This window comes from Pseudomonas sp. NPDC090201, from assembly GCF_044746825.1.
Classification (GTDB): Bacteria; Pseudomonadota; Gammaproteobacteria; order Pseudomonadales; family Pseudomonadaceae; genus Aquipseudomonas; species Aquipseudomonas putida_AD.
The window spans coordinates 299,004-409,658 of record NZ_JBIVCX010000003.1 but is presented as its reverse complement, the minus strand read 5'-3'; the positions used below and the strand labels follow the sequence as shown (position 1 = coordinate 409,658).

Below are 110,655 nucleotides of genomic sequence, written 5' to 3'. Positions count from 1 at the left end.
CCATCTCCATGCCGTAGGCCAGAATCACGAACTGCACCAGCCAGATGCTGATGAAACACACCCAACCAAGGGTTGAGAGCCCTAACAGCGAGTCGTGATCGTAGCTGTCCAGTGCCGGGTCCAGTGCGGTGAGCAGCACCCGCAGCACCACCGACGCCAGATAAGTCTGAATTCCGAACCAGGCGATGGCGATGACCGCCCGGATCAAGGCCGGAATCTGCGCACCGAAGATACCGAAACTGACCCGGCTGATGACCGGAAACGGCACGCCGGTCTTCACGCCCATGTCGCCGGTGAGGTTCATGCACAGGTAGACGAAGGCTGCACCGATGGCCAGCGACAACATGATCTGCCAGCCGCCCAGGCCCAAGGCATAGAGGCCGATGGCGAAGGAGTAGTTGGCGAGATTGTGTACATCATTGGTCCAAAGGGCAAAGATACTGTATCCACCCCATGTTCTGCCTTCGGCGCGTCGAGGCGCGAGGTCGTGGTTGTGAAGGCGGGGGCTCAGAGCCGGGTGATCGGCGGTGGAGGCACGGGCGGCAAGGGCTGGATCCAGGGTGTTGTCTACTGGCATGTTCAACAATCTCCGGCGCTATTTGTATTTGTTTTTGTATACAGTGCGCTGGAGAGACTAACCGAAATGCCAGATGAGTCAACGGGGATGTTACAGATGGTCGGTATCACATGCCCCCCGTAGCAGCACGGCTTGCCGGCGGGGGCGATTTGGAGGACGCCCCCGCCGGCAAGCGGAGCGCCGCCCGGCCGGGCTGCTACGGATAAGATTTGGGAAGGTCAATCCTTCATCGGCACCGGCGCTTGCGCCGCGATGAAGCCCTGATCGCGCATGGCCTGCCAGAACCCGTCCGGCACCTGCGCGTGTAAGGCCGTCACATCCTCGGTGATCCGCGAAGGGCGGCTGGCGCCCGGGATCACCGCCGCGACCAGCGGATTGGCCAGCGCGAACTGCAACGCCGCCGCCTTGATATCCACCTGATATTGCCGGGCGATTTCCTGGATGTGCGCCACCTTGTCCAGCATCGCCGCTGGCGCCAGCTGGTACTCGAAATGCTGGCCGCCCACCAGCACGCCCGAGCTGTAAGGCCCGCCCACGACGAATTCAGCGTTGTGTTCGCGGGCCTTGTTGAACAGGCGTTGCAGTGGTTGGTCGTGGTCCAGCAGAGAGTAGCGTCCGGCCAGCAAAAAACCGTCAGGCTGTGCTTCACTCAAGTCCAGGGTCAGCTCGCAAGGTTCGACGCGGTTGACGCCCAGGCCCCAGGCCTTGATGACGCCTTCCTCGCGCAACCGGGTCAGGGTCCTGAAGGCGCCTTTGCGGGCGATATTAAAGTGCTCGATCCATTCGTCACCGTGGGCATCCTGGGCGACGTCGTGGACGAACACGATGTCCAGGCGGTCGGTGTTCAGGCGCTCCAGGCTCGCGGCAATCGAACGCATGGTCGCGTCGGCGGAGTAGTCGGTGACTATCCTGTTCTTCAGGCCTTCGCTGAACGGGCCGCTGCGGGGGCTGTCGTCCAGCTCATCGGACACCAGGCGCCCGACCTTGGTGCTGAGGGTGTACTGGTCACGAGGCTGGCTGGCCAGCGCCTGGCCCAGGCGCTGTTCGGAGAGGCCTGCACCGTAGATCGGCGCGGTGTCGAAGTAGCGAATGCCCTGATCCCATGCCGACTGCACGGTGGCGGCGGCTTCTTCTTCGCTGATGGTGCGAAACATGTTGCCCAGTGGGGCAGAGCCGAAGCCCAGATGGCCGATGATCTTGTCGTGCAGACTCATATGAGTGTCCTGTCTGGTGTCATGGAGTGTGGGGATGCGGATTCTTAACTGATCCCTCAGTGAAGCAGGAGTTCGGCCGTAGGAGCGCGCTTGCCCGCGATAGCGATCTTTCAGACACATCAGCGGTGACTGTTGCACCGCTGTCGCGGGCAAGCGGGCTCCTACAGGGTGTGGATGCAACTTTCATGGGCCGGGACGCTTCCAACCTTTGACCAGGCATCGTTATCCGGCAGCGGAGGGCAGTTGATGACCGAGCACATCGTTCACTTTCATTGCGGGGTCGATCAGGCCAGCACCGAGCAATTGCGCGACCGCTGCCTCGAGGCCATCGGCAAGGGCGCCACGGGGCTGCTGTTGAACCTGTCCACGGCAGGCGGCAGCACGGCGCTGGGGTTCACGCTGTACAACTTTCTGAAATCCCTGAAGGTGCCGATCCGCGCGCTCAACAGCGGCAATATCGAATCCATGGGCATTGTCATTTACCTGGCCGCCCATGAGCGGATCGTCTGCCCCCATTCGCGATTCCTGATCCACCCCATGAGCTGGTACTTCAACCAGAGCTCGGTGGACCACTCGCGGATTCGCGAATACCTGCGCAGCCTCGATAATGACCTGCAGCGCTACGTGAATATCTACCTGAGTGAAACCGAAGGTGCGGCGCACCCGGTGGATATCGGCAAGTGCCTGTCGGCAGAGGAAAAGGTCATTCGGGCAGAAGATTCGCTGGCTTGCGGGATCGCCCATCGGGTCGAGCAGTATCAATTCCCTGAAGACGCGATCCACTGGACGGTCAGCGCCAGCTAAGCTCCATTCACAAGAAATGATGAGGAACGGCCATGCAAACTCACACCAACGTCCCCAAACCCAAGCCCCACGGCGCTGTTCAGACTGAAGAAGAGATTGAGGTGGACGTCGATAACGACCCCGGCAACGAAGACCCAGGCTCCCAGTTCGACCGCGATGCCACCGTGCCCTTGATCGATCCTGACCACCCGACTTGATTGCAGCCAAAAAAAGAGCGAGAGCTTTCGCCCTCGCTCGTCTCTCTGACTTTCAATAAATCAGGATTTGCGGCCTGCGCCGCCTTGTGGCATCGAACCGCCTTTTTTGTTGGCATCAGGACGGTTTGCGTCGGTTGCTTTCTGCCGGTCGTTGGCGACGTTGCTGCCGCCCGAAGCCTGGCCGCCTTTCTTGCCAGCATCGCTGGCTTTTTCGCGGTCGTTCTGGAAGTTGCCAGGGTTCGATTTTCCGGTGTTAGCCATGATTGCGTACCTCTTGTTATGAGAAGTGCGAGTCATGTGGCTCGCATAATGTGGGATGAAGTACAGCAAGGTTGGTTTAAACAATTGGCCGCTTACCTGACAAACGGATGATGGCCGCATGGCTCCATGGCGGCGCTACATGTGCACTTCGACCGCCAGCGGCAGGTGGTCGGACAGGTGCGTCCAGGGGCGCGTGCCGAGAATCTTCGGATTGTGGCTGGTGGCATTGCGCAGGTAGATCCGGTCCAGACGCAGCAGGGGGAAACGCGCTGGATAAGTCTTCGCCAGCCGCCCGTGGCTGCGCTCGAAGGCCTCGTGCAGGTAGGTGCAGCGCGCCAGCCGCTTGTTGCCCTGTAGTTGCCAGTCATTGAAGTCACCGGCAATCACCACCGGCGCATGTTCGGGCAGAGAATCGAGCAGGGCGCACAGCAAATCCAGCTGCAATTGGCGGTGGCTTTCCAGCAGGCTCAAGTGCACGCAGATCGCATGGACTTCCTCATGCCCCGGCACCTGCAACACGCAGTGCAACAGGCCGCGGCGTTCGGGGCCGGTGATCGAGACGTCGAGATTGCGGTATTGCAGGATGGGGTATTTGGACAGCAATGCATTGCCGTGATGGCCGTCGGGGTACACCGCATTGCGGCCATAGGCAAAGTCGCTCCACATGCTGTCGGCGAGAAACTCGTATTGCGAGGTCATCGGCCAGTCATGGTAGCGGGCGGCGTGGCGATCATGGCCGCCCAGCACTTCTTGCAAGAACACCAGGTCGGCGCCCGTACTGCGCACCGCTTCGCGCAGTTCCGGCAGAATGAAGCGCCGGTTCAGCGCGGTAAAACCCTTGTGGGTATTGACCGTCAGCACGCGCAAACGGTGAACGTCGGGCATGCCAGCCAGTTGCGAAGGGGTGGCACCCATGCCATCCGGGTCGGGAATCACACGCACGCTCCTGTTCGGTGAGCTACTGGGGTGTAATAGGTCCGACCGGAGGCAGGCGCGGCAGTTCAGGCTTTTTTGCCCCGCGCCTGGCTGCGCTTATAACCGCGTATCGACTGCCGGCCGGCGTGACAGCAACAGCGTCAGGGCCAGTGCCAGCACCGACAGGAGCGCGGCGAAGAAAAAGATCCAGCCATAACCCATGCCCAGCGCAATCGCGCCCATCAGCGGGCCGGAAACCGCCAGCGCCAGGTCGAAGAACACCGCATAGGCGCCCAGGCCCGCGCCCCGGCTGCTGTTGGGCACCTGTTTGATCGCCTCGACACCGATCGCCGGGTACACCAGCGACAGGCCAAAACCGGCAAATCCCGCACCGATCAGCGCCACCAGGGTATTGGGCGCCAGCCACAGCAGCACCAGGCCCACGGTTTCAACCGACATGCAGACGATGGCCGAGCGGTAGCCGCCGAAACGGTTGATGGCGTTGATGAAAAACAGCCGGGCGACGATGAAGCACACGCCGAACACCGTCAGGCACCAGGCAGCGCCTTGCCAGCCGCGGCTGACGTAGAACAGGGTGATGAATGTGGTCAGGGTGCCGTAGCCGATGGATGACAGCGTAAGGCTCAGCCCGTAAGGCGCCACGCGCCCGAACACGGACCAGAACGGCATGCGGTCGCCGCGCACCACTGGCACCGGCGGCTTGTTGCGGATCAGCAGCAGGGCGCCCATGGCGAGCGCCGCCAACACCAGCCCCAGACTGACGAACCCCAGGGCATCGACCATCAGCACGCCCAGCGGTGCGCCAATGGCGATGGCGCCGTAGGAGGCGATGCCGTTCCAGGAAATCGAGCGCGCCGTGTGTTCTGCGCCGACCAGGCCGATGCACCAACTGATGGTGCCGACGCCGATCAGTCCCTGGGACGCACCGAGGATCAATCGGGCGATGATCAGGATCGTCAGGCTGATGCTGGCAAGGCTTTGCAGCAGGATGGCCACCACCGTCAGCGCGCCACTGATCGCGATGCCTGTGAGGCCGTAGACGATGGCGCGCTTGGTGCCGATGTTGTCGCAGATGCCGCCGGCGAAAGGTCGGCTGAGCAACGTCGCCAGGTACTGCGCACCGATGACCAGCCCGGCGACCACCGCGCTGAACCCCAATTGGTCATGCACGTAGCCCGGCATCACCGCGATGGGCAGGCCGATGCACAGGAATGCGATGAAGGTATAGAAGACGATGGAGACGATCTGCAGGGTAATCGCCGTTGAACTGGCGTTGCGGACGGGGGTATCGGGCGGCAAGGCGGCGGACATAGGACTCTTCGCTGGAGCGGTGGGAGTGGTGCATCATCATTACCCGAGGCGAGCGGAAATGAAAGCAGGCTAACGATTTAAACCGACATTTGTTGGCGCAATCATTGATCCATACGTTCACGCCAGGACGCGCGATTGGCCAATAAAAAGCCCCGTCACGGGACGGGGCTTCGGGATTACCGCGGAGCGTGGTTTAGAAAACCACACCCTGGCTGCGCAGGTAATCGTCGTAGGTGCCGCTGAAGTCGGTCACGCCGTCGGCGCTCAACTCGATGATGCGGGTGGCCAGGGACGATACGAACTCGCGGTCGTGGCTGACGAAGATCAGCGTGCCCGGGTAGTTTTCCAGCGCCAGGTTCAGCGCCTCGATGGATTCCATGTCCAGGTGGTTGGTCGGTTCGTCCATCACCAGCACGTTCGGCTTCTGCAGGATCAGCTTGCCGAACAGCATGCGGCCCTGCTCACCACCGGAAATGACCTTGACCGATTTCAGAATTTCATCGTTGGAGAACAGCATGCGACCCAGGGTGCCACGGATCACTTGCTCGCCCGAAGTCCACTGACCCATCCAGTCGAACAGAGTGACGTCGTCTTCGAAGTCGTGGGCGTGGTCCTGAGCGTAGTAGCCCAGCTCCGCGCTCTCGGTCCACTTCACGGCGCCCGCATCCGGGGCCAGTTCGCCCATCAGCGTGCGCAGCAGGGTAGTCTTGCCGATACCGTTCGGGCCGATGATCGCCACGCGCTCGCCGGCTTCAACGGTGAAGCTGAAGTTCTTGAACAGGGTCTTGCCGTCGAAGCCTTTGGACATGTGCTCGATGGTCACGGCCTGGCGGTGCAGCTTTTTGGTCTGTTCGAAACGGATGAACGGGCTGACGCGGCTCGATGGCTTGACCTCGGCCAACTGGATCTTGTCGATCTGCTTGGCGCGGGAAGTGGCCTGCTTGGCTTTCGAGGCGTTGGCCGAGAAGCGGCTGACGAAGGTCTGCAGCTCGGCGATCTGGGCTTTCTTCTTGGCGTTGTCCGACAGCAACTGCTCGCGGGACTGGGTCGCGGCGGTCATGTACTCATCGTAGTTGCCCGGGAACAGGCGCAGCTCGCCATAGTCCAGGTCAGCCATGTGGGTGCAGACGCTGTTCAGGAAGTGACGGTCGTGGGAAATGATAATCATGGTGCTGTTACGCGCCGTGAGAATGGTTTCCAGCCAGCGAATGGTGTTGATGTCCAGGTGGTTGGTCGGTTCGTCGAGCAACAGCACTTCAGGATCGGAGAACAGCGCCTGGGCCAGCAGCACGCGCAGTTTCCAGCCTGGCGCGACTTCGCTCATCGGGCCGAAATGCTGTTCCAGCGGAATACCCAGGCCCAGCAGCAGCTCGCCAGCGCGGGATTCGGCGGTGTAGCCGTCCATCTCGGCGAATTCGGTTTCCAGCTCCGCCACAGCCATGCCGTCGTCTTCGGTCATTTCCGGCAGTGAGTAGATACGGTCGCGCTCGGCCTTGACCTTCCACAGCTCCTCGTGGCCCATGATGACGGTGTCGATCACGCTGAACTGCTCGTAGGCGAACTGATCCTGACGCAGTTTACCCAGACGAACGTTCGGCTCGAGCATCACCTGGCCACCGGACGGGTCCAGATCGCCACCCAGGATTTTCATGAAGGTGGATTTGCCACAGCCGTTGGCACCGATGAGGCCATAACGATTGCCGTTGTTGAATTTGACCGAAACGTTCTCGAACAGCGGCTTGGGGCCGAACTGCATGGTGATGTTAGCTGTGGAGATCAATTGCTTTACCTATCAAGGAGTTACTGGTTGCTGGTTTTGGCCTTGGACCAGGTTTGGACCAATCCTTAGCTTTTCCATCTCACCCCAATCGCCGCTCGAACTGAGCCAGCGCGCATAAGTGGAGAGCAGCATCTGGACTGAGTGTCCGAGCTGTTGGGCAATAAAGGAGGGATTCATGCCAGACATTATGCAGATTGTCGCATAAGTATGACGACAGTTATACGGTGGACGGTGTCGCACCCCTGGTTCGCGCAGGGTTGGGACCCACTGCTTGTGCAGGTCGGAGGTCTGACGGATGTGCGCCGAGTTCTTGGAGGGAGGAAAGCAGTAGGCGAAATCCTTTCCCGCGCCACGCCTTCTGCCCGGCCAATGTTCCAGAAACGATTGGCCCAGTGACCCTCCGGTGGCTGGTTGCCGCCTTGGTAACCGAGCGCCATGGCACCTGCTGATGCGGTCAGGGAGTGGGTTATTCAGTTGGTGGAGCAGGAAGGGAACACGGTGTAGCGGGGCAGTGGGGCCGGCGGTGGAGTCTTAGTCCGAGCCGCCGGCAGAGAGCGGTGTCACTCTACGATGCAGATCCAGCGATGATTTTGCCGGTACGGCGCTCGAGTGAAGTGAACATCTGCGACCAGGTTCATTCCTCTTTCTTGGAGCGCTTCGGTCAGTTGTACGAGTGTCTCTGCCTGGATAGTCATTACTGTCACCTCGTCAGATTTACTGCGTTCATAATTCTTGACCTGGCGGGCAAGTCACAAATTCATTTTTTCTACTTGGGCGATTATTGAATCTGAGGAACCCGGCCCCGCGATGGGCGAGAGGCCGGGTGATGCAGGTGGCCGATCTGCTCGTAGGAGCGGGGCTTTACCTGGCTGAACTCGGGCGGCTGAAGCATTGTAAGCCTCCATTTTTACTGCTGTATGTATACACAGTAAAAGGATCCAAACGGGTGGTAATATGGAAGGAGTACAAATGTGCTCAGTTCGGATCAATACATGAAAAAGCCCGCTCAAGTGGCGGGCTTTGGGTGCAATGGCTAAGCAGCGAAACTTCCATCAAAGCTTGTAGGAATATTTCTCCTCAACCTTTCGCTTTTCCAGGGTGTAGCCCTTCATATCAATCTCATCGGCAGCGAGCTTACTATCCAACTCATCGAGGTCGGCTTTCTTCAAGCTCTTCACGTGCGCTCTGGTGGCTTGATAGTTTATGGACTCCGCCGCGTCATACCCGCTTACTGGATCCCAGAGAATGGAAATCGGCCACAACAGTAGGTTAACGACCCCGTAACCATATGCACGACCATAAAATGAGCCGCCGCCAGGCAACAGTCCGAGCCCAGCGGCAGCGCCCGAGTTCTTTTCCTCAACTGCCAAGTTATTTGCGCGATAGCTTGCAAGCTCCGCTTCTTGAGATGAGTTAAGCCCGGTCGCGCATCCTCCAGTCAGTGCGATTAACGTGGCTACGGTAAAATTGCGTACTACTTGCATCACCAGCTTCCTTTGGATGTACCCGTTATCAGCCCTCACTGGGCATAGCTGGCCAATTTTACACAAGTAGTGGCACTTTGGCTTCTGCAGCATCGCGCGTCACGTCTGTAGGTACAAAAAGCCCGGTCTGCGCTTCGCCGCCCAACGTGGAGGCCATGCAGTGGCTGGGCAGGGTTGTAAGCGTATCTCTTCGCTGCTAATACTCAGCAGATGGAGCCAGGAGGTGCAGGATGTTTGAGCGGTATGACGAGCAAGCCAGGGATAGAAAACTCTCGGTATTGATAACCATTTTCATCCTGGTGCCGTGTACCCTCTTCGCTTTCCGGAGCTCCTGGTGGGCAGGCGCCGTGTTTGCAGTTTTGACGGTCTTGTTCGGCGTCCCCCCGCTCGTCCTGGGTAAGGATGGATATGAGAAGTACTTGCGGGTCCTGGAGCACATTTCCATCCTCGGCTTTTTGGGATAGTCCAACATCGGGGTAAGAGCCGTGCATATGTAGGAAGCGTCTGTTTTTAATGTCCCTCCATTGCCAAGCGCGCCAGGGCCTTCCAGACTTCCTGGCAACCGGGCAGCGCCTAAGCGCGCTCACCTTCGTCTCACATGGATGGACATGACATGCCGCGCAAGGACATTCGCAATAATTCGTCTCGCCCTTTGATTTCTCGCCTGATGGACGTGCGCATGATTGCCATGACCACAGGTTCGGCGACCATCGCAAACCTGCTGGTGCCCGGCATGGGCAGCGCTGCGGTAGGTGCGGTACTCGGCGCCGCGTGCGCGCTGCATATCCTCAAATCCCGGGATTTCTGAGGCGTTGGCGATGAGCGAGACTCAGTTTCAGTATTCGTTCTTCATCAGCGTGGCGGCGATTGCCGTCTACATTGCCAGCGCGCTTTTCTACCGTCAGACACCGGACCTCACCCACGCGCTGCTCATTGCCACGTCCTGCTCAAGCGCGGTGGCCGCAGTGCTGGCCGGGGTCATGGCCTATACCGCGACGCCCGAGCAGTTGGGTGTGCTGCGTGAGCACAAGGCCGGAGTGGTAACGGGCACCTTGGCACTGATCTGGATTTCGGTCTCGGCTACCTACAAAAGCCTGATGCACCCCAGACGCTGCGCGCTAAGGAAAGCCTGAGCTGTCCGGCTATGACTTAACGTCGTCCAGAAATGCCTTGACGATGGATTTGGCGGACGGATTGACCTTGAGATCGCCCAGTTGCTTGGCCGTGAACCACTGGCAATCAGCGATTTCATTCCTGGCGGTGGGTGTGGCCATGAAGGTGACAGACACTTCAAAGACGTGATGCAGCACTTCGCCGCCTTCGAAGCGGGTGACGTAGGAAAGGTCCTCGAGGATCAGGCCGGTTTCCTCGCGCAGCTCACGGGAGGCAGCCTGGGCAGGGGATTCATCGGCTTCGATCTTGCCGCCGGGGAGTGTCCACTTGGCCTTGGGCTTGCGCACGTACAGGATCTGGTTATCCCGTCGGCAAATCACAGTTGCGCGTTGTTTCATGTCAATTTCCTTCACCGTACACCTATGAGAAGCGCAATGACTGTACATAGTCACAGCTCTGTCACAAAAACTTCATAAACCTTCGAAGCATTTACGGTGCCAACGTTCCGTTGTTGTTATTCCATTTTCACGCGTCTGATTCCATCTTAGGGCAGCTGGAGCCCACGCGGGCGCGGGTTCACACAAAGTTCATATGTGAACCTTACCCAGGAGTTGGACCTACTGTTTGGGCGCGGTTGATTTCTTGTGCACGGTGGAGGCGGGCTTTTCAGTGCTCTTGGACGGGGCCGCCTTCTTCTCTTTGCCGGGCGCTTGCGGGTTGGCCGGTTTTTTCTCCAGGCCATCGGCATCACCGCCGTTTCCGCCTGCCGGTGTGGTCGGGTTGATCCCGGGCGGCAGGGCCGAGCCGCCGGCGTCTGCGGCCGAGGTTGACACCGCCAGGCTCAGGGCAGGGCTCATGCTCAGCAGGCCTGCCAGGAACAGGCTTGCCAATGTGTGCGTGTTCATGATGCGTCTCCTTTGAACAGAGGCATTACCTGGTCTTAGGCCCTCATGGGCATGTCAATGTCCCGCGCCCGGTGACAAACGGTCGATCAACCTTTCCCAGGCTTGAGCGCATGGCGCTCCCGATGCGCGATTGTGGGGCTTTACGCACAACGCTGGGGCCGCGTTACCCGTGGATGTGGCCTTCAGTAGCGGGCAGCGGGCGGCTCCTAAGACTGCCGATGATGGCATTTCAACTCTAGCTCATTGATCTCGCGAGCTTTTTCCCGGCCCTTTCTTTTTGCCGATTCTGTGGCACACTTCCTGCTGTTCATTCCGTTGTTACAAACTAGGTTCCGCTATAGCGGAATTAATAACGACTCGACGGAGCTTCTCCCATGCATCGCGGACCCTCATTTGTGAAAGCTTTTGCGTTTGTTCTGGCGGCTGCGGCCACCTGCGTTTCTGTGGCGCAGGCGGCAGACAGCAAACTTGACAGCGTCTTGCAGCGCGGCCATCTGGTCGTGGGCACCGGCAGCACCAACGCGCCTTGGCACTTCCAGGGTGCCGACGGCAAATTGCAGGGCTTTGATATCGACATTGCGCGCATCGTCGCCAAGGGTTTGTTCAACGACCCGTCGAAAGTCGAATTTGTGGTGCAATCGTCCGATGCGCGGATTCCCAACCTGCTGACCGACAAGGTCGACATGAGCTGCCAGTTCATCACCGTCACTGCCAGCCGCGCGCAACAGGTTGCGTTCACCCTGCCGTACTACCGCGAGGGCGTGGCGCTGTTGCTGCCGAACAACAGCAAGTACAAGGAAATCGACGACCTGAAAGGCGCGGGCGAGGGCGTCACTGTCGCGGTGCTGCAAAACGTCTATGCCGAGGAGCTGGTGCATCAGGCGCTGCCCAAGGCCAAGGTTGACCAGTACGACAGCGTCGATCTGATGTACCAGGCCATCAACTCCGGTCGCGCCGACGCGGCCGCCACCGACCAGTCTTCGGTCAAATACCTGATGGTGCAGAACCCTGGCCGTTATCGTTCCCCGGCCTTCGCCTGGAGCCCGCAGACCTACGCCTGCGCCGTCAAACGTGGCGACCAGGACTGGCTGAACTTCGTCAACACCGCGCTGCATGAAGCCATGACCGGTGTGGAATTCCCGGCGTATGCGGAGTCCTTCAAGAAGTGGTTCGGCGTTGACCTGCCGACTCCAGCCATTGGCTTCCCGATGGAATACAAGTAACGCAACCTGCAACTGACGGGGCAGAGAGGGCCGTGGTGCCTTCCTGTCCCAGGTACTTTTGACCATGAATTATCAGTTGAACTTTGCGGCAGTCTGGCGGGATTTCCCCAGCCTGCTGGCGGGGCTGGGCCTGGGCCTTGAACTGGCCCTGATTTCCATCGCCATCGGCTGCGTGATCGGCCTGATGGCTGCGTTTGCGATGCTGTCAAAGTACCGCGCGCTGCGCATCGTCGCGTCGGTGTATGTCACCGTGATTCGCAACACGCCGATCCTGGTGCTGATCCTGCTGATCTACTTCGCCTTGCCGAGCCTTGGTATTCGCCTGGACAAGATCCCCTCGTTCATCGTGACCCTGTCGGTCTACGCCGGGGCCTACCTGACCGAAGTGTTTCGCGCAGGCCTGCTCAGCATCCACAAGGGCCAGCGCGAAGCGGGCCTGGCCATCGGCCTGGGTGAATGGCAGGTGCGGGCGTACATCATCGTTCCGGTGATGCTGCGCAACGTGCTGCCGGCGCTGTCGAACAACTTCATCTCGCTGTTCAAGGACACCTCGCTGGCCGCGGCCATCGCGGTGCCGGAACTCACTTATTACGCGCGCAAGATCAACGTCGAAAGCTACCGGGTGATCGAAACCTGGCTGGTGACCACGGCGTTGTATGTCGCGGCCTGTTACCTCATCGCCATGCTCTTGCGCTACCTCGAACAGCGCTTGGCGATTCGCCGCTAGGAGGCTGCTGATATGTACGAACAACCTGGCTGGCTGCATGAGTTGTGGATTGCCCGCGAGCCGTTGTGGGCGGGTTTTGTGACCAGCATTCAGTGTGCGGGCCTGGCGATTGTCCTGGGTACGATCCTGGGCATGTTCGCCGGTCTGATCCTGACCTATGGCAAGTGGTGGGCACGCCTGCCGTTTCGCGCCTACGTCGATCTGATTCGCGGCACACCGGTCTTCGTGCTGGTGCTGGCGTGCTTCTACATGGCGCCGGCGCTGGGCTGGCAGATTACGGCGTTCAAGGCGGGCGCACTGGGCCTGACACTGTTCTGCGGCTCCCACGTCGCGGAAATCGTGCGCGGCGCGCTGCAAGCCATTCCCCGTGGGCAACTGGAAGCCGGCAAGGCCATCGGCCTGACGTTCAGCCAGTCGCTGAGCTACGTGCTGCTGCCTCAGGCCTTGCGCCAGATCCTGCCGACCTGGGTGAACTCGTCCACGGAAATCGTCAAGGCTTCGACCCTGTTGTCGGTGATCGGAGTGGCCGAGTTGCTGCTCAGCACGCAACAGATCATCGCCCGTAACTTCATGACCCTCGAGTTTTACCTGTTCGCCGGATTCCTCTTCTTCGTCATCAATTACGCCATCGAGCTTCTCGGGCGCCAAATCGAAAAACGGGTGGCCTTGCCATGACTCAGACTCAAACCGCACAAGCCGCCCCGGCGCTCCTCAGCATCGAAGGGCTGCACAAATCCTACGGGCCAGTGGAAGTGCTCAAGGGCGTTGACCTCAAGATGAACAAGGGCAACGTCGTCACCCTGATCGGTTCCAGCGGCTCGGGCAAGACCACCTTGCTGCGCTGCGTGAACCTGCTCGAAGAGTTCCAGGGCGGGCACATTCGTCTCGAAGGCCAGGACATCGGCTACAGCGACGTCAACGGCAAGCGCGTGCGCCACCCCGAACGCGTGATCGCCCAGCACCGGGCGATGACCGGCATGGCGTTCCAGCAATTCAACCTGTTCCCGCACCTGACTGCGCTGCAGAACGTCACCCTGGGCCTGCTCAAGGTAAAAAAGCTGCCCAAGGATCAGGCCGTCGCCCTGGCCGAAAAATGGCTGGAGCGTGTGGGCCTGCTTGAACGCCGCAATCACTACCCGGGGCAGTTGTCCGGTGGACAGCAGCAACGCGTGGCCATTGCCCGCGCCATCGCCATGAACCCAAGCCTGATGCTGTTCGACGAAGTGACGTCCGCGCTCGATCCGGAGCTGGTCGGCGAAGTGCTGAGCGTGATCAAGGGCCTGGCCGAAGAGGGCATGACCATGCTCTTGGTCACCCACGAAATGCGCTTTGCGTACGAGGTGTCCGACCAGATCGTCTTCATGAACCAGGGCCGCATCGAAGAGCAGGGCCCGCCCAAGGCGCTGTTCGAGCAGCCGAAGTCGGCGCGCCTGGCAGAATTTCTCAAGAACATTCGTTTTTAACCGCTCAACCCAAGGAGATCTTTCATGAGCATTACTCGTTACGGCGCAGGTAGCACCGCAGGTGGCGGCCAGCCACGTCCATTCGCCCGCGCAGTCGAGGCTGACGGCTGGCTGCACGTGTCCGGCCAGGTGCCAGCGCGCGATGGCGAAATCATCGTGGGCGGCATCGTCGAGCAGACCCACCAGACCATGCAGAACCTGGTCGCGATCCTCACCGAAGCCGGTTATGGCCTGGAGGACGTGGTGCGTGTGGGCGTCTGGCTGGAAGACCCGCGTGACTTCTGGAGCTTCAACAAGGTTTTCGGCGAATACTTCAAGCCCGAGCACGCCCCGGCGCGCGCCTGCGTGCAGGCGAACATGATGGTCGATTGCAAGGTCGAGATCGATTGCATCGCCTACAAGAAGAAATGAAGCAGTGGAAAGCCGCAAGCTCCAAGCTTCAAGCTGTGCGCGTTTATCAAGACGATACGCGTGCGGCTTGAAACTTGTAGCTTGAAGCTAAAAACTGGCGACTTTTTTCTAAAGGTAAAGGTGCTTAACGCACCCCCGCCGCTCAGCTTGGAGCTGCTGTTATGACCGAAGACACCATCAAACGCCGGGCCCGTGGTCTGGACCGGGCGTTCGATATTCTCGATTTCCTCAAGGAAAAGGGCACGCCTTTGCGGCCCAATGAAATTGCCAGCGGCATCGGCAGCCCGAAATCGACGGTCTATGAGCTGGTCAGTTCGCTGCTCGAGCGGCGGATCCTCGAGACCGTGGGCAAGGAGGGCCATGTGTACCTGGGGCGCCAGCTGTATTTTCTGGGCCAGGCGCATCTGCGGCATTTCGATTTTACCCGTGAGGCTGAAGTCAGCCTGAACGAAATCGTCGAGCAGACCCGCGAAACCGCGCAGATGTGCCTGCTCAACGGGCGCAAGTACACCGTGGCGCTGATGAAGGAGGGCGCCCGGCATTTCCGGATTTCCTCGGACATCGGCGAAGACGCCCCGATCCCATGGACGGCCTCGGGCCGCCTGCTGCTGGGGCATCTGAGCGATCAGTCGATCATCGACCTGATCGACGAAGACGATTTCATTCTCCCGGACGGCCAGCGCCTGCCGATCGAGACCTTTCTCGGCGAGATCCGCAAGGCGCATGAAGAAGGCTTTTTTTCCTTCAACAGCATCGCCGATACCTTTACCCATTGTTTCGCCGCACCGGTGAAGGACAAACAGGGCATCTGCATCGCGACCCTGTGCATTGTCGCGCCCCGGGCGGACGCCAAGACCCATTACGAACACTACCGCAAGGTGCTGATCGATAGCGCCAACGGCCTGGCCCGTCGGGTCAACGATTAACCGGTTCAAAGACTGCGCGGTTCCCGATCCGCCATCGAACAAGAATTCAGGAGACTACACATGAGCACTGCCGCACTGGAAAAAGGCGCCACCCAGCCTGGCGATCACCTGGTCAGGGATGTCAGCCTGCCTGCGCTGGTCATTCACGACAAGGCACTGCAACACAACATTCGCTGGATGCAGAAATTCGTCAGCGACAGCGGCGCGGAACTCGCGCCCCACGGCAAGACCAGCATGGTCCCGGCGCTGTTCCAGCGTCAGTTGCAGCAAGGCGCATGGGGCATCACCCTGGCCACTGCCACCCAGACCCGCGCTGCCTATGCCCACGGTGTGCGCCGGGTGCTGATGGCCAACCAACTGGTGGGCGCGCCGAACATGGCGATCATTGCCCAGATGCTGGCCGACACTCAGTTCGATTTCCACTGCATGGTCGACCATCCGGACAACGTCAAGGCGCTGGGTGAGTTCTTCGCCTCCAAGGGCGTGCAACTCAACGTCATGATCGAATACGGCGTGGTCGGTGGCCGTTGCGGTTGCCGCACCGAGCAGGAAGTCATGGATCTGGCCGACGCCATCGCCGCGCAACCGGCCCTGAAACTCACCGGTATCGAGGGTTACGAAGGCGTGATCCACGGCGACAAGGCCATCGCCGGGATTCGTGCGTTTGCAGCCTCGCTGGTGCGCCTGGCGGTGACCCTGCAAGACAAGGGCGCTTTCGCGCTGGACCGCCCGATCGTCACGGCGTCGGGCTCGGCCTGGTACGACCTGATCGCCGAGGAGTTCGACAAGCAGCAGGTTCGCGAACGCTTCCTTGGCGTGCTGCGCCCCGGCAGCTACGTGGTGCATGACCACGGCATCTACAAAGAGGCGCAGTGCTGTGTGCTCGACCGCCGTCAGGATCTCTCCGAAGGCCTGCAACCGGCCATGGAAGTCTGGGCGCACGTGCAGTCGATGCCCGAGCCCGGCTTTGCGGTGATTGCCCTGGGCAAGCGTGACGTGGCGTTCGACGCCGGCATGCCGAACCCGATCAAGCGTTACAAGGCCGGCGTGGTGCCTGCCGTGGGCGACGATGTCAGCGCCTGCAAAGTGACCGCTGTGATGGATCAGCACGCGTTCATGACCGTGGCGCCGGGATGTGACCTGAAAGTGGGCGACATCATTTCCTTCGGCACTTCGCACCCGTGCCTGACCTTCGATAAGTGGCGCACCGGCTGCCTGGTAGGTGATGACCTGAGCGTGATCGAATCCTTCGACACCTGCTTCTGACGGAGATGGGCGATGAGTGAACTTGTCAGCCACAGCCACCCGCGGGTGGCGCTGATCGGCGAATGCATGATCGAGTTGCAGCAGCACGCCAACGGCACCCTCAAGCAGAGCTTCGGTGGCGATACCCTGAACACGGCGGTCTACCTGTCGCGCTTGCTGGGTTCGGCGGCGCAGGTCGATTACGTCACCGCGCTGGGCGACGACAGTTTCAGCGATGCCATGTGTGCGATCTGGACCGAGGAGGGCATCGGCCTGAGTCAGGTCCAGCGCTTGCCGGGGCGTTTGCCAGGCTTGTACTGCATCCAGACCGACGAAAACGGCGAGCGGCGCTTCCTGTACTGGCGCAACGAGGCGGCGGTGCGCGAGTGTTTCACCACGCCGTCCGCCGACGCTGTGCTGGAGGCGCTGGTGCAATACGATGTGTTGTACTTCAGCGGCATCACCCTGGCGGTGCTGGGCGAGGTCGGACGGGCGCGGCTGCTCTCGACCCTGGGCGACGCCCGGGATCGTGGGGCCTGCGTGGTGTTCGACAACAATTACCGGCCGCGTCTGTGGCGCAGTGTTGATCAGGCGCGCCAGGCGTACCGTTCGGTCATGCACGAGGTCGATGTCGCCTTGCTCACCGAAGACGATGAGCAGGCGCTGTTCGGCTACACCGACAGCGAGCAGATCCTGAGCGCCTACCGCGACATGGGTGTGAAGGAAGTGGTGGTCAAGCGCGGCGCCCAGAGTTGCCTCGTGCGCGCCGACAATCGCCGTTATGAAATTGCGGCGCAACCGGTGAGCAAAGTGGTTGACACCACAGCGGCGGGGGATTCGTTCAGTGCGGGTTACCTGGCCAGGCGTCTGCGTGGTGGTGGCCCGCAGGAAGCGGCAGAGGCGGGGCACCGGCTGGCCAGCCTGGTGATCCAGCATCCGGGGGCCTTGATCCCGCGCAGCGTGATGCCTGCCTGACCTACCCCGTGTCGCTCCCGCATTGCGCCTGTGGGAGCGGGCTTGCCCGCGAAAGCGGTGTGTCATTCAGCGCTGTCGGAGACTGAACGCACGCTTTCGCTGGCAAGCCAGCTCCCACAGGGAGCGTGGTGTGCATGTGAGATGTGAGCTCATCCCCGTTGCAATACGGCACCGACACGCAAGGTCAATCCCGGAAAAACACCTGCACCAGGTGGTAGCCGAACTTGCTCTTCACCGGCCCGTGCACCGTGCGCAGCGGTTTCTTGAAGATGATCTGATCGATGGCGGACACCATCTGGCCGGGGCGCACCTCGCCCAGGTCGCCGCCGCGCTTGCCGGACGGGCAGGTGGAGTACTTCTTTGCCAGTACATCGAACGCTTCGCCCTGGGCAATGCGTTGCTTGAGCTTCTCGGCTTCTTCGGCGGTCTTGACCAGAATGTGCCGGGCTTGAGCTTTCATGATGAAAATGCCTCGATAAAAAAGCCGCGCATTATGCCCTTGCGGCGGGATTTCAGGTAATTTCCTTCACTTTCGTCGAGCCTGCAGCATGCGTCTAGTCTTAGGGGCGCGAACGTTGCTGTCGACCTGCAGTCTTCTTAAAACCTTTATGTGCGGTGTGACTTATGGATTTCCCGGCGTTGTTGAAGGTTCTTGCCACCCAGGACGGATCGGATCTCTATCTCTCCACCGGTGCGCCGCCGTGCGCCAAGTTCAATGGCGTGCTCAAGCCCCTGGGCACCGAGGCCTTCAAGCCTGGCGACGTGGCGCTGATTGCCGACGGCATCATGGACGCCGAACAGAAGCAGGACTTCGAACGCGAGCTTGAGATGAACCTGGCGTTTTCCCTGTCGGGGGTCGGGCGTTTCCGGATCAACATCTTCAAGCAGCGCAACGAGGTGTCCATCGTCGCGCGTAACATCAAGCTCGACATCCCCAAGTTCGAAGACCTGCACCTGCCGCCCGTGCTGCTGGACGTGGTCATGGAAAAACACGGGCTGGTGTTGTTCGTCGGCGCGACCGGCTCGGGCAAGTCCACGTCGCTTGCGGCGTTGATCGACCACCGCAACCGCCACGCCAGCGGGCATATCATCACCATTGAGGATCCGGTGGAGTTCATCCACCGGCACAAGAAGTCGATCATCAACCAGCGCGAAGTCGGGGTCGATACCCGCAGCTTTCATGCCGCGCTGAAGAATACCTTGCGCCAGGCGCCTGATGTGATCCTGATCGGCGAGATCCGCGACCGCGAAACCATGGAACACGCCCTGGCGTTCGCCGACACCGGCCACCTGGCGATTTCCACCCTGCACGCCAACAACGCCAACCAGGCGCTGGACCGCATCATCAACTTCTTCCCCGAAGAGCGTCGGCCGCAGTTGCTGCACGATCTGGGCAACAACCTCAAGGCGTTCGTTTCCCAGCGGCTGGTCAAGACCAAGGACGGCAAGCGCCGGGCGGCGGTGGAAGTGATGCTCGGCACGCCGACCATCCGCGACCTGATTCACCGCAACGAGCTGACCGAACTCAAGGGCATCATGGAGAAGTCCACGAACCTGGGCATGCAGACGTTCGACAATGCGCTGTATGACCTGGCCATCGAAGGGGCGATCAGCGAAGACGAAGCGCTGAAGAATGCCGACTCGGCGAACAACGTGCGCCTGCGTCTGAAGCTGCACAACGAAAACGGTCCGAGCACCATCACCACGCCACCCCCAGCCCCGCAGCCTGCGGCCCAGGTGGACGTGAAGGATTGGGGGTTGGTGGACGAGCGGGACGAGCCCGGTTCCTAGAGCAATGGCGGCTTCCAGGACGCCCCCGCCGGCAAGCCGTGCTGCTACGACGGTTCGATGTGATCGCCGATGTTGTGGACGACGTTGAAACCGTAGCAGCACGGCTTGCCGGCGGGGGCGATTTCAAGGATTACGCATGAGTCAGCCGCAAAGGCAATCTCAGCGCGCCAACCACCCCCCATCGATATTCCACGCCGCGCCACGCACCTGCGCGCCGGCTTCGCTGCACAGAAACAGCGTCAACTCACCCAGTTGCGTCGGTGTGACGAACTCCAGCGAAGGTTGCTTCTCGGCCAGCAAGTCGTGCTTGGCTTGCTCCAGGTCGCCGGTTTCAGCACCGCGATCGTCGATCTGCTTCTGCACCAGTGGCGTCAGCACCCAGCCGGGGCAGATGGCGTTGCAGGTCACTTTGCTGGTCGCCGTTTCCAGGCCGACCACCTTGGTCAGCCCAATGACCCCGTGCTTGGCTGCCACGTAGGCCGCCTTGCCGGTCGAGCCCACCAGGCCGTGCACCGAAGCGATGTTGACGATGCGCCCCCAGCCCTTGGCCTTCATGCTCGGCAGGCACAGGCGGGTGCTGTGGAACACCGATGACAGGTTGATCGCGATGATCTTGTCCCAGCTCTCCACCGGGAAGTCTTCCACCGCATCGACGTGCTGGATGCCGGCGTTGTTGACCAGAATGTCCACGCCGCCAAACTCGCGCTCGGCATAGGCGATCATGTCGGCGATCTGCGCCACGTCGCTGACGTCCGCCGGGTGGTGGCCGACCTTGCCGCCGTACTGTTTGACCTGCTCGATCACCGCCGACGCATCGCCGAAGCCGTTGAGCACCAGGTTCGCCCCGGCTTTGGCCAGCGTCAGGGCGATACCCAGCCCGATGCCGCTGGTGGAGCCGGTGACCAGTGCGGTTTTGCCTTGCAGACTCATGTTCGATTCCTCATACGATGCCGGTTGCATAGAACGTGGCGATCACCACGAAGACCGCCAGGGTCTTGATGATGGTGATACCGAAAATATCCTTGTACGCCTCGCGGTGGGTGAGCCCCGTGACCGCCAGCAGGGTGATGACGGCGCCGTTGTGGGGCAGGGTGTCCATGCCGCCACTGGCCATGGCCGCGACCCGGTGCAGGACCTCCAGCGGAATGTTGGCGGCGTGGGCGGCGCTGATGAAACTGTCGGACATCGCCGCCAGCGCGATGCTCATGCCGCCCGAGGCCGAGCCGGTGATCCCCGCCAGCAAGGTGACGGTGATCGCTTCGTTGACCAACGGATTGGGGATGGATTTGAGCCAGTCCGCCAGCACCAGAAAGCCTGGCAGGGAAGCGATCACTGCGCCGAAGCCGTACTCGGACGCCGTGTTCATCGCCGCCAGCAGCGCGCCACTGACCGCGCCCTTGCTGCCCTCGGCCAGCTTCGATTTCACGGCACTAAAGGCAAACAGCAGCACGAACACAATGCCCACCAGCAAAGCTGCTTCAACGGCCCAGATTGCGGTGATCTTGGAGATTTCAGTCTGCACCGGCGCCGCCATGCCCGGCAGCGCCAGGGTGTGGGTCTTGCCGTACCACTGGGGAATCCACTGGGTGAACAGCAGGTTCATCACGCCCACCAACAGCAAGGGCGCCAGGGCGATCCAGGGGTTGGGCAGCCGGATGTCTTCGGCGGTCTCCGGTTCGTTGCGCAGTTCGGTGCCGTAACCTTCACCGGCGCGCTGGGCCTTGTTGCGCTGGCGCTGGAGGAACAGCATGCCAGCGCAGAACACGAACGCGGTGCCGATCAGGCCCAGCCAGGGCGCGGCCCACGCGGTGGTGTTGAAGAAGGTCGAGGGGATGATGTTCTGGATCTGCGGCGTGCCGGGCAGTGCGTCCATGGTGAAGGAGAACGCACCCAGGGCGATGGTCGCGGGAATCAGGCGCTTGGGGATGTCGCTCTGGCGAAACATCTCGGCGGCAAAGGGGTACACCGCGAACACCACCACGAACAGCGAAACGCCGCCGTAGGTGAGCAAGGCGCAGACCAGCACGATCACCAGCATCGCCTGACGGGTGCCGAGTAACCGAATGGCGGCGGCGACGATAGAGCGGGAAAATCCGGACAGCTCGATCAGCTTGCCGAACACGGCGCCGAGCAGGAACACGGGGAAGTAGAGTTTGACGAAGCCCACCATCTTGTCCATGAACACGCCGGTAAAGGCCGGGGCCACGGCGGAAGGATCGGTCAGCAGCACCGCGCCCAAGGCGGCGATGGGGGCAAAGAGAATAACGCTGTAACCACGGTAAGCAGCAAGCATCAACAGCGCAAGGGCTGCCAAGGCGATGATCACACTCATCGAGTGTCTCCTGTTGTTTTTCTTATGGAAGCGGTCGAGCCGCGTAACAGGAGGTATAGCCAATTTTGTGCCAGGTGGCTAAGTTATTGATTTATATCAATTATATTAGATGAGAACCTCAGCGGCGTGCGTTGAAGTCTCATTATTGAGACACCCGACCCGTAGCAGCACGGCTTGCCGGCGGGGACATTCTCAAGATCGCTCCCGCCGGCAAGCCGTGCTGCTACGGGAACGTCGTTTGAACTGCTGTCTCTTTTTGTGGACGTGTCTCGTTATTGAGACTCAACAATCCCCAACGCCGCCATCTTTTTGTAAAGCGTCGACCGTCCCAGCCCCAACTGCTGCGCCGCCAGCACCACGTTGCCCTTGCATTGGGCCAGGCGCGTCTGGATCAGATCGCGGTCGAAGCGCTGCCGGGCATCGCTGTAGGACTCCTGGCTGGCTGAAGCCGACAGCGCAGGAGCCGTCCTCACCACAGGCACCAATGTGCCGATGGCCGCCCGGATGTCCTCGGCTTCAAGGTGCGGGTCGTCACTGAGCAATGCGGCGCGTTCCAGTACATTGCGCAGTTCGCGGATGTTGCCCGGCCAGGCGTGCTGTCCAAGCATCGCCATTCCCGAGAGCGTCAGATCATGCTGGCTGCGCAGCTCCTCCAGAATCGCCTCGCTCAGGGCCGGCAGATCATCCAGCCGCTCGCGCAAGGGCGGCACGGCAATCGGCAGCACGTTGAGACGGTAATACAGGTCAGCGCGGAACTCGCCGCGCTTGATCGCCGCTTCAAGGTCGGTGGAAGTCGCCGCGATCAACCGCACGTCGCTCTTGACCATCTGGTTGGAGCCCACGGGTTCGTATTCTTTCTCCTGCAACACCCGCAACAACTTGCTCTGCAAAGGCAGGGGCATGTCGCCGATCTCGTCGAGAAACAGTGTGCCGCCCTCGGCCAGATGCAGCTTGCCCTGGCGACCACGACGATCCGCGCCGGTAAACGCTCCCGGTGCGGTGCCGAAAAACTCGGCTTCAAGCAGGGTCTCGGGGATTGCCGCGCTGTTGATGCTCACGAACGCCTTGTGCGCCCGTGGCGAAGTGTTGTGGATGGCGTGGGCCAACAGCTCCTTGCCGGTGCCGGTTTCGCCCAACAGCAATACAGGCGATTCCGTGCTGGCGCTGCGCCGCGCCCGGCGTTTGACTTCAAGGCTGGCGGCACTGGTGCCGATGAAATGCGCAAAGCTGTACTTTGCCTGACGCTGGCGTAAAAGCGAGCGGGTCGAGGCCAGCTCCTGCTGCATGCTCAGGTAACGCTTGAGCAGCGGCGACAGCGCGTGCAGTTCATCGAACAGGGCAAAGCCGATGGCACCGATCACACCGCCGACGTCGTCGTGGATTGGCAGGCGCATCACCACCAGCGGGTCCTTGGCGGTGTCCATCATGTCCAGCAGGATCGGCTGGCCGTTGCTCGCCACCTGGCGCAGCAGGCTGCCGGGAATCACTTTCTCACAGGGCTGACCGACCGCACGGCTGGCATCTTCCAGCCCGAAACGCCTGGCATAGCGCTCGTTGATCCAGACGATCCGCGCTTCCTTGTCCACGATCACAGTACCTTCACTGGACTGCTCGATGATTTCGAACAGCGAACGGATCGCCAGTCGCCGCACGCGTCGGTAATCCTTGAGGCTGTCACTGTCTTTCATGCACTGTTCCGTAGTTCCTGTTACTCCGGCAACTGGCCGCACAGACTGCTGGTTTTCGCTGTTATTCAATGCCTGTCTCAGTTGAAGCCCGGGTGCGCCGCCGCCAGCAGTTCCTTGGTATAGGGGTGCTGAGGCGCATCGAATACGTCATGACTGGCGCCGCGCTCGACCACCTTGCCGTCCTTGACCACGATCAGGTCATGGGCAAGCGCACGCACCACCGCCAGGTCATGGCTGATGAACAGGTAGGTCAGGCCGTGTTTTTCCTGCAACTGACGCAACAGCGCGACGACCTGTTTCTGCACGGTGCGATCCAGTGCGGACGTCGGTTCATCGAGCAGGATCAGGGCAGGTTTGAGCACCAACGCCCGGGCAATGGCGATACGCTGCCGCTGCCCGCCGGAAAATTCATGGGGGTAACGATGCCGGCTCAACGGATCGATGCCGACTTCCTCCAGTACACGAATCACTTCGGCCTCACAGCACACCTTGTCCAGTTCGCTGTGGACTTCCAGCCCCTCGCTGATGATCTGCGCCACCGACATGCGCGGGCTGAGACTGCCATAAGGGTCTTGAAACACCACCTGCATCTGCTTGCGCCAGGGGCGCATCTGCTTCTGGTTCAGGGTGTCCAGTGACTGGCCCTTGAAGCGGATACTGCCACGCGATTCGAGCAAGCGCAGGATTGCCTGACCAAGTGTCGATTTGCCGGAGCCGGACTCGCCCACGATGCCCAGGGTCTTGCCACGCTCGATGCTCAGGCTTATATCGTCCACGGCCTTGAGGTATTCGTGATGGCGATTGAAGATCCCGCCGCCCAGGGAGAACCAGACGCGCAGGTTTTCGACTTCAAGTACTTTCTCACGTGTATCCCGGGGAAGCGGCTCGCCTGCGGGTTCTGCGTCAAGCAGCAGGCGGCTGTAGGGGTGTTGCGGGGTTTTGAACAGGGTGTGGCAATTGGACTGCTCGACTATTTCACCGGCGCGCATCACGCAGACTTGCTGGGCAATGCTGTGGACCAGGTTGAGGTCGTGGCTGATGAGTAGAAGTGACATGTTAAGACGTTGCTGCAAGTTCTTGAGCAGCAACAGAATTTTACGCTGAACGGTGACATCGAGCGCCGTGGTCGGTTCGTCGGCGATGAGCAACTCGGGCTCGCAAGCCAGCGCCATGGCAATCATTACCCGTTGCCGCTGCCCACCCGACAATTGATGCGGATAGGCCTTCAGGCGCTTCTTGGGGTGCTGGATGCCCACCAGCTCCAGCAATTCGAGAATGCGTACCTGCGCGGCCTTGCCACTCATGCCCTTGTGCAGCAACAGGGTCTCGCCGATCTGCTTGGCCACCGTGTGCAGCGGGTTCAGCGAGGTCATCGGCTCCTGGAAGATCATCGCGATCTGGTTGCCACGGATGCGCCGCATCAGCTTGCCATCGGCGCCGAGCAGCTCCTGGCCACGATAGCGAATGCTGCCGGTGCTGACGGTGCCGGCCTGGGGCAACAGTTGCAGAATCGAGTGCGCGGTGACGGACTTGCCCGAGCCAGACTCGCCAACCAGCGCCAGACACTGGCCCGCAGGGATGTCCAGGCTCAGATTCCTGACGACAGTATTTCCATTAAAAGATACTGACAGGTTCCGGATTTCAATCAGGTTTTCAGACATGTCAGGACCTCGGGTCGAAGGCGTCGCGCAACGCCTCGCCAATGAACACCAGCAACGACAGAATCAGCGCCAGGGTGAAGAATGCCGTGAAGCCCAGCCATGGGGCCTGCAGGTTCTGCTTGCCCTGACCGATCAGTTCGCCCAGCGAGGCGCTGCCGGCGGGCATGCCGAAGCCTAGGAAATCGAGGGCCGTCAGGGTGGAGATCGCACCGGTCAGGATGAACGGCAGGTAGCTCAAGGTGGCGTTCATGGCGTTGGGCAGAATGTGCCGCATGATGACTTTGCGGTCATCGAGGCCCAGCGCACGGGCGGCCTTGACGTACTCCAGGTTGCGCCCGCGCAGGAACTCGGCTCGCACCACATCGACCAGTGCCAGCCATGAGAACAGCGCCATGATCCCTAGAAGCCACCAGAAGTTGGGCTCGACAAACCCGGAGAGAATAATTAGCAGGTACAGCACCGGCAGGCCGGACCAGACCTCCAGCAGCCGCTGGCCGATCAGGTCCACCCAGCCGCCGTAATAGCCCTGCAACGCACCTGCGGCAATGCCGATCAAGGCGCTGATAACGGTCAGTGCCAGGGCGAACAGGATCGACACACGGGAGCCGAAGATGACCCGCGCCAGCACGTCGCGGGCCTGGTCGTCGGTGCCCAGCCAGTTGATTTCCGAGGGCGGACTGGGAGCTGGCTTGTTCAGGTCATAGTTGGGTGTGTCATCGCTGAAGGGGATCGGCGGGAACAACATCCAGCCATCGCCCTTGGTAATCAGCTCGCGCACATAATCGCTGCGGTAATCGGGCTGGAAGGGCAACTGGCCGCCAAACTCCACCTCGGTGTAGCGTTTGAAGGCAGGAAAGTACAATTCGTGTTGGTAACTGAGCACCAACGGCTTGTCGTTGGCGATCAGTTCCCCGCACAGGCTGATGACGAACAGCCCACAGAACAGCCACAACGACCACCAGCCACGGCGGTTGTTGCGAAAGCGCTCGAAACGTCGGCGAGCCACCGGAGACAGCCTGCGCATCATGCATTCCTCGCGCTGAAGTCGATTCGGGGGTCGACCAGGGTGTAGCAGATGTCCCCGACCAGTTTGATCAGAAGCCCGAACAGCGTGAAGATGAACAGCGTGCCGAACACCACCGGGTAATCCCGGGAAACGGCCGCTTCATAGCTCATGCGCCCCAGGCCATCGAGGGAGAAGATCACCTCAATCATCAGCGATCCCGCGAAGAACACGCTGATGAACGCCTGGGGAATGCCCGCCACCACCAGCAGCATCGCGTTGCGGAATACATGACCGTACAGCACGCGATGCTCGCTCAGGCCCTTGGCCCGGGCGGTGATCACGTACTGGCGGGTCACCTCGTTGAGGAAGGAGTTCTTGGTGAGAATGGTCAGCGTCGCGAACCCACCGATCACCAGCGACATGACCGGCAGCACCAGGTGCCAGAAGTAGTCGGCGATCTTGCCCAGGGTGGACAATGAGTCAAAGTTCTCCGACACCAGCCCGCGCACCGGGAACCAGCTCAGCGAGGTGCCGCCGGCGAACAGCACCACCAGCAGCATGGCAAACAGGAATGCGGGCATGGCGTAGCCAATGATGATCGCGGTGCTGCTCCAGATGTCGAAATGACTGCCGTGCTTGACCGCCTTGCGAATGCCCAGCGGGATCGACACCAGATAGGTGATCAGCGTCGCCCACAGGCCCAGTGATATCGAGACGGGCATCTTTTGCAGGATCAGGTCGGTGACCTTGGCGCCGCGAAAGAAGCTGTTGCCGAAATCCAGCCGCGCATAGTTCTTCAGCATCAGCCACAGGCGTTCATGCAGCGGTTTGTCGAAGCCGTACTGGTGCTCGATCTCCTTGATGAGCTTGGGGTCCAGCCCGCGGCTGGCGCGGGATTGGCCGACATTCATGGTTTCGGTGTGCCCGGCGCCAATGGTGCCGCCCGCCACACCTTGCAACTTGGCGATTGCCTGCTCGACCGGCCCGCCGGGCGCGGCCTGGACGATGAAGAAGTTCACCAGGAGGATGCACAGCAGGGTCGGAATAATCAGCAGCAGGCGCCGCATCAGGTAGCCAAACATCACTTCACCTCCCAGGGTAGCGCCGAGTTACCCCGTTGCTGGGCGAATTGCTCACGGCTCAAGGCCTGTGGGCTTAGCTCCCACCAGGTGTCGATGGCCTCGCTGTTGTTGGCCTGAACCTTGGGAATGCCAAAGCGGTTCCACCACACCGTGGACGAGCCCGGCGGGTAGTAATTAGGAATCCAGTAGAAGCCCCATTGCAGCACGCGATCCAGCGCATGGGCATAGTCGATCATCGCAGGCTTGCTGTCGGCCTTGGCCAGGCCGTAGATCAGCGTGTCGATGGCCGGGTCGCGCAGCACCATGTAGTTGCTGGAGCCCGAGTCCTTGGCCACCTTGGAGCCGAAGTTGTTGTACAGCTCCATGCCCGGTGAGGTCGAGACGCTGTAGCCGGTCACGATCATGTCGTAGTCCCGGGCCATGACCCGGTTCAGGTACTGCGCCGAATCGATGCGGCGGATTTCGAAATCGATGCCGATCTGTGCCAGGTTGCGTTTGTAGGGCAGCAGGATCTTTTCAAAACCGCTCTGGCCGTTGAGGAACGTGAAGCTGAGCGGTTCGCCCTCGGCGTTCACCAGCTTGTCGCCCTTGGGCATCCAGCCGGCTTCCTCCAGCAAGGCCAGGGCTTGCAGTTGCTTGTCGCGAATGAAGCCAGTGCCGTCGGTCTTGGGTGTCTGGAACACGGTGGTGAAGACCTCTGGCGGGATCTGGTCGCGCAGGGGGTCGAGGATCTTCAGCTCCGACTCGGTCGGCAATTGCGTCGCCGCCAGATCGCTGTTGGAGAAGTAGCTGTTCTGGCGCACGTACACGTTGCGCATCATCTGCCGGTTGGTCCATTCGAAATCCCACAGCATGGCCAGGGCCTGGCGCACCCGGCGGTCCTGGAACTTGGGCCGGTCCAGGTTGAACACGAAACCCTGGGAGCTTTGCACCATGCCTGGGGCCAGATGCGCCCGCTGCAGGCGGCCTTCGGTCAGCGCAGGGCTGTCATAGCGCACTGAATAGCCAGTAGCCGAATACTCGCGGTTGTAGTCGTAGCCGCCACCGAGCAGCACCTGCCGGGCGACGTCGGTGTCACCGAAGTACTCGACGCTGAAGTGATCGAAGTTGTACGTCCCCCGGGTGACCGGCAGATCCCTGGCCCACCAGTCCGGGTTGCGCTCGAAGGTAATGCTGCGCCCCGGGTCTACCTTGCCGACACGGTACGGGCCGCTGCCTACAGGCGCTTCGAAGCCGCCGCCATTGGCGAAATCCCGGTCCTTCCACCAGTGCTCCGGAAACACCGGCAGGGATGCCAGGTCCAGCGGCAGGGTGCGACTTTCGTTGCTCTTGAAGTCAAAGCGGATCTGGGTCGGCGATTCGACCTCGACGCCTTTGACGTCACCGAACTCGGTGCGATAGGACAGGCTGCCCTGGGTCATCAGCAAATCGTAGGTAAAGCGCACGTCCTGGGCGGTGATCGGGGTGCCGTCGGAGAACTTCGCCCTGGGATTGAGGTAGAAACGCAGGGACATGCCGTCGGCGGCGCGCTCCATCTTTTCGGCGATCAGGCCATAGACGGTGTAGGGCTCATCCAGTGACTTGACCGCCAGCGGTGAGTACAGCAAGCCGTTGACCTGAGACACCCCGGTGCCCTTGTCGATGTACGGCATGATGTGATCGAACTGCCCGATTTCCTGTGCCGAGCGGCGCATGCTGCCGCCTTTTGGGGCATCGGGATTGACGTAGTCGAAATGCTTGAAATCGGCAGGGTAACGAGGCGCCTCGCCGTAGACGGTCAGGGCATATTGAGGAGCAGCGGACAGAGGTTGCAGACCTGAAAGCAGGACCAGTGTTGCGGCCATCAGCGATGAAAAAACAAAACGCATTACACGAATCCTGACTGACGCCGTTTGCGGGCATCAGGGTTTGAGGTCATGGGCGGGCGATTGCGGCCCGTCCCTATATTTTTTATTCGTTACCTGTGGTGGCAAGGTACCGCAACGGCTGTGTCTTTGTAACCGCACAATACGGCTGGATCATGACGCAGCGGCAGCGCAGCCCGGATAAACAGCTTGCACCATCGTGCCAATGTACCGGCCTTGCGGGCCGAACAAAAGTTAAAGCAAATTCTTTGCCGGAATCGATACAGCAACGAAATACGCCGCACCAAAAAAAAACGGCCCGCTTCTGAGGGCGGGCCGTTTGTGGGGTGACCTGTGGATCAGTCCTGACGACTGGTCACTTCCAGCAGGTGATAGCCGAACTGGGTCTTCACCGGACCCTGCACGACGTTCACCGGAGCGCTGAACACGACAGTGTCGAATTCCTTGACCATCTGGCCTGGGCCGAACGAGCCCAGGTCACCGCCCTGGCGGCTGGAAGGGCAGCTGGAGTTGGCCTTGGCGACTTCGGCGAAGTCGGCGCCGTTCTCGATCTGGGCTTTGAGTTCGTTGCACTTTTCTTCACTGGAAACAAGGATGTGGCGAGCGGTAGCTCTGGCCATGTGAGTTACTCCTGTCAAAAAAAAGAAAGAGCCTACCGGATTAAGGAAGGCTTTTCCCGAGAAAGTTCCGGCTTGTCAGTCTGACGGCCGTTAACGGTAGCGCAACTGGTTGACCGCCTCACGCAACAGGCGTTCGGTGCCATCCCAGCCCAGGCAGCCATCGGTGACCGAAACCCCGTAGCGCATCGACTCACTCAGCGGCTGGCAGCCTTCGAACAGATGGCTCTCCAGCATCATGCCGATGAGGGTCTGGTCGCCCGCCAGGCGTTGCTGGAGCACGTCATTGAACACCTGAGGCTGACGCAGAGGGTCCTTGCCGCTGTTGGCGTGGCTGCAATCGACCATGATGCGCGCCGCGATGCGGTTCTTGTCCAGGCTTGCATTGACCTGCGCCACGCTTGCGGCATCGAAGTTCGGGCCGTTGTGGCCGCCGCGCAGCACGACGTGCGTGTCCGGGTTGCCCTGGGTCTCGATGATCGCGGGGTGGCCCTGGCGGTCGATACCGAAGTGGCGATGGGCATGGGCCGCCGAACGAATCGCATCGCAAGCGACGGAAATCCCGCCGTCGGTACCGTTCTTGAAACCGACCGGCATCTGCAGGCCGCTGGCCATTTCCCGGTGGATCTGCGATTCGGTGGTGCGTGCGCCGATGGCCACCCAGCTCAGCAGATCGTCGAAGTAGCCGGCGGCCATGGGTTGCAGCAGCTCGGTTGCAATCGGCAGGCCGAGGCGGGTCATTTCGCGCATCAGGTGTCGCGACAGGGTCAGGCCTGCGGTCATGTCATCGCTGCCGTCCAGGTGCGGATCGTAAGCCAGGCCTTTCCAGCCAACGGTGGTGCGGGGCTTTTCGACATAGGCGCGCATCACCAGCAGCATCTGGTCGCTGACTTCGGTGGCAAGCTCGGCCAGGCGGCCAGCGTATTCCAGGGCCGATTGCGGATCATGGATGGAGCAGGGGCCTACGACGACCAGCAGGCGGGAGTCTTCACCGTTGAGGATGGCGCGCACCGACTGGCGATGGGCCTGGATCTGCGCAGTGAGGGCGGCGTCCAGCGGCAACTGGTTTTTCAGCGCCAGGGTGCTGGGCAAGCGTTGTGGGGCAGGGTGACTGTCGATCAGGGTCACGGTGTTGACCGGCATGTCAGACAGATTTTTTGCAGCGACGGACGAATTCATGTTCAGGGCTTCCTGGCCGGCGGGCAATATCCCGCGCGGGCCTACTGGGGTGTTCGACAATGTGCCGTATTGGCTCGATTCACGGATTTGCCACCTGCAAGTGACCGGTCGGAGGCGGCTGACTGTCCCGAACGGAGGCTGCTAAATCGCCATGCGAAGTCGATGTCGTTGCGGTAATAGGTGCTGTAGTTCATGTCTTGATCCTCTGTGTGAAGCGTTAGTCAGGTTTTACGGGGCCCAGAAAAACGAAACCCCCGGTCGGGAGGCCGACCGGGGGTAGAGTTATCTCTGGTTGGCGTCCCGTGGTTGTGGGCGCCGTTTGGGTATCAGGCGCGCCAGTGGCTAAACCAATACCCATAAAAATAAGAAACAGGCGAGCAGACTGCGGCCGCGTTCCACACAGCAGTGTCCGCTACCAGACGCGAGGCGTCGGCAGGGCGGCAAGGCTGGGAAAGGGTGGAAGGCAACATGGTCTGTCTCCGTAAGTTGAAACCGAGCTTACTTCAGGCAGGTGGGCTAATTCAATTGGAAAATTCAATGGCCCTCATCAAAAGTTACACTTGCGCCGCTCTATTCCGGGCCCGGGCTGGTCAATCTGCGGTCGGTCAGTAGAATGGCACCACCGCAAGGATGATGAGGGGCTTACATGGCGACCGCCCGAGAAGAGGATCTGCGCCTGCACCCGGCGACGGACGATGACCTGCCGTTCGCGCGGGAGCTGACGCGGGTCAACATGCGTGATTACTACGCAAGGCACGGGATGGTCTGGCAACCGGACGCCTTCGACGCTCAATGGCCGGAGCGCGAAAGCTACCGGGTGCACAAGGTTGGCCGGCTGATCGGTTTTCTGGGGTTCACCATCGAAGGCGGCTACCTCTACCTGCGTGACGTGCAGTTGATAGAAGCCTATCGAGCTGAGGGTGTGGGCGGCTGGCTGATGCGATGCATCGCAGGTATCGCCCGAGAGCGGGGCTGCACCCACATTCGTCTGAAAGTGTTCAAAAGCAACCCGGCGACACAGCTCTACCGCAGGCTGGGCTATGCCCATGTGCATGAAGACGCTGAGCTTTACTGCATGGAGAGAGCCGTGGAGGCGGGGTGAAGACGCGTCGGTGGTGCTGAAAGTGCGAAACAGACGGCATCCTTACAGATAGAAGAAGCGCTCCGGGACAGTGATGAGCCTCCAACTCTTAAAGAAACTTCTTACAACTAAGGGTTAAATAACGGCCTCTGCCGCATCATCATCCTTAATCGGCTCGGCGGGAATCACGCCGACTTTCATGCCCAGCAGCACGGCCACTTTATGCGACTCGCCTCTGCGACCTTTCTTGCGGCCAGAAAGAATCTGATAAGTCGTTGCCGGATCGACGCTGTTTTCCCGAGCAAACTCTTGAACAGATTTACCTTGTTGTTCTAGCCAGGCCTTGGCTTGTGCTGCGGTGCGTATTCCGGGCATAGTTCAAAACCGTTCAAGTCTGTTTAAATTTATCTCGATTCTACCATTCGTAAGGATGGGGTCAACAAGGTTATGCATTCAAATGAGTGGAATTGGTGCCCGGCTTAGGGAAGAACGCGAGCGCTTGGGGCTGTCGCAACGAGCGTTCGGAGAAATTGGTGGCGTGGAGCCCAATGCGCAGGGCAAGTACGAGAGCGGCGACCGCACGCCCAAGGCAGACTACCTGGCTGCCGTGGCTGCCAAGGGCGTCGACGTGTTGTACGTGCTGACCGGTTCGCGCACGCCTGCGCCCATCGAAAACCTCAGTGAAGTGGAGGAGTGGGTACTGGGCAGCTACCGGTCGCTGGTCAAGGAGGATCGGGACGCGATCCTGCGCCTGACCACGACCCTGGCCGAATACAAAGGGACGTACAGCCCCGAAAAGAAAATCACTTCAGAGGAGGACTGACAGTCCTGTCTGGCTGCAAGCGTACGTTTGAAGATTTTTTGCAAGTTTCATGGTCGATGATGATAGCTTGTCAGCATCGTTGTAGATCATTCGCACGGCCTCTGAAAACTCGTCACTGGAACAATGTTTCGAGCTAGGTCCTGCATTTTCTTTTTGCTAAGGTGACGAGCGTTCGTCATAAATCGTTTGGTGAGGTGTTTGCTTGATTAGGGTGCTGGTTGTCGACGACCATGATCTGGTGCGCACAGGTATCACGCGGATGCTGGCTGACATCGACGGTCTGCAGGTTGTCGGGCAGGCGGATTCGGGCGAGGAATCGCTGAAGAAGGCCCGGGAACTCAAACCCGATGTGGTGCTGATGGACGTGAAGATGCCAGGCATCGGCGGCCTCGAAGCCACTCGCAAGATGCTGCGCAGCCACCCCGAAATCAAGGTGGTCGCGGTGACGGTCTGCGAAGAAGATCCGTTCCCCACCCGATTGCTGCAAGCCGGCGCCGCAGGCTACATGACCAAGGGCGCGGGGCTGACCGAGATGGTCCAGGCTATCCGCCTGGTGTTCGCCGGCCAGCGCTACATCAGCCCGCAGATCGCCCAGCAGCTGGCGCTCAAGTCCTTCCAGCCGCAAACCAGTAATTCGCCGTTCGACCTGCTGTCCGAGCGGGAAATCCAGATTGCCCTGATGATTGTCGGCTGCCAGAAGGTGCAGACCATCTCCGACAAGCTGTGCCTGTCGCCCAAGACCGTGAACACCTACCGTTACCGTATCTTCGAGAAGCTATCCATCGGCAGCGATGTCGAGCTGGCTTTGCTGGCTGTACGTCACGGCATGGTCGATGCCAGCGCCTGAAATGACCCAACCGTTCGATCCAAGTGCCTTTCTCGCCACCTGCAGTGGCCGCCCCGGCGTCTATCGCATGTTCGATATCGAGGGGCGGCTGCTTTACGTGGGCAAGGCCAAAAACCTCAAGAAGCGTCTTGCCAGCTACTTCCGCAAGACCGGCCATGCACCCAAGACCAGCGCACTGGTCGGGCGCATCAGCCAGATCGAAACCACCATCACCGCCAACGAAACCGAGGCGTTGCTGCTGGAGCAGACGCTCATCAAGGAGTCGCGCCCGCCGTACAACATTCTGCTGCGCGACGACAAATCCTACCCGTACGTGCACCTGTCCGATGGGCCGTTTCCGCGCTTGAGCATCCACCGCGGTGCGAAGAAGGCCAAGGGGCGCTATTTCGGGCCGTACCCGAGCGCTGGAGCGATTCGCGAAAGCCTGGCGATCCTGCAAAAGACCTTTCACGTGCGCCAGTGCGAAGACAGCTTCTACAAGAACCGCACCCGGCCGTGCCTTCAATATCAGATCAAGCGTTGCAAGGCGCCTTGCGTCGGCTTCGTGGAGCCGCAGGTGTACGCCGATGACGTACGCCACTCGGTGATGTTCCTCGAGGGGCGCAGCAATGCGCTGACCGATGAGTTGAACGCGCTGATGGAAAAGGCGGCGATGGACCTCAACTTCGAGCATGCCGCCGAACTGCGCGACCAGATCGGCCTGCTGCGTCGGGTTCAGGACCAGCAGAGCATGGAAAGCGGCACCGGCGATGTCGATGTGGTGGCCGCGTTCGTCAACCCGGGCGGCGCCTGCGTGCACCTGATCAGCGTGCGCGGCGGGCGGGTGCTGGGCAGCAAGAACTTCTTCCCGCAGGTGGGTATCGAGGAAGAGGTCGGCGAAGTCATGTCGGCGTTCCTGGCCCAGTATTTCCTGGGCGGCGGCGAGCGCGAGCTGCCGAGCGAAGTCATCGTCAACGTGGTCAACGAGGACTTCCCCGCGCTGATCGAGGCCATCGATGCGTCCCGCGGGCGGGAAATCACCATCAGCCACCGCGTGCGCGGCACCCGGGCGCGCTGGCAGCAACTGGCGGTGACCAACGCCGAACAGGCGCTGGCTGCGAGACTGGCCAACCGTCAGCACATGGCCGCGCGCTTCGAAGCGCTGGCCGACGTCCTGAAACTCGACGAGCCACCGCAGCGCCTTGAATGCTATGACATCAGCCATTCCAGCGGCGAGGCCACCGTGGCCTCCTGTGTGGTGTTCGGGCCTGAAGGCCCGATCAAGTCCGATTACCGCCGCTACAATATCGAAGGCGTGACGGCGGGGGACGACTATGCGGCGATGCACCAGGCGCTGACCCGACGTTTCGGCAAGATCAAGGACGGCGAGGGCAAGCTGCCGGACATTCTGCTGGTTGACGGCGGCAAGGGGCAGCTCAACATGGCGCGCGACGTCATGAACGAACTGGCCGTGCCGGACCTCATCCTGCTCGGCGTGGCCAAGGGCACGACCCGCAAGGCGGGCTTCGAGACCCTCTACCTCAATGATGCTGCCCACGAGTTCACCCTGCGCGGCGACTCGCCGGCGCTGCACCTGATTCAACAGATACGCGACGAAGCCCACCGCTTCGCGATTACCGGCCACCGCGCCCGACGCGGCAAGACCCGTCGCACCTCGACCCTTGAGGGCGTGGCGGGAGTAGGGCCGACCCGACGTCGTGACCTGCTCAAGCACTTCGGTGGGTTACAGGAATTGTCCAGGGCCAGCGTCGAAGAGATCGCCAAGGCACCCGGAATCAGTAAAAAGCTCGCAGAGTCGATTTATGCAAACCTGCACAGCGAGTAGAATGCCCGCTCACCTCGTAGCCAGTTGTGCCGATGAATATCCCTAATCTGATTACCGTATTACGTGTCCTGCTGATTCCGATCTTCATTCTGTTGTTCTACCTGCCTTATCACTGGAGCTACATGGCAGCCAGTTCGGTGTTCGCGCTGGCCGCAGCCACCGACTGGCTCGACGGCTACCTCGCCCGCCGCCTGGAGCAGAGCACACCGTTCGGCGCGTTCCTGGATCCTGTGGCCGACAAGCTGATGGTGGCCGTTGCCCTGGTACTGCTGGTGCAGGCTCACGCCAATTTCTGGCTGACCATGCCCGCCGCCGTCATCATCGGTCGCGAGATCGTGATCTCGGCATTGCGCGAATGGATGGCCGAAATCGGCGCACGCGCCCAGGTCGCCGTGTCGAACCTGGGCAAATGGAAAACCGCCGCGCAGATGCTGGCGCTGGTGATCCTGCTGGCCAACCCGCCAGCCTTTACCTTCTGGGTGGTACTCGGCTACATCCTGCTCATGGTCGCGGCGGGGCTGACCCTCTGGTCGATGCTGCAATATCTGCGCGCCGCATGGCCGCATCTGCGCACCACCGCAGAAGAAAAATAAGTTTTTTTAAATCAAAGGGTTGACGGCGTCATTTGAATCTATAGAATGGCGCCCACACCAAGCGGGAATAGCTCAGTTGGTAGAGCACGACCTTGCCAAGGTCGGGGTCGCGAGTTCGAGTCTCGTTTCCCGCTCCAGTTTGTAACGCGTTCAGTGTCAGTTGTCAGGGTACTGTACGTTTGGGGCCGAGTAGCAAAATGGTTATGCCGCGGATTGCAAATCCGCTTACGCCGGTTCGATTCCGACCTCGGCCTCCACATTTAAAACCCGTAAGATCAACGTCTTACGGGTTTTTTTGTGCCTGTAATTCAGGCGATCAGTTCCGCATCATTTCCTATCATTTCCGCAACCTTGAAATCCTCCAGTACGGGCTACGCTTCGAGTCAGGTCGTTGCGCGAGACGACTGTGCATTTTGCTACTCGCATGCAGATCGTAAGTGCATCTGCTATACAGCTATACGATAGCTATACAGGATGTTAGCATCCAACTGCGATTTGCCCGTCACTGCGTCAATGGAAGGACACCCCCGTGTTGTGCCAAGTCACCAGCCATCTGTGTGCACGGCCGTGCAACACCCTGGAGAGGAAACCAGACCATGAACCAACCCTTAGAGCGTGAGAAACCCGTTCCAATCAACATGCGGGTCGATACCAGGAAAAGAAGCCTGATCGATGCTGCGGTTGAACTGCTCGGTACTGACCGGACCAGTTTCATCATCGACGCCGCTTGTAAGCGTGCCGAGGAGGTCCTGCTGGATCGCAGGCTATTTTTACTGGGCGATGATGCGTTTGACCGATTCGAGAGGGCGCTTGCAGATAATCCGTTGGGGGGCAACGAATGCGTGAAGAAACTGCTCGCAAGGCCAAAGCCCTGGAGCTAAGCCCACCGGAAAAACTGAATGCGCTTCACATCACCGATGACTTCGACTGTGGTGAAGCTTCGATCAACGAATACCTGCGAGCCAAAGCGCTCAAGGCGCAGCAGGCGAAACACGCTATGGTTTACGTGGTCTGTTTCAAAGGTACTCACAACATCGCCGGTTACTACACGCTCTCCAACGGAGCAGTGGATCGTCGCCATGGCACAACCGCAAAGATGCGCCGTAACGCTCCAGATCCATTGCCTGTGACAATTCTTGGAAGAATGGGCGTTTCGCTAAGGGCGGGTGGATGTGGTCTGTCGCTCGCGCTGTTGGCGGACGCCATCGAACGCTGCATCGTAGCCTCCGAGATCATCGGGTCAGTCGCCGTGATTGTGCATCCCTTGAACGAAAGCCTTGTGACCTACTATGCCAGGCATGCAGGCTTCGTTCCTTGTCCTGAGCTTTCACCCATGACTATGATGCTTTCGCTGATGCAGTAGGGCCTTGATTTTGCGGAGCTTTTTTATCCGCATGAAATTTAGGTCCAGACGCATTTAGACGCCATTCAAGCTTGCTTCACCGGGTAGGGATGTATATATTCCCACCTCTTGTCGGCACCCACTGCTTATCAGTTGGGCAGCTCTGACAACGCACACGTGCTACCGCCCTGATGGTGAAATTGGTAGACACACCGGACTTAAAATCCGTCGTCCGAAAGGATGTGCCGGTTCGACTCCGGCTCGGGGCACCAATTGCGATTCCCAAGGGCGCTAAGTCCTTCTCAAAAAGCTCCGCTGGCCTATGCCACGCGGGGCTTTTTGCAATCAATGCTTACCAACTCCTCTCCTGCCTACGCGCAATGTTTAGTGTATTCACCAGCACATGTTGAGTTCGATTGCCCTGGTGATGTACCAATGTCCTGCCTGACACGGCCGTCAAGCAGGCCAAGCCGCGAAGGCCGGAACTGCCCAGTGAGGCGCGTCAGCCACTCGCGCCCCAACGATGCTCTCCCACCAGCCCCAGCGCTCTGACAAACGTGCGGGAGAGCTGGTTTAAGCTTATGGAATCCAGAATGGCCGGCCTCGCCTGCGATCGGGCATTCGATTTACTGAGCAGTCCGGCCCTAAAAGGCATTGATCAGCGGCCTGCCGGTGTCGCTACCTCGACCGCCGGGCCGAGCAGGTCGTAATACCGGTAGTGGTAATCCGATTCCTCGATTTTTCCGTCAATCTTTGCCTTCACGGCTTGGCTGAGGTGCCACTCGCGCATACGTCGCAGGCTCTGGACTTGGCGCTGAGATCTGTTGTTGAACGGCATGGGGCCTCCTTCTTACGTGCTTCGTTGAAACGCCTCAACTGTAAGCGCGTACAAGTGGCTTGACGACTGAACCATATGACTAATCCGGAAGTTTCGTGCTGCGAAGTGATTGAGGGGCTATGCCGGCGCCGAGCCTTTCGGTGGAAAGACGCAAACCTGTCAGGCTCGGCGAGGGTTTAGCGAGTGTTCGGCGTGGCAGGTTTCGATCATAGCAAGTACAAAAGCTGACGCAGGAGAACGTCTCGTACGAGGAGTATCAGCGGCGGTACCGGATCATCATGGGGCAGTAGGGGGGGCTTTAATTGTCCTTAGCGTCACTCCCCACCCACGCTACTCAACCGCTTCAACGACCACCGAATCACCCGCTCCTCAGTCGAAGGACGGTCGGGTCGTACGGTGGTCATCTGATAGTCCATCTCCAGCCTGTCACCAACGAATCGGCCATCGAATGTCCGAATGTCGGTGAAGATCGTTTCGCCTGTCTTGCTGTGCACGGAGTCGCGGGACTGCGCTGTGATGCGGTCGCCTGTGCGAACGTAGCTGACCGGTGAATCGACGCCGGGCCCGTTGTCGTGGGTGTAGGCATCGAACTTCTTCAGCACCGCGTCGGGGCCTTCGACGGTGCGCCACCAGATGAAATGGTTATCGTCCTTGAACATCAGGTAGACGTGCCAGGGCACTCGCGCCGGCTGTTCTTTTTCGGCGTACCAGATCTTGTCTTTCACGCTTGAGCCGGGGGTGGTGCAGCCGCAGAGCATCAATAGCAGGAGTGCAGCGGTGGAAATCCGTTTCATGAATCTGTCCCTGGGTGGTTTGCGTGTATCGTCGGACCGCGTGGGCGGGAATTAGATCCCTGCCAACACTGCACGCAAGAATGGCGCTGTGCGGCTGGCCTTGGCCTTGGCGACTTTCTCCGGCGTGCCGCTGGCGACAATGTTGCCGCCCTGGTCGCCTGCGCCCGGGCCGATGTCGATCACCCAGTCACTCTGTGCGACGACGCGCATTTCATGCTCGACGACGATGACGCTGTGGCCGTTGTCGACCAGCGCGTTGAGTTGCACCAGCAGGCGGTCGACGTCGCTGGGGTGCAGGCCGGTGGTGGGTTCGTCGAGTACGTAGAGGGTGGCGCCGCGAGGGTTGCGTTGCAGTTCGGTGGCGAGTTTGATGCGCTGGGCTTCGCCGCCGGACAGCTCCGTAGCGGGCTGGCCGAGGCGCAGGTAGCCCAGGCCGATGTCGCGCAGTACGGTCAGGGAGCGCAGCACTGCGGGTTGCTCGGCGAATACTTCCACCGCTTGATCGACGGTCAGTTGCAGGACCTGGGCAATGTTCAGGTCGCGCCAGCGGACGGCCAATGTCTGCGGGTTGTAACGGGCGCCGTGGCAGGTCTGGCAGGGTGCGTAGACGCTGGGCATGAACAGCAGTTCGACGCTGACGAAGCCTTCGCCCTCACAGACCTCGCAACGACCTTTGGCGACGTTGAAGGAGAACTGCCCGGCGTCGTAACCGGCAGCCTTCGCATCGTCGGTCGCGGCGAACAGCTTGCGCACGTTGTCGAACAGTCCGGTGTAGGTGGCAAGGTTCGAGCGCGGCGTTCTGCCAATGGGTTTCTGGTCGACCTGCACCAGGCGCTTGATGGATTCGAGGCCGGCCGCAATGCGACCTGTTGTGGGTTGCGGCGTGTCGTCTTCCAGGCTCGGCTCTTCCTGGTCGTTGCTGGCATTGGTGCTCCCCAGCGCAGCGCCGACCAGTTCCAGCAGGGCCTGGCTGACCAGGCTGGATTTGCCTGAGCCGGAAACGCCGGTGACCGAGGTGAAGCAGCCCAGCGGAAACTCGGCAGAAAGGTCCGTGAGGTTATTGCGGGTGATGCTTTCCAGGCGCAGCCAGTGCCTGGCCTTGCGCCGTTCTGTGCGCAACTGGCTGTGCGCGGCGAACAGGTGCAGGCGGGTGCGTGAAGCCTCGATCTGTGCGAGACCTGCCGGCGGGCCGCTGTACAGCACCCGACCGCCATGCTCGCCAGCTGCGGGGCCGACATCGACCAGCCAATCGGCGCGGCGCATGGTTTCCAGATCGTGCTCGACCACGAACAGCGAATTGCCGCTGGCCTTGAGTTGTTGCAGTGCCGCGAACAGGGCTTCGCTGTCGGCCGGGTGCAGGCCGGCGGAGGGCTCATCGAGCACGTAGATCACACCGAACAACTGCGACCCCAATTGTGTCGCCAGGCGCAGACGCTGCAGCTCGCCCGATGACAGCGTCGGCGTGCTGCGATCCAGCGCCAGATAGCCCAGGCCAAGGTCGGTCAGGGTGCTGACCCGCGCCAGCAAGTCCTGGGCGATGCGCTGGGCCGCCAGGCGTTTTTCGATAGACAGGCTGGGGTTGGCCGGGTCGTCGCAGGCGCTTTCCATGGCCACTGGACGCAGCACTTCGGCCAGGCGCAGCAGCGGCATCTGCGACAGCTCGCCGATGTCCAGCCCGGCGAAGGTCACTGACAGGGCTTCGCGTTTCAGGCGCTTGCCGTCGCAAAGCGGGCAGGGGCTGCCGCGCATGAATTGCGATACGCGCTTTTTCATCAGCGCGCTTTGCGAGTGGGTGAAGGTGTGCAGGACGTAGCGTCGGGCGCCGATGAAGGTGCCTTGATAACTGGGCTCAAGTTTACGCTTGAGGGCGGTACGTGTTTCTGCCGGTGTCAGGCCTGCATAGACCGGAGCGGTGGGTTGTTCTTCGGTGAACAGAATCCAGTCGCGCTGTTTTTTCGGCAGATCGCGCCAGGGGATGTCGACGTCGTAGCCGAGGGTGACCAGGATGTCACGCTGGTTCTGGCCCTGCCACGCCAGCGGCCAGGAAGCCACGGCCCGCTGGCGAATGGTCAGGGAATCATCGGGCACCATGAGCTCTTCCGGCACCTCATAGACCCGACCCAGGCCGTGACACTCAGGGCATGCGCCCTGGGGCAGGTTGGGCGAGAAGTCTTCGGCGTAGAGCATCGGCTGGCCGTCCGGGTACTGACCGGCGCGGGAGTAGAGCATGCGAATCAGGCTCGACAAGGTCGTCACACTGCCCACCGAGGAGCGCGTGCTGGGCGTTCCGCGTTGCTGTTGCAGCGCGACGGCCGGCGGCAGGCCTTCGATGGAATCCACATCAGGCACACCGACCTGATCGATCAGACGTCGCGCATAGGGCGCAACCGACTCGAAATAACGGCGCTGGGCTTCGGCGTACAGCGTCGAAAATGCCAGCGATGACTTGCCCGAGCCCGAAACGCCGGTGAACACCACCAGCGCATCGCGCGGAATGTCGATGTCCACGTCCTTGAGGTTGTGCTCCCGGGCGCCGCGGACTCGCACAAAACCGGGCAGGTCAGGGGCCACGGTGAAGGAAGCGGATGATCGGGTGGCGTCGTCAGGCAGGTGTGGCGCAGTGGTCATCGAAGGGCCCAGGGTCGAAGGATTTCAGCAGGCAGCTTACCGGTTGAGTGGGCAGCGTGCAGGTTCATGTTTTCTTTTCGCTGGCCATTTGCAGTGCCTCGGCGGCCTGCAAGCCCTTGAGAAACCCGGCCAGTGCCGCCTCCTCAAGGCGTAGGCCCTTGCGTTGTCGCAGGCGGGGCAGTTTAGCCAGTTCGCCCACCACGAAGGCCTCCAGAACCGCCGGATGGATATAGCATTTGCGGCAGACGGCGGGGGTATTGCCCAGCAGACGGGCGACTTCCTTGACCATGGCGACGATGTGCTTCTTGGCATCGGCCTCGGGCTCCCAGTCGAGTTTGCGCAGGGTGGCCAGGGCCATGGCGCTGCCGGCCCACGTGCGGTAGTCCTTGGCGGTGAAGTCGGCGCCGGTCAGGTCGTGCAGGTACTGATTGATGTCCGAGGAGCTGACGCTGTGGCGCTGGCCTTCGTCGTCCAGGTACTGAAACAGGTTCTGGCCGGGCAGCTCCATGCAGCGTTTGATGATGTTGGCCAGGCGCCGGTCGGTGACGCTGACCCGGTGCTCCACGCCGCTCTTGCCGCGAAATTCGAAGAGGATCTTGCTGCCGTGGACATCGACGTGTTTGTTGCGCAGGGTAGTCAGGCCGTAGGAGCGGTTGTCGCGGGCGTATTGGCTGTTGCCGATGCGGATCAGGGTCTGGTCCAGCAGCGACACCACCGCCGCCATGACTTTCTCGCGGCCCATGCCGGGTGCCGCCAGTTGCGCTTCCAGTTGCTTGCGCACCTTGGGCAACACCAGCCCGAAGGCGATCATACGCGAGTATTTGTTCTCGTCGCGCACCTCCCGCCAGCGCGGGTGATAGCGATACTGCTTGCGGCCCCGGGCATCGCGACCGGTGGCCTGCAAATGACCGCGCGGGTCGGCGCAGATCCACACATCGGTGTAGGCCGGCGGGATCACCAGAGCGTTGATGCGCTTGATTTGGGCCTCATCGCGGATGCGCTCGCCGTCGCGGTCGAAGTAGACAAACTTGCCGCGCAGGATCTTGCGCGTCAGCCCCGGCTGGCTGTCGTCGACATAGTGCAGATCCTTGGGCAGGTCTTCCCTTGAGGTGGCATCGGGCATGGGCGGCAATCCTTGGGGCTGGTCTTAACGTTGACCATGCAGGGGCGCCGCAGTGCCGAGTATCTTTCAAGCCAACAACGCCACCGACTTGATCTGCGCCCACAGCATTTGCCCCGGATGCAGTTGCAACTGATCCCGGGAATAGCGGGTGATGCGCGCCAGCAGCGGGGTGCCTTGGGCATCCAGGCGTACCAGCACGTGGGCGGTATTGTCGGCGGCGGCCTCGCTGACCACGGTAATGGGCAGGCGATTGAGGATGCTGCTCTGGCTGTCGGGTTGCAGGCTGAGGCTGACGTCGCGGGCCTGGACTTTCAGGCGCAGGGGCTTGTCTGCCTGCAGGGGCGCGTGGGCGACGCGGATCGTCAGGTCGCTGCCCGGCAGCTTGACGGTCACCAGGTGGTAGGCGCTGTCGTAGGCACTCACCGCGCCTTCGATGATGACCCCGGCGTCATCGTCCATCGCCAGGGGCAGGTCCAGCCGCGCCAGGGTTTCGCCAATCGGCCCACTCGCCAGCGCCTGGCCGTTGCTGAGCAGCACCAGATGATCGGCCAGCCGCGCCACTTCGTCCTGGGAATGGCTGACGTAGAGCATGGGGATATCCAGCTCATCGTGCAGCCGCTCAAGATACGGCAGGATTTCCCGCTTGCGCGGCGCATCCAGTGCGGCCAGTGGCTCATCGAGCAACAGCAGGCGAGGGCTGGTCAGCAGCGCGCGGGCGATGCCGACGCGCTGGCGTTCGCCGCCAGAGAGTTTGTCAGGCTGGCGCTCCAGCAGATGATCGATCCCCAGCAGTGTCGTCGCCTGTTCCAGGTTGACTTTGCGTTCGCCGGGGGCGATGCGTTTCAGGCCGAAGGTCAGGTTGTTGCGCACAGTGAGGTGCGGGAACAGGCTGGCTTCCTGAAACACATAGCCCAGCGGGCGCTTGTGGGTGGGCAGAAAGATACCTTTGGCGCTGTCTTGCCAGACCTCGCCGTTGACGCGGATGAACGCTTGCGAGGCTTTTTCCAGCCCGGCGATGCAGCGCAGGCAGGTGGTCTTGCCCGAGCCCGAGTGGCCGTACAGCGCCGTGACGCCGCGCCCAGGCAGGTGCAGATCGACGTCAACGGAAAATTCAGGAAAGTCCACTTTCAGGCGGACTTCGAGTGCCGTGTTCATGGGTCAGCTCCAGGCCGATTTGGTCTTGCCGCTGGAGTAGAGCGCCAACAGAACAAGGAAGGAGAACACCAGCATGGCACCGGCCAGCCAGTGGGCTTGGGCATATTCCAGGGATTCGACGTGGTTGTAGATCTGCGTCGAGACGACCCGGGTTTTCTGCGGAATGTTGCCACCGATCATCAGCACCACGCCGAACTCGCCCACGGTGTGGGCAAAGCCAAGGATCGCGCCGGTAATGAAGCCGGGGCGGGCCAGCGGCAAGACCACCGAAAAGAACGTGTCCCAGGGGCTGGCGCGCAGGGTGGCTGCGACTTCAAGCGGTCGCGGGCCGATGGCGACGAAGGCATTCTGCAACGGCTGCACCACGAACGGCATGGAGTACAGCACCGATCCGATCACCAGCCCTGTGAAGCTGAAGGTCAGCGTCCCCAGGCCAATGCTCTGGGTGAACTGACCCAGCGCACCGTTGGGGCCGAGCAACAGCAACAGGTAGAAGCCGATGACGGTCGGTGGCAGAACCAGTGGCAATGCCACCACCGCGCCAATCGGTCCCTTGAGCCAGGACCGGGTGTGCGCCAGCCACAACGCGATGGGCGTGCCGACGATCAACAGGATCACGGTAGTCAGCGACGCCAGTTTCAGCGTCAGCCAGATCGCAGCGAGGTCGGCACTGTCCAGCGGCATTTACAGCTGGTATCCGAACGACTTGATAACGGCAGCGGCTTTCGGGCCCTTGAGGTATTCCATCAGCGCCTTGGCTGCGGCGTTGTCCTTGCCTTTGTTGAGGATGACCGCGTCCTGCTTGATCGGCTCATGCAGGTTGGCCGGGACGATCCACGCGGAACCGCCAGTCAGCTTGCCATCCTTGTACACCTGGGACAGGGCGACGAAGCCCAGCTCGGCGTTGCCGGTCTGCACGAACTGGTAGGCCTGGGCGATGCTCTGGCCTTCGACGATTTTCGCTTTGGTGGCGTCGGTCAGGCCGAGTTTTTCCAGGACCTGAGTGGCGGCCAGACCGTAAGGCGCAGCTTTCGGGTTGGCGATGGACAGGTGCTGGTATTCGTTCTTCTTCAGGACTTCGCCCTTGTCGTCGACGTAGCCGTCTTTGGCCGACCACAGCGCCAGGGTGCCGACGGCGTAGGTGAAGCGCGAACCCTTGACGATCTCGTTCTCGCTTTCCAGTTTGGCTGGGGTGGTGTCATCAGCCGCCAGGAAAACCTCGAACGGCGCGCCATTCTTGATCTGGGTGTAGAACTGGCCGGTGGCGCCAAAGGAGGCGACCAGCTTGTGTCCGGTGTCCTTTTCGAAATCCTTGGCGATGGCCTGGATGGGGGCGGTGAAGTTGGCGGCGACGGCCACCTGGACTTCATCGGCGAACGCACTGCTGGCCGAGAGGGCCGCAAAGGTGAGGGCGAGGGTGTTGAGGGTGACGCGAAGGGATGTGACGCGCATGGAACGGCTCCGTGTTGTTTTTTATGAAGTGATGACTCATGTCGGCCAGATACCGGCCAAACGCTATACACCCGAATATATAGCGAGTCATCACTTCAAGGAAGCCTGTTCTTTTGCGCATTCAATCAGTTGCGCTTTTCAATCAGTTTCGCAGGCCACCCAGTTTCTCCAGGGTTTGCACCGCCAACTGACGGGTCAGCTCCTCGGCAGGCAATTGGTGTTTGATGCCCACCGCCTGGCCAGCCCACAGGTTCATGAAGCCGTCGTTGCCCTGAGGCTCGGCCTGGGCGCGCAGCGGCATCAGTGCGCCGCCTGCGGTAGGGAAGGCCGGTGCAGCGGCGCTGATCGGGCCGATTTCGCGCATGATGCGGTTAACGATGCCCCGCGCAGGGCGGCCAGTGAACAGGTTGGTAACGGCGGTCTGGCTGTCCTTGGCATTGGCAAGGGCGGCCTGATGCAGCTTGGAGACCTTGGCCTCAGGGCTGAACAGATAAGTCGTGCCCAGTTGTACGGCCGAGGCGCCGAGCATGAAGGCTGCAGCGATGCCGCGACTGTCGGCAATGCCGCCTGCAGCGATCACCGGCACGCTCACGGCGTCGGCAATCTGCGGTACCAGCGCCATGGTGCCGACCTGGGTGTAGAGCTGGTCACTCAGGAACATGCCGCGATGTCCGCCTGCTTCGTTGCCCATGGCGATGATCGCGTCGCAACCCCGTTGCTCCAGCCAGATCGCTTCGTCAACGGTGGTCGCCGAGGAGATGACGATGGCACCAGCCGCCTTGACCCTGCGTACGAAGTCCTCGCTGGGCAGGCCAAAGTGGAAACTGACGACTTCAGGCTTGAGCTCTTCGACCAGCGCGCAACTGGCCTCGTCGAAAGGCGCGCGGTTGGACTTGGGTGTCGGCGCGTCGAAGTCAGCGCCCAGCTCTTGGTAGTAGGGCTTGAGCAGTTGTTTCCAGGCCTCATCGGCCGCCGGGTTGGCTTGCGGATTCTGGTGGCTGAAGAAGTTGAGGTTCAGCGGCGCATGGGTCCCGGCCCGGATCAGCGCGACTTCTTCACGGATCTGCTCATGGCTGAGCATGGCGCAGGGCAGGGATGGCAGGCCGCCAGCCTTGCCGACGGCAATCGCCAGGGCCGACCCGGCGGCACCCGCCATGGGCGCGAGCAGGATCGGGACTTCGATGCCGAGCAGCTTGAGGATGCGGGTGTCAGGCCAGGCGATCATGGGCAGGTTCTCCGGGGCAGTGAAAGAGTGCAAATATGATTTGTGGTCATTTCAAACGTTCGGGTTGATTTAATAGACGGTCGGTCTAATATGCAACCCCATGAATGACATGATCGCAAAACCCAGACGCCCGGGGCGCCCCCCGAAAATCGCTCGTCCTGACGACTTCGATACCCGCGAAGCGCTGATCCGTTGCGGCGTTGAAGTGCTCACCGAGCAGGGCTTCATGGCCACCGGCATCGACGGCATTCTCAAGCGCGTCGGTGTGCCCAAAGGCTCGTTCTACCATTATTTTTCCAGCAAGGAAGTCTACGGTCTGGCCGTTCTGGACAGTTACGCCGGGTATTTCGCTCGCCGCCTCGACCGCTGGCTGCTCGATGAGACGCTGTCGCCGCTGGAGCGCCTGGCCGGTTTCGTCCAGCACTCGAAGGTCAGCATGGCGCGCTACGGGTACCGCCGGGGTTGCCTGGTGGGCAATATGGGGCAGGAAGTCACGGTGCTGCCCGAAGGCTTTCGTGATGCCCTGGAAACCATCTTTCTGGACTGGCAACGGCGCTTGAGCGCGTGTTTTGACGCAGCCATGCAGGCGGGTGAGTTGCCGCGCAGTGCCAACTGCGCGGAATTGGCCGCCTATTTCTGGATCGGCTGGGAAGGTGCAGTGTTGCGCGCGCGCCTGGTGCAGAACGACAGTCCACTCAATACCTTCATCGCCGGGTTCCTGCGCGGTCTGCCGCGCTGATATCACGGCCCTGTTTTTTAACGGATGGTTATAGACGATCGGTCTAAAAGGTAGGTTCACATGTTCAAGGCAATTCTGATCGACAAGGACGACGCCGGTTACAGCGTCAAACTCAGCACCATCGACGACGCGCAGTTGCCTTCCGGCGATGTGACCGTGAACGTGGCCTACAGCACGCTCAACTACAAGGACGCGCTGGCGATTACCAACAAGGGCCCGATCGTGCGCAAGTTTCCCATGGTGCCGGGCGTTGATCTGGCGGGAACAGTCGAGCAGAGCAGCGACCCGGATTTCAAGCCTGGCGATCAGGTGTTGCTCAACGGCTGGGGCGTGGGTGAGGGCCATTGGGGCGGCTTGGCGCAACGGGCGCGCCTGGAGGGCAAATGGCTGATCCCGCTGCCGGAGGCGTTCACTGCGTCGCAGGCCATGGCGATTGGTACGGCCGGGTACACCGCGATGCTGGCGGTGATGGCGCTGGAGAAGAACGGGGTAACGCCTGACAAGGGCGAGATCCTGGTCACCGGCGCCAACGGCGGCGTGGGCAGTTTCTCCATCGCGATTCTGGCGCGGCTGGGATACCGCGTGGTTGCCTCCACCGGCAGACCGGAGCAAGCCGACTATCTCAGGCAACTGGGCGCTGCCGAGATCATCGACCGGGCGACCCTGTCCGAGCCCGGCCGGCCTTTGGCCAAAGAGCGCTGGGCAGGGGCGATCGATTCGGTGGGCAGCCACACCCTGGCCAATATCTGCGCCAGTACGCGCTACCGGGGAGTGGTCGCGGCGTGCGGCCTGGCTCAGGGCATGGAGTTTCCGGCCACCGTGGCCCCTTTCATCCTGCGCGGCGTCACCCTGGCGGGAATCGACAGTGTGATGCGCCCCCGTCAGGACCGCATCGACGCCTGGGCGCGTCTGGCCACCGACCTGGATCGCGACGCGCTGGCATTGATTACTCAGGAAATCGGCCTGGAGGACGTGGTGCAGACCGCCGAGCGCCTGATGAAGGGCGAAGTACGCGGCCGGGTGGTGGTCAATCTGCAACGCTGACACCCCTCAGCCGCTGGCGGCGACGCAATGCCGACCCGGGTCGACATCGTCGATGCGCAGTACCTCGATGAGGCTTGCAGCCGGGTGCAGCGGGTTGACGAGCAGACAACGGTTCTGCTCCATCGCCACCGACGGCAGGATCAGACCCAGCTGTTCGCGGCGCTCCAGCCACTGCGTGCCGAAATCCATGCTGGGCTGGTCTGCCGGCGATGCGTTCCAGCCCGCCGGTAGAGATTCGGCGGCGATGTGCTGGTACAGCGCCGGATTCCCGGGCAGTCGCAGGTGCATGAGTCTGAGAGGCAGGCGCGGCATCTCGCCGGCCAGCATGAACAGTTCCAGAGCACCTGCGGCGGGGCTCAGGCTGAGATAGAGCGCGGGATGATCGGGATGATTCCAGCGCCCGCCAATGACAGCCGGGCCCGCGCCGGACAGGTCGTGAATCTGCGCCGCCTTGCCGATTTTCCAGGCCAGCATCAGAGCACTCCGCCATGTTCCAGCGCCGCGAGCACACGGCTGGCCTGGGCGCCGCCGATTTCGGTCATGCACAACACGATGGGGATCTGGTCGTCCAGCGCCCGGTTGGGCGTCACCATCCAGCGTTGCGCGGCGTGTTGATCATCGAGGACTTCGGCCGCCCGGACAGCCAGGGCGGCGACTCGGTCGAGCCGTTCGGAGCCCACCAGGTCCAGCGGGCGGTGTTGGCGCAGGCGCCGCTCGAGGGTTGAAACCGAACTGCTGAGCAGCGCTTCGAGCTGGCCGTTGCTCAGGTGGAAGGCGTTGCGCACCGCCTTGACCCATCCCGGCGGGAAGCCAGTGCGCATATAGGCCAGGCGTTCGCTTTCGTTGCGGTTGTTGAGCTGGTCGGCGATCAGCCAGAATGCCGAGCTTGCCTCGTTGTTCACTGCTTGGGAGATGGCGGGCACTTGCGTAGTCCTCGATGCAGGTATCAAGAACACCGGACGTTACGCCTCTGTCAGGGTTTCTCAAGCGCCAAGCTGTTACAGGCATTTTCCCGTGCTTCGCGGTCCAGCAACTGGCGTTTGCGCTCCGCGCCCCAGCGATAACCCGACAGACCGCCGTCGCTGCGCACCACACGATGGCAAGGGATAGCCACGGCCAGGCTGTTCGCCCCACAGGCCTGAGCCACAGCGCGAAACGATTTCGGCGCGCCGATACGCTGGGCAATCTCGGCGTAGCTGACCGTGCTGCCCGGTGGAATCTGCGCCAGGGCCTGCCACACCCGCTGCTGGAACGCCGTGCCTTGCAGATCCAGCGGCAAATCCAGGCCGATGCCCGGCGCTTCGATGAACCCGACCACCTGAGCGATCAGCCGCTCGAACTGCGCATCGCCGCCGATCAGCCGGGCGCTGTGGAACTGGTCCTGCAGGTCCTGCACCAGTTGGTTGGGGTCATCGCCCAGCAGGATCGCGCACACGCCGCGCTGGCTCTGGGCGACCAGAATCGCACCGAGAAAGCACTCGCCCACCGCAAAATGAATATCGGCGTTGGTGCCGCCCTTGCGGTAGTCCGATGGCTTCATGCCCAGCAACTTGCCGCTTGTTTCGTAAAACCTGCTGTTGGAGTTGAAGCCTGAGTCATACATGACATCGGTGATGCTGGCCGACTGTCCCTGGGGCTGGACCAGTCGGCTGCGCACCCGATCAGCCCGGTTGGCGTTGGCCCAGGCCTTGGGCGTCAGTCCGGTCACGGCTTTGAAGATGCGATGCAGGTGCCAGGGGCTCATGCCCGATTCAAGGGCCAGTTCATGCAGGCTTGGCGGCTGGTCGGCCTGGGCGATCTGCCGACAGACACGCTCGACCAGCGCGGCGTGCTGGCGGGCCAGATCGGTCTGGTCGGTGGCCGCGCGTTTGCTCGGACGAAAGCCTGCGGCCTCGGCCTGCTCGGCGCTGTCGAAGAACACCACGTTCTCGGGCCGAGGCAGGCGCGAAACGCTGCTGGGCCGGCAGTAGATGCCCGTGGTGCGCACGGCGTAGACGAACTGTTCGTCGGCGGCCGGGTCACGGGCGAGCACTGCGGCCCAGCGCGGGTCGTGCTGGGTTTCGTTGGTTTTTGCGTTCATTACTGGCTGTGGTTTGCTGCGTCCCATCGCTGTGTTACTCCGCATTGGTCCTGATGTGCCGCAGCTTAGCGCCGGTCGCCGGGGGTGAAACTCCGAGTCTTGCGCTCAAATTCAGGCCAGCATCGGTGGCAGGGTGCCCAACAGTGACACGGCGCCCAGCGCTGCGGCGCCGAACAGGCATTCCAGCAGCACGCTGATGCGAAGCCAGCCCAGGTTCAGCAGCTGGTTGCGCGCCAGTTGGCGATTGGTGCCCGCCAGAACCAGCATGCACAGCACCATCGCGACCTTCACGCCCAGCACCAGGCCAAAGCCCGAGAGGGCCGGCGCAGGCCACAGCGCACCGCTCAGGGCGCGCACGTTGATCATCCCGGTGGCGACAATCAGCGCCACCAGGCCATAGCCGATGCCACTGAATCGCCCCAGCACGGCCCGCAGGTCCACCGTAGCAGAACCCAGGAGCAGCGTGGCTAGCATAATCAGGCCGCCGAGCCAGGTGGCGACACCGATCAGGTGCAACATCTGGTTGAAAATCAGCAGTCGCCCGGTAAAGCCGTCATACATGGCCCCATGGCCGACCGGGGCCAGCGTCAACAGCAGCAGGCCGGCCAACAGCAGCGACAGCCGGGGCCGGTTGCGCAAGGCAAAGCCACAGAACACCAACAGTACGTTCAGCAACAGGTGCAGGATCCACACATGCCCGAAAAAAGTGTGGGTCAGGACCAGAGCGAGGGTGTGCGGGTCCGCCGCATCGTGCCAGCTATCGGTCATGTTGGCAGCGGTCAGCATCAGCCAGCTCAGCGCACTGAGCAGCGCCACCCCCGCCATCCAGCCCAGCGCCCGGTCAAGGCGCCGGCTTGCGGGGCTGGCTTCGAACGGTGGCAGGGCCCTGGTGAACAGCAGGTGGCGAAACAGGCCGATACCAAACAGTAGGAGGACTGCGCCGAAATGCACGAATCGACACAGGATCAATCCATCTTGCATGGCGTTATGGCGTCACCTTGAAGCGATAGGTGCCTTCGCTCTTGTGGGTGTCGACCGACACCGCGTGCCATTCGACCTTGTACTTGCCCGGCGCCAGCGGCACCGCCGGGACGACGATCAGCACCTTCTTGTTGGCAGGGTCGGTGGCGACGCTCTGGGTCTGGATGATTTCGGTGCTTTCACCGGGGCCGTCGAGGCTGATGGCGACCTTGGTGAATTTCTCTTCCACGCCTTCGGAAAAATTCAGGCGCAGTTCCTTGGGCGACGTGACCTCGCTGTCGGCGGCAGGCAACTGGCTTTCCAGATGGGCATGGGCGAAGGCGGAGGAGGTGGTGAGGCAGGCCAGCAGAGAGAGGCAGGAAAGAGCTTGCTTTACGCGATGGGCAGACATCAAGGGGACCTCTGGTTGTGCGGCAGCGTGTTGCAGCAACGTTCATGGCAGGAACCGATGGGCATCGGTTCTCGAAATTCGAAGGATACTAGGCTCCGTACGAAAAGTTCTGACGCGAAGGTGAAGCAAGGCGAAAACAGCCGAGAAAGCGGAGTTTACTGGTTGTAAATGAGCATTTCGAGGCTGTTTTCAACGCAGCATCGCCGAGTGTCAGGACATTTCGTACGCAGCCTGGACCAGAAACGGACTGCCGACTCCCGTGAATCACCTCATTTGTCAGGCCGGCAGACCTTTCTGCGCGCTGCGGGCCATGATGCGGAGGTCTTCGTACGGGTTGCGGCCCACGATCATGAAGGCGTGAGTCTGGTTGGACCAGTACACCACATGCATGCCTGAGCGCTCCTCGCTGGTCAGCGAATCGGTGCCGCCCTTGGTGGTGGTGATGCACAGGGCCAACGGGCCATGGCGCGGGTCCAGGTAGGTCAACTGGCCGATCAGTACGCCTTCGTAGTCGAGAATCTGTGCACGGCGGAATTCCGCGCCCGGCAGGGTTACCGCCGTAGCCGTCAACGGCAGCCCCAGTTGATTGCCCACCGCACTGAGCTGGGCGCTGTGGGTGCGCTCGTCGAGGTTGAGGTTGTCCAGCGTCTGCGGGGTGTAAAGCGCCATGTACTCAGCCACCGACGCACGCCAGCCGTCATCGGGCTCGGCATTCTGCCAGTTGAGAAACAGCCGGTCGGCGGCGATGCCGGCCACCACGAAGCTGGCCGCGGTGGCCAGGAACCCCCGACGGCTCATGGTTGCCCTGTGCTGTGGCGCTGCTGCAGGCGGCAGTGAATCGAGCATGGCCTGCAAGCGGTCGGTCGGTGCTTCCTTGAGCAGCGAGTCGAAGGCGTCCCGAAATGGCAGCTCCCCGCCCTTGAGCTGGTCAAGGCGCTCGGCAACCGGCGCATCGGTGCGCAACCATTGATCGACGGCCTGGCGCTGTTCCCGGTCCAGTTCGCCGTCCAGATAGGCCACCAGCAGTTCGTCCGAAGGTGGGGAGTGCGCGTTGCTGTGAGTCATCGCCGTTCTCCTGTCGATTTATCCGACATGGCGCGTTGTGTTGCGGTTTCAGCCAGTTTCAAGCGTGCAGCGGCCAGCCGGCTCATCACCGTGCCGACCGGGATATGCAGAATCTCGGCAGCCTCTTTGTACGAAAGCCCTTCGACGTATGTCAGAAAGACCGTCTCCCGTTGTGCCTCGGGCAGGGCGTTGACGCGCTTGATCACCTGCGCCGCCAACACCTGATCCTGCGCCAGGGTTTCGCCGTCAAACGACAGTTCCTGCTCGGCATCGACGAAACCCTGGCCCTGACGCACCCGCTGCGAGCGGATTTCATTGAGCCAGATCGAATGCATGATCGAAAGCAACCAGCGGTCCAGGCGGGTGCCAGCCATGAACTGGTCGGCACGCTCCAGCGCCCGGACGCAGGTGGCCTGTACCAGATCGTCGGCCAGGTGCTTTTGTCTGGACAGCACTAACCCGTAGCGCCACAAACGTGGCAACAACTGGCCCAGTTCGCTTCGAAAATCAGCGTCTGTGGCTATAGCAGCCTCCCGAAATCTCGCCAGTGGTCTGGGACTCAGGTCTTGGGCGCGGCGGCAATTGCCGCAGCCAGATCCTCGTATTCTTCACACGTCCTGCTGCACAGCGTTTCGATCGTGGCCAGTTGCTCCTTGGCCAGATCAACGCGCCCCTTGATCACGTACGCTTCGCCCAGGTATTCGCGCACTTGCGCGTATTTGGGGTCCAGCGCGACAGATTTGAGGTAGTAGCCGATGCCCTCGTCGGTGCGGCCCAGTTTGCGCGTTGCATATCCACGATAGTTCAGCGCCTTGGCGGTGTCCGGATTTTTCAGTGTATCGAGCAGCGACAGCGCTTCTTCGTAGCGTCCGTCCTTGGCCAGGCGGTAGGCGTAGTCGGTGCGATCCTCATCGGAGGTCGCCTTGCTGGTCTGCATCGTGCACTTGTGGGTCTTGCTGTCCCACACCTGGCCTTTGGGGCAGTTGGGCTTGCGCGGTGCCTCATCGTCGCTGCCCCCGCCAGAGGCAAGGGCCTGGCCGCTCAGCAGCGCCATGGCCATGCAGGCGCCGACGAGCAATGTGCGGTAGCTGAAAGCGTGTGGGTAGCAGGTTCTCATTGTTGTCATGCTCCGTAACCAATCAGATCGGGAAAACTGCAGCAGCCATACATGAAACAGTCAATCGGTCCGGTTTATTCCCGGCATTTGAATCTTCAGCCTCGGATGTCGCCCCGATGCCCCGGCAGCATGCTGCGCAAGGTGCTGTCGCCGACGATATAGTGATGCCACAGCGCCGCGCCGGCGTGCAGACCGGCCAGCAGGATGATTGCCCAGGCAACGTTGTCATGCAGGCCGCCCAGGGTGCCGCGCAGGTCGTGGCTGATCGCAAAAGGTGCCGGAATTGGAAACAACCCGAAAAAATTGAATGGCTCGCCCTGGGCCCAGCGAAACACAAACCCCAGCACCACTTGCGCCACCAGCAGCAGGTACAGCGCCCCGTGGCCGAGGCGGGCCGCCAGATTGAGCGCCGGATGAATGTTGGTTGGCGGGCGATGAGTACCCAGCAGACGCCAGGCAATGCGCGCCACGATCAACACCGCCATGGCGATGCCCAGCGAGATGTGCACCGATTGCAACCCTTTGCGCAGCGGCGTGCCTTTGGGCAGGGTTTCCCAGATGTGGGCACTGGCGAACATGAAAACCACCAGGGCGGCCGTCAGCCAGTGAAAGGCGCGGGTCAGACGGTCATAACGTTGAGAAACGGCACTGCCGAGGCCGGAAATCGTACTGTTCATGAAAGATCCCTGTGGGTGTCACGAAATGAACACCTCAGGGGGGAGGGTTATTCGGTAGGCCGCAAAGTATTTTGCTGATTGTCATGGACGCAGCCTCCCCGTGTAGGAGCGCGCTTGCCCGCGACAGCATCCTCCCATACGCCTTGGTGGGGGCTGAAAGGGCTGGTCGCGGGCAAGCGCGCTCCTACAAGTGTGAGGGGGATTTCAGGTTGTTGAACTAAGCTGGCAACTGTGTTAGTTCAGGGTGAATTAACCGAATAGTGCAGCGAACATGAACAATAATTTAAAAATAAAAAAAGCCACCGCACTGACGTGGGGTGGCTAAAAAGTCTTACCAAAGGAATGATGAAGTGGAGCATGATTCGATTGCCTGATGCTGCGGAGTCATCAGGCGATAGAGCCAACTGCCTCATCGCCGACAACGGTAACACCGGTTCGGCGCATCTCACTATTATGAAGATCGATAGTGACTATCACCCCTCATTTATCAACCGCCCGGCTGAAAAATGCTAAAAGTTTTTCGCGTCGGGGGAGCAACCCCGCTAGAACGGGGCGTCCAGCGCCTCATGAAACAATAAGGAAATGGGCTGAAAGCCTGTAGTTTTGCCGTGTTTGTCAATACGGTTCGATGTATTTAGCCCATCTGCCATAGCGCGTATTCCACACGTTTCGAACTTCGCCTGAATTCAGGGGGATGCCCCGTATTCCGGGTTCACGGAACGTTGGGCCATAATTGAGACAGGGGATAATAATGACCTTCGTAAAATGGAATCTGGTGACGCTCGCGGTGTCGCTGGGCGTCAGTCAACTGGCATCGGCGGGTGTTGTCAGCGACCAGTCCGAAGCCAAGGGGTTTGTCGAAGACAGCAGCCTGACCGTGCATCTGAAGAACTATTACTTCAACCGCGATGGCAAGAACGGCGGCGGCGACCGCAAGGACTGGACCCAGGGTGTGCTGGGCAATTTCAGCTCCGGTTTTACCCAGGGCACGGTCGGTTTCGGCGTTGACGCCTACGGCTACTGGGGCATCAAGCTGGACGGCGGTGCGGGAACGGCGGGCACCGGTAACCTGCCGGTCGACCGCCACGGCGACCCGGAAGATGAATACGGCACGGCGGGCGGTGCCATCAAGATGCGGATTTCCAAGACAGAGCTGCGCTACGGCGACCTGATGCCTGCGGCGCCAGTCTTCGCAGCGGGTGGTTCGCGCCTGTTCCCGCAAACGGCCACCGGCTTCAACCTGCTGAGCAGCGATATCGCCGGGCTGGAACTCGATGGCGGTCACTTCACCGGCGGCAACGGCCCGGTCACCACCAACCATGATCACGATATCTATGCATCCTATGCTGGCGTTACGGCATCTAGCATCGATTATGCGGGCGGCAAATACACCTTCAACGACAACTTGACCGCCAGCCTCTATGGCTCGAACCTCAAGGATGTCTGGGATCAGTACTACGGCAATATCAATTACACCCAGGCGATCACCAGCGATCAGTCGCTGAACTTCGATTTCAATATCTATCGCACCAACGATGCCGGTTCCGCCAAGGCCGGGGATATCAGCAACACCACCTGGTCGCTGGCAGCGGCTTATTCATTCCTCACTGCGCACACAGTGACACTTGCGTACCAGAAAGTTCATGGCGATACCCCCTTCGATTATGTGGCTTTCGGGATTAACGGCCCTGGCGATACTGCCGACTCGATCTTCCTCGCCAACTCGGTTCAATATTCGGACTTCAACGGCCCGGGCGAGAAGTCGTGGCAGGCCCGATATGATCTGAACATGGCCAGTTATGGGGTGCCGGGGCTCAGTTTCATGGCGCGTTATATCACCGGTGATGATATCGACGGCTCGCACATGCCGGCCAACAGCACCTACGTGAACTACGGCTACGGCGATGACGGCAAGCACCACGAGACTGATATCGAGGCCAAATACGTGGTTCAGGCGGGCCCTGCCAAAGACCTGTCGCTGCGCTTGCGTCAGTCTTTCCACCGCGCCAACGCCGATCAGGCTGAAGGCGATAACAACGAATTGCGTCTGATCGCCGATTACCCGATCAACGTGTTCTGATCGTCTGCAGGCAAACGAAAACGCCAGGCATCTGCCTGGCGTTCTTGTTCGTGCATCCGGATCTCATTCAGGCTTGTGATCGCCACGGATCGAGAAGTTCGACATGTGCTCCAGCCCCTTGATCAGCCCCGAGTGATCCCAACCGCTCCCGCCCAACGAAGCGCAGGTGCTGAACACTTGTTGCGCGTTGGCGGTGTTGGGCAGGTTAAGGCCCAGTTCGCGGGCGCCTTCCAGCGCCAGGTTCAGGTCCTTCTGGTGCAGGGCGATGCGGAAACCAGGATTGAAGGTGCCTTTGATCATGCGCTCGCCGTGCACTTCCAGGATCTTGGAGGACGCGAAGCCGCCCATCAGCGCTTCACGCACCTTGGCAGGATCGGCACCGTTCTTGGAGGCGAACAGCAGCGCTTCGGCCACCGCCTGAATGTTCAGGGCGACGATGATCTGGTTGGCAACCTTGGCGGTCTGGCCGTCACCGTTGCCGCCGACCAGGGTGATGTTCTTGCCCATGGTCTGGAACAGGGGCAGGGCGCGGTCGAAGGTGCCCTGGTTGCCGCCGACCATGATGCTCAGGGTCGCAGCCTTGGCGCCGACTTCACCACCCGATACGGGGGCGTCGAGGTATTGCGCGCCGGTGGCGTTGATTTTCTCGGCAAATGCCTTGGTCGCCGAAGGCGAGATCGAACTCATGTCGATCACCACCTTGCCTGCGCCAGTGCCTTCGCTCAGACCGTTCTCGCCGAACAGTACGTCGTTGACCTGTGGGGTGTCCGGCAGCATGACGATGATGAATTCGGCTTCCTGAGCCACTTCGCGCGGGTTGGCCAGCACGGTCGCGCCGCCGGAGACCAGCGAGGCGGGCGGTGCCACGAAGTGTTTGGACAGGAAGAGTTGATGGCCTGCCTTCTGCAGGTTCTCTGCCATGGGCAGACCCATGATGCCGGTGCCGATAAAGCCGATGTTCGCCATGAGATGTTCCTCTTTTTATATGCTGTTTGCGTAGGAGCGCGCTTGCCCGCGACCGCGATGGGACTGTCATCGATGTGTTGAATGACACGCCGCAATCGCGGGCAAGCGCGCTCCTACAGCGGGCGCGTTAGATCAGGTTATGGGTCTTGAGCCAGCCAAGGCCCGCTTCGGTGGTGGTCAGTGGCTTGTATTCGCAACCGATCCAGCCGCGGTAACCCAGCTTGTCCAGATGCCCGAACAGGAAGCCGTAGTTGATCTCCCCGGTGCCGGGCTCATGCCGGCCCGGGTTGTCCGCCAGTTGCACGTGACGGATCACCGGCAGGTTTTTCTCGATGGTGCGGGCAAGGTCGCCCTCCATGATCTGCATGTGGTAGATGTCGTACTGCAACGACAGGTTGCGGCTGCCGACCTTCTCGCGGATGTCCAGGGCCTGGGCTGTGGTGTTGAGGTAGAAGCCGGGGATGTCGAGGGTGTTGATCATTTCCATGACCAGATCGATACCCTGGGCCTGCAGCTTGTCAGCGGCATACTTGAGGTTGTCGATGAAGGTCTTTTCGATCAGCGCATCGTCGAAACCCTGTGGCTTGATACCGGCCAGGCAGTTGACCTGGGTGTTGCCCAGCACCTTGGCGTAGGCAATGGCCAGATCGACACCGGCGTAGAACTCCTCGACGCGGTCCGGGTGGCAGGCAATCCCGCGCTCGCCCTTGGCCCAGTCGCCAGCGGGCAGGTTGAACAGCACCTGTGTCAGGCCGTGGGCATCGAGTTCGGCCTTGATCTGCGCCGAGCTGAAGTCGTACGGAAACAGATACTCGACCCCGCTGAAACCGGCGTTGGCGGCCGCTTCGAAGCGTTGCAGAAAGTCCTGCTCGGTGAACAGCATGGACAGGTTGGCGCATAAACGTGGCATGGGTGGCTCCTTGTTCTGGCTCGTGCGAGCGGCTGTTCAGTCCAGCAGGCTGATGGCGGTCGGGGCGTCGTCGCGGCTTTCGGCCAGCGATTCGAACTCGTTGATCGCGTTGATCTCGGTGCCCATGGCGATGTTGGTGACACGCTCAAGGATGACCTCGACCACAACCGGAACGCTGTACTGCTGCATGAGGCTCGCCGCCTCGGCGAAAGCCGCCTGGATGTGCGCTGGATCGCTGACACGAATCGCCTTGCAGCCCAGCCCTTCGGCGACGGCGATGTGGTCCACGCCGTAGCCTTCCAGTTCAGGGGCGTTGATGTTGTCGAACGCCAGTTGCACGCAATAATCGATGTCGAAGTTGCGCTGCGCCTGACGGATCAGGCCCAGGTACGAGTTGTTCACCACCACGTGGATGTACGGCAGCTTGAACTGCGCGCCCACGGCCAGCTCTTCGATCATGAACTGGAAGTCATAGTCGCCGGACAGCGCGACAACCTTGCGGCTCGGGTCGGCCTTGGCCACGCCCAGTGCTGCCGGGATGGTCCAGCCCAGTGGGCCTGCCTGGCCACAGTTGATCCAGTGACGCGGCTTGTACACGTGCAGGAACTGCGCGCCGGCAATCTGCGACAGGCCGATGGTGCTGACGTAGCAGGTGTCCTTGCCGAAGAACTGGTTCATTTCCTCGTAGACGCGCTGCGGCTTGACCGGCACGTTGTCGTAGTGGGTCTTGCGCTGCATGGTGCGCTTACGCTCCTGGCAACTGGCCAGCCACTGGCTGCGGTCCTTGAGCTTGCCAGCGGTGTGCCACTCGCGGGCCACTTCGAGGAACATCGCCAGCGCCGCGCCTGCGTCGGAAACGATGCCCAGGTCTGGCGTCAGCACGCGACCGATCTGGGTCGGTTCGATGTCGACGTGGATGAACTTGCGGCCTTCGCTGTAGACCGAAACCGTACCGGTGTGACGGTTCGCCCAGCGGTTGCCGATGCCCAGCACCATGTCCGATTCAAGCATGGTCGCGTTGCCGTAGCGGTGCGAAGTCTGCAAGCCGACCATGCCTGCCATTTGCGGGTGATCGTCCGGGATGGTGCCCCAGCCCATCAGGGTCGGGATGACCGGAATGCCAGTCAGTTCGGCGAATTCCACTAGCGCATCGGAAGCATCGGCGTTGATGATGCCGCCACCGGCGACGATCAGCGGACGCTCCGAGGCGTTGAGCATGGCCAAAGCCTTCTCGACCTGGTTGCGGCTGGCTTGCGGCTTGATGACCGGCAGCGGCTCGTAGGCGTCGATGTCGAATTCGATTTCGGCCATCTGCACATCGAACGGCAGGTCGATCAGCACAGGGCCCGGGCGACCGCTGCGCATCAGCTGGAAGGCTTTCTGGAACACATAAGGCACCTGGCCCGGTTCCATGACGGTGGTGGCCCATTTGGCGACAGGGGCTGCAATCGAAGCGATATCGACGGCCTGGAAGTCTTCCTTGTGCATGCGGGCGCGGGGTGCCTGCCCTGTGATGCAGAGGATCGGGATCGAGTCGGCGGAGGCGGAATAGAGGCCGGTAATCATGTCGGTGCCGGCAGGGCCGGAAGTCCCGATGCAGACGCCGATATTGCCGGCAATGGCGCGGGTGTAACCCTCGGCCATGTGCGAGGCGCCTTCGACGTGGCGGGCCAGCACGTGGTCGATGCCGCCGATTTTCTTGAATGCGGCGTACAGAGGGTTGATCGCAGCGCCGGGGATACCAAAGGCGGTATCGACCCCTTCGCGACGCATCACCAGAACGGCTGCTTCGATGGCTCTCATGATGGTCATTTTTGTTGTTCTCCTGAAACTCGGTAGTTTTTGTACACATCCAGACTGATTTGAATTGAAGTTTTTGTGAATGGCTGTTTTTATCGGTTCTATCGGTATCAGGAGTATCGAATGGACCGCTATACAGAAATTCGCAGCTACGTGCTGGTGGCCACGCGCGGCAGTTTTGCCGCGGCGGCGCTGGTGGAAGGGGTGACCCCGGTGATCATGGGGCGGCGTTTGAGCGCGCTGGAGGAACGCCTGGGGGTCAAGCTGATTCACCGCTCGACTCGCGGCCTGACCCTGACTGATGCCGGGGAGTCCTATCTGGAAAACGCCAAGGTGGTGTTGCAGTCTTTCGAAGAGCTGGACGCCAGCATCAGCGAGAACGAAAGCAGCGTGCGCGGGCATCTGGTGGTGTCTGCGCCGGCCGGCTTCGGCCGCCAGCACGTGGCGCCTCATGCGCCGGAATTCCAGGCGCGTTTCCCGGACCTGCAACTGTCGTTCAACCTAACCGACAACGTGGTCGATCTGGTGCGCGAGGGTTATGACATGAGCATTCGCATCGGCGAGGTGCTCGACCCCAACTACGTGGCCATCAAGCTGTTCGCCAATAAACGGGTGGTCTGTGGCTCGCCGCAGTATTTCTCTGAGCGCGGCTACCCGCAGACGCTGGAAGACCTGGCCGAACACAACTGCCTGACGTTCAACCTGCAGGGCGGCCAGCACCGTGGATGGACGTTCCAGCGCGACGGCAAACCGGTGGCGATCAAGGTGGCGGGCAACCTCTACTGCAACGATGGCGAGCTGCTGTATGACTGGGCCAAGCGCGGGCTGGGACTGTGCTGGCGCTCGACCTGGGAGATCCAGAACGAGATCGACAGCGGGGCGTTGATTACCGTGCTGGACGAGTTTGCCTTGCCCAGTTACGACATTCAGGGGGTGTACCCGCAGCAGCATTACCTGCCGGCGAAGGTGCGGTTTTTCATTGCGTTCCTGAAGGAGGTGTACAACCGGCCGGGGTACTGGAAGCAGGAGTAAGGCCCGGACCGTTGTAGGAGCGCGCTTGCCCGCGACAGCGGTGTGTCATTCCCCACATGGGTGTTGGAAAAATCGCCGTCGCGGGCAAGCGCGCTCCTACAGGTCGTGTTAGATCAACTCCACCGACACCGGTGGCAAGCCACGGATCTCGCCCACCGCCAGGCCCGGCTCCTTGGTCAGGTACATGCCCGTGTACGAGCCCGTGGTGATGACCAGTTCCGGCGACACGCTCTGGCCGTTCTGGGTGTGGTGATTGACCACCCACGGCAGCAGGCGGCGCGGGTCGCCGGCGGGGTTGGCGCCGTCGCCCGGCACGATGTCCTGGTCGGCGTAGGTGAAGGTCAGCGCCGGCTCCAGGAAAGGGAAGCTTTCGTCGTAGGGAATGAAATCCCCGACAATCAGTGCGCCATGGTTGAGCAGGTCACCCAGCGCCAGCAGCGGCTCGATTTTCGGCCAGGCGATGAAACGGCTGCTGACCACCTCGATGGTCGCGCCCATCGAGCCAATGCTGCTCAACACTTCCTCGTCTGAATACGCCTCCTGGCGTGCCTCGAAGGTGCGGTTCAGGCGAAAGGCAATTTCCAGCTCCAGGATCGGCGACGGATAATCGACACTTTCCAGCTGGCTGCCACTGGCAAACAGACCGTCTTCGGGCAACAGGGCGCCGTTGATAGGGCCGCCACTGGTGGATTTGGAGCCCACCTTCCAGCCACCGACCGTCGTCTCGCGCAGCTTCAGGATTTCCCGCTGCAAGGCATAGGCGCTGGCGCTGTCGGCTGGCACGTAATCGGGGCGAATCTCGGAGATTTTCTGACCTTGGCGCATGGCGTCGACGATCAGTTCGGCAATGTTCGCAGGTTGGGTCGGTAGATTCACGCGGACTTCCTTCAGGCAGTTGAATGGAGAGTGCTCCACGCTAGACCGGGGTATCTGCGCGAAGCCAGCATTCCTTACTCTAACCTCAAATGCCCGGCACAGCGCAGCCCTCATCTTGCCTCAAACGCTCAATGTCCCGGTCTGCGGGGCCTGCGGGCCATAAAAAAACCGCTGCGGGGCAGGCAGCGGTTTTTTATTTCAGCTTGTTGCTTGCGATTGGATCGCGGTGCAAGGCATCAGCCATTCTGACAGCCTTCACCCAAACGGGTGTATTCCAGATTGTGAGTCACGCCCTGGCTGTCGACGTAGATCATGTGCGATTCAACCGGGCCGCACTCGGTCGCGATGTTGCCAGCGTTGGTGATGCTGATGACCTTGGCGATGTCCAGATGCTGGGAATAGTTGTACTCGACGGCAGGGGGAGTCGACTCAGGCGCTGCGTCAGCACTCGCGTTGGCCGAGGCGAGTGCGCTGAAGATCGACAGCGCGGCAAACAGTGCGTATTTCATCATTTCACTCCACAAAAGTTTCAAGCAAAACTACCAGGTGTCTTGCTGTTAGGGGTCATCTTAGGAGCGTCGTTCCATTGATAAAAATGGTCGTTAATGATTAGCGCAATCACGATTAGTGATAAAAGCCGTTTGCGCGTTACTTTGAGGTTAATTGTTTCTTGCACAGTAATTGACTGTTGCAAAAATACGCCTCAATGGTCCAGTTTCGACCAGCGCCAGACCGGCTCAGCCGTTCTCGCAACTGTCGCCAAGCCGTGTGTATTCGAGCTTGTGAGTCACGCCCTTGCTGTCCACGTATTCCATCTGAGCCTTGAGCGGACCGCAGGCGTTGCCTGCATTGGCGCCATTGCTGATACGCACGACCTTGGCAATGTCCAGGTCCTGGGTGTAGTCGTACTGGCTGTTCTGGGCGGAGGCTGCGACGGTCGAACCGGCAGAATCATTGGCCGACGCCAACAGGCTGAACATCGACAGTGCGGCAAACAATGCGTATTTCATGACGAACTCCCAACTTACCGGTTAGAGCAAGCGGTCGAGGGCGGGGCTTGCTGATGGGAGAAGTTTAAGTAGGGCGGTCGTTGTCACAGAAATACTGTCTGTCGATAGGCGTCATCATTGGCGCTGATGTGCGGCGTTTAAAAGTTCCGGGAGAGGGCGGCGGCATTGGCCCTATTCCTGACTGGAATCCACTGCATGAAAAACATGAATTTTATTTATGGTGTGCAGCGTCTTACCGTAGGTGCATCCGAACCCGTGGAGCCACCATGACCGTCCAGCAGCCTGCCGCCCTAGAAGAGGCACGTACCGACAACCCCGCCGAAGAGCACTGGAAGCGCAACCTGCTGGTCTGTGTGCTGGGTTCGTTCACCACGATCATCGCCATGACCCTGCTGCTGCCATTTCTGCCGCTGTACGTCGAGCATCTCGGCGTGAGCGATCCTGCGGCCATCGTGCAATGGTCGGGTGTGGCCTTTGGTGCGACCTTTCTGTCGGCCGCACTCACCGCGCCACTGTGGGGCCGGCTGGGTGATCGCTACGGGCGCAAGCTGATGCTGATCCGTGCAAGCCTGGGGATGGCCATCGCCATGTCACTGATCGGCCTTGCGGAAAACATCTATCAACTGGTGGGTTTGCGTTTGCTCGCCGGTCTGCTGGGCGGCTATGCCTCCGGCGCCACGATCCTGGTGGCCACCCAGACACCCAAGGCGCGCTCGGGTTGGGCCCTTGGCATGCTGTCGTCGGGGATCATGGCCGGCAACCTCACCGGCCCCTTGATCGGCGGGCTGCTGCCGCCGCTGATCGGGATCCGCAACACGTTCTTCCTGGCCGGCGGGGTGATCTTCCTGACCTTCCTCGCGACGTTGTTTCTGATGAAGGAGGCGCCGCGTCCAAAACCTGTAGCCGGAGCCGCAAAGAAGGTCACGGTACGCGCCTGGGACGTGATCCCGGACAAGAAACCGGTGTTCACCATGTTCGTGGTGGCGAGCCTCGTGATGTTCTCCATCATGTCCATCGAGCCGATCATCACCGTGTACCTGACGCAACTGCACACAAAAAACGTGACGCTGATGGCGGGGCTGGTGATGTCGGCCACGGCGCTGGCCAGCGTGTTGTCGGCCTCGCGTATCGGCAAACTGGCGGACCGCGTCGGCCACTGGAAAGTGGTCATGGGCTGCCTCACGGTCGCGGCCGTTCTGCTGGTTCCCCAGGCGTTCGTGAGCAACGAGTGGCAACTGGTGGTGCTGCGCTTTCTGATGGGCGTTGCGTTGGGTGGGCTGTTGCCGTGCATTGCCGCGATCATCCGGCATTCGGTGCCAGACATCGTGGCAGGGCGCATGCTTGGCTATTCCACTTCCAGTCAGTACGTCGGCCAGGTGCTGGGGCCGCTGACCGGCGGATACCTGGGTGGGCATTTCGGCATGCCGATCGTGTTCATCGTCACCTGCGTGCTGATGGCGGGCTGCGCGGTGGTGATGCTGGTCATGCGCCCGGTGACGATCAAGGCCTGACGCTCACAGCACATGGGCATGCCCGGCGGCGGACAGGCTGACAGCACTGCCCATGGCCGGGATGTCGATGCCGGGGTTGCGCACGTTCAATGTTCGATGGGGAATCTGCTCGCCATTGGCGCCGAGCCGGGGCGCAAGCTCCAGAGTGAGCACGCAGGTGCCACCGGCAAAGTCGACGTCGGTAACGCTGCCGGCAGTGCCTTGGGCGTGCGCCTGGGTGGAGACGGTCAGCTGTTCGGGTCGCAGCAGAATCTGCGCGGCGCCCTGGCGACGGGGTTTGAGCACCGGGATCGGGCCCAGCTCGCAGTTGGCGACATCGCCTTCAATCCACGCTGGCAGGATGATCGCCTCGCCGAGAAACACGGCGGTCTGCTCGTCGATCGGGTGACGATACAACTCCATCGGCGCGCCGGCCTGCACCAGTTTGCCTTGGCGCATCACTGCCAGCTGGTCGGCAAACGACAGCGCTTCGGCCTGGTCATGGGTGACCAGCACGGTGGTGATCCCCGCGTCGGACAACAACTTGCTGACGGTGCGGCGCATGTTGCCGCGCAAGCCAGTGTCCAGTGCGGAAAACGGCTCGTCGAGCAACATGATCGCGGGGTTCTGCGCCAGGGCCCGAGCCAGCGCAACACGCTGTTGCTGGCCGCCGGACAATTCATGGGGCCAGCGCTGGCTCATCGAGGCTTCGAGCGACACCATCTCCATCAGCTCGGCGATGCGTCGTTGCTTGCTGTCGCGATCACCCGCCAGACCGAAACCGATATTGGCCGCGACCGACAGATGCGGGAACAGCGCGCCATCCTGCGGCACGTAGCCGATATTGCGTTGATGGGCCGCGACCTCCCGGGTGTCATCCACCAGCGGCTTGCCATGCATGGCAATGCGCCCGCTGTCGGGAAACTCGAAGCCTGCAATCATGCGCAGCAAGGTAGTCTTGCCGGAGCCCGAAGGCCCGACAATGGCGGTGCGGCTGCCACGGGCAATCGACAGGCTGACGTTGTCCAGGGCAATCACGTTGCCGAAGGTTTTGTGCAGGTTGTGCAATTCGAGGGCGTTCATCGGCCTGCCGTGCGTCTGGATTGATGATAGAGAAGGGCGGTGAGGGGCAGCGACAACAGCACCATGATCAGCGCGTAGGGAGCTGCGGCGGCGTAGTCGATTTCGCTGGTCATGGCCCAGAAGCCGGTGGCCAGGGTTCGCGTGCCGCTGGGGGCCAGCAGCAGGGTGGCGGTCAGTTCATTGGTGATCGCCAGGAACACCAGGGCCGCGCCCGCCGCCGCACCCGGTGCGGCCAGGCGCAGGGTCACATACCACAGGGCCTGGGCGGGAGAGCGGCCAAGGCTGCGGGCAATGTTTTCCAGCTCCACCGGCGCCTGAGCGATACCGGCCCGCAAGCTGACCAGCGCACGCGGCAGGAACATCAGCAGATAGGCCAGCAGTACGGTGATCGCAGTCTGGTAAATGGGCCGTGCGACCTTGATCGTGACGGTCACCAGTGCCAGCGCGACGACGATACCCGGCAGGGAACTGGTGATGTAGTTGCAGCTTTCGAGCAGACGGTTGAAGCGTCCCGGCGAGCGAATCGATAACCAGGCAACGGGAAACGCCGCTGCGGTGATCAGGATCGCACCGGTCGAGGCCAGCACCAGTGTCTGGCGCACGGCATCGAGCAACCCTTCCTGCTGCCAGACCTCGCTGCCGCCTGCGATCAGCCAGCGGGTCAGGGTCAGCAACGGCACGCCGAGGGCCAACAAGGTCACGCTCAAGGGCAATGTCAGGCAGATTAGCGCGGCAACGCGGCTCAGGCGCTGAATCTGCGGCTGCCGGGCGCTGCCCGAACCGACCCGGGCGTAACGTGCTTTGCCTCGCGCACCAGCTTCCAGGGTCAACAGCGCCAGGCACAGCAGGGCCAGCACACCGGCCAGCATGTTCGCCGCAGGCCCGTTGAAGGACGACTGGAACTGATCGAAAATCGCCGTGGTGAAGGTGTCGTAGCGAATCATCGCGAACAGTCCGTACTCGGCGAGCAGGTGCAGGCCGATCAATAGCGAGCCGCCGCACAGGGCCAGTCGCAGTTGCGGCAGCACCACACGGAAAAATACCGCCACAGGCTTGAGCCCCAAGGATTGGCCGACGTCTTCGATGGCCGGATCCAGCCGGCGCAGGGTCGCGGCCACCGGCAAGTAAAGAAACGGGAAATACGCCAGCACCGACACCAGCACCGCTCCGGGCAAACCGTGCAGGGAGGGCACCAGGCTGACCCAGGCGTAGCTGTGAACGAACGCCGGAACGGCAATCGGCGCAGTGGCCAGCAGCGACCAGGCGCGACGCCCGGGCAGATCACTGCGCTCGGTGAGCCAGGCAAGCGCCACCGACAGTACGATGCACAGTGGCAACGAAATCAGCACCAGCAACAGGGTGTTGACCAGCAGTTCGGCGACCCGGGGGCGAAACACCAACTGCACGATGATGTCCCAGCCGCTGACGAAGGCGATATAGATGACGAACCCCAGGGGCAGCAGCGCCAGCAGCGAGACCACCAGCGAACTCCCGGTGATCCAAGCCGCCATCCGTCGCCCGTGGCGTCTGCGCAAGGCCGCCGCAGGGGAAATCACGCCTGCGGTGGCTTTGCTTGCCAGGGTGGGCAAAGGTTCCGATTGCACGGTTACAGCAACCCTGCCTGAGTCATCAGGTCCACCACCTTCTTGCTGTCGAGCCTGGAGGCGTCAACGGCCGGAGCGTCCAGGTCAGCCAGTGGCACCAGCTTGGGGTTGGATGCCGCGCCCTGGCCTACTGCGTATTCAAACGACTTGCCATCCTTGAGCACGGCTTGGCCTTTGGCGCTGGTGATCCACGCGATCAACTTCTGGGCCTCCTCCTGATGCTTGCTGGAAGCCAGCACGGCACCACCGGAGATGCTCACGAACGCGCCCGGATCCTTGTGCTTGAAGTAGTGCAGGGCGGTGTTCTTGCTGTTTTCACCGGTCTTGGCCTGATCGACGAAGCTGTAATAGTGGAAGATCACGCCGCTTTCGATCTGCCCGGCGTTCACCGCCTTGAGCACTGCGCTGTTACCGCGATAGGCAGTGAAGTTGGCTTTCATGCCCTTGAGCCATTCCAGCGTGGCTGCTTCGCCCTTGAGCGCCAGCACGCCGCCGACGATGGCCTGGAAGTCGGCACCGGCAGGCGATGCGGCCCAGCGGCCTTTCCATTCGGGGTTGGCCAGATCTAGCATCGATTTGGGCAGCTTGTCTTCGGAGAGTTTTTCCTTGTTGTAGACGAACACCGTCGAACGCGCGGCGATGCCCACCCAATTGCCATGGGCCGGGCGGTAAGGCGCTGCCACCTGGGACAGCGTGGCCGGTGCCAGCGGCGCAAACAGGCCTGCGTTGTCGACCAGCACCATCGACGGCGAGTTCTCGGTCAGGAACACATCGGCCGGCGACGCCTTGCCTTCCTGAACGATCTGGTTGGCCATTTCACTGTCGTCGCCATTGCGCAACGTGACCTTGATGCCCGTGTCCTTGGTGAAGCCTTCGACCCAGGCCTTGGTCAGGCCTTCATGTTGGGCGTTGTACACGACGATACCGTCATCGGCATATGCGCTGGCGCAGGACCAGGCCAGCGCGGCTGCCAGAGAGACTTTGATGAACGAGGGGGTGTGCCGAGTCATTGTTATGCTTCCCGAAGAAGTGTGGGAGTCGTGAAACCGGCGCCTGAAGCGGCGGTGCAGTGAGTGTAGGCCTCATTCCCTCAATGCGAATCATTAGCGCATGGGAGGGAGTGGCAAATTAGGGTTGCCGGCGAGAAAAATTCGTTAAAACGGCGTGTACAGGGCGTTAATCCACCGCCTGAAACACGCCGTGTAACGAATCAGGCAGTCAGTTCCCGGCGTTCCAGCTCAGGAGCTGCTGCTTGAAGCCATGACTGGCCGCCTGATAGTAGGCAATGGCGCGCAGGATCAGCGGGTCGTCGATCTGCACGTGACGCTCGATGCTCTGGCCCTTGGCGTCGTCATGGCGACGCAAGCCGGCGCGAGGGCTGAGGATGGCCATGTCCTTGCCGTCGAACAGGCCCAGATGCTGGTAGTTGCCGACCAGCACGCGGGGCGCCAGGCCGTCTTCGCGGAACAGGTCGCGTCCGTAGAAGGTCGAGGTGTAGTCCAGGTTCAGCAGCCCGAGCAGGGTGGGCGCCAGGTCGATCTGGCTGGCCAGTTGCGACATTTCGCCGGCCTTCAACAGCTCCGGAGCATAGATGAACAGCGGGATGTGATAGTTGGCGATGGGCAGGTCTTCCTTGCCCGCGCTGCCGGCGGTGTGGTCGGCGACAAAGACGAACAGGGTGTTGCTGAACCAGGGTTTGTTGCGCGCCTGGGCCAGGAACTCGCCGATGGCCCAGTCGGTGTACTTCACCGCGCCGTCGCGCCCATTGCCCGAGGCAATGTCGATGCGACCGTCAGGGAAGGTGTAGGGGCGATGGTTGGAGGTGGTCAGCAGTTGCAGGAAAAACGGCTGGTTTTTGGCGAAGTCTTCATCGGCTACATTCAGTGCCTGACGATAGAGGTCTTCGTCGGCCATGCCCCAGGCGTTCTTGAACGAGATCTGCGACTCATCCACGCTGCTCTGGTCCACGACCCGATAGCCGTTGCCGGAGAAGAAAGCGTTCATGTTGTCGAAGTAGCCGCGCCCGCCGTAGACGAAGACGGCGTCGTAGCCTTTGGCGGTCAGTTGCTGGCCCAGGCTGGCATAGCCACTCTCGCGACCGGTGCGTTTGACGATGGAGCGCCCCGGAGTGGGCGGGATCGACAGGGTAATGGCTTCCAGGCCGCGGTCGGTACGGGTGCCCGTGGCGTAGAAGTTGTTGAAGTACAGGCTCTGCTTGCGCAGTGCGTCCAGGTTGGGCGTGAGGTTGCGCGCGTCGCCGTTGCTGCCCATGTACTTGGCGCTGAAGCTTTCCAGGGTCACCAGAACGATGTTCGGAGTGCGTGGCGTGCCCGGGTTGTCGATGGCCCGGCGATTGTCCAGCGGGTCCTGCCCCACGAACGAGACGTCCGCGCTCTGCAGCTCGCTGCGCAATTGATTGCCTGCCTGGGTCGCGGGAAGCGTGCCATAGAATTGCGCGTAATCCAGTTCATTGTTACGAAATGCAGCGAAGAACTGATAAGGACCGTTGCTCGCCAGTTCGCGCTGGTAAGCATTGCCGCCCTGACCCCGGGGCGTGTCCTGGTTGACGGCCAACCCGCACAATCCGGCCAGTGCCAGGGCACCCAGTCCCATCGCAAGCCTGGTGCGTGGGGCAGGCATCGGCGCCTCTGCTGCCCGGCGAACATAGCGCGCCAGCAGCAGGCTCAAGCCAATGGCGATAATCGCCAGGGTGCTGAGCAATTTGCCAATGGGATACGACTCGAGAATGTTGTTCAGCACTTCGTCCGAGTAGACCAGGTAGTCCACGGCGATGAAGTTGAAGCGCACACCGAACTCGTCCCAGAACAACCATTCGGCCACCGCCGTGAACAGCATGACGAACAGGCTGAAGCAGGTCAGGCCCTGCAACATCCAGCGATGCAGCCTGGTCTTCCAGAGCCTGGCAGGGCAGAGCAGCAGGTAGAAGGTCATTGGCAACAGCGCGTAGGCCAGAAACGCCAGGTCGTAGAGCAAACCAGTGGCGAAGGTGCCCAGGGTCGCACCGCCGGCATCATCCATGTGGGTGAGCCATAGCACGCATCGGGTGATCAGGAAGATCGTCAGCCAGACGCTGGCAAGCAACGTGAGAAAACGCACGGGCGCGAAACGAAAGAAATGCATCGAACGGTCCTTGTTATTGGGAAGTCCCTTGATTCATCGAGGGTTGGGCCTGGAACAACAACCCGGGGCCTGCATGCTGTCGAGCATCCGTCGGGGGCCGATTCGTGAATGAAGCGCCGGGTCAAGAGCGGCGGATAGTGCCATTCATTCGAGTACGGCGGCATGCGCTGAAACATCCGGAATTGATTACCTGGCCAGCCTTCGTCAAACGGTCACAATCCGCAGAAACCGGGGCGTGGCAGCCAATCAGGCAAAGATGAAAAACCAGTCAAAGGGCCGTGAAAAAAGTGTTTTTTATATCACTCGATTCAACACGAATGCGTTCTGGGGCCGCTGTTTCATCTTCCGATCCAGCAATTAACAAAACCATGACATACCGCCCTTGATAATGGCGCCTCGTTATAAGGACACGAAGTCGGCATTGGGTATGTGCGCACACTGATGGATATCAAACACAGCTTGAAACAGCGGATTGTCATCGTTTTTGCGTTGATGAGCGCATTGGTGGCCGGGGTATTCGCCGTCGGGATCATCGCCACCGTGCATGTGGTGGGAAACCGGCTCACGATGATCAGTATGGGCGGCAATCTGCATCGGCAACTGACCTCGGACCGCATCGAAGACTGGCGTCACCGCCCCGAGAAGGACGAGTTGTTCTACGCCGACGATGGCCTGGATGAAGTGGCGATGAGCGATGACCTCAAGGGCCTTCAACCGGGATTCCAGACCTTCGAGCGCGGCAAGAAATCCTATTACGCCATGGTCGAGCAGGTGGGTGAACGCCGCTATGTGCTGCTGCGCGACCAGCGCAAATCCGCCAAGCGCGAGCGTATCCTGCTGGGGATTGTGCTGGTGGGGTTCATCCTCAGTGTATTGCTGGCCATCCTGCTGGGCCGTTTGCTGGCTTCGAGGGTGATGGCGCCGGTGTCTCGCCTTGCGGGGCAGGTTCGTCATCGCGACCAGGTGCTAGAGCGCGCGCCCGTGCTCGCCAACGATTACGCCCAGGATGAGGTCGGTGCGCTGGCCCGTTCCTTCGACGATACCCTGGGGCGCCTGCGGGCGGCGCTGGGGCGAGAAAAGCTGTTCACCAGTGATGTCAGTCATGAACTGCGCACGCCGCTGATGGTGCTCGCCACCTCCTGTGAACTGCTGATGGAATACCCGCGGCTGGACGAGCGTTCGCGCACTCAGGTGCAACGCATCAGCAAGGCGACGGCGGGTATGAATCAGTTGGTTCAGACGTTCCTGCTGCTGGCGCGCACCGAGGGCAAGAACGCCCCGCAGGGCCAGCAAGCGACGCTGTCGCAGATCGCCGAAGAGTTGATCGAAACCTGGCGCCAGCCTATCGAAGAGAAGGGTCTGCACTTCGTCTATCACGGCTGTGAAGCGGGGGACGATACGCTGTACAACGCGCCGCTGTTGCGTTCGGTGATGGGCAATCTGCTGCGCAACGCCTGGCACTACACCGATCACGGCGCGATCAGCCTGACCCTCAACGCCAACGGTTTTCAGGTCGAAGACAGCGGCATCGGCATTCCGCTGGAGAAGCAGGAGGCGATGTTCCAGCCTTTCGTGCGGGGTGACGAGCAGCGCGGGGAGGGGTTGGGCCTGGGCTTGTCGCTGGTTCAGCGCATCTGCGCCAACCAGCGATGGACCGTGACACTGACCAGCCGTGAGCCGGCAGGCTGCTGCTTTACGGTTGTGCTTGAGGCACCGGGCACGCTGCCGGTTTGAAGGCGGAACTGGCAGTGTTCGCAGGTGACGGCTGGATCGCCGGATCCAGCCGCCTGCGGCCATAAAAGGCCATGGCCGTCAGGAACATCGAGAACCAGACGATGATGCCTGCCCAGAACGTGTGCGACATGAAGTGCCAGCCCTGCAGGACCCGTGTGGTGCCATAGACCATGCCCAGCGCCAGGGAAAACGCCAGCAACTTGCGGGCGTGGCGCCAGCGATAACGACGGGCCACGAAAAACAGCGCCATCATGGTGAATCCGCCTGACGCATGCCCGCCTGGCCAGCAGCGGCCTTTGCCGGCGTCGTGCAGCAGGTTGAAGTTCTCGAACCATTCCTTTTTCTGCTCGATGCCGCCATACAGCGTGGTTTCCACCGGGCAATAGATGCTGGTGTGGCTTTTGAAATAGTGAATGGCGCCCGTCGTGATGGAGAACGCGAACACCACGAACAGCAGATCCCGACGATGGCGGCTCAAGAAGCGCAACACGGGCCCGATCCGGGTTTTCTCGAGCCAGGCCAGCAGCCTCGGGTGTTTCTCGGCCTTGAGCAGCGGCCAGATAAACGACAGCACCGCGCCGACAACCGCCGCTTCGCCGGTCCAGTTGGGGATGATCCGCGCCCATTTGTGGGTGATGGTTTCGAACAGCTTGCTGTGCTGCAACGGGAAGGCGTGAGTGGTGGTGTTGTACATCCAGTCACTGAGAATCACGTCAAGGCCCGTCAGGTCGAAACTGACAAACAGGAGCAAGGCCAGCAGCAGCGGGGCGCCGGCGTGGTTGAGATAGAAACGGGTTTTGCTGTCAGACACGGTTGGGTCGTCCGTCGGGTGGTTGAAAGATGGATTCATGGGCGTCGGGCCAGGACCTTGCCCCAGTCCTGCGCTTCGACATAGCCCAGCACTCGGGTGCTGTGGTCGCCCGGGTTGACCTCGACCACCAGCGACGAGCCGTACTCGGCAGACCAGGGTGAGCTCACCTTGAGTGACTTCTGCAGCTCGGTGATGCATTCGCTGTGCGTCACCAGTACCAGGTTGCGGTGATCGAGCTTGTGCTTGAGCACGTCATCGAGCATCGAGCGGCGGCAGTTGATCAGCCAGTCCTGGGCCTGGGTCTTCTGACTGAAGGCGTAGCGGGAGGTCTGTTCGGTGCGTTGCAGCGGGCTGTTGAAGATATCGACCTGGCCCAAGCCCAACTGGCGCAAGGACTGCCCGACCCGTTCTGCCATTGCGCGCCCCTTGACCGTGATGCCGTCGGGCTCGTCAAGGCAGCGGTTGCTGGAGCGATCGCAGCGCTCGACATGGCGCATCAGCACCACCAGATTGCCCTGATCCCAGAGCGAATAGAAATCTGCCTTGAGGGCGTGGTGGGCCTCCGCAAGGTCAGTCACCGGGGCCGGACGCACGGCAAAGGCGGTCGCGCCAACCAGTAACAGGCTCCCCAGTACCAGGGCCAGCAGTCGCACGGTTTTTTTTCGCGCGTAATAGCGCGCTGTCAGCATGTTCAGCGTGTGACTGAAATATGAATTCATGATCGGTCCGTCTGGGTTTTATAAACGATTCGCACTGACACTGTTTCAGTACGCGCGACGCAAAGTGTGCTGTGGTCGAACAAGACAGGCACTAACAGAATTGTGAGCGCAGGTTATAGAGGCAAGAGTCAAGATGGGGTGAAGTGCATGTGAAAAACGCTTTCACATTTGCCGCCTCGCCCGCGCAGGCCCTGATCTGCAAGGGGCAACGCGGTCCAGGGGCGGCTTCAAGCTTTTCTGGGTCGGCATGTTACGGGCAGCGAACATGAATGTTTAAATATTCAACGGACTGTGCAGGGTATTTTCACGAAAGTTTTACATTGTCATCGGATGCAATAATTAATAAGTTGAAGAAGGTGTAATGCAATTGATTCAACTTTATGATGCCGACTCTTCAAAACGTTGTAGTAATCATCATGCCACCATCCGCTTCATCATCCGCTTCAATGGACTCGCCCCGGTTCGGCGCCAGAACCCCGTCTACTATGCTGTCATTCATTGAACACCCTGCGTGCCGCCGAACCGCCAAGAGGATCCTGCGTTGACATCGATCGTTTCCGAGTTTTTATCGGGTGTCACCCCCGCGCAGGCCCGGCGTCAGGCATGGAGTGCCGGTGGCCTGGCCTTTGTGCTGTTCATTGCCGCCAGCTGGCATCTGACCATCATTGGTTTCGATTCCCGGTTCGTGATGTTTGCCCAGGAAATGCTGCGCCACGGCCCGGGCTTTTTTCCCACCACCTATGGCGAGCCTTACCCTGACTATTCGGTATTCTCGACCTGGCTGATCTACCTGGCTTCACTGCCCTTGGGGCAAGTCACCAGTTTTACCGCCTGGTTGCCCACGTGCATTGCCAGCGCCGTCATGGTCGGCCTGATGTACCGGCTGCTCGCACCTTATTCCCGGCGCTGGGCGTGGCTGAGCATCGCGGCGTTGTTGTTGAGCAACACCTTCATCAGCGAAACCCGCGCCGTGTCCCTGGACCAGATGCTGGCGACCGTGGCTTTCGCGGCGTTCTACCTGGCCTATGCCAGGGACCACTTCGGCTCGTCCCGGCGCCTGTGGCTGTTTGTCGTTCTGCTGGTGTTGGGATTTGCCATCCGCGGGCCAATCGGCCTGGTGGTACCTACCGGAGTGGTGTGCAGCTACTACCTGCTGAGCCGGCAATACCAGCGGATGTGGCTGTCCGGTGTGGCCGCGCTGGTGCTGTTGGGGGTGTGCATGCTGGCGCTGTTGCTGATGGCGCGCGTCGAGGGCGGACAGGCGCTGGTGGCCGAGGTGATCCGCATGCAGATCACTGGCCGCATGGACGGCAGTGAAGGTGCAAGCCCTATGCTGTGGTACTTCAGCAGCTCACTGGGCAACTATGCACTGGCGTATCCGCTGGCGCTGCTGGTGCTGGTAACCGTCGCGATCACGGCCAGGACCGAACGCAGTTCCGCCCAGCAATTGTTGTGGCTGTGCGCCTTCGCCGCCTTGACGGTGATGGTCGGGCTGTCGATTCCCGAAGCCAAGAAATCGCGCTACATCCTGTCCATGGCGCCAATGGCGGCGATCATCGCCGGCTACCCGTTCCAGATGCGTATCGGCCGCCAGTTCTGGTGGCTGCGCGGCATGACCCTGACCCTTTACTGCTTCATCCCGGGGGCGCTGATGGCAGGGCTGCTGGCGGTACGCCCCAGGTTTCCCGAAGCCCTGGGCGATATCGGCCCAGTGCTGGTGGTGCTGGGCATGCTGCAACTGATCGCATTGCCGCTGCTGATGCGTCCGCGCTTGAGGCTCTACGGCTTGCCGGCCTGCGCGGTGCTGGCGGTATGGATCTGCTACATCGGGGTCTACGAGAAGGTCCAGCGCAACCTGTACGACACCCATCGTTTCACTGAGGCGGTGCGTGCAGTGACCCAAGGGGACAACGCGCCTCTGGTGCTGCATTCGATGGGCAAGGATGCCAAGGCCATCAAGTTCATGGTCAACGTCGATCAGGACCTGCTACCGGTTTTCACCGAAACGCCCGAGCAGCTCAACGCCGTGCAGGGGCCCGCCAACGTGGTGATGAGCAACAGTGACTTCCAGCGCCTGCAAGGCACGCGGTTTGCCGGGCTGCCGGTGTCCCTGACCGGGCGGTTCGACAAGGAAGACTACGTGTTGCTGCGGGTGCAAGGGCAATGAAAAAAGCGCGGCCTGACAGAATCAGGCCGCGCTTTAGGGGAGGGTCAGGTCACACAGCCGGGTGGTTGGCCAGCAACTCGTAGGGCGCCCATTGCTGCTGCGGGATCGGCAGGTTGCAGGAATCCCCGCGACCGATCGGGAAATACTGGAAGCCACGCTTGGCCATGCGCTCGGTGTCATACATGTTGCGGCCGTCGAAGATCACCGGCGCTTTGAGGCGCTGGGCGATCAGGTCGAAGTCCGGCGCCTTGAACTGCTGCCATTCGGTGCAGACGATCAGCGCATCGGCGCCCAGCAGCACGGATTCAGGCGTGCCCATCAGGATCAGGTTCGGCTGCTCTGCGTACAGGCGCTGGGTTTCCTGCATCGCTTCGGGGTCGAACGCGCGTACCGTTGCCCCTGCGGCCCACAGCGCTTCCATCAGCACGCGGCTGGGTGCATCGCGCATGTCGTCGGTGTTGGGCTTGAACGCCAGGCCCCACAGGGCGAAGGTCTTGCCCTTGAGTTCGCCCTTGAAGAACGCATTGACCCGGTCGAACAGCTTGTGTTTCTGCCGCTCGTTGATGTCTTCCACCACGTTGAGCAGGTCGTTCGAGCAACCGGCTTCTCGGGCACTGTGGATCAATGCGCGAATGTCCTTGCCGAAGCACGAGCCGCCATAGCCGCAGCCTGGGTAGATGAAGTCATAGCCGATGCGCGAATCGGCACCGATACCCAGGCGCACGGACTCCACGTCCGCCCCCAGATGCTCGGCGAGTTCGGCGATCTGGTTGATGAAGCTGATCTTGGTCGCCAGCATGCAGTTGGCCGCGTACTTGGTCAGCTCGGCGCTGCGCAGGTCCATGAACATCATGCGGTCGTGGTTGCGGTTGAACGGCGCATAGAGTTCGCGCATCACCGGGAACACATCAGGGTTGCCGCAGCCGATGACGATGCGGTCCGGGCGCCGGCAGTCCTTGACCGCCGAGCCTTCCTTGAGGAATTCGGGGTTGGAGACGATATCGAATTTCAGCAGCCGGGCCGACTGGCGCAACTGCTGCTCGATGTGGGCACGCAGGGCGTCGCCGCTGCCGACCGGGACGGTGGATTTCTCGACGATGATGACCGGGGCCTCGCGATGCCGGGCAATGGCTTCACCCACCGCGAAGAAGCCGCGCAGGTCCGCCGAGCCATCGGCCTGGGAAGGGGTGCCGACAGCGATGAACAACACTTCGCCGTGCACCACCGCACGGCGTTCGTCGGTGGTGAAGTGCAGCCGCCCGGCTTCCAGATTCTCCCGCACCAGGTTTTCGAGACCCGGCTCATAGATGGTCACGTGGCCTTTGCCCAGTTGCTCGACCTTGGCCGGATCGATGTCCATGCACACCACGTCATGACCGACTTCCGCCAGCACGGTGGCCTGCACCAGACCCACATACCCACTACCGAAGACGCTGATTTTCATCGGGAAAACTCCTTGTCGCTGTGAGCGATATTGCTGTGGCTACGCCGGTAATTGATCGTCACCACACCGAGCACGATGAGGGTGACGCCCACCGTTCTTGCAGGGGTGAGCGATTCGTTGAAAACAGGCAGGAACGCTGCGGCCAGGTACACCAGCGCGTAGCTGATGCTGAGCAGCGAGTAGGCCCGGCTGAGCGGCAGATCCCGCAGGGCGCCGAGCCAGCAGAGCATCGACAGGCCATAGGCGACGATGGCCGCCATGACCACGCCCAGGGCCTGGGTGTCGACACTGCCGCTTTGTATCGCAGCGAGCCATTGCGCCGGTTGCGGCAGCCTGAGCATGCTCCAGCGCATGCCCAGTTGTGCCGCGCTGACCAGCGCCACGCTGCCGGCGGCCATGGCGAGGCCTCTGCCCAGGTTCATGACTGTTGCCCCAGCAGCATCACGCCCGCCAGGATCATGGCCACGCCCATCCAGTGACGCCGGTCAACGACCTCGTCAAACAGGTAACGGCCGATCAGCGTGATGAACACGAAGTTGAGCGCCAGCATCGGATAGGCGATGCCCACTTCAAGGCGCTGCAGCACCAGCAGCCACAAAAGCATGCCGGCGCCCAGCAGGGCGATCGCCAGCCACAGCCAGTGGGTGCGCAGCATCAGCGCAATGCCGGGAAACTGGCCCTGCCATTGCTCGACCGCCATTTTCTGGGCGATCTGGCCCAGGCAGGTGAGCAGGCAGGCGCACAGCAGGAGGGCAAAGGTCATGAAGGCGTCCTGTCGAAGATCAGCAACGTCAGGTTGCCTTCCTCGTAACGTTTGCCGTCCGCAGGCAACAGGCTGAACTCGTGGGCGTTGTCGGCTTCGTCGCCGCGCATCAGCACCGCCACCGATCCCTCGCGACGCGCCTGGGTCATCCAGGCCTGAACCTGGTTCCAGTCCACCGCACGGGTGCTGGCCTGCGGGTAGTTGAGCCCGTACTTGAGTTCGCCCTGGGTGTCGTAGAGCACGACGTCCTTGCGCTTGAGGCGCCAGGACAGCGCGGCCGCGGCACCCAGGTCGTTGCTCAGCAACTGGTTGGCCGAGGTCAGTTCATCGATGTGGCGCACCACGAACTGGTCCGGCGTCTTGTTGAACACCACACTGTCGGGCAGGGCAATGGGAATCAGCACGATGCCCAGCCACGCCCCTGCCGCAGGCAGCGCCCAGAAGCGCAGGGGTTTCAGGCCTTGCAGGGCATTGGCCAGAATCCAGCCCACCAGGATCAGCACCGCCAGCGTCAGGTGCAGCGGTTGCTGATCGTAGAGATCCTGGCGATGCTGCACGACCAGCAGTGCCACCAGCGCGACAACACCGACCACCGCGTTGAGTACGCCGTTGGTGCGCAACGTCCCGCTGCGGGCCTGGCGCAGGCGCTCGACCAGCACGTGGCCCATCATCAAGGCCAGCGGAATCATGCACGGCATGATGTAGGTCGGCAGCTTGCCCCGGCTCATGCTCAGGAACGCCAGCGGCAGCGCCAGCCAGAGCAGCAGGAAGCCGGTTTGCGGCATGCGCCGTTCCTGCCAGGCCTGTTTCAGGGTGCCGGGCAGCAACACGGCCCACGGCGCGCTGGACGCGAACAGCAACGGCAGGTAGAACCACCACGGCCGCGAATGCTGGGCGTCATCGCCGGCAAAGCGGCGGATGTGTTCATGCCAGAAGAAGAAACGCCAGTAATCGGGCTCCCGCGCGTGGACTGCAAGTACCCAGGGCAGGCAGACAATGGCCGCTACCAGGATCGCCAGCGGGCCGAATGTCAGCAATTCGCGCAGGCGACGCTGCCAGACCATGTAGGGCAGGGCGACGATCACCGGCAGTGCCCAGGCCAGGAACCCCTTGGTCATGAAGCCCATGCCGCAGGCCAGGCCCAGCAACGCCCAGCTCAACAGGCGCGGCCTGCCGACACTGTGCGTGGCGTACCAGAATGCGACAAGGGACAGCGTGACCCAGAACATGAACTGCGGGTCGAGGTTGGCGTAGCCTGCCTGCCCGGCGATCAGCATGTAGCTCATGAACAGCAGAGCGCTGGTGAAGCTCTTGCGTGGGTCGCTCCAGAGCTTTTGCGCGATCAGGTACACCAGCAGCACGGTCAGGCCGCTGGCCAGCGCCGAGGCGATCCGTACGCCAAACAGGTTCTCGCCGAAAATGGCCTGGCCAACGGCAATCAGCCAGTAACCGGCGGCGGGTTTTTCGAAGTAACGCAGGCCCATGAAATGCGGCGCGACCCAGTTGCCGCTGTGGAGCATTTCCTGGCTGATCTGCGCGTAGCGGGTTTCATCGGGAATCCACAGGCCGTGGGTGCCCAGCGGCAGGAGGTAGGCCAGCACGAACGCGGCCACCAGCCACAGGATGGATTGATGGCGGCTCATGGTTGCTGCACTCCCAGCCAGCCTTCGCGCCCGGCAAGCGCGCCGCGCACCAGATGCCCTTGGGAGATGGACCGCAGGCTTGGCGGCAGGAGTTCGCCCAGGGGCTGGAACTCGACGCCCTTGAGACTGGCCTGGCTGAGCAACTGGCGGAACTGACCGGCCATGACGATGCCTTCGACCTCGGCATGGACGGTGTAGACGTTGAGGTGATCGGGCTTGAACTGATCGAGCAGGTAATCGTTGAACGCTTCGGGGGCGATTTTGGGGCCCACCACTTCATCGAAGGTGGGCAGATCCACCGGAATCTGTGGCGTGCCGGGTCGGCCGTCCGCGAGCACCGGGCGGAACAGGCTGTGGCCCCGGCAATCGCTGTTGTAGCGAAAGCCGAAGGACTGCTTGGCCTGCACCACCTGTTCATCCGCGCGCCAGCCAGCCGCTGCCGAGCAGGTGACCTGCGTGCCGAGGATGTCATTCAGGCAATCCACGCCACGGGCGATCTGGGCGGTCAGTTGCGTGGGCGTCCAGTGCCCGGCGTTGGCCTGCCAGCCGTGATGGTCCCAGGCATGCAGGCCAACCTCGTGCCCGGCCTCCTGGGCACGACGCATCAAGGGTCCAAGGTCGCGGCCGATCGGCTTGCCCGGCCAGGCGGTGCCGGCCAGCAGGATGTCCCAGCCGTAGAGGCTCGCGGCCTTCGAGCGCAGCATCTTGTAGAGAAACTGCGGGCGGGCGAGGCGCCAGAGATGGCGCCCCATGTTGTCAGGGCCGACGCTGAAGAAGAACGTGGCCTTGATCCGCGCCTCGTCCAGCAGGTCGAGCAACCGCGGCACACCGTCACGGGTGCCGCGATAGGTGTCGACGTCGATGCGCAATCCGGCCCGCATCAGTTCGCTTCCGCCTTCTCGGCCATGGCTTCGCGCAGGAAGAAGTCCAGGGTCTTGCCGATGGTTTCACTGAGTTCGATGGTTGGCTGCCAGTCGATCAGGCGTCGTGCGTTATCGATGCTCGGTTTGCGGTGGCTGACGTCCTGATAGCCCTTGCCGTAGAACGACTGGCTCTCCACTTCGCGGAATCCTGCGAACGGCGGGAAGTTATCACGCAGCGGATGCGCCTCGAACTGACGCAGCAGTTCTTCGCCCAACTGGCGGATGCTGGCTTCGTTGTCCGGGTTGCCGATGTTGACGATCTGCCCGTTACACAGGCCGTCGCGGTTCTCGATGATCCGCGCCAGCGCCTCGATGCCGTCGACCACGTCAGTGAAGCAACGCTTCTGTGCGCCACCATCGACCAGGCGAATCGGCGTGCCTTCCACCAGGTGCAGGATCAACTGGGTAATGGCGCGGGAGCTGCCGATGCGCGCCGAATCCAGGCGGTCCAGCCGTGGCCCCATCCAGTTGAAGGGGCGGAACAGGGTGAACTGCAGGCCTTTCTGGCCGTAAGCCCAGATCACCCGGTCGAGCAGTTGCTTGGACACCGAGTAGATCCAGCGTTGCTTGTTGATCGGGCCGACGACCAGGTTGGAGGTGTCCTCGTCGAAATGACTGTCCTGGCACATGCCGTAGACTTCCGACGTGGAAGGGAAGATCACCCGCTTGTTGTACTTCACGCAGTAGCGAACGATCTTCAGGTTCTCTTCGAAGTCCAGTTCGAACACCCGCAGCGGGTTGCGCGTGTATTCGATAGGCGTGGCGATGGCCACCAGCGGCAGGACCACGTCGCATTTCTTGATGTGGTACTCGATCCACTCGGTGTGGATGCTGATGTCGCCTTCGATGAAGTTGAAATTGGGATGGCTGCGCAGGCGCTCGATGGCGTCGCTGCCGATGTCCATGCCGAAGATTTCGTAGCGGTCGTCGCGCAGCAGGCGCTCGGACAGGTGGTTGCCAATGAAGCCGTTGACGCCCAGGATCAGCACCCGCGTGCGGCGCACCGACTTGCGCTTCTCGCTGCCCAGCAGGCGCGATCCATCCACCAGGCCGAATTCCCGGGCCAGTTGAGGGCCGCTCAGGTACAGGCCTTCGCTGCCGCGCTGACCGGCAGTGATCAGCAGGGAGTCTTCACCGCAGGCGATGCGCAACGGATCGCAGCTGATGACCGTGCCCGGTGCCTGGCCGTCGTTGCCAGCCTGCACCTTTGCATTCCAGACAATCAGCTTGTGCTCACCCACCGGGCAGAAGGCGCCGGGGTAAGGCTGGGTGACGGCGCGCACCAGGTTGTAAAGGCCAGAGGCGGGCTGCTGCCAGTCGATCAGGCCATCGGCGGCGGTGCGACGGCCGAAATAACTGGCCTTGGATTCGTCCTGCTCAACGCCGGGCAACTGCCCCTTGCCCAGCAACGGCAGGGTTTCGGACAGCAGGTCGGCGGCACCGGCGCGCAGTTTGCCGTGCAGGGTCAGCGCGGTGTCGGTGGCGCTGATCGCGATGCGCTGCTGGGCAACGATGGCACCCGCATCCGGGCGTTTGACCATGCGGTGCAGGGTGACGCCGGTTTCGGTTTCGCCATTGACCAGCACCCAGTTGGCCGGTGCGCGGCCACGATAGCGGGGCAGCAGCGAGCCGTGCAGGTTGAAACCACCCTGTTTGGCACAGGCCAGCAGCGGCTCGCCCAGCAGATGGCGGTAGTAGAACGAGAAGATGAAGTCAGGGGCCAGCTTGCCGATCCGCTCGATCCACAGCGGATGATTGGGATCCTCGGGGGCATGCACGGGGATGTCATGTTGGGCGCACAGTTGCGCGACGGAGGCGAAAAAGGTCTTTTCGGCAGGGTCATCGGCGTGAGTGAAGACCGCCGAGATCTCGTAACCGGCTTTGAGCAGGGCTTCGATACCGACGCAACCGATATCGTGGTAGGCAAAAACTACGGCTTTGAGGCTCATGGTGCGACCTTATTCAAAATAGGAGCGGGGGAATCGACGGTGGTGGCGACGGCAGCCGGTTGACTGCGCACGACTTTTTCGATGAAGAACCGTGGGCGGGCGCGCACGTCGCTGTACATGCGGCCCAGGTATTCACCGAGCAGGCCCATGCCGATGAACTGGCCGCCGGTGAACACGAACAGCACCGCAAACAGGACAAAGGTGCCGTGGCCGGCCCATGAAGCACCGAACATCAGGCGCAACACGATCAGCAGCGTGGCGAACGCGATGCCCAGAAAGGCCATGCTGAAACCGATGATGCTCAACAGCCGCAGGGGCGTGGTGGTCATGCAGGTGACCAGGTCGAACATCAGATTGATCAGTTTCATGGCGCTGTACTTGGATTCCCCGTGCTCGCGCTCAGCATGTGTCACCAATACTTCCGTTGTGTGACGGGCGAAGCTGTTGGCGAGAATAGGGATGAACGTGCTGCGCTCGCTGCAGGCGAGCATGGCGTCGACGATGCTGCGTCGATAGGCGCGCAACATGCAGCCGTAGTCGGTCATGGCAACACCGGTGGAGCGCTGCACGGCCAGGTTGATCAGCTTTGAGGGCCAGCGGCGCAGGGCCGAGTCCTGGCGGTTGCCGCGCACCGTGCCGACCACGTCGTAGCCTTGTTCGGCGACCTTGACCAGCCGCGGGATCTCTTCGGGCGGGTTTTGCAGGTCGGCGTCCAGGGTGATGACCAGATCGCCCTTGCACTGACCGAAGCCGGCCATGATCGCAGCGTGCTGGCCGTAGTTGCGGTTGAGGATCACCGCGACCACCGGGCTGCCGGGGCGCTGGCTTGCTTCAAGCAGCAGGTCGGCGGAGTCGTCGCGGCTGCCGTCGTCCACCAGGATGATTTCGCAGGGCTGGGTGACCTGTGCGCAGGCCGCTTCGGTGCGGCGCAGCAGTTCGGGAAGGCTTTGCGCTTCGTTGTAGACCGGAATGACGATCGACACGAGCTGGATGGGATAAGGTTTCACGAGCGGGCTTCCACAATCGATTCAATGGCACCGACCACGCGGTCGACATCGGCGAGGGTCATGTCCGGGAACAGGGGAATGGAGCACAGCCGCGACGAGTTCCACTCGGTGTCGGGCAGCTGCACGTCGGCAAAGCGCTGGCGGTAGTAGCTGTGCAGGTGGGTGGCGATGAAATGGATGCCGCTGCCGATGTTCTGCGCCTGCAGGGCTTTCATGAAGCCGTCGCGGTCAATGCCGCAGCGCGCAGCGTCGATGCGCAGGATGAACAGATGCCAGGCGTGCTGCTGGTCGTAGCGCGGTTGCGCCAGCGGCAGCACCGGGCTGCCCGTCAGGCGCTCCAGGTAGTGGTTGGCGAGCTCGGCACGGCGTGCGTTGATCGCCGAAAGACGTTCCAGTTGCACCCGCGCGACTGCGGCGTTGATATCGGCCAGGTTGTACTTGAAACCGGGCTCGATCACTTCCGCCTGGGGTTTGCGGCCGTGGGTCAGGCGGTCATAGGCGTCCACGCCCAGGCCGTGAAATTTCAGCCGGCGCACCCGGTCGGCCAGTTGCTCGTCGTCGCTGGTGAACATCGCGCCTTCGGCGCAGCTCATGTTCTTGATCGCATGAAAGGAGAAGATCGCCGTGCCTGAGCTGCCCACCGGGCGGCCCTTGTACCGGGTGCCTGCTGCGTGGGCGGCGTCTTCGATCACGGCGATGCCATGCTTGCGCGCCACGGCGTAGATCGGGTCGAGATCCAGGGCCGCGCCTGCATAGTGCACCGGTACGATGGCCTTGGTGCGTGGCGTGATGGCCTGCTCGATGCGCGCGGCGTCGGTCATGAGCGTGTCGCGGTCGACGTCGACGAACACCGGCGTGGCGCCCAGCAGGCAGATCATGTTGGCTGTCGAAACCCAGGTCTGCGAAGGCGTGATGACCTCATCGCCTGGGCCAATCCCCAGGGCGAGCAGGGTGATGTGCATGGCGCCGGTGGCCGAAGACAGCGCCACCGCGTGCTTCGCGCCACAGTGCTCGGCGAACTCCTGCTCCAGGCGCTGGCATTCGGGGCCGGTGGTGATCCAGCCTGAACGCAAGACCCGGGTTGCCGCCGCGACTTCCTCATCGCCCATGCTGGGGCGGGAAAAAGGAAGAAAATCCAGACTCATGTAAATCCTCCGCCAGTTCTTCAAAATCAGCGCGCACGAAGACCGCGTGCGCCACTGTGATCAGGGTGCTCGTTATGGGTATGAGGCGGGCGCAATGAAGGCCCAGGCAATAGAACTGTGAATAGTGACCGCTCCATGGATTACTGCTGTTACATCCGTGTCGAGGATTAGGCTGATCCCGAACTGTGGTTAAGACGATAGAAGGTTATTTATGAAAATTCCGTTTAGTGGGCGTTGGTTTTTCATCCAGAATCCATTTTTTTGCGAAGTATTTCTCAACTGTGCCGAGTGAAATGGAAAAGTCATAAAAACAGGCTATTCTTTTACGCCGCTTTTCTTGAAGGCACGGTTTATCTGGCCTGCAAGCTTTCGGGGCGCGGTTTCGAAAGGGCGTTGGAATGCGCTCGAGCCTCTTTCGGTTATGCGATTGAGCCTACGCCGATGAAGCTGAACGAATACTGAAAATGCGTCGAAATAACAAAGCCGTTACAGAGAGGATCGCCAAGTAATACAGATGAGCGGAGTGTATCGCCAGGCCTCGCACTACTTGTTACGGTGCAACATAAAGTTGAAAAGTTGCCGGCTGGCGTTATGCGAATCGATGTAAGCCGGATTTCCCCTCATGCCCGCCCAGGTAGGCGCCATTCGCCCTGAACGCGCGCAACCCTGCGTCACGAAAGATAATTGTTCTTGGAATACGCCTCCAAACGCGAAAGAATGGCCGCATGACGCGTGCGCATGATCCGCACGATACGACGTGCCGAACGCCTCACGTGGAGGACGCAAATTTGAATCAGCTAAAACGCCTTCAGAGCGGGATTGAAGGGCTGGATGAGCTGTTGAAAGGAGGGTTCGTCGCAGGGTCCTCGTACATCATTCAGGGGCGCCCTGGATCGGGCAAGACGATTCTGGCGAACCAGATAGGCTTCAACCATGCCCGCAACGGCGGGCGAGTGCTGTTTGCGACCTTGCTGGCCGAACCCCACGAGCGCCTGTTCCAGTTCCTGTCCACCTTGAGTTTCTTCGACAAGGACAAGGTCGGCGATCAGATCCAGTTCGTCAGCGCTTTCGACACCATGGAAAACGACGGTCTGGACGAGGTGGTCAAGTTGCTGCGGCGCGAGATCGTGCGGCAGAAGTCCACGGTGCTGATTCTCGACGGCCTGCTCAACGCCCGTTCCCGGGCCGACTCGCCGCTGAACACCAAGCGTTTCATCTCCGATCTGCAGGGGCATGCCGCCTTCGCCGGCTGCACGGTGTTTTTCCTCACAAGTTCGCAACTGGACGACGGCAGCCCCGAGCACACCATGGTCGACGGCGTGCTGGAACTGGGCGAAGAGCTGGTCGGCGGCAGGGCGGTGCGCCGCATCAAGATGCGCAAGACCCGCGGCAGCGGCGCAATTTCCGGCGCCCATGAATGCGAAATCACCGAAGACGGCCTGGTGGTCTACCCACGGCTGGAAAGCACGGTCACCCACTCGGGGATTCGCGACAGCGAGACCTTCTCGATGGTCTCCAGTGGCCTGATCTCCCTCGACCCGCTGATCGGCGGCGGGCTGATGACCTCTTCGGTATCGCTGCTGGTCGGGCCATCGGGCTCAGGCAAGACCTCTTTCGGCATCAGCTTCCTGGGGCAGTCGACGCTTGAGGAGCCGGGGCTGTATTTCGGCTTCTACGAGTCGCCCCAGCGCCTGCGCATGAAGGCCGCCTCGCTGGGTGTGGACTTCAAGGCCCTGGAAGACAGCGGGGCTCTGTCGATCGTCTGGAAATCCATCACCACCGAGCCGATCGACAAGATCGCACTGGACCTGCTGCGCACCGTGGAAGCGAGGTCGGTCAAGCGCGTGTTCATCGACAGCCTGGCGGGCATGGCTCGCGCGGCCGCCGACAAGTCCCGGGTGCTGGACCTGTACACGGCGCTGATGAACGAGCTGCGGGCCCGGGACGTCACTGTCGTCGCCTCCTGGGAAGTGCTGACGTTGCTGGGTTCGGAGATCGATGCCCCGGCCCCGGACCTCTCGTGCATCGTCGATAACCTGATGCTCCTGCGTTTCGTTCAGACATCGCGTGAACTTAAGCGCCAGCTTTCCATTCTTAAAATCAGGGACAATCCCTACGACCCCGCGTTGCTTGAAGTCACCATCGGTACGCGAGGCCTGGACGTGAAGAAGGTTGATACCCATGCCCTTGGCGATAGCACAAACGCGTAACCGTCGCGCTCGCCAGCACGCTCGTCACCGATTGAGCGGAATGAGGGCGCCATGACCACGATATTGATTGTCGATGACGAGTACCTGATTGCCGATATCCTGAGTTTCGCGCTGGAGGATGTCGGCTATCTGACCGTGACGGCAGGCAGCGGCGCGAGAGCGTTGAGTATCCTGGAGCGGGAACAGCCGCAGCTGATCATCACCGATTACATGATGCCGGGCATGAACGGCATCGAGCTGGCCGAACAGGTGCGCAAGCACGAGAAACTCGGGTCGCTGCCGATCATGCTGATGAGCGGTGCCCAGGGCCATCTGGGTGTCGCCCGGCCTGATCTGTTCGTGGAAGTGTTCGACAAGCCGTTCGATATACAGGCGGTTCTGGCCAGCATCGCGGCGCTGGTCAAGCCTGACGGTCACAAGAACTGATCCCGGAGCGGTCCGGGATCAGGCCAACCTACCGAACACGCGCCATTCCCGTTGTCCGAGGCCGACATGCAGCAAGCCGAGTCACCCGTACTGGTTTCTCAAGAGGACCGCTATCGCCTGCTGGTCGATGCGGTCTTCGATTATGCGATCTACATGATCGACACCGACGGCCTGGTGCGCAGCTGGAATTCCGGCGCACGACGCATCAAGCAATACGACGAGTCCGAGATCCTGGGGCGTTCGTTTTCCCTGTTCTACACCGATGAAGACCGCCAGGCTGGCATGCCCGCGCGGGCGCTGGGGATCGCTGCCAGTTCGGGGCGGTTCGAGGGCGAGGGCTGGCGCGTGCGCAAGGATGGCACCCGGCTGTGGGCGTCGGTGGTCATCGACCCTATCTACCAGGACGGCGCGCTGATCGGCTTCGCCAAGGTCACCCGTGACCTCACCGAACGCCGGGCGGCGCAGGAGGCACTGCGCCACAGCGAGCAGCAATTCAGCCTGCTGGTACAGGGCGTGACCGACTATGCGCTGTACATGCTCGACCCCACGGGCATCATCACCACCTGGAACGCCGGTGCGCAGCGGATCAAGGGCTATGAGCCGATCGAAGTGATTGGCCAGCACTTTTCGCTGTTTTTCGAGCCTGCCGACGCCGAGGCCGGCATGCCCCAGCGCTCGCTGGACATCGCCGAGCGCGAAGGGCGCTACGAAGGCCAGGGCTGGCGGGTGCGCAAGGACGGCACGCGGTTTCTGGTGCACGTGGTCATCGACCCGATTCGCAACGATGCCGGCCAGATCATCGGTTTTGCCAAGATCACCCGGGACATCACCGACAGCGTCCAGGCCCAGACCGCGCTCAAGGAAGCCCGCGAAGCCCTGTACCAGGCGCAGAAGATGGAATCCATCGGTCAGCTTACCGGCGGCATCGCCCACGACTTCAATAACCTGCTGACAGTGATCCTCGGCAGCCTGGGCATCGTCAAGAAACGCCTGGGCGAGGATCCCAAGAGCCATTCGCTGCTGGACAACGCCATGGCAGCGGCCCATCGCGGCTCATCGTTGACCCAGCGCATGCTGGCGTTCGCCCGCCGTCAGGAGCTGGACCCCAAACCCGTGGACGTGATCGCGCTGGTGCGTGGCATGTCGCAACTGCTGGGCAGCTCCCTGGGGCCGCGCATCAGTGTGGAAACCCGTTTCCCGCTGATGCTGCGCCCGGTGTTCGTCGATGCCGGGCAACTGGAAATGGCGATCATGAACCTCATGATCAACGCCCGCGACGCCATGCCCGACGGTGGACAGATCACCGTATCCGCAAACGAGGCGATCCTTGAGCCAACTGCGGCGTGTGCCGATCCGTTCGTCTGCATCTCGGTCACCGACACCGGTACCGGGATGGAACCGGCCGTGCTGCAACGGGCCATGGAGCCGTTCTTCACCACCAAAGGGCTGGGCAAGGGCACGGGGCTCGGGTTGTCGATGATCCACGGGCTGGCGGCGCAATCCGGTGGCAAACTGGTGCTGAGCAGCGAACCGGGCAAGGGTACCACGGCGCAACTGTGGCTGCCGATTTCCACCATCGTGCTGGGGCAGGGCGGGAGCGGGGCGCCCGCGCCGGACGAAACCGCCGAGGCGTCACGCAGCCTCAAGGTGTTGCTGGTGGACGATGACCCGTTGGTGCTGCTGAGCACCCGGGCCATGATCGAAGACCTCGGGCATCAGGCCATGGCCGCAGGCGACGGTGCAGAGGCGCTGGCGCTGATTCGGCAAGAGCATGATTTCGACCTGGTCATCACCGATCAAGTCATGCCCGGCATGAGCGGCTCGGAACTGGCCGCGCAGATCAGTGAGCTGTTTCCGGCGCTGGCCATCGTCATCTGCTCGGCATTCACCGACACACCGCCGGCATCGGCTGCCGGCTTCTCACGTCTTCCCAAGCCTTTCAGCCAGGCGGAACTGGCCAGGTCCATCGCCCAACTGCGCAGTTAACGGTTGAAGCGCTCGGCCAGGCTGTGCAGATACTGCGCCATCTGCTCGAGCTCGCGGCTGATGGTCGAGCCTTGCTGCGCCTGGCCTGCGCTCTGGTCGCACAACTGGGCGATGCGGTTGATCTGCTGGTTGATGCTTTCGGCCACATGGGTTTGTTGCTCGGACGCCGAAGCCATCTGCTGGCTCATCCCGGTGATGCGGGTGACGGCCTCGCTGATGCCACTCAGCGCCTGTTGCACCGCCTCGACGCTCGCCACGCTTTCCTGAGACATCGCCTGGCCACGGGTTGCCGTGGCCACCGCACGGCTTGCGCCTTCACGCAGTTCACCGATGATGCCCTGAATCTGTTCGGTAGAAGTCTGTGTACGCGAGGCCAGGGAACGCACCTCGTCGGCCACCACCGCAAAACCCCGGCCTTGCTCACCGGCGCGGGCCGCCTCGATGGCGGCGTTGAGTGCCAGCAGGTTGGTCTGTTGGGCAATGGAGTTGATGACATCCACCACGCTGCCGATGGACTGGGTTGCGCCCGCCAGTTCGCCCACCGCCTGACCGATCTCCGTCACGGAGTTGGCCATGTGCCGGATCGCCAGCAGGCTGTCATCGGCCAGCCCGCGACCTTGCTGGGCCAGGGTGTCGGCTTCCTGCGCCGCATGGGCGGTGTTCTGTACGTTGTGCGTGACTTCCTGAATGGTCGCGGCCATCTGGGTGATGGCGGTGGCCGACTGATCGGTTTCGCTGCGCTGCTGATCCAGCGCCTCGGCCTGAAGCAACGACAGGCTTGCCGATTGCCCGGCACGTTGCTTGACACCTTCTCCGGCGTCGGCAAGCCGGGTCAAGGCCGCCTGCAACCGCGCTTCTTCGCTGATCATCGCCAGATCCAGTTGCGCCTGGGGCCCGCGGTTGTCGCTGTAGGTCAGGGCGATCAAAGGATCGGTAAAGGCTTTGGGGTGATCGTTGAGGATGGTCTGCAGGGACTTGCTCTGGCGCATTTCCAGCACGGCGCTCAGGGCGATCAGCGTCAACAGCATCACCACCAGTTCGACGTGGTCCGAGAGCAGGTAATTCGAGAAGCCGAGCACCACCGCAGCGATGAGCAACGGCAACTGACGCAGCAGGTGAAAACGCACCGTACTCGCCCTGGAGACCGCAGCCTTGCCGTCACGCAACCGGGCGTACAGGGCCTGGGCGCGGCGCACCTGATCGCGGGTTGGCAAGGAGCGAACCGATTCGAAACCTGCGATCTTGCCGTCCTCGTAGATCGCGGTGACGTAGGCACTGACCCAATAGAAGTCGCCATTCTTGGCGCGATTTTTCACCACGCCCATCCACGGCTTGCCCTGTTTGATGGTCTCCCACATGTGGGCGAACACCGACGGCGGCATGTCCGGGTGACGAACCAGATTGTGCGGCTGGCCGATCAGCTCTTCGCGGGTAAAACCGCTCAGGGCGACAAAGGCGTCATTGCAGTAGGTGATGCGGCTGCTCAGATCCGTGGTCGAGATCAGGCGTTCATGTGCAGCGAAAGTCCTTTCCTGCTGTGTAACCGGCATATTCAAACGCATAAGACCGTGTCATCCCTGATAGCTGAACAGTGCGTGCAGATAGGTGTAGCACAACATTCATCAGCGAGCGCAAACAGGCGGCGGGGCGGGCTTGGCGTTGGGAAATGAAGCAAATAACGCGCAGAAAAAAAGCCCGCTGGGGAAGACGGGCTTTAAAGAGGATCAAAAGGAGTGGGTTCAGACTGGACCCTCGGACGTGAAGATTGTGTGAAAACCAATGTATAACTAATTCTCATTTGGAAAATGACGACGAACGGTCACTTTACGCGATTCAGGTGCCCCGCGAGCCTGGGTTTTGCCAGAAGGCAGGGTCCGCGCTTTTCAGCCGCTCGACGGCGTTGTGGATGTGAGTGAGGGCGGCAAAGCGCGCGGCGTTGGGGTCGCTGGCGGCGATTGCGTCGTAGATCGCCACGTGCTCGATGCGCACGGTTCTGGCCAGTTCGCTGCGTCGCTCTTCGTTGGAGCGGGTGATACGTATCGCCTCCTTGATGAACTGGGCGATGAAATCGTGCAGCGACGGGAACAGCGGGTTGCCCGTGGCGTGGGAGATCGACAGATGAAACGCCAGGTCCTCCTCGACGCCGTCACGGCCGGCCTGTTCTGCCTCGTCAATGGCTTTGAGGGCGCGCTCGATGGCTTCAAGCCCGGCAGGGGTGTGACGCTGGGCCGCCAATGACGCCGCTTCGCCTTCGATGCCGCGACGCAGTTCAGTCACCCGCAACACCGCCTCGATAGAGCCGCTCACGTCCAGGTCGATGGTGAAGGCCTTGATGTGCGCGCCTTCCGACACCACGGTGCCGCTGCCTTGGCGCACTTCGACCAGGCCTGCGGACTTGAGCCGGGAAATCGCCTCGCGCACCACCGTGCGACTCACGCCATAGCGTTCGCACAGCACCGGTTCCGTCGGTAGCCGCGAGCCGGGCAGGGCTTCGCCGCTGGCGATATGGGCTTTCAACGCTGCCGTCACCTGATCGGCCAAGGTGCCTTTGGATGCGTCCTTGAGGGCTGGCGTAAGCGGGGGCAGAGAAAAAGGGTCGACGTGAGCCATAGCGATCTCATGCTTCAAATCAGCGCACGTTACTGCATTTCGACCCCAGCGTCCCGCATCAACCGTTTGTTGAATTCGTATGACGTATTATGTTACTTATTTCGTCGCGCACCGTTCTACCCCCAAAAATCACCCCCACTACAAAAACAACGGGATGGGAAAGACATGAGTGAATCACTGACTCAGGACCTGACGGGCTCCTCGGCCGTCGTGTCGGAAGACGCGGCCTACCGCAAGGCCGCCTGGCGGATTCTGCCGCTGCTGTTGCTGTGCTACCTGGTGGCCTATCTGGACCGGGTGAACGTCGGGTTTGCCAAGCTGCAAATGTCCGATGACCTGCATTTCTCCGAAGCGGTGTACGGCCTGGGCGCCGGCATCTTCTTCATTGCCTACTTCCTCGTGGAAATCCCCAGCAACCTGATCCTGCACCGGGTCGGCGCGCGCCTGTGGATCGCCCGGATCATGATCAGTTGGGGCGTGATTTCCTCGTGCATGGCTTTCGTCACCACGCCGATGTCCTTCTACATCATGCGCTTCCTGCTGGGCCTGGCCGAGGCGGGGTTCTATCCGGGCGTTATCCTGTACCTGTCGTACTGGTTCCCCACGCACCGGCGCGGAAAGATGTTCGCGCTGTTCGCCACCGCCGTGCCGCTGTCCGGCTTGATCGGCGCGCCACTCTCGGGCTGGCTGATGACGGCCTTCCATGGCGCCCACGGGTTTGCCGGCTGGCAGTGGCTGTTCTTCATCGAAGGCCTGCCATCGGTGTTCGTCGGGATCATGGTGATCTTCTGCCTCAGCGACCGGATTTCCCATGCCGGCTGGCTGAGCCAGGAAGAAAAGAACCTGTTGCAATCGCGCATCGACGCCGAAAGCCATGGCCACGAGGCGCACAGCGTGCGTGAGGTGTTCCGCAAGCCACGCATCTGGCTGCTGACCGCGATTTACTTCTGCCTGATTGCCGGTTTCTACACCGTGGGCTTCTGGCTGCCGACCCTGGTGCGTCAGGCCGGGGTGACCGATGTCCTGCAAATCGGTCTGCTGACTGCCATTCCCTATGGCGCGGCGGTGATCACCATGCTGCTGGTCTCGCGCAACGCCGACCGGCTGCGCGAACGTCGCTGGCACCTGGCGCTGACGGCGGTGGTGGGCGGCATCGGCATGATCATTTCCGCGACCTGGAGCGACAACTTCACCCTGTCGATGATCGGGCTGACCCTGGGGGCGATGGGCGCGCTGAGTACGCTGCCGCTGTTCTGGCCATTGCCCACTGCGTTTCTGGGCGGTACTGCGGCCGCGGCGGGCATCGCGCTGATCAACTCCTGCGGCAACCTGGCCGGTTTCGCCTCGCCGTACCTGATGGGCTTTCTCAAGGACATGACGCAAAGCACCACCATCGGCATGTACGTCATGGCCAGCGCGCTGTTTCTGGGCGCGGCACTGGTCTTCCGCATTCCTGCAAAACTGGTAAACCGCTGAGCATTAGGAGCAACTGATGAATATTCTCGTGACCGGCGCGGCCGGCTTTCTGGGCCGTCGCCTGATCGAAGCGCTGCTTGAGCGCGGCACCTTGACCGACCGCCAAGGCGTGACACAGCGCATTCGCAGTATCGTGGCGTTCGATGTGGTGCCATTGGCCGGCATCGATGACGCGAGGGTGAAAGTGGTCTGCGGTGACATCGCCGACCCGCAGGTGCTCGAAGGCCTGGTCGACGCCGACACTGACAGTATTTTCCATCTGGCAGCGGTGGTGTCGAGCCAGGCCGAGCAGGACTTCGACCTGGGGATGCGCATCAACTTCAGCGCCACGCAGCAGTTGCTCGAGCGCATCCGCAAGGTCGGGACGTGCCCCAAGTGGGTGATGACCAGTTCGGTGGCGGTGTTTGGCGGGCAACTGCCGGCGCAGGTCGAGGACGATCACGTCTGGGCGCCGCAAAGCTCCTATGGCACGCAAAAGGCCATGAACGACTTGCTGCTGGCCGACTACAGCCGCCGGGGTTTCGTCGATGGACGCAGCCTGCGCATGCCGACCATCGTGGTGCGCCCCGGCAAGCCGAACATGGCGGCGTCGAGTTTTGCCAGCGGCATCATTCGTGAACCGCTCAACGGACAGGAGAGCGTCTGCCCGGTGGCGCTGGACATGCCGTTGTGGCTGATGTCGCCCGCCCAGGCCATTGCCAACCTGATTCACGGCCATGAGCTCAAGGCTGAGCTGTTGACCCAGGGTCGGGTCATCAATATGCCTGGCCTGTCGATCACGGTTCAGCAGATGATCGACGCCCTGCGCCGCACCGCAGGGGACGAGGTCGTCAGCCGTATTCGTCATGAGCGCAACCCGGCCATCGAGCGCATCGTCGGCTCCTGGCCCGGATCATTCACGGCCAGATACGCCAAGGACCTGGGCTTTACCGCCGACCACGACTTCGCCGACGTGATCGGGCAATTCATCGCCGAGTATCCGCCGCAGGTGGAGTAGGGCCTGTGCGCAAGCGACCTGTGGATGTCGCTTGCGCGTATAGGTTCACGGCGCCCAAACGTGCTCTAATCACCCCCAATCAAGTGGGGGAGGTGCCCGGTCAAGGCGCGTCCCTCGATACCCTCGGGCTTTAACAAAGGGCTGTCATGGATACGGGGTCACGACTCAAGTTAGTGCGGGAAAGCTACAAGATGTCCCAGCGAGAGCTGGCCAGACGCAGCGGCGTCGCCAATGGCACGATCTCGTTGATTGAGTTGAATCGCGTCAGCCCGTCGGTCAGTTCCCTGAAGAAACTGCTCGAAGGCTTCCCCATGACCCTGGCGGACTTTTTCTCGTTCGACCAGCCGCCACAGGAACAGCGCTACATCTTCCGCGCCGGTGAGCAGCCGGACCTGGGCCGCGATGGCCTGCGTCTGTTGCTGATCGGCGCGTCGGTTCCCAGCCGGCAGATGCGCATGCTGCGCGAGCAGTACGCCCCCGGCGCCAGCTCCGGTGCAGAGCCCATCGTGCATGCCCAGGGCGAGGAGTGCGGGTTAGTGACGCGCGGCACCATCGAACTTACCGTCGATGGCCAGATCAGCATCCTGACCGCAGGTGACGGCTACTATTTCCCGACCACGTTGCCGCACCGGTTTCGCAACATCGGCCAGGACGAAGCGGAAATCATCAGCGCCAACACCCCGGCCAACTTCTGACGGGGCTGTCGGGTGAGGCGTGCCCATAGTCCGTTCGGGAAAATCATCGAACCCTGGGTGAACTGCGAATTCGAACCTTAAAGGTTGCGACTGATTCGTGACCAGGCGAGGTGAACATGAACGCTTCATCAGGCATACCCGGCGGTACAGAAAACGCAGTGGACTCCATCCAGCCACTGGAACCCGGCAGACCGGACGTCATTCCAATGCCGCCCGACACCGTGGGCGGCGACGACGACATCCCCCTCGATCCCGACGATGAGGCGCCGCTGGAGAAGGACGTCGAAAAGGTCGAGCGCAACAATTCGCCGATGCCGGAGCATCCGGGCGAAATCTGAGCCTGTTGCTCCATCGCCCAAACGCCACCACCCGTAGGAGCGCGCTTGCCCGCGATTGAGTGTGACAGACGACGATGATGTGACTGACCCACCGCCGTCGCGGGCAAGCGCGCTCCTACAGCGGATTGGAGTTTGAGCAAGATTCGTCGAACGCCACAATGTCCGTTTGATCGTGGTCTGAACGAAATTCGTCGAACACCCCAATGCCCGTATGATCGTGGTCTGAACAAAATTCGTCGAATGCCACAACGCCCATATGATCGTGGTCTGAACAAAATTCGTCGAACGCCACAATCCACGTAGGAGCGCGCTTGCCCGCGATGGCGGTATGTTAGACGACGATGATGTGCCTGACCCACCGCCGTCGCGGGCAAGCGCGCTCCCACAGGGGCATGATCAGAGGGCGGTTATCCTGCCGGTGGCGATGACGGGCCCGGTCGGCAATCCTGTCGGTGAGCCGGCTGGGGGCTCGAGCGATACCGCCAGCACCGCGCCGCTTGCCAACAACTCCGCCAGATCCGCAGGCACCGACAGCGCAACGGCATTGTCGGTCGGCAGCAGCCCCAGCGAGTGCGGTTTGCCGTCGCCGCCGATGACCCAGGCTTGCGCGCTCCTGTCCTGCCACTCTGCCTTGCGTGTAGGCACCAGCAACACTTGCCGTCCTTGAGATTGCACCGTGGCGGTGAACAGCACGGCGCCGTCGTCCTGCGCCAGGCGTGCGATCATGGATGGCGGCGCAAGCGGGGCAGGCCGCACGAGAATGAACACCGCCAACAGCAGCGAAGCGGCCAGCGCGATGGCCGTCGTCCAGCGCCAGATCCCGGCATTGTTGCCCGGCGTTGTCCGCTGGTTCGGCGAAACTTCTGCGGGAAACAACTCTTGCTGAATCGCCAGCCAGACCCCGTCCGGAGGTTCGACAGCGGGCAAGCGAGCGAGCCAACCGGCAAAATGAGACTGCCAGGCCGCCAATAACGCCCGATCCGGCGCACTCTGCACCAGCATCGCCTCGACCTGCGCACGCTCCTGGGCAGACAGCACGCCCAATGCATATTCGGCGATCAGCAGATCATGCTCATCGCCGGGTGTAGTGTCATGTTCGCTCATAGTCCAAGGCACGCCCGCAGTTGTAAGAGGCCCCGCCGAATCCAGCTTTTCATCGTCCCCAGCGCTACGCTGTGACGCGCTGCCAGTTCGGCATAGGAATAGCCCTCGAAGAAGGCCACGCGGATGTAGGTTTGCTGCTGCTCACCCAGCGTATCCATGCAGCGGTCGATCTGGCTGTTCTGGCGCTGGGCGTCGACGGTTTCAACCACCGACACCTGGCTCGGCCATTCAGTGACGTCATCCAGATCTTCATGGCGATGTTGCGCCCGTCGTCGATCGATCGCCTTGTGCCGGGCGATGGTCGCCATCCAGGTGATCGCGCCCGCAAGCCTGGGATCGAAGCTGCCAGCCTTGAGCCAGACCGTGGTGAAGACTTCCTGAAGAACTTCCTCGGCGTCGGCGCGGTTGTTGACGTACCTCAAGCAAATGCCGAACAGCTTTGCCGAGGTCGCGCGGTACAGCGCTTCGAACGCCAGTCGGTTACCGGCGGCACAGGCTTGCAGCAAAACGCCAAGCGCGGTGGAACCGGCGTCTTCCTGGGTGATGCCTGGTGTCAGTGGGTTGAGGGCCAAGGGGCATTTTCCTGCAAGGTTTGGAGGCAATGTAGTTGGTATTCACCCGCTCCGTGGGCATAAACGCTGTGGAGCTTCCCGCCATGAGCGGCAGCCATCCGGTATTGCATCTGACGCAATACCCCTTTTCACAGGCTGGACAGCCCATTAATGACCGATCCTCATACACTAGGCACCGAATTCAGGAATCAGTTCGACCGGTTTGAGGATGACATGAATGAACAACAATAAAGCTGCGGTGGTGACGTACCGTGGGGGCTCTGTCGAGAACCTGCATCACGCCAATGTGGCGGTGGTGGATGCCTCCGGGAAGCTGCTCTATGGCTTCGGCAATCCTCAACGCATGACCCTGGCGCGCTCAGCCGCCAAGCCTGCCCAGGCGCTGGCAGTGCTGGAAGCGGGTGCGTTCGAGCGCTTTGATTTCGATGAGGCAGACCTTGCCTTGATGTGCGCCTCCCACAGCAGCGAGCCGCGGCACATCGAGCGAACCCTGGCGATGCTGGGCAAGATCGACCTCACCGAATCGAGCATGCGCTGCGGCGGTCACCCGCCGATTTCCGATGCGGTCTATAAGGACTGGATCAAGCGCGATTTCACACCCACGGCCGCCTGCAGCAACTGCTCCGGCAAGCACGTGGGCATGCTCGGCGCAGCGCTGGCCCTGGGGCAGACGGCCGAGAACTACGAATCCCCCGATCACCCGCTGCAGCGCCACGTCAAGGCTGTTGTCGCGGACCTGTGCGACTTGCCGGTGGACGGCGTGGAGTGGGCCACCGACGGATGCAACCTGCCGACCCCGGCATTCCCCCTCGACCGCCTGGCACGGATGTACGCAAGGCTTGCTTCGGCGGCGGACCTAACCGCGTCGGGCGAGATCGCCAGCGAACGCACCGAGGCACTGGCGAAGATCTACCGGGCGATGACCCGTCACCCTGAAATGGTCGCCGGCGAAGGGCGGTTCTGCACCGAACTGATGAAGGCATTTGATGGCGACGTGGTCGGCAAGCTCGGTGCCGACGGTTCATACGGCATTGGCATTCGTGCGTCGGAACAGACACTGCGGCTGGGTTCGGATGGCGCGCTGGGGTTCTCGGTCAAAGTCGAGGACGGCAATATCGAGGCGCTGTACATGCTCGTCTGTGAAATCCTCGAGCGCCTGCAGATTGGCACCTCGCAACAGCGCGGCCTGCTGTCGGCTTTCCACCGCCCGAAGATGATCAACACCATGAAACGCGAGATTGGTCACGCCGAGTTCAGCTTCGAGCTTCAGAAGCCCTGAGTGATGGAGCGCTACCTTTAGAAGTCATCGCCGCGCATCTTGCGCAATTCCTCATCGGAAAAACTGCCGATGTGCTGCAACTGCTCGGCGATGAAATCGCGCAATACACGAAGCTTGGTGGACCCGCGCCGGTTCGCCAGATACGCCAGGTAGATGTGCCGCCCGGTCAGGGTGTTCTCCAGACGGTACTGGGGCAACACCACTTCCAGGCGGCCTGTGGCCAGATAGTCGCGCACCAGCCAGATTTCGAAATCGGCAATGCCCAGCCCCGCGCAGCTGGCCTCCAGCAACAGCTCGGAGTGGTCGGACACCAGGTTGCCGGTCGGCAGCAGGCTGTGCCGGTCCTTCCCTGACACCAGGTGCCAGCGCGGGTCGCCCTCGGGGTGAACGTAGCGCAGGCAGTTGTGCGCCTTTAGATCGTCCGGATGCAGGGGCCGTCCCCGGCGTTCAAGGTAGGCGGGGGCCGCGCACAGCACGCTGTCATTGCGTGAGAGCTTCTGGACGATGAGGTTGTCCAGGTAGTTCTCGCCTTCATGGATATCCAGGTCGAAGCCGCCGGCAACCAGATCGTTGTGATTGTCGGTCAGGCGCACATCCAGCTGGATGGTGGGGTAGTGCGCCAGGAACGGCGCGACCAGAGGCGCCAGATAGCGGCGGCCGAACGCGACCGGCGCGGTGAGCTTGAGCGGGCCGCTAGGCTGGGCGTCCAGTTCGGCCACTACCCGCATGGTGTCATCGAAATCGGCAATCAGCGTGGTGGCGCGCTCAAGGTACAGGCTGCCGGCTTCGGTCAGGCTGATTTTGTGCGTCGAGCGATGCAGCAGCACCACACCCAGCGACTCCTCGATCTGCGACACCTTGCGCGCCACCGTAGAGGTGGACAGGTGTGCCTCCCGCGCGACGGCCGAGAAACTGCCGGCTTCGACGACTTTGACGAACGTCCTCATCGCCCCGAGGTCATCCGGGCCTGCATCTTTTGCTTTCGATTTCATGGCTGGCTTCTTTTTGCGCTGGTTGCAAAACAGGTTTTGATTTTGCGAAAAACCCTGATTCTACGCAACGATATAGAATCGGCGCAACGCAGGTGAAGTCGTTAGAAGCGCAACATCATCAAGGAAGAACAGGTGATTCGACGGGCAGGCTACCGACCTTGCAACCCGCCAATTGCATCACCGAACCATGCTCAACATGCCTCCCTGACTATTACAAAAATCGCTTCCCGAGAAGCACGCACCTGGAGACGCTCATGAAGCATGTCCGCAATGAAGACCTGTTCGCTTCCCACGAAAGCGGATACGAAAAGAAGCTCAAATCCCGACACGTACACATGATTGCCATGGGCGGCGCCATCGGCACCGGCCTGTTCCTGGGGGCCGGGGCACGCCTGCAGATGGCCGGGCCGGCCCTGGCGGTGGTGTATCTGGTCTGCGGCGTGTTTGCCTTTTTCATCATGCGGGCACTGGGTGAGCTGGTGATGCACCGTCCCACCACGGGCAGCTTCGTGTCCTATGCCCGGGAGTTTCTCGGCGAGCGTTCCTCCTACGTTGCCGGCTGGATGTATTACCTGGTGTGGGCAACCACCGGCATCGTCGATATCACGGCGATTGCCATCTACATGAAGTACTGGGGCGCTTTTGCCGACGCGCCGCAGTGGCTGTTTGCGCTGGGCTCACTGGGGATTGTCACGGTCCTTAACATGATCGGCGTCAAGTACTTCGGCGAGATGGAGTTCTGGTTCTCGTTGATCAAAGTGCTCACCATCAGCCTGGTTCTGATCGTAGGGACGGTCTTTCTCGCCAGCGGCCACCCGATTGACGGGCACGCCACGGGGCTGCATCTGATTACCGACAACGGCGGGCTGTTTCCCCATGGATTGGTGCCTGCGGTGCTGATCATTCAGGGGGTGATCTTCGCCTATGCCAGCATCGAACTGGTGGGCGTGGCTGCCGGAGAAACGGCGGATCCGCGCAAGGTCTTGCCCAAGGCGATCAATTCCATCATGTGGCGAATCGGCCTGTTCTATGTGGGCTCCGTGGTGCTGCTGACCTTGCTGCTGCCGTGGACGGCGTACAGCGCAGGCGAGAGTCCGTTCGTGACCTTTTTCGGCAAGCTGGGCGTGCCCTACATGGGCAGCGTGATGAACATCGTGGTGCTGACCGCAGCCATGTCGAGCCTCAACTCGGGGCTGTATTCGACCGGTCGCATCCTGCGATCCCTCGCGATGGGTGGCTCTGCACCCAAGTACGTTTCGCGAATGAACAGCCGTGGTGTGCCTTACGGCGGGATCCTGGTGACCGTCGCGGTGATCGCGATTGGCGTGCCGCTCAATTACATCGTTCCGGCCCAGGCGTTCGAGATCGTGTTGAACGTGGCCTCGCTGGGGATCGTGACCACCTGGGGTTTCATCGTGATGTGTCAGATCCGCTTTCGCCAGGCGGTCAAGCGCGGTGAACTGCCGGATGTGACCTTCAAGATGCCGTGGGCGCCATATACCTCCTGGGCCACCATGGGGTTCCTGGCGGCAGTGTTGGTGCTGATGGCGTTCGATTATCCGAGCGGGACCTGGACCATTGCGATGATCCCGGTGCTGGCAGTGGGGTTGACCATAGGTTGGTACCTGACGCGGCGGCGTTCGGCAGCGGTGGATACTGCGCCGGCCGCGAGCCCGGTTGGCGACGCATGAGTCGGTAATCACCGCAAAGCCATCGCGAGCGGTTGCGGCCATCGCCCTGTAGGAGCGCGCTTGCCCGCGACTGCGGTGTACCTGTCGCATCGCTGGCGCCTGACACGGCCCTGTCGCGGGCAAGCGCGCTCCTACAGTTTCGCGGCGTGCTCAGGGTTGATGTGTCAGGTCCATTGCAGCCGAAGGCGAGCGCTCCTACATTAGGGGCGACTAACCCAAGGAGCTTCTGTGAGCATGGATTCACCACCTTCATCTATCCCCGCCCTGACACATCCGGGCGTCATCTGGGCGCACAGCCTGGCGCCCGAAGTACGGGTGCCATTGACCCTCGTTACCGAACGTTTGCGCCTGGTGCCGGCTGAGGTCTGCTACGCCGAGGCCCTGGCCTGCGCCCTGAACGCCAGTTACACCCTGCACCGGGAATTCCTCGCCTGGAGCCAGCCCCACTGGACGCTGGAACAAGCCGCTGAAAGTCTGGAACTGGCCGCCAGGGATTTTTTCCGCTGCGGTGCCGAAAAGCGCTACCTCGTCCTGCCGCGCAACGGCGCCCCGGAGATTGTCGGCTGCATCGGATTGATGCCTGGGCCGACTGCGAATGAAGATTTCGAAATCGGCTACTGGGCCAACCAGCGCCATGCCGGCCAAGGCCTGATGAAGGAGGCCCTGGCGGCGTTGTTGGTGTTGCTTGAGGGCCAGTCTCTGTATCTGACCACCGCCAGCGCCAACACCGCAAGCCAGCGTCTGGCAAAGGCCGTCGGCTTCACGCAGGTGGAGACTCTTCAAGCGGTCGAGCCAGACGGCAGCGACAGCTTCGTCTTTCGGCGCCACTAACGCCCGGATGTACACAAACGGCGCAACCACCCACCCGGGGGGGGCGCCTTGAAAATATCAAAAAGATACAGTATAACGTATCTATCGATATCCAATCCTGGAGACCATCATGAAACCGAATATCCACCCCGCATACCGCACCGTGCTGTTCCACGACACCGCCGCTGATGTGTACTTCCTCATTGGCTCGACCGCCGACACCGATCGTATCCACCAGCACACCGACGGCAACACCTATCCATACGTCGCCCTTGATGTGTCCAGCGCCTCGCATCCTATCTACACCGGTCAGCAGCGCCAGGCCACCACCGAAGGTCGTATCGCAGGCTTCAACAAGCGCTTCGCCGCCTTTGGTTCTGGCGGCAAGAAGGCCTGACACCAGGTTGAGAGCGATAGCGCCGGCTATCGCTCTTTCATCGCCAGACGCTTGACCGAGTAGGCGCGTTTCTCGTCTTCGGAGTTGTAATAGACGTTCTGCGTGGTGCTCAGGCTGTTGTGACGCAGGTCGATCTGCAAATCCTTCATGTCGCGATGGGGCGCATCGAAGGTAGCCGAGGTGTGGCGCAACCAGTGCAGCGAGGCCGCACGCAGCCGGCCGACGTCCTCGTCCGCCCAGTTCTCGGCCTGCATGCGCGCAAGCGCACGGTCGAACACCTCTTGCAATAAAACGCGGATGTGCCGGTCCGACAGCCCCGCACGGCCACGCTGGGTCGCGATCAGCGGCGTGCTTTCACGAAAGCCGGGCAGGGGCGAGAGGCCCTGGTGCAGCCGCCAGCGTTTCAGATAGTTCTCGACGTAGTCGTCGCGCACGCTGATCTTGCCCGCCTTGTTGCCTTTGCCGACCACGTGATACCACCAGTTGCCCGCGTTGTCTTTGCGCAGGTCGCCCATGGTCGGCTTCCAGTTGTCACGCCCGACCAGGTCGGAAACCCGCAGGTACATGGCGAAAATCGTTGCCACGATGAACAGCGTGCGCTCGTACCGGGCATCGGCCGCAGCCAGTTGCTCGGCGGTTTCCAGCACGAAATCCCATTGCAGCGAGGTCAGGATGCGGGTGTCCTGGTCGTCGGTATTGCGCTGCTTGTATTTGCTCTTCTGCTTGACCGCCCGAAACGGGTTCTGCTCGCAGAAGCCCTCATCGATGGCGTGCTGAAAGAAACTCCCGCACACCGCGAAAATCTGCGCGATAGAACCCTGGGCGAGCTTGTAGGCGTCCAGTTGCGCAGGGCGATTCTGTTCCTTGGCGCGTTTGCGTTCCTCCTTGGACACCGTCTGGCTGAACGGGCGCCATTCGGGGTTGAGCACGTAGGTATCGCTGCTCGATTTCTTGCGCGCCCCGATACGATTGAAACGCGACTTGACCACCGGGCCGACCCAGGCGGGGTCCGGTGCCAGGCAAAACTCCATGAAACTCTCGGCGTGGGTACGGCGCATTTCCAGCAAGGGAACCCGCGCCTTGAGCAGCGCCCACAACAGCAAGCGCTCGACGTGGGTGCGGTAGGAATTGAACGTTGCCTCGTTCCCCGCATAGGATTTGAGAAAACTGCGCACCGCCCGGTAGCCCTCGACCGCCTGCGCCTGTTCGGGAAACTGCCCAAGGTAATCGGTGATGGCCGAGAGTTCTTCTTTCAGGGAGCTGAAGTTCAACTCGCCGAATCGGGCATAGGTTTCAAACAGCGGGTGGGGAGTGGCAGGCGCAGACATTGAGATTCCCTTGGCTGGGGCGACATATGGGAAATGAACAACAGAAATAAATCATTGAATTTATTGTATCTTTTCAAGGTTGCGAGCGCATCGCGAGAAGCGCAGGCAGCTGCGGGCCGTTTTACCCTATCAATGTGAGTACCTAAAGGATTAGCGATGACGACGCGTATAGAAATGATGGTCGATCCGGCAGATGACGCACGTGCAGCCATCCTCATGCCATTGCGGGCGCATAACCTGTCTCGGGCCGGTGATCCAAAGCCCGAGACAATCGCTCTGGTGGTCCGTGATGAGGAGACCGACGAAATTATCGGAGGCCTGTATGGAGAGATATTCTATCGCTGGTTTTTCATCGAACTGCTTGCGATACCTGAGCAAACCCAAGGTCAAGGCACTGGCTCACGGCTGATCACGATGGCTGAAGAGGTCGCCCGGGAAAGAGGCTGCGTCGGCCTCTGGCTCGACACCTTTGATTTCCAGGCACCGTCCTTCTACGAGCGATTGGGCTTCAGCAAGTTTGGAACGCTGGATGATTTTCCGCCGGGGCATCAGCGGTTTTTCATGCAGAAACGACTGGATTGAAAGGATAGGTTGATCCCACCGTATACGTGCGCCCGGACAGCCGATCAACCGGGAATTACAGACAGCTTGCGTTCGGTGTTCGGATCAGGATTACTGGCGTTCGCGCCCCCCCCATCGAGATCACCCGCCATGTTCGACCTGAGCGCCTTGCTGACCTACGTAGCCGTCGTGTTGGGACTGTTCCTGATACCCGGGCCGGCGGTGCTGCTGGTGATGACGCGCACCGTGCAGGGTGGGCGCAAGGTGGGTATCGCCACCGGGCTGGGCGTTGCCGCGGGCGATCTGATCCACACCCTCTGCGCGGCGCTGGGGCTGTCGGCGATCCTGATGACCTCCGCCACCGCCTTCAACGTGGTGAAGCTGGTCGGCGCTTGCTACCTGATCTACCTGGGCGTGCGGGCGTTCATGTCCAGATCAGGCGGAGATTCCAAAGTACAACTGAGCGCGGTGACGCCGGCCCAGGCGTTTTTCCAGGCGATCGGCGCCGAAGTGCTCAACCCCAAGACGGCGATTTTTTTCCTGGCGTTCCTGCCGCAATTCATCCATCCGGCTTCCGGCTCGTCGTTCCTGCAGTTTGCGGTGCTTGGGCTGATCTTTTCAGGCCTCAGCGCGGGCTACACCAGCCTTTTGGCCCTCGCCATTCGCCCCTTGAGCCAGGCGATCAAGGGGCTTGCCGGGCTGCGTCGATGGGAGGGAAAAATCATCGGCACGATGTTCATGGCACTGGGACTGAAGATCGCGTTTCAGCAGCGCTAGGGCAGGATCTGGTTGTTGTCGTCCCGTGGCGAGCGGCCAAAAAACGCTTTGTAGGCGCGGCTGAATGCCGCTTCGGATTCGTAGCCAATAGCAAATCCCACCTCGCCGATGCGGCTGTCGTGCCGGGCCAGCATGGTTTTCGCCAGGGCCAGTCGCCACTCATTCTGATAGCGCAGGGGTGAGCGCCCCACCAGCGCGGTGAAGCGTTCGCAGAAGCTTGAGCGTGACATGCCGGCGACGCTGGCCAGTGCGTCGATGCGCCATTGTTGACCGGGTTTTTCGTGGATGGCTTTGAGGGTTCTGGCGATGCGCGCATCCGACAAGCCGCCCAGCCAGCCCGAGGCCATGCCGTGCTGCACCCAGGTTCGCAGGATGCGAATGACGGTAAGGTCGATCAGACGGGAAATCATCAACGCGCCGCCAGGTTGCGTGTCGTTGGCCTCGATCAGCATGAAATGCAGGATGCCGTCCGACCAGGCGGCGGCTTCGGCGCGCCTGACGTGGATCAGCCACGGCATAGCGAACAGCATGGCCTGGAAGCTGCTGGCGTCGAACCAGAAGCGGCAGATCACCAGCGCGGCGGGCCCCATTGTGGTGATAATGTTCAGGGATGACGGATCATGGGGCAGCAGCAGAATGTCGCCTTGCTCGATCAACTGCCCATGCCCGTCAGGGCCTTCGATGCGCAACTGGCCCTGTTGCAAGACGCAGATGTGCGAGCTTTTTTCGTCAAGCTGCAGCCACTGACCCAAAGCCTGTGTGGTGGAGTAGACGCGATCCCCGGTCAGACGAATCTGTGCCAGTACCTGCGAGAGCAGATCGCCGGTGGCCAAGCCTTCCAACTGCATTTCCGGAAGAATGGTCAAGTTTTCGAGTAAATCCGTCATGTCAGTCCGGCCGCGTCTTCAATAGTCTGAACCCTGAAATCATAACCCTTTCACACGGCTGATCGGCAACTGCACAGCGCTCCGTGCGCTATGCCTATCATCCAGACAAAAAAGGAATAATCGAATGTTCGGGATCTCTGCCCTTGGCTGGGTACACACACTGGGCAGCCTGCCTGCCATCCCTCTGGCCGCCTGGATGCTAGTCCGCCATGGGCGCATCGTGCCGCGCTCGGGCGCAGGCGTTGCCTACTTCGTATCGATGCTGATCGGCGCCTGTACGGTGTTTCTGGTGGCGCATCAACCCATCAGCCCGGTGATCGGCGCGGTCACGCTGGTGCTGCTGCTCGCGGGTTACGGAGTGGGCTTCATTGCCTGGCTGGGCCGTGCGGGGATATACCTTGAAACCATCCTGCTGAGCCTGACGGTGTTCTTCCTGATGGTGCCGACCGTCTCGGAGACCCTGCGCCGCGTCCCCGATGGTCATCCCATCGTCACCGACCCGAATTCGCCGTTGCTCAAAGGCGCACTGGGGTTGATCGCCCTTGCGCTGATTGTCGGCGTGGTGGCCCAGGTGGTGTTTCTGCGAAAAGCCGGCGGGCGCCTTGTTCGACAGGCACAGGGGTGATGACGATGACTATCTTGCCGACCGCACTGAACACAGCGCCGGTCACTCCCGTGAACCCGGTAAAGCCTGCGATCGACAGCCAGGGGTTCCTGCGCTTGCTGATCACGCAACTGCAGCATCAGGACCCGCTGAGCCCGACCGACCCTGGCAGTACGGTACTGCAACTGGCGTCGCTTTCTCAGGTCTCGGCGCTGCAGGAAATCAGCGCCTTGCTCAAGCAACTGCTGGCGGCCAAGGACACGCGTGCTCAATCGCTATCGCAGGAGGCTGACCTTGAAGAGGCCGTCCCTCATGAAGGTCAAGTGCCGCTGCGCAGTTTGTTGGGGAATGACGCAGTCAGTGTCACGGCGCGATTGAATACCGACCGTCCCGGTGATGCTCCAGCAGAAAGTCCACGAACACCCTGACCCTGGCGCTCATCGTCGAGCCGCCGACGAACACGGCGTGAATCGGCTCACGGTCGCCTGGATTGAAGTCTTCCAGCAGCGGCACCAGCTCCCCGCGTTCGATCTCGTCGACCACGGTGAACGCACCGATGCGTGCGATGCCGGCGCCGAGCCTGGCCATTTGCGCCAGGGCTTCGCCGCTGCTGCAGGCGATGGTGCCGGAGATTTTCAGGGAGAAGTCGCGACCGTCGCGACAGAACGGCCAGTCCGGCGCGGCCCTGCGGAAATTGAAGCGCAGGCAGTTGTGCTCGCTCAGGTCTTCGGGCTGTTTGGGCGTGCCGTGGCGTTCCAGGTACTGGGGCGAGGCGACGATCACCTGGCCGGTTTCGCCGATGCAGCGGGCGCTCAAGGGGCTGTCCGGCAGATGGCCGAAGCGCACGGCGACGTCGGCCTGGCCGGCGAGGATGTCGACGACTTCATCGCCCAGGGTCAAATCCACCAGGATTTCCGGGTAGAGCGCAGTGAAGGCAGCCACCAGCGGCACGATGGCCAGCCGGCCGTGGGCCAGGGATGCGCTGACCCGCAGCCGGCCACGGGGCACCCCCTGGCTTGCGATGGCCTGCTCGACTTCGTCCATGTCCGCGAGGATGCGCCGCGCCCCACGCAGATACGCTTCACCTTCGGCGGTTAGGGTGATGGCGCGGGTGGTGCGCAACAGCAGGCGCGTGCCAATGCGCTGCTCGGTGCGCGCGATGATCCGGCTCACTGCCGAGGGTGTCAGCCCCAGTGCCCGCGCCGCGGCGGACAGGCTTCCGGCCTGCGCCACCCTGGCGAACACTTCCATTTCTCCTGACCTGCCGTTGAAGTCCATTTGTGCCTCGTACGCAAAAGTGCTTGTACCGAAAGGGCTCTACCGCCTCGAAAGCCATGATCGTAGCATTTGCGGCATAGATAAGGAGCCATTTCATGCGAATCAACCCACCCCTTGTAGCCCTCTCGATCGGTGCCTTCGGCATCGGCGTGACGGAGTTCGCCCCCATGGGCATGTTGCCCAGTATCGCGTCCGACCTCGGCGTCTCGATCCCCACCGCCGGACTGCTGGTCAGCGCCTATGCACTGGGCGTGCTGATCGGCGCGCCCCTGATGACCCTGACCACCGGCAAGATTCCACGGCGTTACCTGTTGATCGGCCTGATGGCGATCTTCACCCTGGGCAACCTGATGTCGGCCATGGCCACCAGCTATGAAAGCCTGCTGGTCGCGCGGATCGTGACGTCGCTCAACCACGGCGCGTTTTTCGGCATCGGTTCCATCGTTGCCGCCAGCGTAGTGCCGCCCGAGAAACGGGCAGGGGCCGTGGCGGCCATGTTCATGGGGCTTACCCTGGCGACCATCGGCGGTGTGCCGCTGGCCAGTTGGTTCGGTGAGTTGCTGGGCTGGCGCACGGCGTTCTGGGGCATTGCCGGCCTTGGTTTCGTCGCCATGGCGGCGCTGTGGTACGCCTTGCCCAACCTGCCGCTGCCGAAAAGCGATGGCGTGCTGGCCGAGATCCGCGTGCTGGGCCGCGGTCCTGTACTGGCAGCTCTGGCGCTGACGGTGGTCGGCTCTGGCGCCATGTTCACAGTGTTTACCTACATCGCGCCGATCCTGAGCAGCGAAACCCATGCTTCCACCGCCTTCATCACGGCCATGCTGGTGCTGTTCGGGGTGGGCCTGACGCTGGGCAACATGTGGGGCGGCAAGGCAGCAGACCGTTCGGTTGACCGGACCCTGATCGTTTCGCTGGTGGTGTTGATTCTGGTCCTGCTGGCGTTCTCGGTGCTGATGCGCTGGCCTGTGCCTGCCGCCGTGGCGATCCTGATCTGGGGCGTCGCCAGTTTCGCCCTGGTGCCGCCGCTGCAGATGCGCGTGATGGAAGCGGCCAAGGATGCGCCGAACCTGGCGTCCGCGGTGAACATCGGCGCGTTCAACTTCGGTAATGCCATCGGCGCGGCACTCGGTGGCGCGGTGATCAATGCCGGGCTGGGTTATCCGGCGATCTCGCTGGCGGGTGCGCTGATGGCGGCCCTGGGGTTGTTGATGGTCCTGGGGTTCGCCTGGCGCGCACGGGGCGTGCGGTATTCTCCAGCCTAAACCTGTAGGAGTGAGCTTGCTCGCGATTGAGGTGTGTCAGGGTTAGAGATGTTGACTGACACGCTGCCATCGCGAGCAAGCTCACTCCTACAGGTGCGCGTTGTCACAGCGCACGGTGTTGCAGCGTTGTCGCATTACAAGGAAGGCCCCGGATCCTCGCCAACCATCTCCCCCGCAAGATCCGCAAACGCACGCAGCCGGTCCATCTGGCGCATGTCGTGGTGATACCCCATCCAGATGTCGCGCCCTGGCGGCGTCAGGCCGATGTCCAGCCTTCTGAGGGCTGGCAACTGATCCCCCAACACCCTTGGCAGCACGCACACCCCGAGCCCCAGCGCGCTCATGCGTGCCTGCACCGTGCGGCTGCTGCTGGTGAACGTGATCCGGGCCTGGGGAAACCGCTCCTGCAGCCAGAGCACGTCGGGGTAGTGGGCCTGGGCGGTGTTCATGGTGATCAACCCGATGCCTTCACCCTCGGCACCCGGTTCGAACGCTTGCCCGGCGCCTGTGTACAGCCCGTAGCTCAGGGTGGTCAATCGCCGCTGCACGATGTCGGGCTCGGTGAATGGCACGATCCTGAAGGCGATGTCTGCCTCCCGGCGTGTCAGGTCGAACAGCCGGTGCCCGGCGATCACTTCGGGCACGATCAGCGGATGACGCACCAGCAGCTCTCTCAACACCGGTCCCAGCACGTAGCAGGCGAACCAGTCCGCCGATGAAATCCGCAACAGGCCTTCCGGCTGGTCGCTTTCACCGGCGATACGCCGCTCGATGGTCAGGGCGCTGCGCTCCATGTCCTCGGCCAGCTCGAAGATCCGCTCGCCGCTGTCGGTCAACACCAGCCCCGTGGCTGTGCGGCGGAAGAACACTTCACCGCTGGCCTGCTCAAGCACATGCAGGCGCCGCCCCACGGTGGGGTGGCTGACGCCCAGCAGTTTCGCGGCAGCGCCCAGGGAGCCGCCGCGAGCGATGGCCAGAAAGACGCGCAGGTCATTCCAATCCATGGCGTACCTCGTACAAAAGTGAACGGCGAAGATGCAGCAATGGCAGTCCCGTAGCAACCCCGACGCTTTCACAATGGTCCTCGCCAGCAGACAAACTCAGTCCAGCTGCACCAACACCCACACAAGGACCTGACCATGACCCTTGAACATCTGGCTGCACGGCTGGAAGCACTGGAAAGCCGCGCGGCGATCGAGTCATTGATTTCCGGCTACGCCAACGCCTTCGACCTGATGGACAGCGAACTGCTGCTCACCCTCTGGCATGACGACGCCATCCTTGACCTGCCGGGGTTCGGTGGCGGCACAAGTCCCGAGGAAATCCTGGCGATGGCCCAGAGGAACTGGCAACGGATGCCTCACATGCACCACTGGATGTCCAACCCGATGATCAGCATCGACGGGGGATCAGCCACGGCCACCGTCGCCGCAGACTGCCTGTTTCATGATGTCGAGCAGGGGCCAGTGCAGGTCAGCGGCCTGT

Annotated in this window: 110 protein-coding genes, 3 tRNA genes and 1 pseudogene (2 of these 114 running past the window's edge); 47 read left to right on the top strand and 67 right to left on the bottom strand. The window is 61.5% G+C overall.

Annotation, left to right across the window (positions count from 1 at the left end):
* Both ACIPOO_RS11975 and ACIPOO_RS11970 read right to left on the bottom strand, forming a co-directional pair.
* Positions 1–577, bottom strand: partial view of an NCS1 family nucleobase:cation symporter-1 gene (locus ACIPOO_RS11975; protein WP_400607014.1) — the 5' end (the start) only. Its footprint begins 932 nt before the window's first position; the window shows 577 of its 1,509 coding nt (coding positions 1–577); it begins with the start codon at positions 575–577; the stop codon falls past the left edge of the window.
* Between the two features lie 218 nt (positions 578–795).
* On the bottom strand, positions 796–1,791 hold the full coding sequence (locus tag ACIPOO_RS11970) for an aldo/keto reductase (protein WP_400607012.1): 996 nt from the start codon (positions 1,789–1,791) through the stop codon (positions 796–798).
* A gap of 246 nt (positions 1,792–2,037) precedes the next feature.
* Here ACIPOO_RS11970 and ACIPOO_RS11965 point away from each other — a divergent pair, with 246 nt between their 5' ends.
* Together ACIPOO_RS11965 and ACIPOO_RS11960 are read left to right on the top strand one after the other, a co-directional pair.
* Complete coding sequence (locus tag ACIPOO_RS11965; protein ID WP_400607010.1) at positions 2,038–2,595, top strand: ATP-dependent Clp protease proteolytic subunit; 558 nt, start codon at positions 2,038–2,040, stop codon at positions 2,593–2,595.
* 32 nt (positions 2,596–2,627) lie between these two features.
* Positions 2,628–2,792, top strand: coding sequence for a hypothetical protein (locus tag ACIPOO_RS11960; protein ID WP_400607008.1), 165 nt, complete (start codon positions 2,628–2,630; stop codon positions 2,790–2,792).
* 60 nt (positions 2,793–2,852) lie between these two features.
* On the opposite strand, the gene ACIPOO_RS11955 is transcribed toward ACIPOO_RS11960, so the two are convergent.
* The 6 genes and pseudogenes from ACIPOO_RS11955 to ACIPOO_RS11930 all read right to left on the bottom strand — a co-directional run bounded on the left by ACIPOO_RS11955 (position 2,853) and on the right by ACIPOO_RS11930 (position 8,564).
* Complete coding sequence (locus ACIPOO_RS11955; RefSeq protein ID WP_400607006.1) at positions 2,853–3,053, bottom strand: general stress protein; 201 nt, start codon at positions 3,051–3,053, stop codon at positions 2,853–2,855.
* Positions 3,054–3,188: 135 nt separating this feature from the next.
* Positions 3,189–3,968 carry an endonuclease/exonuclease/phosphatase family protein gene (locus ACIPOO_RS11950; protein WP_274134714.1) on the bottom strand — a complete coding sequence of 260 codons (780 nt, stop codon included), beginning with the start codon at positions 3,966–3,968 and terminating at the stop codon, positions 3,189–3,191.
* Between the two features lie 117 nt (positions 3,969–4,085).
* Positions 4,086–5,300 (bottom strand): MFS transporter, encoded by a 1,215-nt coding sequence (locus ACIPOO_RS11945; protein ID WP_274134644.1) that lies wholly within the window; start codon positions 5,298–5,300, stop codon positions 4,086–4,088.
* A 193-nt stretch (positions 5,301–5,493) separates the two neighbouring features.
* Positions 5,494–7,080 (bottom strand): ABC-F family ATPase, encoded by a 1,587-nt coding sequence (locus ACIPOO_RS11940; protein ID WP_274134643.1) that lies wholly within the window; start codon positions 7,078–7,080, stop codon positions 5,494–5,496.
* A gap of 12 nt (positions 7,081–7,092) precedes the next feature.
* A pseudogene (locus tag ACIPOO_RS11935) lies at positions 7,093–7,455 on the bottom strand (site-specific integrase); the annotation flags it as partial.
* Between the two features lie 677 nt (positions 7,456–8,132).
* Complete coding sequence (locus ACIPOO_RS11930; RefSeq protein WP_400607003.1) at positions 8,133–8,564, bottom strand: hypothetical protein; 432 nt, start codon at positions 8,562–8,564, stop codon at positions 8,133–8,135.
* 613 nt (positions 8,565–9,177) lie between these two features.
* On the opposite strand from ACIPOO_RS11930, the gene ACIPOO_RS11925 reads away from it, so the two are divergent.
* Both ACIPOO_RS11925 and ACIPOO_RS11920 read left to right on the top strand, forming a co-directional pair.
* A complete protein-coding gene (locus ACIPOO_RS11925; RefSeq protein WP_400607001.1) occupies positions 9,178–9,372 on the top strand; it encodes a hypothetical protein in 195 nt (64 codons plus the stop codon).
* 10 nt (positions 9,373–9,382) lie between these two features.
* Entirely contained in the window at positions 9,383–9,697 is a 315-nt protein-coding gene (locus ACIPOO_RS11920; protein WP_400606999.1) for a hypothetical protein, read from the top strand.
* A 9-nt stretch (positions 9,698–9,706) separates the two neighbouring features.
* Here ACIPOO_RS11920 and ACIPOO_RS11915 read toward each other — a convergent pair whose 3' ends face one another.
* Together ACIPOO_RS11915 and ACIPOO_RS11910 are read right to left on the bottom strand one after the other, a co-directional pair.
* Positions 9,707–10,075: an NUDIX hydrolase gene (locus ACIPOO_RS11915; RefSeq protein ID WP_400606997.1), complete on the bottom strand. Its 369-nt coding sequence runs from the start codon at positions 10,073–10,075 to the stop codon at positions 9,707–9,709.
* A 219-nt stretch (positions 10,076–10,294) separates the two neighbouring features.
* Positions 10,295–10,582 (bottom strand): hypothetical protein, encoded by a 288-nt coding sequence (locus ACIPOO_RS11910; protein ID WP_400606995.1) that lies wholly within the window; start codon positions 10,580–10,582, stop codon positions 10,295–10,297.
* A gap of 374 nt (positions 10,583–10,956) precedes the next feature.
* Here ACIPOO_RS11910 and ACIPOO_RS11905 point away from each other — a divergent pair, with 374 nt between their 5' ends.
* The 8 genes from ACIPOO_RS11905 to ACIPOO_RS11870 all read left to right on the top strand — a co-directional run bounded on the left by ACIPOO_RS11905 (position 10,957) and on the right by ACIPOO_RS11870 (position 17,552).
* Positions 10,957–11,805 carry a transporter substrate-binding domain-containing protein gene (locus tag ACIPOO_RS11905; protein WP_274134632.1) on the top strand — a complete coding sequence of 283 codons (849 nt, stop codon included), beginning with the start codon at positions 10,957–10,959 and terminating at the stop codon, positions 11,803–11,805.
* A gap of 64 nt (positions 11,806–11,869) precedes the next feature.
* Complete coding sequence (locus ACIPOO_RS11900; RefSeq protein WP_274134630.1) at positions 11,870–12,532, top strand: amino acid ABC transporter permease; 663 nt, start codon at positions 11,870–11,872, stop codon at positions 12,530–12,532.
* A 12-nt stretch (positions 12,533–12,544) separates the two neighbouring features.
* The gene (locus tag ACIPOO_RS11895; RefSeq protein ID WP_274134629.1) at positions 12,545–13,207 is read left to right on the top strand and encodes an amino acid ABC transporter permease; all 663 of its coding nucleotides are present in this window, start codon (positions 12,545–12,547) and stop codon (positions 13,205–13,207) included.
* Complete coding sequence (locus tag ACIPOO_RS11890; RefSeq protein WP_274134627.1) at positions 13,204–13,995, top strand: amino acid ABC transporter ATP-binding protein; 792 nt, start codon at positions 13,204–13,206, stop codon at positions 13,993–13,995. The genes ACIPOO_RS11895 and ACIPOO_RS11890 overlap by 4 nt, the downstream gene beginning before the upstream one ends.
* A gap of 24 nt (positions 13,996–14,019) precedes the next feature.
* Positions 14,020–14,406, top strand: a complete 387-nt coding sequence (locus ACIPOO_RS11885) for a RidA family protein (RefSeq protein ID WP_400606992.1) — start codon at positions 14,020–14,022, stop codon at positions 14,404–14,406.
* Between the two features lie 161 nt (positions 14,407–14,567).
* On the top strand, positions 14,568–15,332 hold the full coding sequence (locus ACIPOO_RS11880; RefSeq protein WP_400606990.1) for an IclR family transcriptional regulator: 765 nt from the start codon (positions 14,568–14,570) through the stop codon (positions 15,330–15,332).
* A gap of 60 nt (positions 15,333–15,392) precedes the next feature.
* Positions 15,393–16,598, top strand: a complete 1,206-nt coding sequence (locus tag ACIPOO_RS11875) for an amino acid deaminase (protein WP_400606988.1) — start codon at positions 15,393–15,395, stop codon at positions 16,596–16,598.
* Between the two features lie 12 nt (positions 16,599–16,610).
* Positions 16,611–17,552, top strand: a complete 942-nt coding sequence (locus ACIPOO_RS11870; RefSeq protein WP_400606986.1) for a sugar kinase — start codon at positions 16,611–16,613, stop codon at positions 17,550–17,552.
* 184 nt (positions 17,553–17,736) lie between these two features.
* Here ACIPOO_RS11870 and ACIPOO_RS11865 read toward each other — a convergent pair whose 3' ends face one another.
* A complete protein-coding gene (locus ACIPOO_RS11865; RefSeq protein ID WP_400606984.1) occupies positions 17,737–18,012 on the bottom strand; it encodes a peptidylprolyl isomerase in 276 nt (91 codons plus the stop codon).
* A 164-nt stretch (positions 18,013–18,176) separates the two neighbouring features.
* Between ACIPOO_RS11865 and ACIPOO_RS11860 the strand changes: the two genes are divergently transcribed.
* Positions 18,177–19,343, top strand: coding sequence for a PilT/PilU family type 4a pilus ATPase (locus tag ACIPOO_RS11860; RefSeq protein WP_274130903.1), 1,167 nt, complete (start codon positions 18,177–18,179; stop codon positions 19,341–19,343).
* A gap of 159 nt (positions 19,344–19,502) precedes the next feature.
* Here the strand turns inward: ACIPOO_RS11860 and ACIPOO_RS11855 are convergent, their stop codons facing one another.
* The 9 genes from ACIPOO_RS11855 to ACIPOO_RS11815 form a co-directional block, all read right to left on the bottom strand.
* Complete coding sequence (locus ACIPOO_RS11855; RefSeq protein ID WP_400606981.1) at positions 19,503–20,273, bottom strand: 3-hydroxybutyrate dehydrogenase; 771 nt, start codon at positions 20,271–20,273, stop codon at positions 19,503–19,505.
* A 10-nt stretch (positions 20,274–20,283) separates the two neighbouring features.
* The gene (locus ACIPOO_RS11850; protein ID WP_274130905.1) at positions 20,284–21,675 is read right to left on the bottom strand and encodes a GntP family permease; all 1,392 of its coding nucleotides are present in this window, start codon (positions 21,673–21,675) and stop codon (positions 20,284–20,286) included.
* A 272-nt stretch (positions 21,676–21,947) separates the two neighbouring features.
* A complete protein-coding gene (locus ACIPOO_RS11845; RefSeq protein ID WP_400606978.1) occupies positions 21,948–23,363 on the bottom strand; it encodes a sigma-54 interaction domain-containing protein in 1,416 nt (471 codons plus the stop codon).
* A 77-nt stretch (positions 23,364–23,440) separates the two neighbouring features.
* Positions 23,441–25,024: an ABC transporter ATP-binding protein gene (locus tag ACIPOO_RS11840; protein ID WP_400606976.1), complete on the bottom strand. Its 1,584-nt coding sequence runs from the start codon at positions 25,022–25,024 to the stop codon at positions 23,441–23,443.
* A 1-nt stretch (position 25,025) separates the two neighbouring features.
* A complete protein-coding gene (locus ACIPOO_RS11835; RefSeq protein ID WP_400606974.1) occupies positions 25,026–26,048 on the bottom strand; it encodes an ABC transporter permease in 1,023 nt (340 codons plus the stop codon).
* Positions 26,048–27,112 carry a microcin C ABC transporter permease YejB gene (locus ACIPOO_RS11830; protein WP_400606972.1) on the bottom strand — a complete coding sequence of 355 codons (1,065 nt, stop codon included), beginning with the start codon at positions 27,110–27,112 and terminating at the stop codon, positions 26,048–26,050. Before ACIPOO_RS11830 ends, ACIPOO_RS11835 begins: the two co-directional genes overlap by 1 nt.
* Complete coding sequence (locus tag ACIPOO_RS11825) at positions 27,112–28,980, bottom strand: extracellular solute-binding protein (protein WP_400606970.1); 1,869 nt, start codon at positions 28,978–28,980, stop codon at positions 27,112–27,114. Before ACIPOO_RS11825 ends, ACIPOO_RS11830 begins: the two co-directional genes overlap by 1 nt.
* 335 nt (positions 28,981–29,315) lie before the next feature.
* A complete protein-coding gene (locus tag ACIPOO_RS11820) occupies positions 29,316–29,597 on the bottom strand; it encodes a peptidylprolyl isomerase (protein WP_274130911.1) in 282 nt (93 codons plus the stop codon).
* A gap of 90 nt (positions 29,598–29,687) precedes the next feature.
* Complete coding sequence (locus tag ACIPOO_RS11815; RefSeq protein ID WP_400606968.1) at positions 29,688–30,773, bottom strand: 3-deoxy-7-phosphoheptulonate synthase; 1,086 nt, start codon at positions 30,771–30,773, stop codon at positions 29,688–29,690.
* Positions 30,774–31,419: 646 nt separating this feature from the next.
* Between ACIPOO_RS11815 and ACIPOO_RS11810 the strand changes: the two genes are divergently transcribed.
* Positions 31,420–31,875: a GNAT family N-acetyltransferase gene (locus ACIPOO_RS11810; protein ID WP_400606966.1), complete on the top strand. Its 456-nt coding sequence runs from the start codon at positions 31,420–31,422 to the stop codon at positions 31,873–31,875.
* A gap of 114 nt (positions 31,876–31,989) precedes the next feature.
* Here ACIPOO_RS11810 and ACIPOO_RS11805 read toward each other — a convergent pair whose 3' ends face one another.
* Positions 31,990–32,229, bottom strand: coding sequence for a DNA-binding protein (locus tag ACIPOO_RS11805; RefSeq protein ID WP_274130914.1), 240 nt, complete (start codon positions 32,227–32,229; stop codon positions 31,990–31,992).
* A gap of 82 nt (positions 32,230–32,311) precedes the next feature.
* Between ACIPOO_RS11805 and ACIPOO_RS11800 the strand changes: the two genes are divergently transcribed.
* The 9 genes from ACIPOO_RS11800 (at position 32,312) to ACIPOO_RS11760 (ending at position 37,556) form a co-directional block, all read left to right on the top strand.
* Positions 32,312–32,677 (top strand): helix-turn-helix domain-containing protein, encoded by a 366-nt coding sequence (locus tag ACIPOO_RS11800; RefSeq protein ID WP_274130915.1) that lies wholly within the window; start codon positions 32,312–32,314, stop codon positions 32,675–32,677.
* 202 nt (positions 32,678–32,879) lie between these two features.
* The gene (gene uvrY / locus ACIPOO_RS11795; RefSeq protein ID WP_274130916.1) at positions 32,880–33,524 is read left to right on the top strand and encodes a UvrY/SirA/GacA family response regulator transcription factor; all 645 of its coding nucleotides are present in this window, start codon (positions 32,880–32,882) and stop codon (positions 33,522–33,524) included.
* Between the two features lies 1 nt (position 33,525).
* Positions 33,526–35,349: an excinuclease ABC subunit UvrC gene (gene uvrC / locus ACIPOO_RS11790; RefSeq protein WP_274131139.1), complete on the top strand. Its 1,824-nt coding sequence runs from the start codon at positions 33,526–33,528 to the stop codon at positions 35,347–35,349.
* 32 nt (positions 35,350–35,381) lie between these two features.
* A complete protein-coding gene (gene pgsA / locus ACIPOO_RS11785; RefSeq protein WP_400606963.1) occupies positions 35,382–35,942 on the top strand; it encodes a CDP-diacylglycerol--glycerol-3-phosphate 3-phosphatidyltransferase in 561 nt (186 codons plus the stop codon).
* 61 nt (positions 35,943–36,003) lie between these two features.
* A tRNA-Gly gene (locus ACIPOO_RS11780) sits at positions 36,004–36,079 on the top strand.
* A 46-nt stretch (positions 36,080–36,125) separates the two neighbouring features.
* Positions 36,126–36,199: transfer RNA gene (locus ACIPOO_RS11775), tRNA-Cys, on the top strand.
* A gap of 339 nt (positions 36,200–36,538) precedes the next feature.
* Entirely contained in the window at positions 36,539–36,823 is a 285-nt protein-coding gene (locus ACIPOO_RS11770; RefSeq protein ID WP_400606960.1) for a DUF1778 domain-containing protein, read from the top strand.
* Positions 36,781–37,305 (top strand): hypothetical protein, encoded by a 525-nt coding sequence (locus tag ACIPOO_RS11765; RefSeq protein WP_400606958.1) that lies wholly within the window; start codon positions 36,781–36,783, stop codon positions 37,303–37,305. Before ACIPOO_RS11770 ends, ACIPOO_RS11765 begins: the two co-directional genes overlap by 43 nt.
* 164 nt (positions 37,306–37,469) lie before the next feature.
* Positions 37,470–37,556 (top strand) — tRNA-Leu (locus ACIPOO_RS11760).
* Positions 37,557–37,942: 386 nt separating this feature from the next.
* Here ACIPOO_RS11760 and ACIPOO_RS11755 read toward each other — a convergent pair.
* The 8 genes from ACIPOO_RS11755 to ACIPOO_RS11720 all read right to left on the bottom strand — a co-directional run bounded on the left by ACIPOO_RS11755 (position 37,943) and on the right by ACIPOO_RS11720 (position 46,499).
* Positions 37,943–38,122 (bottom strand): hypothetical protein, encoded by a 180-nt coding sequence (locus ACIPOO_RS11755; RefSeq protein ID WP_400606955.1) that lies wholly within the window; start codon positions 38,120–38,122, stop codon positions 37,943–37,945.
* A 314-nt stretch (positions 38,123–38,436) separates the two neighbouring features.
* Positions 38,437–38,916: a hypothetical protein gene (locus ACIPOO_RS11750; protein ID WP_400606953.1), complete on the bottom strand. Its 480-nt coding sequence runs from the start codon at positions 38,914–38,916 to the stop codon at positions 38,437–38,439.
* A gap of 51 nt (positions 38,917–38,967) precedes the next feature.
* Positions 38,968–41,544, bottom strand: coding sequence for an excinuclease ABC subunit A (locus tag ACIPOO_RS11745; protein ID WP_400606950.1), 2,577 nt, complete (start codon positions 41,542–41,544; stop codon positions 38,968–38,970).
* Positions 41,545–41,608: 64 nt separating this feature from the next.
* Positions 41,609–42,667, bottom strand: a complete 1,059-nt coding sequence (locus ACIPOO_RS11740; RefSeq protein WP_400606948.1) for a DNA topoisomerase IB — start codon at positions 42,665–42,667, stop codon at positions 41,609–41,611.
* 66 nt (positions 42,668–42,733) lie between these two features.
* Positions 42,734–43,822 carry a molybdenum ABC transporter ATP-binding protein gene (gene modC / locus ACIPOO_RS11735; protein ID WP_400606945.1) on the bottom strand — a complete coding sequence of 363 codons (1,089 nt, stop codon included), beginning with the start codon at positions 43,820–43,822 and terminating at the stop codon, positions 42,734–42,736.
* A gap of 3 nt (positions 43,823–43,825) precedes the next feature.
* The gene (gene modB, locus ACIPOO_RS11730) at positions 43,826–44,506 is read right to left on the bottom strand and encodes a molybdate ABC transporter permease subunit (RefSeq protein ID WP_274130927.1); all 681 of its coding nucleotides are present in this window, start codon (positions 44,504–44,506) and stop codon (positions 43,826–43,828) included.
* Positions 44,507–45,274: a molybdate ABC transporter substrate-binding protein gene (modA, locus tag ACIPOO_RS11725; protein ID WP_274130928.1), complete on the bottom strand. Its 768-nt coding sequence runs from the start codon at positions 45,272–45,274 to the stop codon at positions 44,507–44,509.
* A 142-nt stretch (positions 45,275–45,416) separates the two neighbouring features.
* Positions 45,417–46,499 carry a nitronate monooxygenase family protein gene (locus ACIPOO_RS11720; protein WP_274130930.1) on the bottom strand — a complete coding sequence of 361 codons (1,083 nt, stop codon included), beginning with the start codon at positions 46,497–46,499 and terminating at the stop codon, positions 45,417–45,419.
* Positions 46,500–46,599: 100 nt separating this feature from the next.
* Between ACIPOO_RS11720 and ACIPOO_RS11715 the strand changes: the two genes are divergently transcribed.
* On the top strand, positions 46,600–47,238 hold the full coding sequence (locus tag ACIPOO_RS11715; RefSeq protein WP_400606942.1) for a TetR/AcrR family transcriptional regulator: 639 nt from the start codon (positions 46,600–46,602) through the stop codon (positions 47,236–47,238).
* 60 nt (positions 47,239–47,298) lie between these two features.
* On the top strand, positions 47,299–48,282 hold the full coding sequence (locus ACIPOO_RS11710; RefSeq protein ID WP_274130931.1) for an MDR family oxidoreductase: 984 nt from the start codon (positions 47,299–47,301) through the stop codon (positions 48,280–48,282).
* A 6-nt stretch (positions 48,283–48,288) separates the two neighbouring features.
* Here the strand turns inward: ACIPOO_RS11710 and ACIPOO_RS11705 are convergent, their stop codons facing one another.
* The 9 genes from ACIPOO_RS11705 to ACIPOO_RS11665 all read right to left on the bottom strand — a co-directional run bounded on the left by ACIPOO_RS11705 (position 48,289) and on the right by ACIPOO_RS11665 (position 54,593).
* The gene (locus ACIPOO_RS11705; RefSeq protein ID WP_400606939.1) at positions 48,289–48,756 is read right to left on the bottom strand and encodes an RES family NAD+ phosphorylase; all 468 of its coding nucleotides are present in this window, start codon (positions 48,754–48,756) and stop codon (positions 48,289–48,291) included.
* The gene (locus ACIPOO_RS11700; protein ID WP_274130935.1) at positions 48,756–49,205 is read right to left on the bottom strand and encodes an antitoxin Xre/MbcA/ParS toxin-binding domain-containing protein; all 450 of its coding nucleotides are present in this window, start codon (positions 49,203–49,205) and stop codon (positions 48,756–48,758) included. Before ACIPOO_RS11700 ends, ACIPOO_RS11705 begins: the two co-directional genes overlap by 1 nt.
* Positions 49,206–49,255: 50 nt before the next feature.
* Positions 49,256–50,362, bottom strand: coding sequence for a bifunctional DNA-binding transcriptional regulator/O6-methylguanine-DNA methyltransferase Ada (ada, locus tag ACIPOO_RS11695; RefSeq protein WP_400606937.1), 1,107 nt, complete (start codon positions 50,360–50,362; stop codon positions 49,256–49,258).
* A gap of 111 nt (positions 50,363–50,473) precedes the next feature.
* Positions 50,474–51,343 carry a copper homeostasis membrane protein CopD gene (copD, locus tag ACIPOO_RS11690; RefSeq protein ID WP_400606934.1) on the bottom strand — a complete coding sequence of 290 codons (870 nt, stop codon included), beginning with the start codon at positions 51,341–51,343 and terminating at the stop codon, positions 50,474–50,476.
* A 4-nt stretch (positions 51,344–51,347) separates the two neighbouring features.
* Positions 51,348–51,734, bottom strand: coding sequence for a copper homeostasis periplasmic binding protein CopC (gene copC / locus ACIPOO_RS11685; RefSeq protein ID WP_274130940.1), 387 nt, complete (start codon positions 51,732–51,734; stop codon positions 51,348–51,350).
* 276 nt (positions 51,735–52,010) lie between these two features.
* Positions 52,011–52,799: an anti-sigma factor family protein gene (locus ACIPOO_RS11680; protein WP_400606931.1), complete on the bottom strand. Its 789-nt coding sequence runs from the start codon at positions 52,797–52,799 to the stop codon at positions 52,011–52,013.
* Positions 52,796–53,293 (bottom strand): RNA polymerase sigma factor, encoded by a 498-nt coding sequence (locus ACIPOO_RS11675; RefSeq protein ID WP_274131141.1) that lies wholly within the window; start codon positions 53,291–53,293, stop codon positions 52,796–52,798. The genes ACIPOO_RS11680 and ACIPOO_RS11675 overlap by 4 nt, the downstream gene beginning before the upstream one ends.
* Before the next feature lie 65 nt (positions 53,294–53,358).
* Positions 53,359–53,859, bottom strand: a complete 501-nt coding sequence (locus tag ACIPOO_RS11670) for a tetratricopeptide repeat protein (protein ID WP_274131142.1) — start codon at positions 53,857–53,859, stop codon at positions 53,359–53,361.
* 152 nt (positions 53,860–54,011) lie between these two features.
* Complete coding sequence (locus tag ACIPOO_RS11665; protein ID WP_400606928.1) at positions 54,012–54,593, bottom strand: cytochrome b; 582 nt, start codon at positions 54,591–54,593, stop codon at positions 54,012–54,014.
* Positions 54,594–55,344: 751 nt separating this feature from the next.
* Between ACIPOO_RS11665 and ACIPOO_RS11660 the strand changes: the two genes are divergently transcribed.
* On the top strand, positions 55,345–56,673 hold the full coding sequence (locus tag ACIPOO_RS11660) for an OprD family porin (protein WP_400606926.1): 1,329 nt from the start codon (positions 55,345–55,347) through the stop codon (positions 56,671–56,673).
* Positions 56,674–56,736: 63 nt separating this feature from the next.
* Here ACIPOO_RS11660 and ACIPOO_RS11655 read toward each other — a convergent pair whose 3' ends face one another.
* From ACIPOO_RS11655 to gcl, 3 genes are all read right to left on the bottom strand, one after another.
* A complete protein-coding gene (locus tag ACIPOO_RS11655; RefSeq protein ID WP_400606923.1) occupies positions 56,737–57,639 on the bottom strand; it encodes a 2-hydroxy-3-oxopropionate reductase in 903 nt (300 codons plus the stop codon).
* A gap of 127 nt (positions 57,640–57,766) precedes the next feature.
* Positions 57,767–58,549: a hydroxypyruvate isomerase gene (hyi, locus tag ACIPOO_RS11650; protein WP_274130945.1), complete on the bottom strand. Its 783-nt coding sequence runs from the start codon at positions 58,547–58,549 to the stop codon at positions 57,767–57,769.
* A gap of 36 nt (positions 58,550–58,585) precedes the next feature.
* Positions 58,586–60,361, bottom strand: a complete 1,776-nt coding sequence (gcl, locus tag ACIPOO_RS11645; RefSeq protein ID WP_274130946.1) for a glyoxylate carboligase — start codon at positions 60,359–60,361, stop codon at positions 58,586–58,588.
* Positions 60,362–60,472: 111 nt separating this feature from the next.
* On the opposite strand from gcl, the gene ACIPOO_RS11640 reads away from it, so the two are divergent.
* Positions 60,473–61,381: a LysR family transcriptional regulator gene (locus ACIPOO_RS11640; RefSeq protein ID WP_400606919.1), complete on the top strand. Its 909-nt coding sequence runs from the start codon at positions 60,473–60,475 to the stop codon at positions 61,379–61,381.
* 108 nt (positions 61,382–61,489) lie between these two features.
* On the opposite strand, the gene ACIPOO_RS11635 is transcribed toward ACIPOO_RS11640, so the two are convergent.
* From ACIPOO_RS11635 to ACIPOO_RS11625, 3 genes are all read right to left on the bottom strand, one after another.
* Entirely contained in the window at positions 61,490–62,257 is a 768-nt protein-coding gene (locus ACIPOO_RS11635) for a 2-keto-4-pentenoate hydratase (RefSeq protein ID WP_274130948.1), read from the bottom strand.
* A 236-nt stretch (positions 62,258–62,493) separates the two neighbouring features.
* Entirely contained in the window at positions 62,494–62,766 is a 273-nt protein-coding gene (locus tag ACIPOO_RS11630) for a DUF2790 domain-containing protein (RefSeq protein ID WP_274130949.1), read from the bottom strand.
* A gap of 228 nt (positions 62,767–62,994) precedes the next feature.
* Positions 62,995–63,267 (bottom strand): DUF2790 domain-containing protein, encoded by a 273-nt coding sequence (locus tag ACIPOO_RS11625; RefSeq protein ID WP_274130950.1) that lies wholly within the window; start codon positions 63,265–63,267, stop codon positions 62,995–62,997.
* Between the two features lie 266 nt (positions 63,268–63,533).
* Between ACIPOO_RS11625 and ACIPOO_RS11620 the strand changes: the two genes are divergently transcribed.
* Entirely contained in the window at positions 63,534–64,778 is a 1,245-nt protein-coding gene (locus tag ACIPOO_RS11620) for an MFS transporter (protein WP_400606915.1), read from the top strand.
* Positions 64,779–64,781: 3 nt separating this feature from the next.
* Here ACIPOO_RS11620 and ACIPOO_RS11615 read toward each other — a convergent pair whose 3' ends face one another.
* The 4 genes from ACIPOO_RS11615 to ACIPOO_RS11600 all read right to left on the bottom strand — a co-directional run bounded on the left by ACIPOO_RS11615 (position 64,782) and on the right by ACIPOO_RS11600 (position 70,585).
* Complete coding sequence (locus ACIPOO_RS11615) at positions 64,782–65,840, bottom strand: ABC transporter ATP-binding protein (protein ID WP_400606912.1); 1,059 nt, start codon at positions 65,838–65,840, stop codon at positions 64,782–64,784.
* A complete protein-coding gene (locus tag ACIPOO_RS11610; protein WP_400607723.1) occupies positions 65,837–67,429 on the bottom strand; it encodes an ABC transporter permease in 1,593 nt (530 codons plus the stop codon). The genes ACIPOO_RS11615 and ACIPOO_RS11610 overlap by 4 nt, the downstream gene beginning before the upstream one ends.
* A 17-nt stretch (positions 67,430–67,446) precedes the next feature.
* Positions 67,447–68,454 carry an iron ABC transporter substrate-binding protein gene (locus ACIPOO_RS11605; RefSeq protein ID WP_400606910.1) on the bottom strand — a complete coding sequence of 336 codons (1,008 nt, stop codon included), beginning with the start codon at positions 68,452–68,454 and terminating at the stop codon, positions 67,447–67,449.
* Positions 68,455–68,662: 208 nt separating this feature from the next.
* Entirely contained in the window at positions 68,663–70,585 is a 1,923-nt protein-coding gene (locus ACIPOO_RS11600; RefSeq protein WP_400606907.1) for an LTA synthase family protein, read from the bottom strand.
* Between the two features lie 441 nt (positions 70,586–71,026).
* On the opposite strand from ACIPOO_RS11600, the gene ACIPOO_RS11595 reads away from it, so the two are divergent.
* Entirely contained in the window at positions 71,027–72,319 is a 1,293-nt protein-coding gene (locus ACIPOO_RS11595; RefSeq protein WP_400606905.1) for a sensor histidine kinase, read from the top strand.
* On the opposite strand, the gene ACIPOO_RS11590 is transcribed toward ACIPOO_RS11595, so the two are convergent.
* A complete protein-coding gene (locus tag ACIPOO_RS11590) occupies positions 72,279–73,169 on the bottom strand; it encodes a phosphatase PAP2 family protein (RefSeq protein WP_400606903.1) in 891 nt (296 codons plus the stop codon). The genes ACIPOO_RS11595 and ACIPOO_RS11590 overlap by 41 nt on opposite strands.
* Positions 73,166–73,849: a histidine phosphatase family protein gene (locus ACIPOO_RS11585; RefSeq protein ID WP_400606900.1), complete on the bottom strand. Its 684-nt coding sequence runs from the start codon at positions 73,847–73,849 to the stop codon at positions 73,166–73,168. The genes ACIPOO_RS11590 and ACIPOO_RS11585 overlap by 4 nt, the downstream gene beginning before the upstream one ends.
* A gap of 541 nt (positions 73,850–74,390) precedes the next feature.
* Between ACIPOO_RS11585 and ACIPOO_RS11580 the strand changes: the two genes are divergently transcribed.
* Positions 74,391–76,016, top strand: a complete 1,626-nt coding sequence (locus ACIPOO_RS11580) for an ArnT family glycosyltransferase (protein ID WP_400606897.1) — start codon at positions 74,391–74,393, stop codon at positions 76,014–76,016.
* Positions 76,017–76,065: 49 nt separating this feature from the next.
* Here the strand turns inward: ACIPOO_RS11580 and ACIPOO_RS11575 are convergent, their stop codons facing one another.
* From ACIPOO_RS11575 to arnB, 8 genes are read right to left on the bottom strand one after another with little or no spacing between them, the layout of a single operon-like run.
* Positions 76,066–77,460: a UDP-glucose/GDP-mannose dehydrogenase family protein gene (locus ACIPOO_RS11575; protein ID WP_274130958.1), complete on the bottom strand. Its 1,395-nt coding sequence runs from the start codon at positions 77,458–77,460 to the stop codon at positions 76,066–76,068.
* Positions 77,457–77,882, bottom strand: a complete 426-nt coding sequence (gene arnF, locus ACIPOO_RS11570) for a 4-amino-4-deoxy-L-arabinose-phosphoundecaprenol flippase subunit ArnF (RefSeq protein WP_400606894.1) — start codon at positions 77,880–77,882, stop codon at positions 77,457–77,459. The genes ACIPOO_RS11575 and arnF overlap by 4 nt, the downstream gene beginning before the upstream one ends.
* Entirely contained in the window at positions 77,879–78,223 is a 345-nt protein-coding gene (gene arnE, locus ACIPOO_RS11565) for a 4-amino-4-deoxy-L-arabinose-phosphoundecaprenol flippase subunit ArnE (protein WP_400606891.1), read from the bottom strand. Before arnE ends, arnF begins: the two co-directional genes overlap by 4 nt.
* Entirely contained in the window at positions 78,220–79,866 is a 1,647-nt protein-coding gene (gene arnT / locus ACIPOO_RS11560) for a lipid IV(A) 4-amino-4-deoxy-L-arabinosyltransferase (protein ID WP_400606888.1), read from the bottom strand. The genes arnE and arnT overlap by 4 nt, the downstream gene beginning before the upstream one ends.
* Positions 79,863–80,747, bottom strand: coding sequence for a 4-deoxy-4-formamido-L-arabinose-phosphoundecaprenol deformylase (gene arnD / locus ACIPOO_RS11555; RefSeq protein WP_400606886.1), 885 nt, complete (start codon positions 80,745–80,747; stop codon positions 79,863–79,865). The genes arnT and arnD overlap by 4 nt, the downstream gene beginning before the upstream one ends.
* The gene (gene arnA, locus ACIPOO_RS11550) at positions 80,747–82,738 is read right to left on the bottom strand and encodes a bifunctional UDP-4-amino-4-deoxy-L-arabinose formyltransferase/UDP-glucuronic acid oxidase ArnA (RefSeq protein ID WP_400606883.1); all 1,992 of its coding nucleotides are present in this window, start codon (positions 82,736–82,738) and stop codon (positions 80,747–80,749) included. Before arnA ends, arnD begins: the two co-directional genes overlap by 1 nt.
* Complete coding sequence (gene arnC, locus ACIPOO_RS11545; protein WP_274130964.1) at positions 82,735–83,745, bottom strand: undecaprenyl-phosphate 4-deoxy-4-formamido-L-arabinose transferase; 1,011 nt, start codon at positions 83,743–83,745, stop codon at positions 82,735–82,737. Before arnC ends, arnA begins: the two co-directional genes overlap by 4 nt.
* The gene (gene arnB / locus ACIPOO_RS11540) at positions 83,742–84,890 is read right to left on the bottom strand and encodes a UDP-4-amino-4-deoxy-L-arabinose aminotransferase (RefSeq protein WP_400606880.1); all 1,149 of its coding nucleotides are present in this window, start codon (positions 84,888–84,890) and stop codon (positions 83,742–83,744) included. Before arnB ends, arnC begins: the two co-directional genes overlap by 4 nt.
* A 788-nt stretch (positions 84,891–85,678) precedes the next feature.
* Between arnB and ACIPOO_RS11535 the strand changes: the two genes are divergently transcribed.
* The 3 genes from ACIPOO_RS11535 to ACIPOO_RS11525 all read left to right on the top strand — a co-directional run bounded on the left by ACIPOO_RS11535 (position 85,679) and on the right by ACIPOO_RS11525 (position 89,512).
* The gene (locus ACIPOO_RS11535; protein WP_400606877.1) at positions 85,679–87,100 is read left to right on the top strand and encodes an ATPase domain-containing protein; all 1,422 of its coding nucleotides are present in this window, start codon (positions 85,679–85,681) and stop codon (positions 87,098–87,100) included.
* 51 nt (positions 87,101–87,151) lie between these two features.
* Positions 87,152–87,526: a response regulator gene (locus tag ACIPOO_RS11530; RefSeq protein ID WP_274130967.1), complete on the top strand. Its 375-nt coding sequence runs from the start codon at positions 87,152–87,154 to the stop codon at positions 87,524–87,526.
* A 66-nt stretch (positions 87,527–87,592) separates the two neighbouring features.
* Positions 87,593–89,512, top strand: coding sequence for a PAS domain S-box protein (locus ACIPOO_RS11525; protein ID WP_400606874.1), 1,920 nt, complete (start codon positions 87,593–87,595; stop codon positions 89,510–89,512).
* Here the strand turns inward: ACIPOO_RS11525 and ACIPOO_RS11520 are convergent.
* Together ACIPOO_RS11520 and ACIPOO_RS11515 are read right to left on the bottom strand one after the other, a co-directional pair.
* Complete coding sequence (locus ACIPOO_RS11520) at positions 89,509–91,074, bottom strand: PAS domain-containing methyl-accepting chemotaxis protein (protein WP_274130969.1); 1,566 nt, start codon at positions 91,072–91,074, stop codon at positions 89,509–89,511. The genes ACIPOO_RS11525 and ACIPOO_RS11520 overlap by 4 nt on opposite strands.
* Positions 91,075–91,345: 271 nt before the next feature.
* The gene (locus ACIPOO_RS11515) at positions 91,346–92,122 is read right to left on the bottom strand and encodes a FadR/GntR family transcriptional regulator (protein WP_400606871.1); all 777 of its coding nucleotides are present in this window, start codon (positions 92,120–92,122) and stop codon (positions 91,346–91,348) included.
* Between the two features lie 165 nt (positions 92,123–92,287).
* Here ACIPOO_RS11515 and ACIPOO_RS11510 point away from each other — a divergent pair, with 165 nt between their 5' ends.
* The 4 genes from ACIPOO_RS11510 (at position 92,288) to ACIPOO_RS11495 (ending at position 95,628) form a co-directional block, all read left to right on the top strand.
* Positions 92,288–93,598 carry an MFS transporter gene (locus ACIPOO_RS11510; RefSeq protein WP_400606869.1) on the top strand — a complete coding sequence of 437 codons (1,311 nt, stop codon included), beginning with the start codon at positions 92,288–92,290 and terminating at the stop codon, positions 93,596–93,598.
* 16 nt (positions 93,599–93,614) lie between these two features.
* The gene (gene denD / locus ACIPOO_RS11505; RefSeq protein WP_400606866.1) at positions 93,615–94,595 is read left to right on the top strand and encodes a D-erythronate dehydrogenase; all 981 of its coding nucleotides are present in this window, start codon (positions 93,615–93,617) and stop codon (positions 94,593–94,595) included.
* A 146-nt stretch (positions 94,596–94,741) separates the two neighbouring features.
* Complete coding sequence (locus ACIPOO_RS11500; protein WP_274130975.1) at positions 94,742–95,290, top strand: cupin domain-containing protein; 549 nt, start codon at positions 94,742–94,744, stop codon at positions 95,288–95,290.
* Positions 95,291–95,406: 116 nt separating this feature from the next.
* Positions 95,407–95,628: a hypothetical protein gene (locus ACIPOO_RS11495; protein WP_274130976.1), complete on the top strand. Its 222-nt coding sequence runs from the start codon at positions 95,407–95,409 to the stop codon at positions 95,626–95,628.
* Positions 95,629–96,024: 396 nt separating this feature from the next.
* Here ACIPOO_RS11495 and ACIPOO_RS11490 read toward each other — a convergent pair whose 3' ends face one another.
* The gene (locus ACIPOO_RS11490) at positions 96,025–96,732 is read right to left on the bottom strand and encodes an anti-sigma factor domain-containing protein (RefSeq protein WP_400606863.1); all 708 of its coding nucleotides are present in this window, start codon (positions 96,730–96,732) and stop codon (positions 96,025–96,027) included.
* Complete coding sequence (locus tag ACIPOO_RS11485) at positions 96,729–97,304, bottom strand: sigma-70 family RNA polymerase sigma factor (protein WP_400606860.1); 576 nt, start codon at positions 97,302–97,304, stop codon at positions 96,729–96,731. The genes ACIPOO_RS11490 and ACIPOO_RS11485 overlap by 4 nt, the downstream gene beginning before the upstream one ends.
* Before the next feature lie 217 nt (positions 97,305–97,521).
* Between ACIPOO_RS11485 and ACIPOO_RS11480 the strand changes: the two genes are divergently transcribed.
* Positions 97,522–98,583 (top strand): asparaginase, encoded by a 1,062-nt coding sequence (locus tag ACIPOO_RS11480; RefSeq protein ID WP_400606858.1) that lies wholly within the window; start codon positions 97,522–97,524, stop codon positions 98,581–98,583.
* A gap of 17 nt (positions 98,584–98,600) precedes the next feature.
* Here ACIPOO_RS11480 and ACIPOO_RS11475 read toward each other — a convergent pair whose 3' ends face one another.
* On the bottom strand, positions 98,601–99,575 hold the full coding sequence (locus tag ACIPOO_RS11475) for a LysR family transcriptional regulator (protein WP_400606856.1): 975 nt from the start codon (positions 99,573–99,575) through the stop codon (positions 98,601–98,603).
* Positions 99,576–99,829: 254 nt separating this feature from the next.
* Between ACIPOO_RS11475 and ansP the strand changes: the two genes are divergently transcribed.
* The 3 genes from ansP to ACIPOO_RS11460 all read left to right on the top strand — a co-directional run bounded on the left by ansP (position 99,830) and on the right by ACIPOO_RS11460 (position 102,473).
* Complete coding sequence (ansP, locus tag ACIPOO_RS11470) at positions 99,830–101,266, top strand: L-asparagine permease (RefSeq protein WP_400606853.1); 1,437 nt, start codon at positions 99,830–99,832, stop codon at positions 101,264–101,266.
* 234 nt (positions 101,267–101,500) lie between these two features.
* Positions 101,501–102,097: a GNAT family N-acetyltransferase gene (locus ACIPOO_RS11465; RefSeq protein WP_400606850.1), complete on the top strand. Its 597-nt coding sequence runs from the start codon at positions 101,501–101,503 to the stop codon at positions 102,095–102,097.
* Positions 102,098–102,206: 109 nt separating this feature from the next.
* Positions 102,207–102,473, top strand: a complete 267-nt coding sequence (locus tag ACIPOO_RS11460; RefSeq protein ID WP_400606847.1) for a type B 50S ribosomal protein L31 — start codon at positions 102,207–102,209, stop codon at positions 102,471–102,473.
* 26 nt (positions 102,474–102,499) lie between these two features.
* Here the strand turns inward: ACIPOO_RS11460 and ACIPOO_RS11455 are convergent, their stop codons facing one another.
* Positions 102,500–103,801 (bottom strand): tyrosine-type recombinase/integrase, encoded by a 1,302-nt coding sequence (locus ACIPOO_RS11455; RefSeq protein ID WP_400606845.1) that lies wholly within the window; start codon positions 103,799–103,801, stop codon positions 102,500–102,502.
* Between the two features lie 156 nt (positions 103,802–103,957).
* Between ACIPOO_RS11455 and ACIPOO_RS11450 the strand changes: the two genes are divergently transcribed.
* Positions 103,958–104,383, top strand: a complete 426-nt coding sequence (locus tag ACIPOO_RS11450; RefSeq protein WP_400606842.1) for a GNAT family N-acetyltransferase — start codon at positions 103,958–103,960, stop codon at positions 104,381–104,383.
* A 129-nt stretch (positions 104,384–104,512) separates the two neighbouring features.
* A complete protein-coding gene (locus ACIPOO_RS11445) occupies positions 104,513–105,139 on the top strand; it encodes a LysE family translocator (protein ID WP_400606840.1) in 627 nt (208 codons plus the stop codon).
* Here ACIPOO_RS11445 and ACIPOO_RS11440 read toward each other — a convergent pair.
* A complete protein-coding gene (locus tag ACIPOO_RS11440) occupies positions 105,136–106,026 on the bottom strand; it encodes an AraC family transcriptional regulator (protein ID WP_400606838.1) in 891 nt (296 codons plus the stop codon). The genes ACIPOO_RS11445 and ACIPOO_RS11440 overlap by 4 nt on opposite strands.
* Before the next feature lie 124 nt (positions 106,027–106,150).
* On the opposite strand from ACIPOO_RS11440, the gene ACIPOO_RS11435 reads away from it, so the two are divergent.
* Together ACIPOO_RS11435 and ACIPOO_RS11430 are read left to right on the top strand one after the other, a co-directional pair.
* Entirely contained in the window at positions 106,151–106,651 is a 501-nt protein-coding gene (locus tag ACIPOO_RS11435) for a hypothetical protein (RefSeq protein WP_400606835.1), read from the top strand.
* A gap of 5 nt (positions 106,652–106,656) precedes the next feature.
* A complete protein-coding gene (locus tag ACIPOO_RS11430) occupies positions 106,657–107,058 on the top strand; it encodes a flagellar hook capping FlgD N-terminal domain-containing protein (protein WP_400606833.1) in 402 nt (133 codons plus the stop codon).
* Here ACIPOO_RS11430 and ACIPOO_RS11425 read toward each other — a convergent pair.
* Positions 106,994–107,908 (bottom strand): LysR family transcriptional regulator, encoded by a 915-nt coding sequence (locus ACIPOO_RS11425; protein WP_400606830.1) that lies wholly within the window; start codon positions 107,906–107,908, stop codon positions 106,994–106,996. The two genes, ACIPOO_RS11430 and ACIPOO_RS11425, sit on opposite strands and share 65 nt — an antisense overlap.
* A gap of 95 nt (positions 107,909–108,003) precedes the next feature.
* On the opposite strand from ACIPOO_RS11425, the gene ACIPOO_RS11420 reads away from it, so the two are divergent.
* The gene (locus tag ACIPOO_RS11420) at positions 108,004–109,170 is read left to right on the top strand and encodes an MFS transporter (RefSeq protein ID WP_400606828.1); all 1,167 of its coding nucleotides are present in this window, start codon (positions 108,004–108,006) and stop codon (positions 109,168–109,170) included.
* Positions 109,171–109,304: 134 nt separating this feature from the next.
* Here the strand turns inward: ACIPOO_RS11420 and ACIPOO_RS11415 are convergent, their stop codons facing one another.
* Positions 109,305–110,174 (bottom strand): LysR family transcriptional regulator, encoded by an 870-nt coding sequence (locus tag ACIPOO_RS11415; RefSeq protein ID WP_274130997.1) that lies wholly within the window; start codon positions 110,172–110,174, stop codon positions 109,305–109,307.
* Between the two features lie 135 nt (positions 110,175–110,309).
* On the opposite strand from ACIPOO_RS11415, the gene ACIPOO_RS11410 reads away from it, so the two are divergent.
* Positions 110,310–110,655, top strand: partial view of a nuclear transport factor 2 family protein gene (locus tag ACIPOO_RS11410; protein WP_400606826.1) — the 5' portion only. Its footprint extends 128 nt past the window's final position; the window shows 346 of its 474 coding nt (coding positions 1–346); the start codon lies at positions 110,310–110,312; its stop codon lies off the right edge, out of view.

Excerpts from the sequence above, each read along its gene's own strand:
- ACIPOO_RS11745 (WP_400606950.1), bottom strand. The coding sequence starts at position 41,544 with ATGACCACTGCGCCACACCTGCCTGACGACGCCACCCGATCATCCGCT.
- ACIPOO_RS11710 (WP_274130931.1), top strand. The coding sequence starts at position 47,299 with ATGTTCAAGGCAATTCTGATCGACAAGGACGACGCCGGTTACAGCGTC.
- ACIPOO_RS11955 (WP_400607006.1), bottom strand. The coding sequence starts at position 3,053 with ATGGCTAACACCGGAAAATCGAACCCTGGCAACTTCCAGAACGACCGC.
- copC (WP_274130940.1), bottom strand. The coding sequence starts at position 51,734 with ATGTCTGCCCATCGCGTAAAGCAAGCTCTTTCCTGCCTCTCTCTGCTG.
- uvrC (WP_274131139.1), top strand. The coding sequence starts at position 33,526 with ATGACCCAACCGTTCGATCCAAGTGCCTTTCTCGCCACCTGCAGTGGC.
- ACIPOO_RS11890 (WP_274134627.1), top strand. The coding sequence starts at position 13,204 with ATGACTCAGACTCAAACCGCACAAGCCGCCCCGGCGCTCCTCAGCATC.
- ACIPOO_RS11965 (WP_400607010.1), top strand. The coding sequence starts at position 2,038 with ATGACCGAGCACATCGTTCACTTTCATTGCGGGGTCGATCAGGCCAGC.
- arnD (WP_400606886.1), bottom strand. The coding sequence starts at position 80,747 with ATGCGGGCCGGATTGCGCATCGACGTCGACACCTATCGCGGCACCCGT.
- ACIPOO_RS11825 (WP_400606970.1), bottom strand. The coding sequence starts at position 28,980 with ATGCGTTTTGTTTTTTCATCGCTGATGGCCGCAACACTGGTCCTGCTT.
- modC (WP_400606945.1), bottom strand. The coding sequence starts at position 43,822 with ATGAACACGGCACTCGAAGTCCGCCTGAAAGTGGACTTTCCTGAATTT.
- ACIPOO_RS11595 (WP_400606905.1), top strand. The coding sequence starts at position 71,027 with ATGGATATCAAACACAGCTTGAAACAGCGGATTGTCATCGTTTTTGCG.
- ACIPOO_RS11970 (WP_400607012.1), bottom strand. The coding sequence starts at position 1,791 with ATGAGTCTGCACGACAAGATCATCGGCCATCTGGGCTTCGGCTCTGCC.
- gcl (WP_274130946.1), bottom strand. The coding sequence starts at position 60,361 with ATGACCATCATGAGAGCCATCGAAGCAGCCGTTCTGGTGATGCGTCGC.
- ACIPOO_RS11620 (WP_400606915.1), top strand. The coding sequence starts at position 63,534 with ATGACCGTCCAGCAGCCTGCCGCCCTAGAAGAGGCACGTACCGACAAC.
- ACIPOO_RS11855 (WP_400606981.1), bottom strand. The coding sequence starts at position 20,273 with ATGAGTCTGCAAGGCAAAACCGCACTGGTCACCGGCTCCACCAGCGGC.
- arnB (WP_400606880.1), bottom strand. The coding sequence starts at position 84,890 with ATGAGTCTGGATTTTCTTCCTTTTTCCCGCCCCAGCATGGGCGATGAG.
- ACIPOO_RS11945 (WP_274134644.1), bottom strand. The coding sequence starts at position 5,300 with ATGTCCGCCGCCTTGCCGCCCGATACCCCCGTCCGCAACGCCAGTTCA.
- ACIPOO_RS11920 (WP_400606999.1), top strand. The coding sequence starts at position 9,383 with ATGAGCGAGACTCAGTTTCAGTATTCGTTCTTCATCAGCGTGGCGGCG.
- ACIPOO_RS11925 (WP_400607001.1), top strand. The coding sequence starts at position 9,178 with ATGCCGCGCAAGGACATTCGCAATAATTCGTCTCGCCCTTTGATTTCT.
- ACIPOO_RS11440 (WP_400606838.1), bottom strand. The coding sequence starts at position 106,026 with ATGACGGATTTACTCGAAAACTTGACCATTCTTCCGGAAATGCAGTTG.
- ansP (WP_400606853.1), top strand. The coding sequence starts at position 99,830 with ATGAAGCATGTCCGCAATGAAGACCTGTTCGCTTCCCACGAAAGCGGA.
- ACIPOO_RS11590 (WP_400606903.1), bottom strand. The coding sequence starts at position 73,169 with ATGAATCCATCTTTCAACCACCCGACGGACGACCCAACCGTGTCTGAC.
- denD (WP_400606866.1), top strand. The coding sequence starts at position 93,615 with ATGAATATTCTCGTGACCGGCGCGGCCGGCTTTCTGGGCCGTCGCCTG.
- ACIPOO_RS11895 (WP_274134629.1), top strand. The coding sequence starts at position 12,545 with ATGTACGAACAACCTGGCTGGCTGCATGAGTTGTGGATTGCCCGCGAG.
- ACIPOO_RS11740 (WP_400606948.1), bottom strand. The coding sequence starts at position 42,667 with ATGCCCGATGCCACCTCAAGGGAAGACCTGCCCAAGGATCTGCACTAT.
- ACIPOO_RS11490 (WP_400606863.1), bottom strand. The coding sequence starts at position 96,732 with ATGAGCGAACATGACACTACACCCGGCGATGAGCATGATCTGCTGATC.
- ACIPOO_RS11755 (WP_400606955.1), bottom strand. The coding sequence starts at position 38,122 with ATGCCGTTCAACAACAGATCTCAGCGCCAAGTCCAGAGCCTGCGACGT.
- ACIPOO_RS11475 (WP_400606856.1), bottom strand. The coding sequence starts at position 99,575 with ATGAAATCGAAAGCAAAAGATGCAGGCCCGGATGACCTCGGGGCGATG.
- ACIPOO_RS11715 (WP_400606942.1), top strand. The coding sequence starts at position 46,600 with ATGAATGACATGATCGCAAAACCCAGACGCCCGGGGCGCCCCCCGAAA.
- ACIPOO_RS11670 (WP_274131142.1), bottom strand. The coding sequence starts at position 53,859 with ATGGCCATGGCGCTGCTGAGCGGCCAGGCCCTTGCCTCTGGCGGGGGC.
- ACIPOO_RS11680 (WP_400606931.1), bottom strand. The coding sequence starts at position 52,799 with ATGACTCACAGCAACGCGCACTCCCCACCTTCGGACGAACTGCTGGTG.
- ACIPOO_RS11835 (WP_400606974.1), bottom strand. The coding sequence starts at position 26,048 with ATGCGCAGGCTGTCTCCGGTGGCTCGCCGACGTTTCGAGCGCTTTCGC.
- ACIPOO_RS11450 (WP_400606842.1), top strand. The coding sequence starts at position 103,958 with ATGACGACGCGTATAGAAATGATGGTCGATCCGGCAGATGACGCACGT.
- ACIPOO_RS11950 (WP_274134714.1), bottom strand. The coding sequence starts at position 3,968 with ATGGGTGCCACCCCTTCGCAACTGGCTGGCATGCCCGACGTTCACCGT.
- ACIPOO_RS11910 (WP_400606995.1), bottom strand. The coding sequence starts at position 10,582 with ATGAACACGCACACATTGGCAAGCCTGTTCCTGGCAGGCCTGCTGAGC.
- ACIPOO_RS11575 (WP_274130958.1), bottom strand. The coding sequence starts at position 77,460 with ATGAAAATCAGCGTCTTCGGTAGTGGGTATGTGGGTCTGGTGCAGGCC.
- ACIPOO_RS11600 (WP_400606907.1), bottom strand. The coding sequence starts at position 70,585 with ATGCATTTCTTTCGTTTCGCGCCCGTGCGTTTTCTCACGTTGCTTGCC.
- ACIPOO_RS11660 (WP_400606926.1), top strand. The coding sequence starts at position 55,345 with ATGACCTTCGTAAAATGGAATCTGGTGACGCTCGCGGTGTCGCTGGGC.
- ACIPOO_RS11860 (WP_274130903.1), top strand. The coding sequence starts at position 18,177 with ATGGATTTCCCGGCGTTGTTGAAGGTTCTTGCCACCCAGGACGGATCG.
- ACIPOO_RS11605 (WP_400606910.1), bottom strand. The coding sequence starts at position 68,454 with ATGACTCGGCACACCCCCTCGTTCATCAAAGTCTCTCTGGCAGCCGCG.
- arnT (WP_400606888.1), bottom strand. The coding sequence starts at position 79,866 with ATGAGCCGCCATCAATCCATCCTGTGGCTGGTGGCCGCGTTCGTGCTG.
- ACIPOO_RS11530 (WP_274130967.1), top strand. The coding sequence starts at position 87,152 with ATGACCACGATATTGATTGTCGATGACGAGTACCTGATTGCCGATATC.
- ACIPOO_RS11415 (WP_274130997.1), bottom strand. The coding sequence starts at position 110,174 with ATGGATTGGAATGACCTGCGCGTCTTTCTGGCCATCGCTCGCGGCGGC.
- ACIPOO_RS11875 (WP_400606988.1), top strand. The coding sequence starts at position 15,393 with ATGAGCACTGCCGCACTGGAAAAAGGCGCCACCCAGCCTGGCGATCAC.
- ACIPOO_RS11420 (WP_400606828.1), top strand. The coding sequence starts at position 108,004 with ATGCGAATCAACCCACCCCTTGTAGCCCTCTCGATCGGTGCCTTCGGC.
- ACIPOO_RS11425 (WP_400606830.1), bottom strand. The coding sequence starts at position 107,908 with ATGGACTTCAACGGCAGGTCAGGAGAAATGGAAGTGTTCGCCAGGGTG.
- ACIPOO_RS11500 (WP_274130975.1), top strand. The coding sequence starts at position 94,742 with ATGGATACGGGGTCACGACTCAAGTTAGTGCGGGAAAGCTACAAGATG.
- ACIPOO_RS11455 (WP_400606845.1), bottom strand. The coding sequence starts at position 103,801 with ATGTCTGCGCCTGCCACTCCCCACCCGCTGTTTGAAACCTATGCCCGA.
- ACIPOO_RS11525 (WP_400606874.1), top strand. The coding sequence starts at position 87,593 with ATGCAGCAAGCCGAGTCACCCGTACTGGTTTCTCAAGAGGACCGCTAT.
- arnE (WP_400606891.1), bottom strand. The coding sequence starts at position 78,223 with ATGACCTTTGCCCTCCTGCTGTGCGCCTGCCTGCTCACCTGCCTGGGC.
- ACIPOO_RS11435 (WP_400606835.1), top strand. The coding sequence starts at position 106,151 with ATGTTCGGGATCTCTGCCCTTGGCTGGGTACACACACTGGGCAGCCTG.
- ACIPOO_RS11870 (WP_400606986.1), top strand. The coding sequence starts at position 16,611 with ATGAGTGAACTTGTCAGCCACAGCCACCCGCGGGTGGCGCTGATCGGC.
- ACIPOO_RS11625 (WP_274130950.1), bottom strand. The coding sequence starts at position 63,267 with ATGAAATACGCATTGTTTGCCGCACTGTCGATGTTCAGCCTGTTGGCG.
- ACIPOO_RS11840 (WP_400606976.1), bottom strand. The coding sequence starts at position 25,024 with ATGTCTGAAAACCTGATTGAAATCCGGAACCTGTCAGTATCTTTTAAT.
- arnF (WP_400606894.1), bottom strand. The coding sequence starts at position 77,882 with ATGAACCTGGGCAGAGGCCTCGCCATGGCCGCCGGCAGCGTGGCGCTG.
- ACIPOO_RS11820 (WP_274130911.1), bottom strand. The coding sequence starts at position 29,597 with ATGGCCAGAGCTACCGCTCGCCACATCCTTGTTTCCAGTGAAGAAAAG.
- ACIPOO_RS11615 (WP_400606912.1), bottom strand. The coding sequence starts at position 65,840 with ATGAACGCCCTCGAATTGCACAACCTGCACAAAACCTTCGGCAACGTG.
- ACIPOO_RS11805 (WP_274130914.1), bottom strand. The coding sequence starts at position 32,229 with ATGCCCGGAATACGCACCGCAGCACAAGCCAAGGCCTGGCTAGAACAA.
- ACIPOO_RS11510 (WP_400606869.1), top strand. The coding sequence starts at position 92,288 with ATGAGTGAATCACTGACTCAGGACCTGACGGGCTCCTCGGCCGTCGTG.
- ACIPOO_RS11480 (WP_400606858.1), top strand. The coding sequence starts at position 97,522 with ATGAACAACAATAAAGCTGCGGTGGTGACGTACCGTGGGGGCTCTGTC.
- ACIPOO_RS11430 (WP_400606833.1), top strand. The coding sequence starts at position 106,657 with ATGACTATCTTGCCGACCGCACTGAACACAGCGCCGGTCACTCCCGTG.
- ACIPOO_RS11585 (WP_400606900.1), bottom strand. The coding sequence starts at position 73,849 with ATGAATTCATATTTCAGTCACACGCTGAACATGCTGACAGCGCGCTAT.
- ACIPOO_RS11445 (WP_400606840.1), top strand. The coding sequence starts at position 104,513 with ATGTTCGACCTGAGCGCCTTGCTGACCTACGTAGCCGTCGTGTTGGGA.
- ACIPOO_RS11800 (WP_274130915.1), top strand. The coding sequence starts at position 32,312 with ATGAGTGGAATTGGTGCCCGGCTTAGGGAAGAACGCGAGCGCTTGGGG.
- ACIPOO_RS11810 (WP_400606966.1), top strand. The coding sequence starts at position 31,420 with ATGGCGACCGCCCGAGAAGAGGATCTGCGCCTGCACCCGGCGACGGAC.
- ada (WP_400606937.1), bottom strand. The coding sequence starts at position 50,362 with ATGAACGCAAAAACCAACGAAACCCAGCACGACCCGCGCTGGGCCGCA.
- ACIPOO_RS11765 (WP_400606958.1), top strand. The coding sequence starts at position 36,781 with ATGCGTGAAGAAACTGCTCGCAAGGCCAAAGCCCTGGAGCTAAGCCCA.
- ACIPOO_RS11900 (WP_274134630.1), top strand. The coding sequence starts at position 11,870 with ATGAATTATCAGTTGAACTTTGCGGCAGTCTGGCGGGATTTCCCCAGC.
- ACIPOO_RS11665 (WP_400606928.1), bottom strand. The coding sequence starts at position 54,593 with ATGAACAGTACGATTTCCGGCCTCGGCAGTGCCGTTTCTCAACGTTAT.
- ACIPOO_RS11750 (WP_400606953.1), bottom strand. The coding sequence starts at position 38,916 with ATGAAACGGATTTCCACCGCTGCACTCCTGCTATTGATGCTCTGCGGC.
- ACIPOO_RS11880 (WP_400606990.1), top strand. The coding sequence starts at position 14,568 with ATGACCGAAGACACCATCAAACGCCGGGCCCGTGGTCTGGACCGGGCG.
- ACIPOO_RS11705 (WP_400606939.1), bottom strand. The coding sequence starts at position 48,756 with ATGCTGGCCTGGAAAATCGGCAAGGCGGCGCAGATTCACGACCTGTCC.
- ACIPOO_RS11655 (WP_400606923.1), bottom strand. The coding sequence starts at position 57,639 with ATGGCGAACATCGGCTTTATCGGCACCGGCATCATGGGTCTGCCCATG.
- ACIPOO_RS11465 (WP_400606850.1), top strand. The coding sequence starts at position 101,501 with ATGGATTCACCACCTTCATCTATCCCCGCCCTGACACATCCGGGCGTC.
- ACIPOO_RS11815 (WP_400606968.1), bottom strand. The coding sequence starts at position 30,773 with ATGAATTCGTCCGTCGCTGCAAAAAATCTGTCTGACATGCCGGTCAAC.
- copD (WP_400606934.1), bottom strand. The coding sequence starts at position 51,343 with ATGCAAGATGGATTGATCCTGTGTCGATTCGTGCATTTCGGCGCAGTC.
- ACIPOO_RS11460 (WP_400606847.1), top strand. The coding sequence starts at position 102,207 with ATGAAACCGAATATCCACCCCGCATACCGCACCGTGCTGTTCCACGAC.
- modB (WP_274130927.1), bottom strand. The coding sequence starts at position 44,506 with ATGCCGCTGGACAGTGCCGACCTCGCTGCGATCTGGCTGACGCTGAAA.
- ACIPOO_RS11630 (WP_274130949.1), bottom strand. The coding sequence starts at position 62,766 with ATGAAATACGCACTGTTTGCCGCGCTGTCGATCTTCAGCGCACTCGCC.
- ACIPOO_RS11640 (WP_400606919.1), top strand. The coding sequence starts at position 60,473 with ATGGACCGCTATACAGAAATTCGCAGCTACGTGCTGGTGGCCACGCGC.
- ACIPOO_RS11520 (WP_274130969.1), bottom strand. The coding sequence starts at position 91,074 with ATGCGTTTGAATATGCCGGTTACACAGCAGGAAAGGACTTTCGCTGCA.
- ACIPOO_RS11960 (WP_400607008.1), top strand. The coding sequence starts at position 2,628 with ATGCAAACTCACACCAACGTCCCCAAACCCAAGCCCCACGGCGCTGTT.
- modA (WP_274130928.1), bottom strand. The coding sequence starts at position 45,274 with ATGCGCGTCACATCCCTTCGCGTCACCCTCAACACCCTCGCCCTCACC.
- ACIPOO_RS11845 (WP_400606978.1), bottom strand. The coding sequence starts at position 23,363 with ATGAAAGACAGTGACAGCCTCAAGGATTACCGACGCGTGCGGCGACTG.
- hyi (WP_274130945.1), bottom strand. The coding sequence starts at position 58,549 with ATGCCACGTTTATGCGCCAACCTGTCCATGCTGTTCACCGAGCAGGAC.
- pgsA (WP_400606963.1), top strand. The coding sequence starts at position 35,382 with ATGAATATCCCTAATCTGATTACCGTATTACGTGTCCTGCTGATTCCG.
- ACIPOO_RS11830 (WP_400606972.1), bottom strand. The coding sequence starts at position 27,112 with ATGTTTGGCTACCTGATGCGGCGCCTGCTGCTGATTATTCCGACCCTG.
- ACIPOO_RS11915 (WP_400606997.1), bottom strand. The coding sequence starts at position 10,075 with ATGAAACAACGCGCAACTGTGATTTGCCGACGGGATAACCAGATCCTG.
- ACIPOO_RS11770 (WP_400606960.1), top strand. The coding sequence starts at position 36,539 with ATGAACCAACCCTTAGAGCGTGAGAAACCCGTTCCAATCAACATGCGG.
- ACIPOO_RS11850 (WP_274130905.1), bottom strand. The coding sequence starts at position 21,675 with ATGAGTGTGATCATCGCCTTGGCAGCCCTTGCGCTGTTGATGCTTGCT.
- ACIPOO_RS11720 (WP_274130930.1), bottom strand. The coding sequence starts at position 46,499 with ATGATCGCCTGGCCTGACACCCGCATCCTCAAGCTGCTCGGCATCGAA.
- ACIPOO_RS11885 (WP_400606992.1), top strand. The coding sequence starts at position 14,020 with ATGAGCATTACTCGTTACGGCGCAGGTAGCACCGCAGGTGGCGGCCAG.
- ACIPOO_RS11515 (WP_400606871.1), bottom strand. The coding sequence starts at position 92,122 with ATGGCTCACGTCGACCCTTTTTCTCTGCCCCCGCTTACGCCAGCCCTC.
- ACIPOO_RS11495 (WP_274130976.1), top strand. The coding sequence starts at position 95,407 with ATGAACGCTTCATCAGGCATACCCGGCGGTACAGAAAACGCAGTGGAC.
- arnA (WP_400606883.1), bottom strand. The coding sequence starts at position 82,738 with ATGAGCCTCAAAGCCGTAGTTTTTGCCTACCACGATATCGGTTGCGTC.
- ACIPOO_RS11865 (WP_400606984.1), bottom strand. The coding sequence starts at position 18,012 with ATGAAAGCTCAAGCCCGGCACATTCTGGTCAAGACCGCCGAAGAAGCC.
- ACIPOO_RS11930 (WP_400607003.1), bottom strand. The coding sequence starts at position 8,564 with ATGCAAGTAGTACGCAATTTTACCGTAGCCACGTTAATCGCACTGACT.
- ACIPOO_RS11905 (WP_274134632.1), top strand. The coding sequence starts at position 10,957 with ATGCATCGCGGACCCTCATTTGTGAAAGCTTTTGCGTTTGTTCTGGCG.